The organism is Hymenobacter sp. 5516J-16 (genome assembly GCF_022919335.1).
In the GTDB taxonomy this organism is placed as follows: domain Bacteria; phylum Bacteroidota; class Bacteroidia; order Cytophagales; family Hymenobacteraceae; genus Hymenobacter; species Hymenobacter sublimis.
The window spans coordinates 3,888,442-3,999,957 of record NZ_CP095058.1 but is presented as its reverse complement, the minus strand read 5'-3'; the positions used below and the strand labels follow the sequence as shown (position 1 = coordinate 3,999,957).

The window sequence follows — 111,516 nt, the reverse complement described above, 5'->3', positions numbered from 1 at the left end:
GAGGCAATAAAAAGGCCGTTCCCGATTGGGAACGGCCTTTTTGTTGTGCTACTATTGCCAAGGCAGCATTACTTAGCCAGGTAATTTCTAACGCGCTACGCCTGTACCATTTTCGTTTCCAGCACTTTGTCTGGCGTGATGGGGAGGCTGCGGATGCGCTTGCCGGTGGCGTGAAAGACGGCGTTAGCCACGGCAGCGGCCACGCCTACCATCGAAATTTCGCCTATACCTTTCACGCCCATGGCGTTGATGTAGGGGTCGTGCTCTTCTACGAACTCTACGGTCATATCCGGAATATCTGCATTAACGGGAATGTGATAATCGGCCAGGTTGGAGTTGGTATAGCGCGAGAAATTTTGGTCGCGCTTAGTAGCTTCCATCAGGGCCGAGCCGATGCCGAAAATGCTCCCCCAATTATCTGGCTGCGGGCCGTTTTGGCGTTGAGGATACGGCCGGCGCCGTGCACACTCACCCAGCGTGTAACGCGCACGGTACCTAGTTCGGGGTCTACTTTCACCTCGCAAAAGTGCGCCCCAAATGAATGCATGGAGTGGCCCGCCATGTCGTCTTGGTGGCCGGAGTCAGCAGGCCCCGCGGCTAGGCCCGACTCATAGCCGGCTCCGTACTTGCCATTGCCCGTGCCTTCAATGTCGGTGGTTTCGTTGCGCTTCATGAGGGTAGCAAAATCCTCACCCTTCTTCTTGTCGTTTTTAAGGACTAGGCGGCCATTTTCTACCATCACATCAGCGGACTTGGCCCGGAACAGCGGCGACTTTTTATCGGCTACTGCCAGCTTGATAAGCTTCTGCCACACGTCCTGGGCCGCCATGTAAATAGACGAAGACACCGTGCCCGCCGCCACCGAACCGCCCGAGTTCGGGGCCGTGGGCAGCTTGGTGTCACCTAGTTCGAAGCGCACTTTATCGGGGGTAAGCCACAGTGCATCAGCCGCTACCTGGGTCATGACGGTGTACGTGCCCGTGCCGAGGTCGGTAGCGCCAGTCTGCACCAGCGCGTGCCCATCGGCATATAGGCGGACCCGGGCGGTACCCTGGTTGTTGTGTACGGGGTAGGAAGCCGTGGCCATGCCCCAGCCTACTAGCAGGCGGCCGTCGCGGGTAGCTCCAGCCTGAGGGTTGCGCTTGCTCCAGCCAAATAGTTCGGCCCCACGAGCATAGCACTGCTTCAGGCTTTTACTCGACCAGGGCTTGCCCGTGCTGTGGTCTTTATCAGCGTAGTTGCGCAACCGGATTTCCAGCGGATCAATGCCTAACTGGTAGGCCAAATCATCCAGGGAGCACTCAATGGCAAAGGAGCCGGGAGCTTCACCGGGGGCCCGCGTGAACGTAGATGTCATCACGTCAGCCCGCGCCAGCTGGTACGTTGCCTCAAAGTTGGGGCAGGCGTAGAGCAGGTTGATGATGCGGCTGTTGGGCTCGGCGTAGTTGTCCCAGGGCGAAGTGGTAGAGGTTTTTTCGTGGATGAGGGCCAAGAGCTTGCCTTCCTTGGTGGCACCCACTTTCAGGGTTTGGGTCTGGTCTTCGCGGTGGCCCATGCTAGTGAACATCTGCGGACGGGTGAGGGCCAACTTCACCGGCCGGCCCACAGCCTTGGCCGTCTGCACCGTTAGTACCGTGTGAGGCCAGGAGGAACCCTTGCACCCAAAGCCACCACCAAGGTACTTCGTCACAACCCGCACCTGTTCGGCGGCCAGCCCCAGCATGGTACTCAGGGCCTTCTGGGTTCGGGTTACGCCCTGCGTCGATTCATACACCGTGAGGCGGTCGGGGGCTTCCCAATGGGCGGTGGTAGCACCCGGCTCCATAGGATTGTGGTGGTTGATGGCGTGCACATAGGTGTGCGTGAGCTGCACCGGGGCCGCTGCGAAGGCCGCCTTTGGGTTGCCGCGCACTGTGTGGCCCGGCGTTTTGCCGTCCTGCACCTTCAGCGGATCAAACAACTCCGCCCGGGGGTCGGCGTAGGATGCTAAGGGCTTCTCAGCAGCAATATTTACCCGCACCAGGGTTGCCGCGTGCTGGGCACGCTCCAAGGTATCGGCCACAACAATGGCCACCGGCTGGCCCGCGTAATGCACCTGATCTGAGGTTAGCGGTAGAAAGCCCATGGGCGCGCCAATGGCCTTTTTACCGTCGGCATCGTTGGGGGTTTTGGCCAGTTTGGGCAGGTTCTGATGGGTCAGAACTGCTAGCACGCCCGGCTCCTTTAGGGCCGCACTGGCATCAATGCTCTGAATGCGCCCCTTGGCCACGTCGCTGGTTTTGAGCACGGCGTGCACTAGTCCAGGCAAGCTATTGAACTCAGCCGAGTAGCGCGCCTGACCCGTCACTTTGGCCCGACCATCTACCCTATCCAACGGCTGACCTACCGAGCCAGCCTTGGGGTTCGTTTCAAAAAATGCGGGTTCGGTATCCATGAGAAAGTGGAGCGTAATGCAGATAAAACAACGACGCTGAGGGCCGGAAGCTGGCCTCTTGTTCTCGCCGCCGTTGTTGAGAATAAAGGAGTTTTGCGGCAAGCGCCCCATGTGCCGGCTAAGCAGAAAGGGTAGTGCCTAGCTCGCCACTTTCATCAAGGCCTGTACTAGGGTGTTTTGGGCCAGCTCCACTTTGTAGCGGTTGTGCTCCCGGGGCTGGGCCCCCTGCAGCGCCGCCGCCGCCGCGGCTCGGAAGGTAGCCTCGGTGGCCGGCGCCCCGGTCAACACCTGCTCCGCCGCGCGGCTGCGCCAGGGCTGGGCCCCGACCCCGCCCAGCGCCACGCGGGCCGCGCGGATGCTACCCCCTTGCACCTCCAGGCCCACCGCGGCCGAGGCCAGGGCGTAGGCGTAGCTGCTACGCTCGCGCACCTTCAGGTAGGTGGAGCGCTGCGCGGGCGGGGCTGCGGGGATGGTCACGGCCACAATCAGCTCGCCGGGCTCGAGTATCGTCTCCAGGTGCGGCGTGTTGCCGGGCAGCCGGTAGAAGTCCGTGAGCGACACCTGCCGCTGCTTGCCCTTCTGGTTTTGCAGCGTCAGCACCGCGTCGAAAGCGACCAGGGCCACGGATAGGTCGCCCGGGTAGGAGGTGGCAATGCAGCTCTCGCTTACCCCCAGAATGGCCAGGTTGTGGTGGTCCCCCGTGAGGGCCGGGCAGCCCGAGCCGGGCACGCGCTTGTTGCAGGGAAAGGCCGCATCGCGGAAGTAGCCGCAGCGCGTGCGCTGCAGCAGGTTGCCCCCGATGCTGGCCATGTGGCGCAGCTGCGGGGAGGCCGCCAGCAGCAGCGACTGCGACACGGCCGGGTAGTGTTGCACTACCAGCGGGTGCTCGCCCACGTCGCTCATGCGTTCCAGCGCCCCGATGCGCAGCCCGTCCTTGGTCTGCTCAATGCCGCGGAAGGGTAGCCGATTGAGGTCGATGAGTTGCGGGGGCTGCTGCAGGTTGGCCTTCATCAGGTCCAGCAGCGTGGTGCCGCCGGCAATGTAGGCGGCCTGGGGCGTGTCCTTGCGCAGGGCCGTGGCCTCTTTGGCCGAAGCGGCTGACGTGTAGCTGAAGTTGTTCATGGGGCTTAGCCGTTAGCTGATTGACCGGCCACTTCGCGCACGGCGGCCACAATGTTGGGGTAGGCGCCGCAGCGGCAGAGGTTGCCGCTCATGTACTCGCGCACTTGCGCATCGGAGCCGGCTTTGCCCTCTCGGATGCAGGCCACGCCCGACATGATCTGGCCCGGGGTGCAGTAGCCGCACTGAAAGCCGTCGTGCTTAATGAAAGCCTGCTGCATAGGGTGCAACTGCTCGCCCTGGGCCAGGCCCTCGATGGTGGTAATTTCCTTGCCCTGGGTCATGATGGCCAGCGTCAGGCACGAGAGGGTACGGCGCCCCTCCACGTGCACAGTGCAGGCCCCACACTGGCCGTGGTCACAGCCTTTCTTGGTGCCCGTCAAATCCAGCCGCTCGCGCAGGGCATCGAGCAGGGTCACGCGCGGCTCGGCGTGGATCGTGCGCACAGTGCCGTTGACGTTCAACTTGATGGCCGATACCCCCTCCACGGTTTTGGAGAAGGCCGTCAGGCGCTCGGCCTGGCTGACCAAGGGCGGGGCCAGGGCCAGGCCTAAGATGCCGCCGGCCTGTTTCATAAAGGAGCGGCGTGTGCCGTCCTCCGGCTGGGGCTCGGGCTGAATCTCGTCCGGGCTGTCGGGAGAGGGAAATGTCGACATAGAAGTAGATAGATTAAAAGCGTACACTACACACCAACCGGAAAAGACACCCACCGTTTGCTACGCTGTTGGCCCGTACCACCCGAACAAAACACAGAGTAGCTGGGGCAGCCCAGGGCCTGTTGTGCCTATACGTACTGCGTGGCGTATTGTTCAGGTACCTACATGAGTTATCATGCTGACAGGTAGCGCTCTGACCACTAATCTGATACCTATTCATGTGGTGGCGCCAAAAGCCTGGAGTCTACCTCTAGGGTAGGCCACAACGACAGGAAGGTTTCAGAAGGCTGCCGAAGCGTACTCAATGGTCTTCTGCTTCACGCAACAGGCCGAAACTCGCGCAATGCGAATTTCGGCCTGTGTACATTGTTGTCTGTAGGAAACGCTACTAGCGGGTTGTAGTACCCGAAGTAGTGGAGCCCGAAGTAGTACCGGTGGTAGTACCCGATGTGGTGCCCGTGGTGTTGCCAGCAGTAGTACCTGTGCTCGTGCCCGAGGTAGTGCTGCCGCTAGTTGTTCCCATGGTCGTGGAGCCGCTGGTGCTGCCAGACGTAGTACCGGTAGTAGTAGAGCCCGAAGTAGAGCCGCTAGTAGTTGCATCAGTGCCCGTACCTGAGGGCGAATCGGTGCTGGTGCTGGAGCAGGACGACAGCGCGGCTCCGGCGCAGAACAGTACTGTGAATAACCGCACGGACCAGGTGGAAATCTGCGTCTGTTTCATAGGAAGGAAGTTTGGTGATGGATGAAATTCAGGCAGAGAGTCAGCCTAGTACGATGCGTATACGCAGTATATTTCAAAACCGATAATAAATAGCAATAAAATACTTTACAAAAAGAGCTTGGCGATGTAGCAGTGTAGCCTGAAAGTCTTGCTGTAACCCGGAGCAGGTAACTCTGTTAAGTACACGCTTCTTGCTATCAGAAAAGCTACTGCCGGCCGTGCGCCGTATCTTCGGGGCATGAAACCGCCACTATTTCACCCTGGGCAGGAAGTTATCTGTACTAACGATGATTTTACCGTGCTATTGGTGCAGAACCCCAATATTCAGACGCCCAAACGTGGGCCTATCTACACCGTGCGCGGCGTTTATGATACGCACCGCGGTTACGGCATTACCCTAGCGGAAATCAATAATGCTGGGGTAGCGCCGGGCTTTCCAGAAGCCAACTTCCACGAATCGCGCTTTGCCCCGTCCCTCCCCTGGAAGAAATTGACATAGCCGAAGCCATTGAGGAAACCGTGACGGCGTAACCTAACTACGGGTAAGCCTATCTGGTAGAGGCTAAAAGCGACTTCCTGAGCAGAACTCGCCCGTAGTTAGCATGATACACCAAGCTTATGAAGAAGCTCGTTTGGGTCAGCACCTCTGCTCCCGAAACGTGATTTTATTGCCTCTAAGCTGCTTGAAAGCTATATCTTAGCCATACCACATCGTTGTCGAGCTGCTGCACTTCGGTTAAGTGCAGGCGCGTGGCTGGACCTTTGCGTAGGTAGTCGCTTACTTCAAACGTAGTTGGCGATTTGGGCGTGCCATCGGCAATAGGCAGCAGTAACAAACTCAGCTCGTCGATAAGACCCGCGTTCAGTAGGGAACCGTTTAGGTGGCCGCCGCCCTCCAGCATCAGCGTTTCAATGGGAAACAGCGCCGCTAGCTGCTCCAGGGCCAAAGCAAAATCAACTTCCGTGCGGCCGGCAAACAGGTAGGAAATACCCTGGCGTTGCAGATAGTACAAGTAGTCATCGGTTACTTGTTCGGTGAGGACTTCCACAATATGGTCGCCGCCGGTGGTATTAGCGTCCCAGCCGAGGCGGCCGTGCGCATCCACCGCCACGGCAAAGGAAGTAGCTTGGGCATCTCCAACAAAGGGCTCTCGCGCAATTGGATGCGGGGCAGGTAGCAAGTTGGGCTGCACGCCGCCGGAGAAATCTCGCTCCATGGTCACGCGCCCGCACATCCAAGCTTGGCTAGTAAAGGTTTCGTGGTACTTCTCGAAGTACTCGGAGAAAGTGTCGGTTAGCTTTTCGTCCTGCCAATTAGCAGACAGAATCTTTCCGTCCACGGAGGACATCATGTGGCAGATTACGTGGGGTCGTTTCATAGTATGCCTTAAAAGGAGTGCGTGCCGCCGTGGCCCAGCAACTTCCCAATAAGTACCTAACCCACCGGACGAGTTCCGCCCACAACAGCCCACCACTGCGGCCCGGCTCCACCCGTAGAAAAAACAAAAACCGCATTTCTACAACGAAATGCGGTTTTCAGCAGAGAGGATGGGATTCGAACCCACGATGAGCTTTAGACCCATACACACTTTCCAGGCGTGCTCCTTCAACCACTCGGACACCTCTCTAGGATGCGGGGAAGTGGCGCAAAATAACACCCGATTTTCCGGATACGCAAGCCCCGTAGCGCTAAAGCTCAGATTATGGTGATTTCGCCGCGCAGGTCCTGGGTGAGCAGGTGGCGGGTAGCGGCGGGTTTCTGCTTGAGGCCCAGCACAAACATGAGCTTGGTAATGGCCGCTTCCACCGTCATATCGTCGCCACCGATAACGCCCAGCTCGGTGAGGTAGGCGCTGGTTTCGTAGCGGCCTTGCATTACCCGGCCCTCCTCGCACTGGCTCACGTTCAGCAGAAACACGCCTTGCTCGGTGGCGTCGCGCAGGGCCCTGAGAAACCAAGGGCCGTGGGCGCATTGCCGGAGCCGTAGGTTTCGAGTACGCAGCCGCGCAGCCCATCGGCTTCCAGTTGGGCGCGCAGCATGCGCTCGGTTAGCCCGGAAACAGGCGCAGAATGGTTACTTGCTCGTCGAGGTACTGGTGGGCACGCAGGTGGGCGGCGGGCAGCATCCGAATCTGCTTGTCGTTGAAATCCAGCTCAATGCCGGCCCGAGCCAGGGGTGGGTAGTTCTCGGAGCGGAAAGCATTGTACTGCTGGCTTTCGACTTTTTTGGCCCGGTTTCCTCTGATCAGCAAGTCGTTAAAAAAGACACACACCTCAGGCACGCGCACTGTGCCCACCACGGGGTGGCGGGCGGCGGCCATTTCCAGGGCCGTAACTAGGTTGCGGCGGGCGTCGGTTCGGATGCGGCCTACCGGCACTTGGGCGCCGGTAAACACTACCGCCTTGCCTAAATTCTCAAGCAGGAAGCTCAGCGCCGCCGCCGAGTAGGCCATGGTATCCGTGCCGTGTAGCACCACGAAACCATCATACTGCGCATACTTTTCCTCGATCAGAGCCGCCAGCCGTAGCCAGTCGGCCACGGTTACGTTGCTGGAGTCGATGGGCTCGCCGAGGTTGGTAACCTCCACCCGCATGTTAAGCTGGCGCAGCTCGGGCATCTTCTTCCGAATCTGCTCGAAATTCATGGGTACCAATTCCCCGCGCCGGTTATACGTCATCCCGACGGTACCACCGGTGTAAATGACGAGAATGGCCGTTTCGGGTTTATCGGGTTGGAGGGGCAGCGCAGGGGTAGACAAGGGGTGGGTGGCTTGGGTGGTGGAGGGCATCAAACGAACAATCTGAACTGGCCGTCAAGTTAGGCAACCTCGTTCAGGCTTTGTCTGGTGAGGTACAGCTGAAAGGGACACGACTGGCGTCAGCATGGAGCGTGCTGGCCCAGCAAATGAGCCCCTTCCGCCACTGCCTACGCCTACGAGGCCTTCCCTACCCCTGCGCTGCTTCCCCAAACAGGGTTAAGGTGTTGCGGGTAGTGGCCTCGGCTACTTCTTCAGCGTCCTTGCCCAGGATTTCGGCTACTCGGCGGGCCACCAGGGGCAGATAGGCGGGCTCGTTCCGCTTGCCCCGGTGAGGAATGGGCGCCAGGTAGGGGCAGTCGGTTTCTAGCAGCAGGTGCTCCAAACTGATACCGGGCAGCACTTTGTCGAGGCCGCCGTTCTTGAAGGTGGCGACCCCACCAATGCCAAGTTTGAAGCCCAGCCGAATCACTTCTTCCGCTTCCTGCTTTGTGCCGGAAAAGCAGTGAAACACCCCGCGCAGGGAGCCATCCTGAGCCGCCGTGATGATGTCGGCGGCTTCACGGAAGGCCTCCCGAGTGTGGAGTACCAGGGGCAGGTTGTGCTTTTTGGCTAAGGCTACCTGAATGCGCAGGGCTTCCTGCTGCTCCTGGAGGTGGGTTTTATCCCAGTATAAATCGATGCCGCACTCCCCTACTGCGGCAAAGGGCCGGCGACTAAGCCACGTTTCCACTTCGTACAGCTCTTTTTCAAACTGGCGGGTGACGTGGCAGGGGTGCAGGCCCATTTGGGCAAAGCACTGGGTAGGGTATTTGGCTTCCACTTCCAGCATGGGGTCAATGCTGGTGTGGTCGATGTTGGGCATGAAGATGGTCCGGACTCCGGCCTCAAAGGCGCGCAGCAGCATCTCATCTTGGTCGGGCTTAAACTGCTCGGAGTAAACGTGGGCGTGCGAATCGGAAAGTTGCATGCCGCAAAGGTGGTGAAACGGTGAGATAGTGAGGGGGTGAAAAGGTGAAGGATGCCTCCTGGCCAGGACACAGGACGAGGCCATCCTGCCCTCCATCTGACCAGCCTTCTAACGAGACAAGCCCTTGACGTCCGTGCTGGAGTCAAGGGCTTGTCTCGTTTCAGAGGGGTAGCACGTTGGTCAGGACGGATGGCGTCGTGCCTCCTGACCAGGACAACTCACCAATCTACAGCTTTACCTCTCCCGTCTGGCGGATGTCGCGGGAGGAGCTGCCGACTAGTAGCTTGAAGGTACCGGGCTCCAGTACCCACTGCTTCTTGGCCTCGTCGTAGTAGCGGAAGGCGTTGGGACCCAAGCTTAGAGTTAGGGTTTTCGATTCGCCGGGCTTTAGGAAGACCTTCTGGAAGGCTTTCAGCTCCTTTTCGGGCCGCTTTACGCTGGCCTGGTCGTCGTGCACGTAGAGCTGCACCACTTCGGCGCCGGCTACCTTGCCCGAGTTGCGCACCGTGACCTTGACCGTGGCAGACTGCTTGCCGGGTTGCACGGTTAGCTTGCCGTAATCGAAGGAAGTGTAGCTCAGGCCGTGACCAAAAGCGAATTGGGGGGCAACTTTATAGGTATCGAAGTAGCGGTAGCCCACAAAGATATCCTCTTTGTAATTCTGTTTCAGCGGGTTACCAGGGGTGCTGGGGTATTCGCCTAGTTTATGAGCCGGCGAGTCTTCCAGCTTCACGGGGAAGGTAAAGGGTAGCTTGCCCGAGGGGTTTACCTCACCGAACAGAATGCTGGCCAGGGCGTTGCCGCCTTCCATGCCGGGGTACCAGGCCTCCACAATGCCCTTGGCCTGCCCGGCCCAGGCAGACACGTCAATGGGGCCGCCGCCCAGCAGCACCACTACGGTGTTGGGGTTGGCTTTGAGAACGGCCTGAATAAGCTCGTCCTGACCGAAGGGCATCTTCATGTCGGGCTTGTCGTAGCCTTCCGCGTCGTAGGCGTTATCAGCCCACACTTTGTAGTCGTAGCCGTGGGTAGCGCCCCCACAATGATGGCCACGTCAGCGGCTTTGGCGGCGGCCACGGCCTGTTCGATTAGCTGCGGATCAGCTTTTTGGTTACGGGCAATTTTGTAGCCGGGGGCGTAGGTAATGGTGGCCTGGGAACCTAGGGCTTTTTGCAGGCCCTGAAGCGGCGTAATTTCATACTTGGCCTTTACCTGAGAACTGCCGCCACCCAGGGCATTTTCGCGGGTAGCGTTGGCCCCAATGATGGCGAACGTCTTAGTTGTTTTCTTCAGGGGGAGAATGTTGCCGTCGTTTTTGAGCAGCACGATGCCTTCTTCCGCTACTTTACGGGCCGTAGCTTGGTGCTCGGGAGTATTGTAGGCGCCCGGCTTGCGCTTGGCCCCATCCAGCATGTTGGTGGCGTACATCACGCGCAGAATGCGGCGCACCTTGTCATCGAGCAGGGGCTCCAACGACTTATCTTTTTTCACCGCGTCCAGGGCGGCCGTACCAAAGAAAAACCGGTCGTAGAGGCTGGGCATCTGCTCCGGCTTCACCTGGCTGGCCGTCTGATCGACGCTGTTGTACATCAGGGAAAGGTCGGTGCCCATTTCCAGATCGGTGCCGTTGCGCAGGCCTTCCTGGGTGTCGTGCACCGAACCCCAGTCGCTGATTACCAACCCCTTGAATCCCCATTCGCCCTTCAGAATATCGTTCATCAGGTAGGCGTTATGGGTGGCGTACTGGCCCCGAAACTTGTTGTAGGAGCCCATTAGGGTATGAGCCCCGCCCTCCTGAATAGCGGCCTGGAAGCCCGGCAAGTAAATCTCGCGCAGGGCCCGCTCGCTCATGTACACGTCGATGTCATTGCGGTGTTCCTCCTGGTTGTTGGCGGCGTAGTGCTTCACGCTGGCCGACACGCCCTGGTCCTGCACCCCGCGGATGTAGCCCACCACCATCTTTGACACGAGGTAGGGGTCTTCGCTGAGGTACTCGAAGTTGCGGCCATTCAGGGGCGTGCGCACAATGTTGATGCCGGGCCCCAGAATGATGTCTTTGCCCCGGAAGGCCGCCTCGCTACCCAGCACCGAGCCAAAGGCATAGCCCAGTTCGGGGTTCCAGGTAGAGGCCAGGGTGTTGCCGGTGGGCAGGTAGGTACCCGAGTCGTTTACGCCTTCGTCGGGTTTCCAGTCGCGGCCGTGCTCCAGGCGCACACCGTGGGGGCCGTCGGAGGTTGCCATTTCCGGAATGCCAAGCCGCTTCACGCCTCCTGAGTTGAAGGAGGAGGTGGCGTGTATCATGGCAATCTTTTCTTCCAGGGTTAGCTTTTTGAGCAGCTGGTCAATTTTAGCCTCATTGCCCATCAGGGCCTGCTGGCGGTTAGAGCCCATTGCGGCAGTACTTTTCGCCGCCGCTGCCGTGGCCGGGCGAGCAGTAGTGGCTTTCGTTTGGGCCGTGGCTATGTGGGTAGTGGCGCAGAACAAGGCCGCCATCAGCACGGCCCGGGAAGTGGGTGAAAATGGGAGGAACATACAGCTGAGAAACGCGCGGTAGAAAGTAAAGGTGGGAAGGTGGGCCAGCCGGTAAAAGCGTCCAGATTGGCTTGGCCTGGAGCTGGGCTTACCGGCTTGTGCTGCCACCGAATGTAGCCAAAGGTATTGGCAGCGAGCAGGAAAATCCACCTCCGAAAGGCGACGCTTAGGCCCGTCAGGCAACTTTCCGGGCACCTTTACACACTTACCGCACACGTAGCGCGGGTAGGTAGCCACCCTGTTTGCAGCTGAGCCGCGAAAGCCGAGCGGTTAAAAAACAATCAACTTTTAGTGGTATTGCCGGCCCTTCCAGCTGAAGGATATTGGCAGTAGCCGGAACACCACCAGACTCCCGGTCAGGAAAATCGTGTAGAGCTCAAACGCGGGCAGCAGCACCAGCGGGGCGCGGCGGCCTACCCGCCGGAAACAGAGCACCGCCAGCGCGCCCTGCACCAACACCTTGCCTAGCCACACACTCAGGGCCGCTGCTGGCCCCGCTACAGCAGCCAACGCGGCCAGCAGCACGTAAAAGGAGCCGTACAGGCCCAGGCAAGTTTTCAGCCAAGTGGGCAAGGCTTCCACCCCGCGCAGCCACCGCCGCCGCTGGTGCAGCAGCCCCCGCCATGAATACATGGGCAGCGACTCGGCCAGGATTTCGGGTCGGTACAGGTTGCGGGAAGTGTATCCTGCCCGGAGCACGGCTTTAAACAGCTCAAAATCTTCGGTGACGGAAAAGGGTAGCCGCTCGTAGCCGCCGGTGGCCTCGTAGGCGGCGCGGGTTACGAGCATGTTGTTGCCCATGGCCGTTACGGGCCGGCCCAGGTCCGTGACAACCTGGACCAGACCCAGGGCCATCAGCCAGTCGAGGCCCTGGAGGCGGTGGAACAGCCGCGGCCCGGTCACCAGCGTTAGGCCCGTTACAATACCCACGCTGGGTTGGGCGTGGGCCAGCAGACCCGTCAGCCAGGTAGGCGGCACGGCAATGTCGGCATCAGTGATGAAGAAGTAGGTAGTGGTAGCGGCGCGGCTGAGGTGAGCCAGCACGTTGGCCTTGCCGCGGGCCGTGCCCAGGGTATCGGTAATAGGTACCACGCGAAATGAACCGGCGTAGCCTTGCATGGCCGCCGCCGCCACAGCCGCCGTTTGGTCCGTGGACCCGTCATCCCCGAGGAGCACTTCGAGTAGCTCGGGGGGTAATGCAGAGCCCGGATGGCGTGCAGGCAGCGAGCAATGGCCGCTGCCTCGTTGCGGGCCGCCAGCAGGATGCTCACCCGGGGCAGGGGCTGGGGCACTGCACCCGGTTGCGCGCCCCGCGCGCGGGCAAACAGCACCACGGCGGTTGTCAGCAAAGCAAACCAGGCGGTAAAATACAGCGTCAGAAAAAGCATAAGGCGCACAAATCGGCCAGGAAAACAGGCGGGCGGGCTCCCCTACCCTTTTGTTACAAAGCAGCAAAGCGGTAGCCCCGCTCGGCAAAGTAAGCCAGGTAGCGCGGCAACACGTAGCGCAAGTTTCTGCTAGCCTTCACACTGTCGTGAAATACCACGATGGAGCCGGGCCGGGAGTGCCGGATGGCCGCTTGCAGGCAGGCCTCGGGGCGAAGTCGGGGTCGTAGTCACAGGTCAGCACGTCCCACATAACTACTTGATGGGTAGGCCGGAGCAAGCGCGCCAGCGGAAGGGTAATGCGGCCATATGGTGGGCGCAACAGGGGTCTGCCTTCGGGCTGAAACTCCTGCAGCAAGGCCTGGCACCGAGCTACATCCTGCAGGTAATGGGCGCGGGAGTGGCTCCAGCCGCTGATGTGGTGGTAGGTATGGTTGGCTAGCCGGTGGCCGCCGGCTAGCACCGCGCGGGCTACCTCAGGGTAGCGGCGCAGGTTGTCGCCGACGCAGAAAAACGTACCGTGCGCCTGGTAGCGGGCCAGTTGCTCCAGCACAAAGGGCGTTTCTTCCGGAATCGGGCCGTCGTCGAAGGTGAGGTAGAGCGTAGGCGGGCCAGTAGCGGGCATCTGCCAGAGGCAGTCGGGCAGCAGGCGCCGCACCAAAGCCGGCATTCGGAACAGATGCATAAGAGAAAAGCAGTTGGGTTTTAACTCCTGATTATCAGTTATTAGTGGAAAGTCTCGATGCGTGTGCAAAGTGGGAAAGTTGTTTTCAGAACTGCTCTAACAACTCACTGACAGCTACAAACTAACAGCTAGCCACGCGCGGCCAGAATTTCCTGCCAGAGTAGGTGGGCACTTTCAGCCCACGAAAACCGCTGAGTGTTTTGTAATCCTTTCTGTATCAGCTCCGCGCGGTAGCTTTCGGAGGCGTGCACCTCCCCAGCCCGGCGGCAATGGAGTCAACGGAAAGCGGATCAACCAGGCGGGCACCGCCGCCAGCTACCTCAGGCATAGAGCTGCAATTAGACGTAATGACGGGGGAAGCGCAAGCCTGAGCCTCGATGATGGGAATGCCAAACCCTTCGCAATAAGGCACATAGCAAGTAGCTAGAGCCGCCGCGTATAGCGCCACGAGCTCCGCATCGGTTACCCGCCCGGTCAGGTGCACATCGTGGCGGTAGTGCATGCGCTGGTACACCTCGAAAATAGGGCCCGCTTTCCAGGCCGTGCGGCCTACCACCAGCAGCTTGGCGGAGGAACCGGTGGCGGCCTTGAACTGGTCGAAGGCTTGCAGCAGGTTTACCAGATTTTTGCGGGGCTGCAGGGCACCTACGAACAGGAAATACGGCTTGCCGGCGCTAAACCGCTCCCGGGTAGCCTGCTGCACAGCCACGGGCTGGGGCCGAAAATGAGCGTCAGCGGCATTATAAACCACGCTGATTTTCTCCGGCCCTACTCCGTAGGTTTGCACTAGGTCCTGGCGGGTAGCCTCCGACACGGCCACTACCCGCCGGGAGGCCTTGGCAAAACGGGGCGTAAAATACCGGTAGTACCGCAGCACCAGCGGGCTCACATCCTGGGGAAATGCTCGAAAGCCAGGTCATGGATGACGGTGACGCGGGGCACGCGGGTGCGCAGGGTAGTGTAGCCATCCGGACTCAGGAACACGGCCGGACGATGGCGGCGCAGCCAGCGGGCTACGGCCCCTCAAACCAGGCTAGCCACAGCAGCGGATGGCGGGCCGGCGGGCCCAGCACGTGCGGCGCTACATTCGGCCCAAACCGGTACCGCTCATCAAAGGCCCGGTCGAAGAGAAAGTGAAAGGTATGCTCGGGGTGCTGCTGCACGAGGTGGCGCAACGTCTCGTAGGTGAAGCGGCCGATGCCCTCCAACTTGTCGCCGGGTAGTAAAAAACGGACGTTGACGGCTATTTCCAAGAGCTTACGGAGGGGAAGGAGGCAAAGTAATTACGTGCTGGTTTTCGGTACGAAGGTAGTGGGCTAAACCGCTGGCGGCCGGCGCCGAAGCTGCCGTAACTCATTGACTTTTACTACCCCAAACCCCAGCACCAGCACCAGCAGCCACAGCCCGGCTAGGCCAGCCTCCAGCCACCAGGGCAGCGCGGCGTAGCGGCGCAGCGCGTACCAGCCCGCGCATAAGCCACTGAACGTCAGCACCAAGCGCAACAGCATCGCCCACGGTAGTTGCACCCCGGTGCGGCGCGGCACCAGCCACAGGTACCCTGCTGACACCACGACGGCGCACAGCAGGGTGTTGATGGCCCCGGCTAGGGCCCCGTAGCGGGGCATGAACACGAAATTCAGCCCCACGTTGACCACAATACTACCCGTCACGAGCCAGGAAACGGGTTTTTCGTGGTCGGTGCTAGTAAGCAGGGTGCTGTAGATGGCGAAGAAGGCGTGCACCAGCACGTTCAGAAACAGCAGCTGCAGACACTGGGTCATGCGGGCTACCTCCTGGGCGGAACTGTGAGTAAACTGAAAAAACAGCAGTTCCCCCGAAACAGGCCGAAGCCCACCACAAACAGCAAGGGCACCGTGACGACGCGCTGGCCGAACCAGAGAAGCTCCTGCTGCTCCTGAGTCCGGCCGGTGGCGTGGGCAAAGCGGGCAAAAAACAGCGGCAGCACCGTCCAGAGGTACATCATCACGGCATCAACCCAGCGGTAGGCGGCGGCGTAGTAGCTGGCTTCCTTGCTCGACACCAGCCGCTCCAGCATCAGCATATCTACCCGCTCATTCAAGCCGTACACCAGCGTAATGAAGGCCAGCGGCAGGCTCTCTAGCAGTACCTGCCGGGCCTGCTGCCAGCGCGGGCGCAGGGCCACCTTGCCGTAAAAACGCCGAATCAGTACCACTAGCAGCAGAAACGTGAACCCCACGGCCACCGTGCGCACGGCCACGTACCGATCCAGGCTCAGGCCTATGGGGAGCAGCGCCAGTACCAGCCCCAGCAGCAGCAGCCGCTCCAGCACCGACAGCACGGCATCGAGGTTGAATCGCTGGTGGGCCTGCAGCACCCCGCGCAAGAACAGAATGTATTGGGTTAGCAGCAGTCCGGCGGCCGTAATGGCCAGCAGCAGTAGCCAGTGGCCCCGGTAGCCCAGCACCCAGCCGATGCCCACGGTAGCCAGCAGAAAGCCCACACCCAGCCCGGCCCGCAGGGGTAGCAGAGTAGGAAAGAACTCGGTGAAAAAGCCAGGAGAAGCTGCCAGCCGCTTGGTTGTCAACTGGGTAGTACCCACGTCGGACACCGCCGCCACAATGGTAGCCAGGGTCAGCAGGGCCGTGAACGTTCCGAACACTTCGTGGCCCAGCCGGTCCTGCACCACGTTTTCCAGCACTACCCAGCCCGGTTTCACGAGCAGGTTGAGCAGCACCACAAAGCTGATATTTCCTAAAAATCGTTTGATGCTGCTTGCGTTAAGCTGAAAAGATGCCCGGACCGAGGCGCGTCGCCGGCTAGTAGTCCGCGGGCTGGCCCGGCGCAAAACTAGGAAAATTGAGCCGCCCGGCTTCGGGCGCTACGCGCATCCTGCGGCCATTTTTCCTCTATATTTGCTCGCCGCCGCCGTTAGGCCTTTCCCCTTCCCGGGCGGGCGGGTTGGTTTGTATTATGTCTGAATCGTATTCGCTGCTGGGCTTGTGGCCCATTATTAATCGGTGGAAAAAGCTGGTGGGCACGGCCCTAGTGCTGGCCCTCCTGACAAGTATCCTGGTTGCCTTAACCCTACCTAACATTTACAAATCGACGGCCGTATTCTTCCCCACCAACCCGCAAACCACTGACCCCGACCGAATTGCCACGGAAGGTAGCAAGCTGGAGTTGGGCGGCCGCACCGAAGATCTGGACCGCATTATCACCATTGGTCAGTCGCAGCCGGTGGGCGAGCTGCTCATCAAGCGCTACCAGCTGCATGAGCACTACCAGGTGGGCCCGCCGGTACCGATGCCGCCGACGATGCCGCCCTGCGGGAGTTCAGCGCCAACCTCGATATTGTGCACAACGAGCGGGACGCCATTGAGCTAACGTTTCAGGACAAGGACAAGCAACTGGCCGCACGCATTGCCAATACGTTGGTACAAGTCATCGACTCCGTGAACCAGCAGCTGACGCTGGAAAACCGCCGCAACGTGCTCGGCCTCTACCAGCAGCGCTACCTGTTTCTGAACGCCGAGTTTGAACGTTCCCGCCAGCAACTGCTGCGAGCCCGCCGCCGCTACGGCATCTACGGGCTCGAGCAACAGTCGCGCTACCTGGCCCGGGAGATCATTAAAGTGGAAACCGACCTCCGCATCGCCGAGGGTAGCGGGGCCAGTGCCAGCAAAGTGGCGGGCCTGCGCCGAGCTCTGCGTGGCCTCACGGAAGCTGACCAGGGCAACGTCATCAACCTAGAAAACTACACCCAGGGGGTTGACTCGCTGAACCTGTTCACTTCCCGCATGACGGATTTGCAGGACCGCCTGGTGAAGGCGCGCGGCGAGTACGAAACCGCCGACGTGGCCCTGAAAGGCAAGCTCTCCTCGCTATACCTGGTGCAAAAGGCCTACCCCGCCACTAAGAAAAGTAAGCCCGTGCGTTGGCTGATTGTGGTAGGCTCCGTGTTCCTGACGCTGGCCTTGTCCGTAATGGTGATTACGCTGCTGGAACTGTGGCGGCGCTCTAACCGCCGCCCCGCGGCACCGCTGGGCGCATGAAGCCGCGGTTAGCCCAGTGGCTTCCTCATACCCCGGAGCAGCGCGTGTTTGCGGGCTTCATCGGGTTGCTGCTGGGAGGCGGCGCGGCAACGGTGCTGCTGCATTCTCCCCTGGGGCTGCTCCCACTGGCAGCCGGACTGGGCGTGCTCCTGCTCCTGACGGAGTGGCGGCTGCTCTACTACCTGCTGTTCCTGACGCTGGCTTTTTCCCGGGAAATGCCGTTGCCCGGCGGCCTGAGCCTGGATGTTCCCTCGGAACCCCTGCTGCTAGTTCTCACAGGCTGCGTGCTGGCCACGTTTCTGATGCATCCCCAGGCCGTTTCGGGCCGGGAGCTACGGCATCCGCTGGTGATTATCCTGCTGCTGATGCTACTCTGGTCGGCGGTGTCCACGGCTTTTTCCGTCGATACTACCAAGTCCGTCAAATACTTGCTGGCCAAAACCTGGTACCTAGTTCCTTTTGGGCTGGGTACACTGCTGCTGCTGCCGCGGCCGGCAGCCTTATGGCGCGTAGCGGGCATTTACACGGCCGGGGCCTGCCTGACAGTAGTTATTGTAGGAGTTCGACACGCGGCGCACGGCTTCAGCTTTGAGTCTATTAACGAGGCAGTGCAGCTACTGTACCGTAACCATGTTATCTATGCCGCGGTGCTGGCCTTGCTCCTACCGTTCACGCTTTACGGGGCCCGCAGCACCCAGGGCGCAGCCCGCGTGGGCTGGCGCGTGGCCATGGGCATCCTACTTTTTGGGCTGATTACGTCCTACACCCGGGCCTCGGTACTTTCCCTGCCGGTAGCGGGCGTATTCTACGGGGTAGCGCGGCTGCGCCAGACGCGGCTACTGCTGGTCGGGGCCGTGCTGACCCTGGTGGCGGGTGCTGGTTACTTCCTGGACCAGAACAACTACATGCTGTACGCCCCGGAGTTTGAAAAAACGGTGTTCAACGGCGAGAACTTTGGCAAGCACCTGGAGGCCACCTACAAGCTCCAGGACGTGTCGGGGATGGAGCGGGTGTACCGCTGGGTGGCGGCCGGCCGCATGACGGCAGCCAAGCCTCTGGTGGGCAGTGGCCCCAGTACCTTTTACCCTGAGTATAAACGCTATACCGTACGCAGCTTCCGCACCTACGTGAGCGAGAACCCCGAGAAGTCAACCACCCACAATTACTTCCTGCTGGTGCTAGCCGAGCAGGGCTTCCCGGGCCTCATTCTGCTGCTGATTCTGCTGGGCACAGCCCTGCTCACTTTCGAGCACCTCTACCACCAGACGCGCCCCGGCACCCAACCTCGCTTCGTGCTGCTGGCCTGCGGCATGAGCTTGGTCATTATCATCTTCCATCTGTTACTCAACGAGTTAGTGGAAGTTGATAAAATCGGTTCCTTCTTCTTTCTCAACATTGCCATGCTGATTCGGGTAGGCATGTGGGCGAGAGGTGAGGCGGTGAATGAGTGACGTGTTGTTATGGCGAGGGCACCAACGCCATCCGTCCTGACCAGCGTGCTACCCTTCTAGATGTAACAAGCCCTTACCTCCAGTGCGGAAGTAAGGGCTTGTCTGGTTATCAGGCTGGTCACAAAGAGAGCAAGGATGGCCGCGCTTCGCTCGCCATGACAACTCACTCATTCACTCATTCACTACCTCACCATTTCACTTAAACCGGCAGCTTAGGATGGTGACGTCGTCGGCGAAGCGGGTGCCGTGGAGGTTGTAGGCCTCTATTTCGCGTAATAACTCCTGGTGCACCGTGGCCAGGGGGGCGTAGCGGTTGTGGCGCAGCACGCGCAGCACGCCTTCTTCCCCAAACTCATTTTGCTCAGCGTCAAATACTTCCGTCAGGCCATCGGTATAGGAGAACAGCATGGTGCGCGGGGGCACCTGCACGCGGCCGACTTTCAGCATGGGCAGCTCATCCATCACGCCTAGCATAATGGTGCCTTCCTTGAGCAGCTGAATTGGTCCGCCGTCGGAAATCAGGAGCGGGTCGTTGTGGCCGGCATTTACGTACTGCAGCTCGCGGGTGCTCCGGTCGTAGAGGCCGAAGAAGACGGTAATGAACTTGTCGCCGCCGGCGTTGCGGAAAATCAGGTTATTCAGTTCCTGGGCCACGGTGCCGATATCGGCCTGCTGGCGCAGCAGGGTGCGCAAACCGGCTTGGAAATTAGACATCAGCAACGAGGCCGCCACGCCCTTACCCGACACGTCGGCGACGCAGAACAGGAAGCGGTTGGCATCCAGCTCCACCACATCGTAGTAGTCACCGCCCACGGCGGTGTGGGGCACGTAGGAGGCGTGCACGGCCACGTGGGCATCGTTGGGTAGCTTGCGGGGGAAGAGCATGGTTTGCACCTCCTGGGCAATTTCGATTTCCTTGCGCATGGCCGCGTTGGCAACCCGCTGCCGGGCTAGCCGCCGATTTTCAATGGCCCCGATGAGAATGTTGCTCAGGGTTTGCAGAAACTTGGTGGCTTCCTCGCTGGCGTAGTCCTCGTGCACGTTGCCAATCAGGACGTAGGATAGCACTTCGCCATTTTGCACCACCGGAATGACGGTTTCCAGGTGCTGCCAATCGGGTCCTAAGTCGCCGAAGCTGCGTAGGGGGCAGGGCGTGGAGGTGCAGTTTTCCAGAATAATGGCCGGGAGAGCCAGCTTGCGAAAGTCGGAAAGCCCAGCTCCAAAGGAGACCATGCACTGCCACTGCCCTTCCTCTTTCACGTAGAGCACGAGCCGGCGAATGTTGAGCTGGCCGAGCAGGGTAAACTGGAAAATTTTATACAGAGCCGCTTCCGTGGGGTCTAAATTGATGGCCTGGGTGATTTCCAGCAGGGCCCCCAACTCACGCTCCTTCAGGAACAGACGCTTTTCGGGAGTAATAGTTGGCATATGGTAAACGTGTGAAGTTGTAGAGTAGCGAGACGAGAAGGTGAGAACGGAAACTGATGAACTAGTACGTTTTACGTTCGGCGGGTAGGTGGTTACGCGGTGGGCGCTACTACCCCAAGGTGAGTTGAACAGTAAACTTTCTACTTCACTAGTTGCCTCGCTCACCCTTATCCCAGCGGAGTTTTTGGGTCGTAGGCGTCGCGCAGGCCGTTGCCTAGCAGGTTAAAGCTCAGCACCAGCAGGCTAATTACCAAGCCGGGCAGCAGCGTAAGCCAGAAACCAGCACTAGTACCTAGCAGCTGAAACCCTTCATTAACCATCAGGCCCCAGGAGGGCGCCGGCGGCTGTACGCCCAGCCCGAGAAAGCTCAGACCGGCTTCCAGCAGAATGGCCGCCGCAAAGTTACTGGTTGCCAGCACAATCAGCGGGCCGGTCATGTTCGGGAGCAGGTGGCGCCAAATCAGGCGGCTTTGGGGCAGGCCCAGCACCCGGCCGGCTTCCACAAAGGTTTTTTCGCGCAGGCTCAGCATCTGGCCCCGCACCACGCGGGCTACATCTACCCACATGGTCAGGCCTACAGCCACGAAGGAAGTCCAGACGCCTTTGCTATCTAGGGCCAGGGAAATGGCAATAACCAGCATAATGCCCGGAATGCTCCACACCACCGTCATCAGGCCCAGCAGCAGACTATCTACCCAGCCGCCCACGTAGCCCGCCACGGCCCCAATGAGCATGCCCAGGGCCATGGAAATCAGCACGGCCACCAGCCCAATGCCTAAGCTTACGCGCGTGCCCAGCAGCAGCCGGCTCAGCTCATCGCGCCCTGATTTATCGGTTCCCAGCCAGTACGTGCGCCGCACAATACGCTCCTGCTCTACCTCCTGGCGCAGGGTAGCAACCGGACCCGCGTGGCCCGCCACGGCGGCCAGGGAGTAGCGCTGGGCTTGGTCGGCCAGGGCCGAATGGTTCTGGTAGGGCATCGTCAGCAAGGAGTCACCCTCGATGCGGTAGCCGGCAATGGGCACCTCCCGAAAGCGCGGCTCCTGGCCCTGCCACCAGGTGCGCAGAGGGTTGCTACTGGCGCGGTTAGAATCAGGCAGGGGCAGTTGCAGGATGGTGGCCTGGAAGCCCGGCGGCTCCTTTTGCAGCTGCACGAGGCCGTTGTTGGCGTTGGGCGAGTTGTCGGGTAGCACCCAGTAGCCGAGCAGGGCCACCAGCGTGCACAGCACAATAAAGCCCAGGCCCAGCATGGCCGGAGTGTTGCGCAGTAGGCGGCGGCGCACGTAGTAGCTCGGCGGCCGGGCAATCAACTCAGACGACAAAGAAGCAGTTACGGCCACTGCTAGCGGGTATTATGTTGCAGCAGCCCTTCCTTAGAGGCCAGGAAAAAAGAGTCGCGCACGATGGCCCCGAAGGAGCTTTCCTCGAAAGCCAGCTCCGTATCGGGGTCGGGCCAAAAGCTACGGACGAGGTCCTGCTCCAGCAAACTGCGCAAGTGGCGCTCCAGTTCAGTGGGGGCCAGACCGGTTTTGCGGCTTAGCTCGGCGAAGGGCGTGACGAAGTACAGTTCGTCCAGGATATCAAATTCAGCGTCGGTCACGGAGAAGGGCAGGTGGTTGTGCTCAGCAAAGGTAGCTTCCGGAAGGCTTAGGTAGGTAGCGGGAAGGAATGTCCCCGTCTAAAGTGCTACAGAGTACTTTTTACTTGACTGTCATTCCGACCGCAGGGAGGAATCTGAGTTACTCACAAGAAGCTAACCCAGATTCCTCCTTGTGGTCGGAATGATAGCTTTAAAGAGTTTGCTGTCTGGGTCACTACCCTTTTGGAGCAGTAAAGTACTTTACTAAGTAGCTAGTCCTGTGGCCCGGTCACTGCTTGTTACTCTTGGTACTCGACATAGGCCACAATGGCTTTGATTTCCTGGTCGGAGAGCTGAAAGCTAGGCATCTGCTGCTTCTGGTATTGGTTGAAGATTTTCACGGCGTACTCGTCCTCGTTGGCTACCATTTTGCTGGAGTTCTTTACCCAGGCAGTAATCCAGGACAGGGGCCGGCGCCTGTTGAGGCCCGCCAGAGCCGGGCCTACTACTACCTCGTTGATGGCGTGGCACTGGGCGCAGTTGCTTTCGAAGAGGGCAGTGCCGGCCAAAAGTGTTGCTTCTTGTTCAGGTAGCAAGCCTGCGCTTACTATGGTGGCAGAGTCAACCGTTCCCATTGGAGAATCCATAACACCACAGCCGCCGCCGACCTGCGTAGTTGCGGATTCACTCGCATTAGTGCCTGGGCTATCTAGCAGTCCGCTCACGGAAAGCCCAAAGACCATAATCGTACAGAAAATCAGCACTAGACTCGCCGGCATCACAATTTCTAACCACGTCTTATTCATACGAAATGGGAATAGATGATGAAACAAAAAGTATAGAATAAGTACGCCCCGAAATGCCGTAAATGCAAGCGAAAATGCAGTTTTTACGTACTTAAAAGCACGCGCAAACTGCTCTAAGGAGAGGTAGCTTTCCGCCCTTCCACTCGTAGCTGCCGCGCAGGCCCAGCAGACCCGTGGCCAGCGCGTACGGCCCATACGCCAGCTGCAGCACGGGCACCCACCACAGCCACTGCGGCCGCCCCAGAAATTGCAGCACCGGCCGCAAAAACACCACATCGGCCAGGAGCTTGAGGGCCCAGGCAGCCACCACGGTAGCTCCAGACGCCACGCCTAGCAGCCACAGCCCCGCCCCTACCGGAAACGTAAGGTTGCTCAGCAGCACCAGCACCGCCAGGCGCCGGGGGGCCGCAGCTTGGTAGTGGCGCCACTTGCTGGCCCAGCGCACCCGCTGCCGCAGCAGCAGGCGCACGGTGGGCTGGGCGGCGGTTTGTACCATGGCGCCTTCCTGGCGCAGAAACCGGATGCTACCTGGAAAAGCCGCGTGCAGCTTATGAAGCAGAAATTCGTCGTCGCCGCTGGGCACGGCCTCGTTGCCCCGAAATCCGTCCACGGCGAAAAAGTCGGCGCGACGGTAAGCCAGGTTAGCCCCGTTGCACATGGTGGGCTGCCCCAACCGATGGACGCGGCCCCTACTCCTACCAGTCCCGCCAGTTCCAGCCCCTGCAAGGTAGCCAGCCAGCCCCGGCCCGTGAGCAGCACCGGCCCACTGATAAAGCGCGCGTCGGCATCCTGGGCCACTAGCTCGGCGTAAGTCCGGACCCACCCGGCGGGCACGCGGCAGTCGGCATCGGTGAAGAGCAGCCACGGGCCCGGGCCGCTTGAATACCGGCCTGTACCGCGGCCTTTTTGCCGGTAGGGGCACCGGGCTGACTGGCTAACTGTAGCACTCGCACCGGAAACGGCAAGTTGGCGGCCGCTTCAGCAACCACCTGGGCGGTAGCATCGGTAGAATGATCATCAATGATGAGCACCTCAAAGCCGCCTGCTACAAGCAGTTGCTGGCTTAAGTCGTGCAGCAACCAGGGCAGATTCGCGGCTTCGTTTCGAGCCGCTACCAGCACGGAAAAGGCAGGCGTGGCCGCAGCTTCCCCGTCTACTGCACCCGTGGGCGCGGCTTGCTTGCGGACCTCTGAGGGTTTTTCAGCTACCTTTTCGGTACCTGAGGAGAGGCGGTGCCGCCAGGCTTGCCGGTACTGCAGCATCTGCCGGAGGTAGACGCCATTGACGCCGAGCAGGGCCAGCGCGGTAGCCCAGGCAACCCCAGGCATCAGGAAGCTACCGGCGCGGGCCGGCTTTTCTGGCGCTTCCGCAGCACCTTCATCCGCAACACAAAAAACAGCCCGATGGCGCTGGGCACGGCAATATTGAGCACCCACAAGCTCAGGCTGGCACTGAGCACTGGCAGTACCGGCTCGCCCAGCAACCCAAACAAATGGGTGGCCGACAGTTCCCGCACGCCCACATCGGCCAGAGCATTCAGGGAGGGCACCAATGACTTCAGCAGAAAGGTGCCGGCCACGGCCGCCGCCGAAGGCCCCAGCGGTGCCCGTACCCCGTACGCCAGCAGCAGCAGCCCAAACTGCGCGCAGAATACGGCGTAGCGCAGGCTGGAAATCAGCAGCACGGCCGTAAGGGCGCGGGCCGGGTAGGTAGGCATAACGGCCAGAAACCTACTGAAGCGCCGCAACGGCCCCACGGCCTGCACGGCCGCCACCAGGAGCTGCGAGTAGTACAGAGGTAGCAACACGGCCGCATTCAATGCAATAGTAGCCGCCACTACCCCAGTTGCGCCGCCGGGTAGCCCACCAGGTAAAACCGCAGCAGAAAGTACAAAAGCCCCACCGAGCCCGCCACCACGGTAGCCACTAGCTGGCAGTAGCGCCCTAGAAACACAGCGCCCAGCGCATCCAGCCGCCGACTTTTCAGCTCCATGATGCGGCCGGCGTAGTCGCCTACCCGGTTGGGCGTCACGAACCCCAGGGTGAGGCCTACCAGCACGGCCCGGAAGCTGCGCCGGAAGGAAACGGGCTCCAAGTGCCGGGCCAGTCGCCACCACTTCCAGGCTTCCAGGCCCCAGTTGAGAGGCATCAGCAGCAAGGCTAGCAGCACTGGGCCACGGCCTTCGCCGCTGAGGGTGCGCGTGAGCAGCCCGCGCCAGGCCGCCGCCGTGGCTTCATCGGCCACTACGGAGTGCCAGAGCAGCCCTAGCGTGAGCAGGGTAATACCTAGTTTGCCCGCCACTACCAAGCCACGCCGCCGGGGCGCGGGTTCTTCCGGCTTTTGGACGTAGTTTTGTAGGTGGGGCGCAGACAAGTGGGCAGCAGGTTGGTTTACCTTGGCAAGTTACCGACGAAAATCTACGCTACTCTGCCTATCTTCTCACCTCCCTGTAACGCGCTATGATTCTACCCCTTGCCTCTGCTGATCTGCTGCCCAAAGTCATTATGGGCGTCGACCCCGGCACCCAAATTATGGGCTACGCCGTGATTGAGGTACAGGGCCAGCGCGTCACGGTGCTGCGCTACGATGTCATCGACATGAAGAAGCTGGGTACCAACCACGCCCTTAAGCTCAAGAAGATTTTTGAGCGGATGACGGAGCTAATCGAGGAGTTTCTGCCCGACGAGCTAGCCATTGAAGCGCCCTTTTTCGGGGTGAACGTGCAAAGCATGCTGAAGCTAGGTCGGGCCCAGGGTGTGGCCATTGCCGCCTGCCTTTCCCGCCAGATTCCCTACGTGGAGTACGCCCCACCAAAGTAAAGCAGTCGGTGACGGGTTCTGGTAACGCCACCAAAGAGCAGGTAGCCCATATGCTCCGCCAAACCCTGCAGCTGCCCCCCATCGAGGAAGCCCCTAAGTTCCTGGACGCCACCGATGCCCTGGCCGTGGCCCTGTGCCACCACTACCAAAAGGGCAACAACGTGAAAGCTGGCGGCAAAAGCTGGGGCAAGTTCCTGGCCGACAACCCCAGCAAGCTAGCCGCCCCCGTAGCCGGCAAAAAGGTAGCGGTGGCTAAGAAGAAGCCAGCAGCGTAGGTATGTTTTGTTAACTGCTAAATTGTTGCGGGGGAAAGCTGATTTCTAATATAGAACGACTTATAAGACGCTATTGGCAAATACTGGTCACTTAAAGTAAGGACTCTATGGCACCATGTTATAATTGGGAGTAGCTATCATTCCCCAATGAATCTGTCCCTTAAGGAGATATGGAGTGTGCTGCTCCTGGTCATATGCAGCTGTGCTCAGGAACAGCGCGGTTTAAAAAAAGAAGAACAAACCTTTTACCCTTATACGCTCGACCTTATCACCATCCTGATTCCAGCCTCCTGGAAGCAAATAGACCTTGACCCTGGTTCAGGGGATACAGAGGAGCCGTATGTATTTATGAATCCGGCACAACAATCGGATAGCTTACTCGGTGACGCCTTTATGGTCGTCATTAAGAAACAGAAGGACAAGCCGAACTTGAAGCGCCTTCAACAGCAATTTGCCGAAAGCATGGAAGTAGCGGGAGAGAGCCAGATTAGGGTTATTTCCTCTCAGGATTCCGTTTTCGCGGGCCGAAAGTTCGTGTTAATCGACTATAATATGAGGTACCTATCCTACAATCTTAATCAGGTAGGCACCTTTGCTTGCTATTATAAAGATGGGGCACTGATTACCATAACCGGAGTGGCACGAAGCAAGTCGAGTGAGGAGGACTCGAAGAAGCGTGCGCTGTTCCGAGAAGTAATCTATTCGGTTAAATGGATTAAAGATTACCCTCTTAACAGTAAACGATAGGCATTAACTCGGCTTTTATTAGCAGCAAGCCCCTAGCGAGGCAGAAATTCACAAAATTTGTCTATGAATCATCGTTTAAGGAATAGCTGGCAGGAATGAGTTTTATGGACGCGGAACCAAACGCTTACACTGGGCTGAACAAACAGGATTTTAGAAGTATATTACCCATAAACAACCAATCACCTACCCCTCTATGCAACGCCGTCCTATACGCTCTACCTCGCTGAAAGCCGTGGGCTACGATGCTGCTACCCTTACGCTGGAAATAGAGTATCGCCACGGCGGGCTGGTGCGCTACACGGGGGTGCCGGCTGCTATTTACGAGGCGCTGCTGCACATTCCGGGCAAGGCCATGTTCGTGGAGCAGGTAGTAGAGCGCGGCGGCTATACCCGTGAGCAGGTACGCGGATAGCCGCTGCCGTTGAAGCCCTTACCCTAGCCTAGGTTTCTCTTCCGTATTTTGTGATGCGGCGTGAATGGGGCAACTCTGCTTACGCCGCGGGCGGTTGGGGTGGCTCGCGCAGTTCCAAGAGTCGGTCGGTGACTACAGCCAGAAGCATGCCCGCTACCGGCGCCACCAGGTACACCCAGAGCGCCTCCAGATGCCCGCTGACGAGGGCCGGGGCCAAGGAGCGGGCTGGGTTCATGGAGGCCCCACTTAGCGGGCCGCCCACCAAGGCTTCTAGCGCCACGGTGGCACTAATGGTCAGGCCCACCAGCAGCCCTTGCTCGTAGAAGCTGGACGTCACGCGCAGAATCACTAGCATCAGCCAGAAGCTCAGGAACAGCTCTACCCCGAATGCCTGAGCCGCGCCGTGGGCCGGCAGGGTGGCCCCCAGCGTGGAGCCCGGCGTGGCTAACAGCCGGACCAGCCCGCTACCCACCACGGCCCCACCACCTGCGCTGCTACGTAAGGCAGCACCCGCCCACCCGGAAAGCGCCCCGCTGCCCAGAAGCCCACCGTTACGGCCGGGTTGACGTGGGCCCCGCTCACGTGGCCCAGCCCCTGAATCAGGACCAGCACGACCAGCCCGAAAGCAACGGCCACACCACCGTGACCCAGGGCCTGCGTTTGCTCATTTATCACTGCCGCCCCGGTGCCGAACACCAGCAGCACGGCCGTGCCTAAGGCCTCAGCCAGCAGGCAATGACGAAGCATGGTTCTCATACAGAAACGCCAAAAAAAGCACAGGTCGCCCACCGGTGGGCACGGAACGGAACGGGTTGGGGCATGGATAGTCGTTTGTTATGAGGATACCGCCTGGGGGCACCCCAGCCGTTACGAGTAGGCCGGAAGATAGACACCGGCGGAATAGCAACGGCAGAAATAGACGCCATTGAGCTGAACAGACAGCTAGTATAGCAGTTGCTAGCTGTAGGTGTACGCCACCCGCCGAGCCTTATGTAGGTAGCCACAGCCGAAGTTTGCCCGAGTTGCATCTTCGGCGCCCTAATTTGCCGTATGTCTGCTCCAATGAAGAACCCAACTAAGTCCCTGTTGCTGCTGCTGGCGGTGCCGCTACTGGCCGCCGGCTCGCTCCCCCACCGAGCCTTTCCAGGGCCCGCGGCCCACCCCCGCACCTTCCGGAACTCTCTCGCCGCCAGCGCCCCCGTGGACCACAGCCCTTATGAGCGGCTGCTGAAAAAACACGTCAATGGGCAAGGCCTGGTCAGCTACGTGGGCTTTAAGGCCGACGAAAAGGAATTTAACCAGTACCTGGCCCTACTCAGCAAGAACCCGCCGGCCGCCGGCTGGAGCAAGCCCGAGCAGATGGCCTACTGGATTAACGCCTACAATGCCTATACTATCCGCCTTATTCTGGACCACTACCCCCTGCAGAGCATCAAGGATATTGGCTCGAAAATCCAGATTCCGCTCGTGAATACGCCCTGGGCAGCTAAGTTCTTCAGCATTGGGGGCGAGAAGATGAGCCTCGACCACATTGAGCACAACATCCTGCGCAAGCAGTACGATGACCCGCGTATTCACTTCGCTTTGGTGTGCGCCTCTATTTCCTGCCCCCGTCTGCGCCCGGAGGCCTATACGGCCGCCCGGCTCGATAAGCAGCTCGACGACCAAGGCCGGGACTTTCTAAATAATAAGGCCAAAAACAAAGTCGGCAAAACCCAGTCCCAGCTTTCCAAATACTTCGATTGGTACAAGGGCGACTGGGAAAAGAACGGGCAGTCGGTGGCGAAATGGGTGAACCGGTACTCCGCCATCAAAATGAACGACAACGCGCAGATTTCTTACCTAGACTATAACTGGAACCTGAACAAGCAGTAATCAACTCTGCCCAGACCTCTTTCAAAGCCTTTCCTTCTACCTCTTTCGTCATATGAGCTACTTAGAAACCACCGCCGATGTGTACCGCCAGGCGGCCCAGGAGCCCCAGGTGGGGCTGTGCTGCACCACCAACCCCGTGTGGCAGCTACCTGGCCTGCGCATTCCGCAGCGCATGCTGTCCATGAACTACGGCTGCGGCAGCACCGTGAACCCGCGCGACCTGACGGGTAGCCCCACGGTGCTGTACGTGGGCGTGGGCGGCGGCATGGAGTTGCTGCAGTTTGCCTACTTCAGTCGGCGCCCGGGCGCGGTGATTGGCGTGGACGTGGTGCCGGAAATGCTGGAGGCTTCCCGCGCCAACATGCTGGAAGCGGAGGCCCAGAACGAGTGGTTTCGCCGCGAGTTTGTGGAGTTGCGGGCCGGCGACGCCCTGCACCTGCCCGTGCCTGACGAGAGCGTGGACGTAGCGGCCCAAAACTGCCTGTTCAACATCTTCAAGCTCGATGATTTGCGCCGCGCCCTGCAGGAAACCTACCGGGTGCTCAAGCCCCACGGCCGCCTCGTCATGTCGGACCCTACCTGCGAGCAGCCCATGAGCGAGGACCTGCGCGCCGACGAGCGGCTGCGGGCCCTCTGCCTCACCGGCTCCCTACCCCTGCAGCAATACCTAGACCTGATTACCTCCGTGGGCTTTGGAACGGTGGAAGTACGGGCCAAGCGCGCCTACCGAGTGCTCTCGCCCCAGCATTACGCTACCGAGGAGCTGATTTACATTGAAAGCGTGGAGGTATGCGCCATTAAGGACCCCATGCCCGCTGATGGTCCCTGCATTTTTACCGGCCGCACCGCCATTTACTACGGCCCCGATGAGCTATTCGACGACCAAAAAGGCCACACGCTACTGCAAAACCAACCCCTAGCCGTGTGCGACAAAACCGCCGGCGCCCTCCTGGCTCTGGGCCGCACCGATATTTTCGTGTCGCCCTCCACCTACTTCTACGACGGCGGCGGGTGCTGCTAGGCCGAAGCCGCCCAAAGCCCGGCACGACAAGCGGTAGAACTAGCGGCGCAATTGACTGCTTGAGTGGCAACAGGATGCCCTTTCTGCAAGTAGCAACCGCCTAGTATAGGCCATAAAGTATAACCTAAAGGTTTCAATTACAACAAGACCGTCATGCATTGGCTCCACCTTTGCATGGCGGCATTATTTGGCTCATTACCAAAACTTTAACTTGTTTTCGGTAGCTTTTTCAAACCGAAAAGCCCGGAGTTGTAGCTGCGTGAATTAGCTGCAACTCCGGGCTTTTGTGGTAGGTAGCAAATTGATGTGCGACTGGCTTACGCGGCGCCTATTTCAATTTCGCCTTTCAGGTAGGTCACGGCGTAGCCGCTCATCAGCACCCGGTTGCCACGCAGCTCACACCACAGGTCGCCGCCGCGGGCTGATACCTGGCGGGCGTGGAAAGTAGTTTTGTTTAGGCGCTCAGCCCAGTAGGGCACCAGGGTAGTGTGGGCCGAGCCGGTTACCGGGTCTTCGGGCACGCCCACGCGGGGTCCAAAAAAGCGCGACACAAAGTCAATACCGTTGGTGCCGGGGGCGGTGGCAATAACGGCGCGGTACTCCACTTTGGCTAGGTGGCCCATATCAGGGTGCAAGGCCCGCACTTCGGCTTCCGAGTTGAACACGCACACCAAATCGGGGCCGGCGTGCATGCTGAGCGGAGTAGCCCGCAATCCATCTAGCAGGCCATCGGGGTGGGTGCTGAGGGGCTGGGGCGGGCGAGCCGGAAAATCAAGAGTCAGCCGGCCTTCTGTGCCCTGACTTACGCGCAACGGACCGCTTTTCGAGTGAAACACAATTTCCGGGCCCTGAAAATTGAGGTGACGGTACAATACGTGGGCCGAGGCCAGGGTAGCGTGCCCGCACAGCTCTACCTCCACGGCGGGCGTAAACCAGCGGATCTCGTACTCATTGCCTGCTTTGGGCACGAAGAAGGCCGTTTCGGCCAGGTTGTTTTCGGCGGCAATGGCCTGCATGGTTTCAGCGGGCAGCCAGGCCGTGAGCGGGCATACGGCGGCCGGATTGCCGGCAAAGGGCCGGTCGGTAAAGGCATCGACTTGGTAGAGGGGCTGGAGCATGATGACGGCGAAGGGTAAAGGATGGTTCAGCAAAACAGATCAGACGCCGAAGCTACAGGTTCCGGCCTTAACATGCATGCCGGGGCCGTGCTAGGTAGGAGCTGCAGCCAGCCCAGAATATAGGATTCAGAAAATAATTAAACCACCACGCAACCCCGGTGCGGTGGGGCCGGTCATGGCTGCAGAACGCTAGCGTACGACATCCTACCCCTTTTATCCGCGGCTGCCTATGCCTGATCCTATTGACATATTATTGGAGGGATGCCGACGAGGAAACCCCGCGGCGCAACGGGCCTTGTACGAGCGGCTGAGCTACCAGTTGATGGGCGTATGCCTGCGCTATTGCCCTTCCCGGGCCGAAGCCGAGGATGCCCTCCAGCTCACGTTCGTCAAGGTTTTCACCCGCCTCGACCAGTTTCGGGGCAGGGGCCTTTTGAAGCCTGGGCCCGGCGCATTGCCGTTACTACCTCCCTCAACCTCTGGCACCAGCACCAGCAGCGCGGCCCGCACACGGAGTATGAGGAAGCCGCCGACCTGCACCACCCGGATGGCACGCCCTTCGATCAACTCTCGGCAGAGGATGTGGTGCGGCTGATGAGTCAGCTGCCCCCGGGCTACCGCACTGTGCTGAACCTGTACGCCATTGAGGGCTACTCGCACGCCGAGATTGGGGAACTACTAGGCATTTCGGAAAACACCAGCAAATCCCAGCTTTCCCGGGCCCGCCGTCTGCTGGAAGAACGCCTGCTCCTGCAGGCTCATACGCCTCACTACAATGACTGAACACGAATCGGAAGACCTTTACCACGACTTACGCCGCAAACTGGAAGGCTACGGCAGCGCCCCCCCGGAAGGCCTCTGGGCCAGCATCCAGGAGCAGCTACCCGCCCAGCCCCGGCGCCGACGCCGGCCCCTGGTAGCCCTACTACTCTTGGCTACCGCCCTCATCTGCCTGACCCTGGGCACGCGTACCGGGCAACAATCCGCCCCGACGACAGTCCCTAGCGACAACTGGTTTACGCTCTTTCGAGGGAAAAAACAGCCTGCTGGCCGGGCTCAACCGGCAGCCCCTACTGCTTCTGGCGCTAAGGAAGCGTTCTTGAAATCGGGGCCCGTAGCGGCAGATGTGGCGCTGGCCGCTCCGGCAGCTATAAGCGCGGCCAAGACCGAGGTCGGGCAGTTGGCGGAGGAGGAGGCTTTTGCTAGTCTTACTGCTCCCCTCCGTCCGCTTCGCCGCCGCAACGGTCTGGTTCTGTGGCCTTCCCCCGACCAGTGCCTGAGCCCATTCCCTACCCTGAAGGCAAGAAACTCGCTACACCACCAGCCACCACACCTGAGCAGGCTTCTGCTTCCCAGCGTAAAGCAGGGGTAGCTACCCTGTTCGGGAGCCGCATTGCTTCGGCGGCCCGCCCGCGCCGGGCTCCGTTTGCCCGCTATCGGGAGACGGCCGCGGTTAACCGGGAAACCTCCGCCCGCACAGTTGCTTCGAGCTTAACTGGCCGCTCTTCTGCTCCGGCTCGCCGAGGAGTAGCGGGTCAGCGCGCAGAAAACCGCCCCGCTTCTAAGCTCGGCTCGGGGCAGGATTTTGCGAAGCGGACGGCGCCAACCACCGCTGCCCGGATCAGCAACGAGCCGTTGGCTTTACTAGCGGTTCGCCTCCCAGCCTTCCCTCAAGATGAACCGGAGGTGCGAGCCAAGCGCCGCCCCCGCGCCCGACCTTCGCGGCGGGAACTGCTGCTGCGCGGTTGGAGCGCCCAACTGCTAGCCGGCACCGGGCTCACTTACCGGGCGGTGGGCAGCGGAGCCACGCAGCTAGAGCAGCTAGAGCGCCCAAGCATGGGCTTCTCGGCACAGGCCAGTGGTGCCTACGCCCTTACCCGCCAGCTTACCGTTTCGGCAGGGTTAGGCTACGCGGAGTATGCTACCGCCCTGCGCTACCAGCTCAGCAAGTCCGGCCAAGACAGCGCAGTGAGCCGGGCCATCAAGTTCCGCGACGTGTACCGGTTCATAACCGTGCCCCTGCAGGTTCAATACACCCTACAGGGCAACCACCGCTGGCGAGTGGGCGTGCTGGGTGGCGGCACAATGGCCCTGCTTACCGGCGCGCGCACCACGGAGGGCACCGCCTGTAACTGCTCGCAACGGCAGTGGCAACCTGGTGTGGGTATTACTAACCCTTTTGCGCGGACGAGCCTGCTGCTGAACGCCGGAGTTTTTGCCAACTACCAATTTGCTCCGGGTCAGTGGCTTACAATTCGACCGCAGGGCCAGCTGTTTTTGAACTCCCTCACTGAACAAGCCTCGGGGCGCGCCGCCCGCCGCCCCTGGAGCCTAGGCATCCAGGCGGGCTACTCCTGGGACCTGGACCCGCGCAAACGCTAATTCTTATATCCAATAACCCTTCGTATTATGACTCAGCGTAAGAATTTCCTTTACTCGGCCCTGCTACTGGTGCTGCCGTTGCTCTCTGGCTGCAACTCCGGCTCCGACCTGATTATTTGTGAGGATGGCAGCACTCCCGCTCCCGGCCCGGGCACTCCGGCTAGCATTACGGAGGTGCTGACCCAGCTTGGCGCTCCTACCCAGCAGCTTACCTACGACCCCACCCGCCAAAATCAGTTTACCGGAGCCTTGGGCACTAGGGTAACCATTCCCGCCCGGGCCTTCGTGCGGGCCAATGGGCAGCCGGTTACCACGCCGGTGGCCCTGGAGCTGCGGGAAATATTCGGTAAGGCCGGCATGATTCTTAGCAACCGGCCTACGGTGGCCTACGGGCAACTGCTGGAATCGGCGGGCGAAGTGTACCTGCGGCCAGCCCAGGACTCTAGCCTGCGCCTTAGCCCCGGTACTACCATCCAGATTCAGACCCAGAACCCGCCCAACCTGGCCAGTCGGGATTCCATGCGCCTGTTTGTGGCTCCCGTACCTGGCGCCGCGGCCACCAACTGTTTTACCTGGTTCCTTAATTCGGATTCGCAATCTAGTCTGAGCCCCACGCCTACCGGCTACCAGCTTGAAATTGGGAAGGTGTTGTTTGATGCCGGCATTGGCTGGTTTAACTGCGACCGGTTCTACGGTACGCCCAGCCCCCAGCCCATTATAGTCGACGTGGCCGGCCCGGGCATCGATCCGCAGCAAAATACCATGGTGTTTGCTGCCTTCCGCTCCTTTAATGGCAGCGTGCGCGTCTGCGACTTTATGGCCCCCGGCACCTTCCGGACCAACGGGGCGCCGGCCGGCGCAGCCGTGAGCATAGTTGTTATTCAAACTGTTGGGGCAAGCTCTACTATGGTCGTCAGGATGGCCTAATAGCGGCGGGCACCCGATTCAGCCCAGTGCTCAAGGAAACTACCACGGCTGCCTTGGTAGCTGATTTAGCTACTCTATAATTCGTGTTAATTAAATTGTTGAATGCATTATTATGCCCGGCTGCTTCGGTAGCCGGGCTTTTTAGTGCGCCGCCAACGCAAATGCCGATTACTTATTCACGCTGCTGCCGCACGCCACCAATGATGACCTCACGCACGGGGTTTTCGCCTAGCCAGTAAGGTATTTCCTCGGCCGTGGGTACGTTCAGCACCAGCATGTCGGCGCGCTTGCCGGGCTCCAAGCTACCGCACTCTTCTTGCTGCCCGATGGCCCAGGCGGCATTGAGCGTAACCGCGGCCAGGGCCTCCCGAGGCGTCAGGCCCATTTTTAGGCAGGCTACCGACAAGGCCAGCCACAGGTTTTTGCTGGGACAGGAGCCGGGGTTGAAATCGGTGCTGATGGCAACTGGCAACCCGGCCTCAATAAACTGCCGGCCCGGCGCGTACTGCTCTTGGCGCAGAAACAGCGGCACCAGCGGCAGTAGCACGCCCACCGTGCGCCCCCCGATAGGGCCGCTATGCGGGCGGCGCCGGCCGGTGTTAGGTAGTCGCAATGGTCTACGCTCACGGCGCCCAGGGCCGCGGCCATTTCGCAGCCACCCAGGTCATGCAGTTGCTCGGCGTGAATTTTCAGCCCAAAGCCTAACTCCCGGGCTCGCCGCAGGTAGCGGCGCGACTCATCCACGGAAAAAGCGCCCTGCTCGCAGAAAATGTCCACGAAGGGAATTTGGCGGGGGTCTAGCTGGGGTAGCACATCCGCCGCTAGCATGTTCAGGTATTCGGCGGGGCGCCCGTGGAACTCGGGGCCGGGCACGTGGGCCCCCAGAAAGGTAGCCACCACCCGGGCGGGTTGCAACGTGGCGGCTTGCTGGGTTACCCGGAGCAGGCGCAGTTCGGTAGCCACATCCAACCCGTAGCCGCTTTTGGCCTCTATGGTCGTGACGCCGTAGCGGCGGAAGCCGGCCAGGTGGTGGAGGGCATGGGCCAGCAGCTCGGCCTCAGAGGAGGCGCGAGTGGCGCGCACCGTGCTTAGAATGCCGCCCCCGCCAGCCAGAATATCCAGGTACGACTCGCCCTGGAGCTTGCGCTGAAACTCCGCGGCCCGATTTCCGCCGAACACCAGGTGAGTGTGGCACTCCACTAGCCCGGGCATCACAACCCGGCCCCGGGCCTCCAACACTTCCGTTTCTGGCGTTACCTGCGTTTCATCTAATTCTGCCATCGGCCCCAGGGCTACAATCCGGTTGTGGCGGCAGGCCACGTAGCCATCCGAAATGCTGCGCCACTCGCGCAGGTTTGCACCCGCCAGGGGGCGGCTGGAGTCGGGTCCGGCCATGGTCAGCAGGTGGTGGCAATGGCGAATAAGCAAGGTGTAGGACATAGCCAGCCCGGAGTGTAGCGTGTGGTTAGCGAGCTAAATATGCACAGTTCCTGACTGCCCCTGCCGGTTCAGCTTGCTCGCCGCTTCGGCGGGAGCCAGTTTGCTGAGTGTATGACTTTTACTAGCCAGATGGAATATTTCCCTTGTGAATTGTAAAAAATAACGTGGGAAATACGCATCCATTCCTGGGAAACTACAGTTTATAGTCCGTCTGTGCTTATCTTACTTACAGAGTAATGCGTAAGCATTCAGCTACTTACTACTTTTCATACACCCTTGGTCCTTTCCCAAATGAAGAAAACCCTACTCTCCTTGTTCGTACTGCTGGGTGGCCATGCGGGCTGGGCGCAGCTACCCACCAATAGCTACGCAGTTACGGCTCCCTGCCCAGCCAGCGCGGGTAACCCCTCGGTGTTGCAGCAGGTAAATACCGATGGCTCCCTGACTCCCATCGGAACCGTAGTAGACGGTACTACTCCCCTGATTCTGAACGCCCTGGGTTTCGATGATGCCAACCCAACGAGCCTCTACGCCATGAGCGTGCAGCAGCCCGTTACAATGGCCAATTTCGACACACCCCCTACCCTGTACCAGGTGGCCCTTGGTACGGCGCAAGCCACCAGCCTGGGCACCGTGACCCCGCCGCCAACTCCTACCACGGGCCTATCGGCGGTGAGCTTCCCGGAATTTGAGGCGCGCACCATCCGTCAGACGTTCAACTTTATCGGCGACGGCGGGGCCAGCTCCGAATACTACGTGGGCGGGGCCACGGCCCGGGTAATTGCCAACCTGTTCACGGGTGCCCTCCGAATTGCCGACCTGCGCCTGTACGTCGGGACGGTGCAGCTGGCGCCCTTCAGCACGGCCACGCCGGTCTGGCACACCCTAGACACCTCCGACCCCGCTACGGCCGCCGTGGTAGCCACGTACCAGGCCCAGGTGCAGGCCTACCTGACCAGCGGGGGCAGCGGCCCGGTACCGGAGGGCGGTATTCAGGATTGGGTATATGACGTGCGCACCGGTAACCTGGTTAGCTACCTGGGGTTGGAAGACAAGTTCCTGACCATTCGCAACCCCGCTACAGCTCCGGCTGGCACTACTACCATTCCCACTGCCCCCATTCCAACCCAGCAAAACATCGGCTCCATGTTCACGGACCGCGACGGCAACGTGTACGCCGTGGATGCTGACGGGGCACTATTTATAAGATTGACCGCCTCACTGGCAACTATTCGGGCAGCTCCTACGGCTCCGCTTTCGGCTGCTCCCGCGGCGACGCCGTGAGCTTGCCCGGCGCCCTACCCTTGCCCGTTACCCTCGTTAGCTTCTCGGCGGCGCGCACGGGAAGCGGGGTGCAGTTGCGCTGGCAGACCTCCAGCGAGCATTTGGCCGCTTACTTTGCCGTGGAACGCAGCGCCACGGCCACCGACTGGCAGCCCGTAGCGCGGGTGAAGGCCAGCAACCGGCCCAGCGGCCAGCGCTACACCGCCACCGACCCTCACCCCCTAGCCGGACGGGCCTACTACCGCCTGGCCATGCACGATGTAGATGGCAGCGTGGCCTACTCTTCGGTGCAGGTGGTAAGCACCGAAGCGCTGGCCGTAACCGCTTACCCCAACCCCGCCCGGGAAGAACTGCGGGTACAACTCCCAGCCCCGGAACTGCCCGGCACCCTGGACTTGCTCAACGCCCGCGGCCAAGTGGTGCGCCACGTACAATCTGGCGCGAGCAGCAACCCGGTGCAATTACTCACCCAAGGGCTGGCGCCCGGGCTGTACCTGCTGCGGGTGCAGCAGGCCGGCGTTACCAGCACCACCCGAGTAGTGTTGGCCGGCGCCGGTAACTAGCCCTTTCACCCTTTACTACCCCAAGCACTACGCCCGCGGCACTGCCGTGGGCGTAGTGCTTGAGTATGCTGTGGTAGGCAGTTACGCGGGCCGATGCATAACGAGGGAGTAAATAAGCGGTAGCTTGCCGGGCAGGGCCGCAAGTTGGAAGCGGCCGGGTGTGGTTTCCTGCATGCCGGCAAAGCAGTTATAAGGCGAAAAGTCGTACTCCTGAAAGTCGGCCAGCTCCAGGCCCTGTCGGCGCAGGCTGCCCAGCACTTCGCCCAGGTCGTGGTTCCAGGATACGGATGGATTGGCGAGCGGTGCCCCAGGCTCGGCGTAGGTGCCAACGGTCGTTTCTTCGATGGTTTCCCGATTGAAGTAGCTGTACTCGACTCGCGTAAACTGGCTGTCGAACATCCAGACCACTGGGTGCATTTCCACTAGCAGCAACCGGCCCCCGGGCCGGAGGTAGCGGCTTACTACCGCCGCCCAGCGGTCCAGATCGGGGAGCCAGCCTAGTACGCCGTAGGTAGTATACACCAGGTCGAAGCCGGGCTCGGAAGGCAAATGCGCCGGCAGGCTGTACACGTCGCAGCACACGAACTCGGCGGGCAGCTGCAAGTCGGCGGCCAGGTGGCGGGCGGCCTTTATTCCCTCGTCCGAAAGGTCAACGCCCGTTACGTGGGCCCCCAGCCGGGCCAGGGAAAGAGTATCTTGGCCGAAATGACATTGCAGGTGCAGCACGCGCTGCCCGCGTACGTCGCCTAGTAGGGCCAGCTCAATTTCCTTGAGCGAGGATTGGCCCTGCCGAAAGCCGGCTACATCGTAGAACTCGGAGCGCAGGTGGTACTCCGTTTTAGCGTTCCAGAGCCTGCGGTTAAGCTCCAGATAGGTAGGGTGGTCAGGCATGGGGGCAAGATACAGGCTTTACCTTGCCTCAGAACTACCGCAGCCCTCCCACAGGGTAGCCGGTTGGTGCGCTGATACTACGGTTTTTCGGCGTCCGTCTTGTCCTGGTTAAGGCAGTAGTCCGTACTGCTGATTCAACCCCTCCTGTTCCATGCTTGCTCCTACCCCCGCGCCCCTCATCCTGACGCTCACGCTTGATGCTGCTGCGCAAGCCCACTTCAATGAGTTGCGCCAGCTGCACTTCCCGCCCGAGCGCAACTACCTGCACGCCCACGTCACCCTGTTTCACCACCTGCCGGGCCCTGAGGCCCCCGCCATTGCTGCTTACTTGGCGCAGGTAGCGGCCCGCTCTCCCGTGCTGCCCCTGCAGGTTACGGGCCTGCGGTTTCTGGGGCGCGGGGTAGCGTATGAGTTGCAGAACCCCGACTTGCAGCACCTGCACAAGCAGCTGCAAACTACCTGGGCCGCCTGGCTGACACCCCAGGACCAGCAACGCCTCAAGCCCCACGTAACGGTACAAAACAAGGTAGACCCCGCCGTAGCCCGCGCCCTGCACCAAGAACTAGCGGCGCAGTTCGTCCCGTTCGAAGCCACGGGCATCGGCCTCACGCTGTGGGCCTACCAGAACGGCCCCTGGCAACAGTTGGCGCAGTTTGCTTTTACAGAGTAAGCACTGCCCGGCGCGCAAGCTTTGCTAGAGATTGGCCGACAAAAGGCTCAGATTGCCAGGGCCACACGCAACGAGGCCCAAGTGGATGTAGCGGCAAAGTCAGAACTTTTTCCTTGCAGCGGCACCTGCTTATTTCTTGCGGGCCGTGATGGTGTGGGTCAGGGCTTTGAACTGAGCCAGGGCAGTTTCGAAGTCCTGCCGGGCCACGCCCTGCATGGCCACCGCCGTGCTGCCAATAATGCTGACCTGTTGGTACACCAGCACCCGCTGGCCCTGCAACTGGGCAAAACCCTCGGTTTCGTAGGTAACTAGCTCGTTTACTTTAGTGGAGGACATTTTGCGCGCCGAGTAGCCCGTGAGGCCAGCCCGACGGGCCAGGGCCTGCTGGCTGATATCGGCGGCGGTGAGCGACGGGTTGTAGGGCAGGGTAGTAATCGTTACCACGGGCTCGGTGCCGTAGTCGGCGCGGCGCTGCCCACCCAGCGCGTAGATGTACTGCCCATTTTGGGCTTCCGCTAGGGCAAACGGCGACTTTTTCTCTTCCAGGGCAAATACCGCGTTGGCAAGGGAAGTAGCGCCAGCCGAACCGTCCTTTTGGTAGGTGGCCGTGAGTAGGCTGCGGCGCAGGGCCGTAGCCGTAGCCGTATCGGCGGCGGGGTAGCGCGCATCCAGCAGCACCGCGAAGGTGGAGTCGCCGAAGAGGAGCTGGGCTGATTCCTGGGCTGCCCCGAGCTGCACCCGCACCAGTCGGGCCGGGTAGGTGCCCGCTACTTCCCGAAAGTCGAGCACCTTGCCGCCCCGGGCTTCAAACCGCGCCGGGTTGAAGCCAGCAGCTTGGCGGTAATAGTTACTGCCCTTCAAATCATACACCTGCAACACGGCCCCGCCCCGCCGGAAGCCCGACAAGCCCGCCGCGGGCGTGAAGCCGGGCGGGGAGTCAGCCATACTTGGGTACCTGCTACCGCCCGGGCCGGGCCAGAACCTTGAGCCGGGCTGACGAGTGGCACAGTCAGCGAACTAAGCAGCCAGAGAATACGCGGGGTAGCAAACAGAGTCATACGCACGAGGAGGCCCGCAACCCAGCCACCAGCGGCGCGGCCTGGGCCCACAGCCCGCAAGGTAGGCAGGAAACCGGGGCCATGCGCGCCGCGCCAACGCGGCGTCCCTCAGCTAGGCAGTAAAAGAAGCGGACGCCCTGCCCCCACCTGAAACTCCCGCAGCAGCAGCCACAAGGCCGCATCGGTGACGGTGTGCATGCACGGAATGGCCTCGTCGCCTACCCCGCCGCCGGGCTGGCTTACGTCGTCCACTAGGCCCATGGTCCAGCAGGCAAACTGCCGGTGCGAGATGGGGCCATCGGCCAGCACCTGCACGCCGGTGTGGCGGCAATCCGCCTCAATGCGGTTGAAGACGGCTGCTATGGCCGCCGGCGTCCCTTCCAGTACCCCCAAAAACCGGTTGCCATCGTGCAACAACACGCCCGTAATATCGGCCTGCTGGTTATGAGAGCGGCATTGTTCCAGTAATCTGCCTAACTCCGACGCCGAAAGTCGGGCCACAACGTTACTTTGATAAATAAGATGATGAAGCAAACTCATGGGAGAGAATAGGAATGTTCTTTAACTGAGCAACATTGTCCTAAAAAATACGCACTGAGTGCTACTGCAGTCGACTTGTTTTCATCCCTATTTGATTTCCCAGCTTCCTAATTTGGGCCGGCAAAATCCAACCATCCTGTTTTTCTCCTGACACCCATGCAAGCCCTGCTGCTAATTGATATCCAAAACGATTTTCTGCCCGGTGGCTCCCTGGCCGTGGCAGGTGGCCACGAAATTCTGCCAGTAGTAAATCAGCTGCAGAACCAGTACGAGCTGGTGGTAGCCACCCAGGATTGGCACCCCGCTGACCATCAAAGCTTTGCCAGCCAGCATCCCGGCCGCCACCCCTTCGAGCACATCGACCTGCATGGGCTACCCCAAACCCTCTGGCCCGACCATTGCGTGCAGGGCACGGCTGGTGCTGAGTTCAGCCCCGGTCTGAACCAGCACCGCATTGAGGCCATCTTCCGCAAAGGCACGAACCCGGAAATTGACTCCTACAGCGGCTTTTTCGACAACGGCCACCGCAAGAGCACCGGCCTGGCCGACTACCTGCGCGGCCGCGGCGTACGGGAAGTGCACGTGTGCGGACTCGCCGCTGATTACTGCGTTAACTTTTCGGCCCTCGACGCCTTGCAGGAGGGTTTTGCCGTGACGTTTCTGGAAGCAGCTACCCGCGCTATTTCCTCCGAAGGATACGCCCAGGCCCGGCAGGAGCTGGTGCGGCGCGGGGCCCGCATGAGCTAGGCGCGCGGACCGGTCGGGTTCCTGCCAGGCTAACCTTTCCGAGAAGTTCAGGGTAGAAAAAGGCCCCACCGGGCCGTTAGTGCCCGGCGGGGGCCCTGCTATGGCTGATTTCTTTCCTGATTTGGAGCGGCTACGGCTGCTGGTGTACACGGTGGGCGTGGTGCTAGGCAGCTTGCTGCTGGGGTGGCTACTGAAACGACTGGCTTTCTGGCTGTTGGGAGCCTATCACCGCCGCGAGCCGTCCCTCCTAGCCCAATCGGTGCTGCTGCACCTGAGCCAGCCCAGCGCCTGGTTTATCCCTATTCTGGCACTTTCTTTCCTGCTTCCGCTAACCTACCTCGATGGCCGGGCCCTGGAAGTAGCCCGCCGACTGGTGGAAACGGCTTTGCTCGCTACCTTCGCCTGGGGCCTGGTCAAAACCGTGGATGTGGTGGAGGACCTGGTGCAGCACCACTACCGCCTCACCGACGATGATAATTTGCGGGTGCGCAAGCTGTTCACCCAGCTGCAGTTCGTCAAGAAACTGGCCATTACGCTCATCATTTTTGTAGCTACTGCCCTGATTCTGATGAACTTTGCGACGGTGCGCAAGATTGGCACCGGGCTGCTGACTTCGGCTGGTATTGCCAGCGTTATCATCGGTTTTGCGGCTCAGCGCTCGATCAGCAACCTGCTGGCCGGTTTTCAGATTGCCTTCACCCAGCCCATCCGGCTCGATGACGTGCTGGTGGTGGAGGGCGAATGGGGCCGGGTAGAGGAAATTACGTTTACCTACGTGGTACTGCGCATCTGGGACGAGCGGCGGCTGGTGCTGCCGCTTAACTATTTCATTGAGAAGCCCTTCCAGAACTGGACGCGCACCACGGCTCAGCTGCTGGGCACCGTGTTTCTCTACACCGACTATACTATTCCCGTGGAGGCTGTGCGGGCGGAACTGCAGCGCGTGGTGCAAAGCAACCCGCTCTGGGACCAGCGCGTGTGCGTGCTGCAAGTCACGGACTCGAAGGAACGCACCCTGGAGCTGCGGTGCCTGGTAAGCGCCTCCAACTCCAGCCGGGCCTTTGATTTGCGCTGCGCCGTACGCGAACAGCTTGTAGGGTTTATTCAGCAGCACTACCCCGAAAGTCTGCCCAAAACCCGGACACTAGTAGAGGCCCAGGACCAACCGTTTATGCCCGCTCCAAGCGAAGATTAACTTCGTAAAATTGGCTAATAATAGGCATTACTGGCGTATATTTGTAGATTATGCGGCTACCTCTGGTACTATTTCCAGAAGCAGTAAGCTGCTTCTTACTACATGATCCGCCTGGAATATTTCACCCCTTCTGATTTCGACCAACTTATTGCCTGGATTGACTCGCCCCACCTCCTCATGAACTGGTCGGGTCCCATGTTTAACTTCCCCCTCAACCCTGAAAAGCTGGAGTGGTACGTGCAAGATGCCAATGACCTGAGCTTCCCGGACGTATTCATTTTCAAGGCCATTGACACCACTACCGAAACCGTAGTTGGTCATATTTCCCTGGGCGGCATCAGCCAAAAAAACAGCTCGGCTCGCATCAGCCGGGTGTTTATTGATCCGCAGGCCCGGGGCCGGGGCTTTGCGCGCCACATGCTCACGGAGGTGCTTCGCTTTGGCTTTGAACAGCTGCATCTGCACCGCATCGACCTGGGCGTGTACGACTTTAACGAGGCGGCCATCCGGGCTTACACCCGGGCCGGCATGCAGCGCGAGGGCTGCTCCCGCGACATCCTCAAGTACGACGGCGAATATTGGAGCTTGGTGGAAATGAGCATGCTCGACCACGAATGGGCCGCTTTACACCCGACCCTTCCCACTACCACGGCCGCTGATGCCCTAGCGTAATTGGCAAACGTAGTAGCCGGTACCGCGGGCGTTAGAAAACCAACTGGTTTTCTAACGCCCGCGGTGCGTACAGGCCCCGCCCAGCAGATGCTACCGGTTATTTAGTAGTTGAAACCGTGCGTCTATCTGCTCGCGGGAAGCGCGCCGGATTTCCTCAGAAGTGCCGTAGCCTACCTCTTGCTCGCCGGCCGCGAGACGCTGCATCACGGAGTCGGCAAAGTCGTTGACGGGAACACCCCACGTGTGCAGGCCGGCTCCGCCCAGGTCAGTATTTACGGCGGGCGGCACAATTTCTAACACCTGAATGGGGGTAGCCGCCAACTGGTGCCGCAACGAAAGGGTAAAGGAGTGCAAAGCCGCCTTGGTGGCGCTATAAATGGGAGCTTGGGCCATGGGGGCAAAAGCCAGCCCTGAGGTAACGTTGATAATAGCCGGGCGGGGCTGCTGGCGCAGGTGCGGAAGCAGCAGGGTGGTAAGGTGAATGGGGGCTTCTACGTTAATCACCAACTCCTGCCGCCGGGTTTCCCAGTCCTCGTCCTCTGTCAGCTGGAAGCGGTGCTGAATACCGGCATTATTTACTAGCACGTTCAGCTGCGGCAGTTCGCGGCTAATCCACTCCACCAGTGCTACCCGCTCCCCGGCCTCGGCCACGTCGCAGACCCGGGTGAGCAGCCCGGGCAGCTGCTGCCGGGCCTCCTGCAGCTTGTCTTCGCGGCGCCCCACAGCCAGCACCGTGCTGCCAGCCCGCTGAAACCGCTCGGCCAGCGCCAGCCCAATGCCAGACGCGCCGCCCGTAATTAATACCGTGTTTCCTTCCAGGTTCATGCCAGTAGGGTCATGCGTACGTGCCCGCCTATTGGGGCCCCTGACTTCCTACGACAGCACCAAGCCGGAAGATGTGCTAGCCCCAACCGGCTGCCAGCATAGCCAGCCACTAACCACGTTTGCTTTGCCGGGGTAGGCTGCAGGTGCGGTGCAGGGCCCAACCGGCAGGGCACTGGGCGAAATGTAAAAAGTAAATTTTCTGCGGGTTTGCCCCACACTTTTATGTACCTTCCGCCCTTCGATATCCAGCCTACCAAGCTGCCCTGTCCTGGGTGCCCGCTCATGAAGCACTGCCTCCTTTTCCTGCTGCCCCTGCTGAGTGCTGCTCCCGTTGGTGTGCAGGCGGGCACGGGCGCTCCGGTCCGGACGACGGCCCCCATCATCCGCGACAAAGAAGTAGCGGCGGATTTGCGGGCCGCGTGGCTGGGGGCTCCCCTGAAGCGGTTTCGGCACTTGGTACCGGAGCGGCGTTCCGTGCCCTCGCAAATCACCTACTACACCCGCCCCGACGAGGCCCTAACCATTGGCGGCTACGCCGTTACCGGCATCAGTTACGGCTTTTATAAAGGCCTGCTGTGCTGCGTAGAGGTGCGCGTGCTGGGCTCCAGCAACTGCCAGGGCATCTATAGCTTGCTTACCCGCACCTACGGCCCCAGCCAGATGGCCGCCACCTCGGCCCAGCAATGGACGAACCCGCAAGTGCGCCTTCTCTACACCGAGATGCCCAAGGGCTACGCTACCGTGGTAGTAGCCAGCACGCCCCTGGTGGCCCAGTATCAGGCTGCACGCCAGGCCGTCGGCAACGAAGCTGCCTAGCGCACGGCCAAAACCCGAAGACGCGCCTACACCCGGCCCTTACTGCCCGCCGGGCAGGCGCCGCAGCCGGAAGACCAGCAAACGATACACTACCCCTTTTCAGCTGCTCTCCGCTGCCCAGCTGCCAGGCTTTGGGCAGCGTCCACACGCTCCATTCTTAAGCGCCTGGCAAACTCTGCTTTAGCTAGCGTGTGCAAGCTTCTTTACCGCGTTACGTATCGTTAGGAGGCATTTTTATCTTGAATCGATGCTAATAGAACGCCGGTGATGCGCTACCTTGCTCGTCGAATTCACTCAGCGCATCACGATGCCAGATACCTTACTCGATGTTAATCTGCAGCAAGTGGCAGACCAGGAGCTGGCTGGCACGTGGCGGGTTGCCAGCCGGGTACTAAGCCAAGCTGACCCTACTACGGCCCTGGCCTGCGCCACTCAGTTGCAGCTGCAGCCCCAGCAGCTGGTGCTGGTCCTGGACGATAGTTCGGTTGTGGGGCACTGGTCGGTGGAGCGCGACGCCCTGCTGAGCCGGCCCTACCTGCAGCTCAGCCTGCCTGAGCAAACTACCATGGCTCTGGTTACCCGCCTCCGCCGCTCGGCTATGAGCGGCCAGCGGGCCCTTACCCTTTACTTTCATTCAGGCATGGAGCTGCAGCTAGTGCAGCCTTAAGCTTACTGTTTCCGTCTTTCCGCCCGCATGAGTACACCTACTGCCTTTTCGCCCGATTACGAACGCCTGCAAACTGCCGTGGATGCCGCTGGGGTAGGCACTTGGGACTTGAATCCAATCAGTGGCGAGCTTATTTGGTCGACGCGCTGCAAGGAGTTGTTTGGCCTACCGGCTACCGCCACCATCACCTACGACGATTTTCTGCGCGGCCTGCACCCCGACGACCGGGACGCTACCGAAGCGGCAGTGGCCGAGGCCCTGAACCCGGCTGGTAGTGGCACCTGCGACATTGAGTACCGCACCATTGGCCTGCATGATGGCGGGCAGGTACGCTGGGTACGAGCCACGGGGCGGGCTTTCTTTGATGCGGCCCACACCCAAGCAACGCGCTTTATTGGTACTATCACCGACATCACCCGCACCAAACAGGTGCAGGAAACCCTGAGCCAGAGTGAGGAGCGCTACGCCCTGGCGGCGTTGGCTACCAACGACGCCATCTGGGAGTGGAACCTAGTTACCAACGAGGTGAAGTGGAACCCCGCCATAGAACGGGTGCTTGGCTACGGCCCCGAAGCTCGGTTTACTACCGCCGAGTGGTGGTACAACCACATTCATCCCGCTGATGCGGAGCGCGTGGTGCATGGCATCCACGAAGCCATTGACGGGGGCCGCACCGACTGGCACGACGAATACCGCTTCCAACGGGCCGATGGCAGCTACGCCAGCATGATGGACCGGGGCCACGTAGCCCGTAACGCCGAGGGCCAACCCCTGCGCATGATTGGGGCCATGCAGGACGTAACCCGTCAGCGCGAAGCTGAAAAAGCCCTGCGCCAGCGCGAGGCCGACTTCACCACCATGGCCGATACCATTGCCCAGCTGGCCTGGATGGCCGCCCCCGACGGCAATATCACCTGGTATAACCAGCGCTGGTATGAGTACACCGGCAGCAACCTGGAGGAAATGCGCGGCTGGGGCTGGGAAAAGGTGCATCATCCCGACCACATAGGCCGGGTAATGGAATTTGTGCGCACCGCTTGGTCGGCTGGGCAGCCCTGGGAGCTGACCTTCCCTTTGCGCAGCCACCAGGGCGAGTACCGGTGGTTTCTGACCCGGGCCGTCCCCATTCGCAATAAGCAAGGTCAGGTGCTGCGCTGGTTTGGCACCAACACCGATATTACGGAGCTAAAACAGCTTCAGGAACAGCTGGAACGCTCCTACCAGGACCTGGAGCTGAAGGTGACGTTCCGCACGTTGGCGCTGGAGCGTGAGGTGCAGCAGCTCCGAACCCAGATTCAGCCCCCTACCTCGGAAGCCAGGTAGCAGTTTGGTGCAGCCTTAGCCGGGGCTTACTGGCAAGGCGGAGGAATGATTTTACGTGCCGTTGGCTATGCGGCCCAACAACGTCGAGTAGAAAAGCGGGAGTGCCTGTGCCGAGCGGTGGCGCAGGCACTCCCGTTTCTCTTAACACCTTGTTTGTATCTATTTACTGGCCTTGCACCGCGGAACGAGCCGCCCCTACCTCGTGTTTAGCTCACCTGCCGCGGGCTCGCCTGAGCCCCGCGGGAAGCGGGAAAAGCAGTTTCTTGGCAAACAAAAGCCACCTTTTCTGACTTTCCCCGTACTTCGTAAGTCCTATTCCGAAATACGCATGAGCACTACCGAATCCGCTGCTTCCCTGTCTGCCGATGTGGTCCTGATTGGGGCTGGCATCATGAGCGCCACCTTGGGCATGATGCTGAAGGAGTTGCAGCCTGATCTTACCATCGCCATTATAGAGCGGCTCGACGTGGCCGCCGCCGAAAGCTCCGACGCCTGGAACAACGCCGGCACGGGTCACTCGGCCTTTTGCGAGTTGAACTATACCCCGAGAAGCCCGACGGCTCCGTGGACATCAGCAAGGCCATCAAAATTGCCGAGCAGTTCGAGGAGTCCAAGCAGTTCTGGGCCTTTCTGGCCGAAACCTACGCCGTAAAGGAGCTGACGCGCTTTGTTAACCACATTCCGCACCTAAGCTTTGTGTGGGGCGCCAAAAACGTAGAATTCCTGCGCAAACGTCACGCGGCCCTCACGCAGTCGCCCCTGTTTCAGGGCATGGAGTTCACGGAGAGCCGGGAAGAAATGGAGCAGTGGATGCCCCTGGTGATGCACGGCCGCGACCCGCAGCAGCCCGTAGCCGCCACCCGCATGGACCTGGGCACCGACGTAAATTTCGGCTCCCTCACCCGGGGCATGTTTACCCTACTCCAGCAGAAGCCGGGCGTAACGTTCTACTTCCACCACAACGTAGAAAAGCTGCGGCAGAAAGAGGACGGCATCTGGCGCGTGAAAGCCAAGGATTTGTCTACTGATGCTACCATCAAAATCCGGGCGCCGTTCGTGTTTATTGGTGCCGGCGGCGGTTCCCTACCCTTGCTTATCAAGTCGGGCATTCCGGAAGGCGCGGGCTTTGGCGGCTTTCCCGTGAGTGGGCAGTGGTTGAAGTGCGTAAACCCCGCCGTTATTGCCCAGCACCACGCCAAAGTGTACGGCAAGGCGGCCGTGGGCTCCCCGCCCATGTCGGTGCCCCACCTGGATACCCGCGTGATTAACGGTAAGCAGGAATTGCTATTCGGCCCGTACGCCGGCTTCAGCACCAAGTTCCTCAAGCAGGGCTCCTACCTCGATTTACCCCTGTCTGTGAAGCTGAGCAACATGCGCCCCATGATACTTGCGGGCCTGAAGAATATGCCGCTGACCAAGTACCTCATCAACCAAGTGCGCCAGTCGCCGGAAGACCGGCTGGCAGCCTTGCGCGAGTACCTGCCCGAAGCTCGGGCCGAGGACTGGCAACTGGAAATTGCCGGCCAGCGCGTGCAGGTTATCAAAAAGCACGAAACGGAGGGCGGCGTCCTGGAGTTTGGAACCGAGGTAGTGGCCGCTTCCGACGGCTCTATTGCCGCTTTGCTGGGAGCTTCACCCGGTGCTTCTACCGCCGTCAGCATCATGCTGGGTTTGGTGCAGCGCTGTTTCCCGGCCAAAGCCCAAACACCGGAGTGGCAGGCCAAGCTGCGTCAGATGATTCCCTCCTTCGGCCAGTCCCTGAATGATAATCCAGCCTTAGTGCAAGAGATTCGCGCCCACACCAGCGCCGTACTGGGCCTGAAAGCTGACGTCGAAACTGCTCGCTAACCTTCGGATGCAGCCCAAGTAAAAAAGGCCACCCCAACGTTGGGGCGGCCTTTTGTAATTATCATCGGTCGATAACTTAATTCGCTTTGAAAAAGGTTGTCATTCCAAACGGAGTGAAAAATCTGGGTCGAACTTAAGAAGCTAGCCTCTATCCCTCGCTCCGTCTGGAATGACAACTTCTCGTTTCTGGTGACTACAAGCTAGTGTGGGTGACAGCTAGAAGCCAACTACCTAGGTCCAGTAGAGCAATGGGGAGTTGGGGAAGCGCAGCTGCCATTCCTGGTGGAAGAACTCCTTGAGCGTGCGCATGTCGGCGGGCTGGTACACGAACTTGGTACCACCAAACTTGTTGCGCTTCACGGCCCGAGTAGCCTCCTCCAAATCCAAGGAAGTATTGGGGTACCATTGTAGCAGCACATCCTTGGAGCCCGGCGTGAAGCGGTGCGTGATGCATTCGGCCGTCAGGTCGCAGGGGAAATCGAGGGTAGCGGCTAGCCGGTCGAGCAAGTGGCGGTACTCATCCTGCCAGCCCGGCAGGGCATAATGGGTGCCAGCACCACACCTACCGGGTAGCCGCCCCCGCCCTGCTCCGAGGGCAGCGCTAGCTGGCGCAGGGCCCGGAGCCGGGCTTCCACGGAAGCAGTACCGCCTTCTAATTTGCGCACGGCGGCTTCAGCATTTAAACTAAAGCGGGCCCGCGTGCGGCCGTGGTGGGGCAGCCCCAGCAGGGAATCCACGTGGTCGTACTTGCTCACGAAGCGCAGGTGAGTGCCTTCGCGCTGCCCAAAATACCGAATGCACTCGGCCAAGGAGCCGGTCAGGTGCTCAATGCCCAGCACATCCGTATAGCAACTCACCTCGAAGCTAGTAACGCGGCCGGGCTGCTCGTAGGCCTGGGTATTTTCCAGTAGTTGAGGCAGGTTAGCAAACACCTTCACCACGGGCGGGCCGGCCAAGCTACCAGCCAGGTAGCAGTACTGGCAGTGGGCGGGCAGCCCTCGGCTAGGTTCATCTGCCAGTCGGCGGAGGGCGGCGTGGGCTGCAAGCGCAGAGAGCTAGGCGGGGCGCATACCACGGCCAGGGTGCTTTTGGCGCGGCGGTACGTGTCGCGGGCGTCTTCGCCGCGCACCCCCGTGAGGCGGTTGCTTTTCAGCAGCTCTACTTCCAGGCCGTGCGCGGTAACGCGCTCCAGCATCTGCTGGCCGAAAGGCTGGTCCAGGGCATCCGGGGTAAACACTACCCGTTTGGGCAGCCAGAGCTTGGCCGCGTGCGTACGCGCTTCAGCAACGGGGGGCGTCAGGAGGTCGAGCGAAGGAAACAGCTGGGGTTCTGTCATAGCTAGTTATAACACCAGGCGCCCCCAGATAGCTCCCGCAGAACTAGTATTTTACTACCCTTAGGCCGGTTTTTTACTGCTGCTGGTGGGGCCCTGCTACCGGTTCAGCAACGGGCAGAAATACCTCGGCCAGCATGCAGCGGGCACTGCCGCCACCAATGGTTTCAATGGTAGGGATGGCAAGCGGCAACAGCTCGGCGTACTGCTCCAGCCGCCGGCGCTCCTCGGGCCGCAGAGCATCGTAGGCACTCTGGGAGAGGGCCAGCAGCTCGGGGCCGTGGCTGGGCTGCAGCGTGAGCATGTTGCCGGCAAAACAGGCCACTTGGGCTAGCGTGATGGGCAGTATCTCGTGGCCGGTGCGGGTAAGCGACTCTACCACGGCGGCGCGCTCGGCGGGGTTGGTGATGCTTTCCAGGCACACCACGGCAAAGCGGGCCCCCACGCACATCATTACGTTGGTGTGGTAGATGTCGTGGCCATCAGCATCATGGGCCCGGAAAGCAACGGGCTCGTAGCCTAGCTTCGCGGCCACCTCCCGAAACAAGCCTTCATCGGTGCGGGCCGACAGCGCAGCGTAGGCAATGCGGTGCACATGGTCGAAAATAATGCTACCAGTGCCTTCCAGAAACCGGCCCGCCTGTTCGTGCTCCGACAGGTCCACTACTTCCCGAATACCAAAACGCTGGCCCAGAGTTTCCAGAATGTCGGGGCGCCGCTCCGGCCGGCGGTTGGGGGCACACATGGGGTAGAGCAGCACCCGACCATCGGGGTGAAATGTGCCCCAGTTGTTAGGAAACACCGCATCAGGGGTGTGCGGCTCGGCTGGGGCCTCGAACACGAGTACCTGCATGTGGTGGGCGCGCAACGTAGCCACTACGGCATCAAACTCGGCAAAAGCTCGCGCTTGAATAGCCTCCGCATCCAGGCCCGCCATATACCGCTGGAAGTGGTTGGACTGGGCCGTTTCGACGTTAAAGGTGAAGCGCGTGGGCCGGACAAGGAAGACGGTGCGGGCAGATTGCATGCGGCGGGAGGCTAGGTGGGAAGCACAAAGAAACAGGCTTCCCGCAGAATCTCACTGAGCGGGCGCCGTATGCTCCGCGGGCAGTGGCCCGGCTGCCTTAGCCCGGGCCACCACGGCAAACAGCGGATCCGTACGGCGCGGATTGGGGCTGCGGTCCAGCAGTTCACTGGGTTCCCAGCCGCCCGCGGCCCGTAGCAGCTGATCTACCAGCACCAGATGGCCCTGGTCGTCGAGGGCGCGCCAGGCGGCTATGGCTTTGCTGGGAAAGCAGCGGTTGGAAAACGTAATGACCAGCGGGGCGCCGGGCCGTAGCACCCGCGCCAGTTCGCGCAGCACCACCACGGGCTGGGTCAGGTAGTCGATGGAGACGCAAATGGCCGCTCCATCAAATTCAGCGGCCGCAAAAGGCAACTCGGGGTGTGGTTTAGATCCTGCACCACGTAGGCTTGCAGGCGCGGATTGGCGCGCAGCTCCTGCTCATTCATGCCCAGGCCCACTACCCGGGCGTAGGCTACCTCGGCGGGCAGGTGGCTTACCCAGCTACTCATTAAGTCCAGCAGAACGCTGCCCGGCTTGAAATATTCCCGGTAGAGTTGGGTTACGGCAGCCAGCGCGGGCTCGTCGAGGTGGGTAACGAAGCGGGGTTGCCGGTAGAATTCGGCATCCGGGTTCTCATCGAGGCGGCGGAAGGCGCTGGCGGGAAACGGCGAGGCAGGATCGAGGTGCATACGGTACGGAGGTTGGATACGGGCAGCGCGTTTCGAGGGAATCACCGGAGCAGTTAAAATCAGCCGACGTAGTGCACCCCGCTGCCTGCGCATCAATACGAGTTCTGCCGGCAGAAATACGCAAAAAATAGAGCCGCCAAGTATTTATTTATAGGTAGGAAAGCCACCAATGCCCATGCTGAGCCTTATAATTGCGGTACCAGCGGCACGGCCAATACAAGGCGCACACTACCAGCAGCCATACCACGTAGGCGCGCAGCAAGCTAGGCTGATACGTGGCGGGCCACTCCTTGGCAGTTATAAACCCAAAGTTAACGGGCGCGCCAAAGCGTAGCTGCGTCCAGACCCAGGCGCTAAGGCTAATCAGGGCCAGATGCAGCAGGTAGTAAAAAAATGGTACCTGCCCGAAGATGCGTAGAACCTGGCTGAGCCGACCAGTGAAACGCTCCGCAGTGCTGAGCAGCAGCAAGGCTACCCCCAGCGTCAGGCACAAAAAAAGCAGGGACGGTGGGTACTTCGTCACGTTCAGAAACGAAAGCACGCTGTAGCTCAGCCCGCGGGCCTGCGTACTCCAGGGAGCGGGGTCACCGTACCAGTTGGTTGCACGCAGGGCCCCAAATAGCACCAGCAGGGTAGCTCCCGCCAGTCGGAGCCGTTGTTGCCGCTCCATCACTGGCTAAGAACCAGGGTCCGAGCCAGTAGCCCGCCGCCAGCACGGCTACCCAGGGTACCAGCGTGTAAGCGGCCAGCAAGGGCGGCAGTCCCGGCAGCGGAATAACTGTGGGGCTGTTGTGCAGCAGCGCCAACAGCGCATCAGAAACGGTAGCGAGCTGCACAGGTGGTAGGGCGTTGTGCCCCACCATTAGGATGAGGGCCAACAGGCCCAGCAGCCACCGGGGCAACCACAACAGGCCCGCCAGCAACACCATACCCCAGCCGATTACCCATATGACTTGCAGTAGCAGCAACTGATAGCTCCACTGTAACAGCAGGTTAACGACCACCAGCTCCAGCCCGATCAGCCACAGGCCCCGCGTAAGGAGAAACTTGCTTACGTGGCGGCGGTCGGTGTGCTTTTGTTGGTATAAAAAAATGCTAACGCCCGCCAGCAACACGAAGGTTGGAGCACAGAAATGCGTGATCCAGCGCGTGAAGAACAGCACAACCGAGGCCTGGCTGACGTCTTCGGGCCGCACGGGGGTAGGACTCCAGAATTCGCGCACGTGGTCTAGGGCCATTACCACCATCACCAGCCCCCGTACCGCGTCAATGGCCTGTATGCGCGGACTAGTAACACGGCGAAAGGTAGGCAGGGAAGCAGAGTGAGTAGCATGCTGCATATACTAGCACAGGTTGAATAACGAAAAGCCGCACCCAAGCACCAGAAGCAAGCTGGAGATGACAGCTACGCTAACTTGGCTTGAGAACACAGAAAAACCAACAGTTTCCGGCGCCACTGAACTTAGTGCCTATTCATCCGGCTACGCTGAATCCCCTGCTAGTGCGGCAATAAGCACGAAAACAGCCTTTCGATTTATGGCTTCCTGTTACCACAAATGCTGCTTGTGTCTATTTACACCTAAGTACATAAGTTGACACAAGGCTGTGTCAACTTATAACAGCATATAATGACATGACACACAATCGACTCTTCCAATAATGCTGCGCTTAATTCGGCTCTTGTGTAGTGCCCAGCAAGCGGAGCAGAAAGGTGCGTTGTTTTATTTTCAAGCATCCGCTGTTGAAGTGCTGTAATATTAGCAGCTGAGCGTTGACGGCAAGATATAGGTTGGAAGGGAGCAAAAACAAACTGCGTAGGTGCTTACCTGACTTTTATTATTTGTGCTTTTGTACCTCGCTATCCAAAGCACTATATGCCCACACAAGGTGAATTGCATAGCGGCTGTCATGCAGGTCGCGGGGCCGCAATGCTCTGCCGTTGGAGTAGGTACCAAACAAAAGAAGCATGCCCAAGGGCATGCTTCTTAGCTTCTGAAAGAAGAGAGGAGATTAAGCGCGACGCACCTTAACGGCGTTCAGCCCTTTGCGGCCCTGCTCTACTTCGAACTCTACCTTATCATTGTCGCGGATTTCGTCAATGAGGCCGGTTACGTGTACAAAAATGTCTTCGCCGGTTTCAGCGTTGTTGATGAAACCAAAGCCTTTGGTTTCATTAAAGAATTTTACGGTTCCTGTCTGCATGATGCTAGGAGGTGAATGATGATGAAGCAACCAGCAGCGAAACCCTATATATTAATTCAGCACGCGAATTAACGATAGTGACACGAGGCGATTTGCCTTTAACGATGTAAACATACGCATTATTTTTAGATTCTGCCTGCACCAGCGCGGAAGAGCTTCGCCCAGCGGCCTGCCGGAGCACGATGGACGACTACGCCGAACCCGAAGCCCTAGGTGGCTACGTTCCGGTTGGTTTGCCTAACCACCAGTCAGACTTACAGTTGGTAGCCTTCGTTTACCACGAACGTTTTAAGCAAAATGAGCATGCCTTCGTCAATATCGGGCAGATGGGCATCCAGGAAGGTAGACCGGAACGGATTGATGTAGCCAGTGAGGCGGAGGTAATCTTCACTGGACAAGGTTTGAAACCCCATTGACCAATCGGCAAACACCCGGGCTGTAATGGGCCCATCGGCCAGCGTGTGCACGCGCGTATGCCAGTAGTCGGCCTGAATAGTGGCGTAGATTTGCCGCACGGCGGGCGCCTCCCCTTCCAGCACTTGCAGAAAGCTGCCATTGTTGTAAAGCAGTAGCCCGGTAATATGGAGCCGCTGATTATTGGCCCGCGACTGTCGCAGCAGAAACTTCAGCTCCGCCGTAGTGGGTAGCCCAACCGCGGAACTCTGATAGACGATGTGATGCATGGCCGGAGAAAGGGGGCGCCGGTGCCGGGCGAGGTGCGTGCTCCACCAAGGAGCAGGAGGAATAACTTACGCAGTTCCCTCTTGATAAACAAGCTAAACAAGGGCTATTCCCAAACGCAGCCGGCCTGCTACCCACGGGCCAGCTGCCCGCTGCTACAGGCTGAACACCTCATACCGCCAGCCGCTACCACGCACCAAGGCCGGCTGCTGAATACACTATCAGCAGCCGGCCTTGGTGCACGCAGATTCCTTAAAGCAGAGTAGTTGCTAGCCTACCTGCACGACAATTTTGCCGAAGTGGGAGCCACTACCCATGTACGCCAACGCTTCTTTAGCTTGTTCAAAACCAAATGTTTGGCTGATGATTGGCTTCAGCTGGTTCCGGTCGAAGGCCTGAAGCAGGTCAGTGAGCATGTGGGTGCTGCCTACGTAAATGCCCTGAATGCGCTGGGTATTGATGGGCACCATGCCCAGGTTAGGCGCCTCGTTGGCAGGGCCTCCCACGGCCCCAATCTGGAAGATGCTACCCCCGGCCTTGAGGGCCTTCACGGAGCGGGCCATTTGACCGGCTACTTCCAGCACATAGTCAGCGCCTTGGCCCTGGGTTAACGCCCGGACTTGCTCGTCCCAGTCAGGGGTTGCTTTGTAATTAATAACGTAGTCGGCTCCCATTTCGCGGGCTTGCGCGAGCTTCTCGTCGGAGCTGGAGGTGATAATAACCTGGGCACCCATTAGCTTGGCTATCTGCAAACCAAAGATGGAAACCCCACCCGTGCCCTGCAGCAGCACCGTATCGGTGGGCTTGAGCTGCGCCTGCATTACCAGGGAATGCCAAGCCGTTACGCCGGCGCAGGGAAAAGCGGCAGCTTCCTCAAAGGAAAATGAGTCGGGTACTTTGGCTACCGAGTTTTCCGGGAAAGTCACGTACTCGGCCAGCACGCCGTCGGTGCTGCCACCCAAGGAGCGAGCAGTTTTGGCAGCCGAAAACGGTCCGTCGTGCCAGTCAGGAAAGAAGTTTACGGCTACTCGGTCGCCCACCTGAATGGTTGTTACGCTTTGGCCAACTTCGGTTACTACCCCCGCCGCGTCGCTGAACGGAATAAAGGGTAGCTTCTCGCCGGGGTAGCCAAACCAGCCGTTGGCCAGGGCCCAGTCGCGGAAATTCAGGGACACAGCTTTTACCTGAATCTTAACTTCGTGGTCGCGGACCGCGGGCTCGTCGTAGTTGTTGAGCGTGAAGTTTTCCAGGCTTTTGGGTTCGTGCAGCTTGTATGCTTTCATAAGGTAGAGGCGCAGTTGAGTAAGGCCCGAACAACCCGCTCAACCTGCCAATTGTTCGGCCTCCGCCTACCCGCCACGTGGCCTGCTAACGGTAACGCAGGGCATCTTTGCGCATCCAGCCGGTGGTCGTTACCTTTTCCCAGTTGGTGAAACGCACGTACACGGCCTCCCCCGCTCCTCGCCGAGGCGTACTTTGTCGCCCTGCACGCAGTGGGCTTTGCGGGGCTGCGTCAGATCGGGGGAGTTATAAAAATACGAGCGGGCTACCTGCACCACGGCCGTCTGAGCTCCTACGGCGCGGTCTGGTGCGGGGGAAGCTGCAGGTTCCGGGTCTATTTCGTAGCTGTAAGTACCCTCCGGATTTGCGTTTTCAGGTGGCGGAGTTGAACGAACGGGCTGCGTTATCCGTGCTGGGGCAGCGGCCGGGCGGCTGCTCAGGCGGCTTAGTTCGGTGGCCTTCAGCCAGCCCGCCACAATAGCGCCGTTCGGGGTTTTAAAACGGGTTTTAACGAAGCCTTCGCTTTCCTCTTCCCCGTGCACTACGTCGCCGCGCAGCAGGTAGCGGCCAGTGGATGTAGTGTGCTCAGGAGAGGTGAAAAAGTAAGCGGTTTCGGCAATTACCAGGTATTGGCCGCTGGCCCGAAAAGCCTGCCCTCCGGCCTCTGGGGCCTCATCCAGACCAGTTTTTTCGGCATGCACGACGGCTGGGCGGCTGGTTTGCAGCTCCGAGTCCGAACGGCGCGCCTTCTCTTCGGAGCAGGAACTTAACCAGGTTGCCGCCCCTACCCCCAGTAGCATAACCAGCCCGCAGGCGGCCCGGCGCATGAGCGGCTGGGCTTGCCGGCGACTCCGGGCCTCGGCCGCCGCGGGCCGGAATGCAGACCTTTCTTCTTGCTGTAGCTGGCTCATAAGCGTAGTGGTCAGGGCGAATTTTCTGCCGGTGCTGACCGATATGCCTACGCAGTTTCAAACCTTCCGGTCGAGGAAGTGGTAGTACTATTTCCCGGTAACTGCCGGGCTTGTGTGTCGCTGCTGGAAGTTGCTCCGGCGCGGCTACGTAGGCAACCCATTCACGCCCGACGGTTTACGACCTCTTACGACTTCTATCGTGCCAGAACACCCCTCCTCTACCCCGCTAACCAGCCAACTACTTCGCTCCCGGCTCCTATTGTGCTAGCCGGCGCCACCGGGGCCCTGGGCTTACTGATTGCCCACCACCTTCGGCAACGCGGCGCTACCGTGCGGGCCCTGGTGCGGCCCGGCGCCGCCAGCAAAGCCGAAGCGGCGTCGTTGCGGCTCCAGGGCGCGGAAATAGTGGCCGTAGACTACGCCGATGCCGCCGCGCTAACGGCCGCTTGCACCGGAGCTTCCTGCGTGGTATCGGCCTTATCAGGCTTGCGCGAAGTGATTGTGGACGCCCAGACCCAGCTGCTGGATGCGGCCGTGGCCGCCGGCGTGCCGCGCTTTATTCCCTCCGACTTTTCCGCCGACTTCAGCCGGCTACCAGAAGGCGCTAACCGCAACTTCGATTTGCGCCGGGAGTTTCAGCGGCGGCTCGATCAGGCTCCCATTCGGGCTACCTCCATCCTGAACGGCATGTTCACGGATTTGCTGACCGGGCAGGCCCCTTGATCCTGTCGGGTCCGCGCCGGGTGGTGTACTGGGGCGACGCCGACCAGCCCCTGGACTTCACAACCATGATGAACACGGCCGAGTTTACGGCCGCCGCCGCGCTTGACGATGCCACGCCCCGCTACCTGCGCGTAGCCGGCGAAGTAGCCACCATCCGCGGCCTGCAAACGGCCGCTGAGCAAGCCTCAGGCCACCGCTTTAAGCTGCTGCGGGTAGGCGGACTGGGCGTGCTTGCCACCATGATTAAGATTACGCAAACGCTGGTACCGGCCCGCAACGAAGTGTTTCCTCCTTGGCAAGGCATGCAGTACCTGCACAACATGCTCAGCGGCCAAGCCAAGCTGGCTGAGCCCCTGGACAACGCCCGCTACCCCGGCATTCGCTGGACGCCGGTGCGGGCAGTGCTGGCGGCCAGCAAATAGCCGGCCACCTAGGCAGGGTAGGCTTTTTAAGCTCCACATACGCTTTGTTTTCCTTCAGCCCGACGCAGCCTCTGCGTCGGGCTGATTTTTTGGGTGGGCAGGCCAGAGCAAGAAGCCGCCGGTGGCGCGGGGTAGGGCTTGATTCAGCTAGCAGCAATTTTATGTGTACTTACGCTACTTTGCCTCCGGAACCAAGCACCTAATTGCTGCACCAGACGGCCCCGGCTGTCCTACCTTGTACTCCTCCTTTCTCTCTGCCGTATGAAGAAATTAGTATTGCTAGGCGCCGTACTCAGCCTGTTTTTTGGCCGGAACGGGCACACTCAACCTTCGGGCTCGGTCGGCAAAACCGCTAAGAACACCTCAAAATTGGTGGGAACCGAACTGCGGGCGGGCAACCCGGTATTTCCGGGCTGGTACGCCGATCCGGAGGCCGTCATTTTTGGCAAGACCTACTGGATTTACCCCACCTACTCCGCCCCTTTGATCAGCAGGTGTACCTAGATGCGTTTTCCTCGCCCGATCTGGTGCGCTGGACCAAGCACCCGCGCATTGTAGATACAACCAGCATCAGGTGGGCCCGCCGGGCCATGTGGGCGCCCGCCGTGGTGCGGAAAGGCGGTAAGTATTTTCTATTTTTCGGGGCCAACGATGTGCACGAGGGCGAGGTAGGCGGCATTGGAGTGGCAGTGGCCGACCGGCCGGAGGGCCCGTTCCAGGACTACCTCGGCAAGCCCTTGGTTGGCAACATTCATAACGGCGCCCAGCCCATTGACCAATTCGTTTTCCAGGATACGGACGGGCAGTACTACCTGCTCTATGGGGGCTGGTCGCACTGCAACATCGCGCGCCTCAAGCCCGATTTCACCGGCTTTCTCCCCTACCCCGATGGTACCACTTTCAAGGAAATCACGCCTCAGAATTATGTAGAAGGCCCAATTATGTTTCGGCGCGGCGGCAAGTACTACTTCATGTGGTCGGAAGGTGGGTGGGCCGGCCCCGATTATTCCGTAGCCTACGCCGTAGCCGATTCGCCGCTGGGCCCTTTCCAGCGGGTAGGCAAAATTCTGCAGCAGGATGCGGCCGTGGCCACCGGCGCCGGCCACCACTCCGTTATTCAGGTGCCGGGTAAGGATGAATGGTACATTGTCTATCACCGCCGCCCTTTGGGTGAAACCGACATGAACCACCGCGTCACTTGCATCGACCGGATGTATTTTGATGCCCAAGGCCGTATTCAGCCAGTAAAAATCACTCAGGAGGGCGTAGCGAAACGCAAGCTGTAGATTGATGGTGCTGTAGTTGGTGCTTACCTGTCCGCCAGGCATTGCCTTCTTCATCCCCAACTCGTAAACCATAGCCCACACTTCAACACAGCCCGTATGCGCCTGCTTGCCCTGGCTTGCTTTTTTGCGGCCCCTACTCTGTGGGCGTGCTCCTCACGGGAGGCTGATAAGCGCCGGCCCAAGCCGGCTACTGCGGTGCTGGTATTTTCCAAAACCAGTGGTTTTTACCATGAGTCCATCCCGGCTGGCATCCGAGCAATTCAGGCCTTGGGACAGGAGCACAACTTTCAAGTGGACACTACCACGAATGCCAACCTGTTTACCGCAGCCAGGTTAAGTTCTTACCGCGCGGTAGTGTTTTTGAGTACTACCCAAGATGTACTGACTGAAGATCAGCAAACGGCGTTTGAGCAGTATATCCGAAGCGGGCGTGGGTTTGTGGGCGTACACGCCGCTACCGATACGGAATACAATTGGCCCTGGTATGGGCAGCTAGTAGGTGCTTACTTCAATGGGCATCCAGCTATTCAGCCGGCCATTATTAACGTGGTAAACAGCGCCCATCCGGCCACTGCAGGCTTGCCGGCCCGCTGGTCACGCACGGACGAGTGGTACAACTTCCGCACTATCAGCCCTGATCTTACCATTCTAGCAACGCTGGATGAAAGCACGTACTCTGGAGGCACCAACGGTGCGAACCACCCCATTGCCTGGTGCCACGAGGTAGATGGCGGCCGGGCATTTTATACGGCTGGCGGGCATACTTCCGAGAGTTTCAGTGAGCCCTTATTCCGCCAACACCTGTTGGGTGGCATTCAATATGCCATTGGCAAGGAATAGAAGCGTGGGCATACCCCTGACTCTGAACGCGGCTAAACAGCAACCCCAGCGCAGCTTTTACCCCGAAGAGAAAGTACAATAATGCCGTCCGTGGGCGTAGCCGGGGCAACAGGCTTTGGCCAAGTTCCACTAGCGCCTACGGCTTTCGGAGCACCCACCGGAAGCTGATGTCCTTGGAATCATCCGTTAGCAAATCCAGCCACAAGTATATAATGCAGCCTGTGGTCCGCCCTGCCTCAGCAACTTAGTCTAGCTTCATCACACGGGGCTAGCCTTCACCAGCGCCACGTACAGCTGCTTGCTGCTACAGTTACAAGAAGTCCGGTAGTGGCTGCACAACTTTGGGCAAGATTGCACGGGTTACGCACCATTCCTGCACCGCAGTAGGAGGCCAACTAGCCACGGCCGCGCACTGCTTTCCTCGGTGGCTTGGTAGCGGATAACACGCTTGTAGCTGAAGTATGTACTCCCTCCTCCCACAAATGAACAACGCCGCCTGAGTTTCCTCGGGCGGCGCAGTATTGTGCTGCTTATGTGGTAATGGAAGGAATACTTCCGCTCAACGCCCAATGTCCTGACCAAAAATTGGGTGGAATCCAGAGCGAAAAGTATGTTCTACTAAGTCTGACGTCTGCGGACTCGAAACCACTCTATTGGTTCGCCCTTTCATTAAGGGGTAGCCAGAGAGAAATTTCGAGTCCGTAGACGCCAGTCTAGGGGTTGATCAGAACCCAATGCCAATGCACTTGTAGCCGGGGCAGCTGGTAGCCGGCTACCCGAAGATTATTTTAGCTTGATACCTTGCGCTTCCATTGCCCGCTCCTGCTGGGCGTGGTTGGCCAGAAACTCGGCGTGTTGGGCCTCCGTGCGCTCGGTGCCGAGGCTAGCCAGGTGCTCACGCAGCTTGTCGGCCGGCATGTCGGCGCCGTAGGACGGAGTACCGGGCTGCTGCCGCCACGACTGGTGTAGGGTCCCGTCGTCCACGGCGTCGAAGCCCAGTTCCTCCACCAGGGCCATTACTTTCTGCTTGGCTGCGGCACCGTCGGAGGCCACGGGCAGGGCAATGCGGCCGGGCGTACCGGCGGGCTGGCCCTTACCTTCAAGGTGGTGGGCGTAGATGTTATTGAACACCTTCACCACGGGACGACCCAGGTGCTGCTGCACCCACTCGCTCTCGGTCAGGCTACCCGTTTCCAGCTCCGGTATTTTACCGTCGCGCAGCAGAGGATAGTAGTTGCTCGTGTCGATAACGGGTACCTCAGCCGGCACGCCCGCGAATAAGTCCTTGGGCAGGTCGGGAATGTTCTTGAGCGGAATGGTCACCACGAGTAAGTCGCTGCCGCGCTGGGCCGCTTCCTGAGCCGTGACGGGCGTAGCGCCGGTTTTTTGGGCCACCTCTTGCAGCGTCTCGGGGCCGCGGGAGTTGGCAATGTAAACCGTATGGCCGAGGCTGGTGAGCCGCACGGCCAGGGCGCTGCCAATGTGGCCGGCCCCAATGATTCCGATTTTCATGGTAGGGTTGTTTGGTTCGTGCGCCGGTGATGTGCCGGCGCAGGAAGGTAAACAACGGAAGCGGGTGGTTTGCTTTTTTGGGCTTACGTCTTTAGAACGAACAACGCCGCCGGAGCGGGGCTCAGGCGGCGTTGTAGCTGGTTGGTGGTAACATGGCAATAAAACTATTGTTTCTGCCTGTCCCTTTAGTTTAATCTTCAGCCACAATTCTTTTCTTTAATCCTTAACTAGAGTAGCACTAGTATTGCCACAGTCCTTTTGAACAGATACGTATTCTGAAACCTTCACATTTTCAGATTTAAATTTTTCAAAATCAGGATGTTCTCTTACCTCCTTTAAAATCGGAAACTCAAACAAATGAAAGACGCTTATCTCATCATTATTAACAGCATGATGAACTAACCTAAAGAATTTATCGGAATCCTCAGTTAATCCATAAAATCCTATCTGAAATATTAATGACTTATCTGAATAATCAGCCTCCTTTACTTCTTTTTCAATGTCTTTCCATCTACCCTGCCTTTTCTTACATAGCCAGTAATTTAGTTGAGCCGACGTTCTACATACAATAGGCGCTTTTTTATCACCTATCAAAAACACATTTGCTATTTCAGCAATTGACCATTTTTCCGCAACTAAATAATCATAACCTAAGGACATTAATATATTTCCGCGTTCTTCATTTTCTGGCTCTAATTTTTTCCATAGTTCACAAGCTATTAAGGTGAAAACTAAATGAAGTTTATCAATTGCAGATTCTAAATATTCTTTCGTAATGTTTAATACATCTCCTATTTCTCTTTTTTCTTGATTATCAATTGAAACTTTCGACAAATATATTGAATTAACTTTACCGCCATTATGAATTATCAAATTCCGCCTTTGATATATTTCAATTAATTCGTTCTCAAAGTCTTTAACGTATCCAACGCCTAAGCTTAATTCACTCTTCAGTGTTCCAATCCAATCTTTGAAACTACTTCTTAATATCTCTTCTATCTTACTATCAATAAGATAATTTTCTGCATCCTCAATACTACCAAAAGATTTGATATCTTCCAGCTTGAGTGTCTTGTTTTTTATACCAGCTGATTCCGGGAACTTGTCATAGTAAAAATGCAATATTTGTGAAAAAAACCACTCAACTGAACTAAGCAAACTAATCAAAGAACTCTTGTAGAGCTGCTCCTTCTGCTTAGTTGTTTTAGCAATATTATCAAGCGCAGATGTAATATTCGAAGAATCACCGCTAATAAATTTGAATGATGTACCTAAAACATCGCCTTTATCACTTCGCTTCTCAACTACTTCTATCTCGCCATCAAATATAGATTTCAGCTCTTCCCCATACTTTATAGCCTCGGCTTCGTTGTTAGCTCTGTTCTTTAGCATAGCCAATACTATTGGCCTCAGCGAGTCAGCATTTTCGTCAAATACTTTCTCTTCGTACTCCGAAAGAAAAGGGTTTATTAATTCAACAAACTCTTTTAAACCTTCTATACTCTCGTGAAATTCTGAAATATACTTGTCAAACATCTTTTTATTTGTAAGTGATTATTTACTCTTAGGAATCTTCACCCCACGCTCCTCGGCTACCTGCTGGGCCAGCCCGTAGCCCGCGTCGGCATGGCGAAAGATACCCATGCCGGGGTCGGTGGTCAAAACCCGTTTTAACCTTTCGGCTTTTTCGGGAGTGCCGGTGGCTACTATCACCATGCCGGCGTGGGTGCTGTTGCCGATGCCCACGCCGCCGCCGTTGTGCAGGCTCACCCAGTCGGCACCGGAGGCAGTGTTGGCCAGAGCATTGAGCAGGGGCCAGTCGGCTACGGCGTCGGAGCCGTCCTGCATGCCTTCGGTTTCGCGGTTGGGCGAGGCCACGGAGCCGCAGTCGAGGTGGTCGCGGCCAATAACGATGGGAGCCGAAACTTCGCCGCGGGCTACCAAGTCGTTGATGACCAGACCGAACTGGGCCCGCTCGCCGTAGCCCAGCCAGCACACGCGGGCGGGCAGGCCGATACACGGGACCTTCGCCTGGGCCTTCTCAATCCAGCGGGCTAGCATTTTATTGTCAGGAAATGTTTCGAGCAGGGCGCGGTCGAGGCGCGCAATATCGGCTGGGTCGCCGGAAAGCGCTACCCAGCGGAACGGCCCTTTCCCTTCGCAGAACAAAGGCCGGATATATGCCGGCACGAAGCCGGGGTAGAGAAATTGGCCGTTCTCGTCGCGCACCTGCAGGCCGCCTTTTTCGGCTTGCCCGCGCAGGTTGTTGCCATAGTCAAGGGCCACCGCTCCGCCGGCCTGCAGGTCAATAATGGCCTGGCAATGCTTCACGATGGACTGTAGGGCTTGGCGCTTGAATTCCTCGGGGTTGCTCTGGCGCAGTTGCAATACGGCCTCAATGTTGCCCTCAGGAATGTAGTCCATTAGGTCGTGGGCTGAGGTCTGGTCCGTGACGATGTCGGCCCGGTAGCCGCGCGCCAGCAGCTCGGGTAGCACCGTGGCGGCATTGCCCGTCAGGCCGATGCTCCAACCTCGGCGCGCCTGCTTATACTGCTGGCACAGCTCCAGGGCGTGGTCCAGGTTGCGGGCTTGCTCGTCGAGGTAGCCCTCTTGTACCTTCTGCTTTACGCGGGCGTCGATGGGCTCGATGACCAGACACACGCCGTCGTTCATGGTCACGGCCAGTGGCTGGGCACCCGACATACCGCCCAAACCAGCCGTGACGGTAACCGTGCCGGCCAGCGTACCACCAAAATGCCTGTCGGCTACGGCGGCGAAGGTTTCGTAGGTGCCCTGCAGGATGCCCTGGGTAGCAATATAAATCCAGGAGCCGGCCGTCATCTGCCCGTACATCATCAACCCCAGCTTGTCTAGCTCGTCGAAGTACTCCTGGGTGCTCCAGGCGGGCACAATGTTGCTATTGGCAATGAGCACCCGTGGGGCGTGGGCCCAGGTGCGAATCACGCCCACGGCCTTGCCCGACTGCACCAGCATGGTTTCGTCGGCCTCCAAGTTCTTGAGCGTGCTGACGATGGTTTGGTACTCCTTCCAGTTACGGGCCGCGCGGCCAGCGCCCCCGTATACAATCAGCTCGTCGTAGACCAAGCTCACGGCTGGGTCGAGGTTGTTTTCGAGCATGCGCAGGGCCGCTTCGGCTTCCCAGGTTTTGCAGCGCAACGTGGAGCCATGCTGGGCGCGCACGGTTTCCGTGGGCTTGTACTCGTAGTGCATTGGCCGGGTAACGGGCGTACCTACCTCGTCCGATTTGCTGGTGGCTTCGAGGTGGAGTTCGGGGTAGGAAGGGCGGAGCGTGACATGGCGGGCGGCGAGTTGGGATGGTAGGGGTTGGGCTGGGAAGATAAAGTTTTCCCAGGTGTTCCGGTTGCCACTCCCGCAACAGCAGCTTCCCTCCTACTGCCAGTCGCTGCCTGAGCCCGCGCCAACAGGCACGGTTGAGCCAGAACGAGCCGCAGTTGGCTTCATCCTACGGCGGCCGTAACTACCTACTGTTTTACAATAAGAGTAGCCGTGCTGCTCCTAACCAGAACTAGCAAAAATTTTTACGGAGCATTGAGTGGCTGCTAGTGTTCAGTATTGCCTTACCCTCATTTTCAGGTTGGGCACTGAACATGAACACCTTAGCTAGAACTATTTTTCAGCACACGGTAGAGCCTGCAAGCTGAACAATATAAAATAAACAAGATTTTTTTAATCAATAAAAGGTTACCTGCATCCTGTTTGGAGTATAAAGCCCTGATTCCTTGCTAAGCACGCGGAATCAGCTCTGACATTCCACACTTTATCTACCAACACCATGAAAAAAGTACTGTTTTTAGCCCTGGCTGCGGCCTCTTTCTCTTTTGCTTCGTGCGGCGGTGGCAGCGGCTCTGAGAGCGGCGCTAGCGGCTCCGAGGGTGGTAGCGGCAGCGGCACTGGTACCGAAGCTACCGGCAGCGGTTCGGGCTCTATGGATGCTTCCGGCGAGGCTGGCATGAGCAGCGACACTAGCTCCATGGGCACGGGCTCCGGCGGCGGCGGCACTACCAGCAACGGTGACCAGAGCGCAGGTGGCACTACCGGTGCTAGCGGCTCCACTACGGGTGGTAGCACGGCCGGCGGCTCTACCGCAGGTGGCAGCACGTCCGGTGGCATGGGCACTACTGCCGGTGGCAGCACCGCAGGTGGCACTACGACGGGCGGTTCAACGGCTGGTGGTAGCACCGCTGGTGGTACTGGCTCCACCACGGGTGGCAGCACGGCTGGTGGCACCACTACGGGTCGCTAAGCTTGCGTAACCCCATTTCAAGAAGGCCCTTCAGCTAGCTGAAGGGCTTTTTTTGTGCCTGCTAACGAGCTTCCTGCGGGGCCGGTTTGGGTTATAGTAGTTTAGGCAAGCTCGACACTACTAAAAAATCAAGATTCTTTATACTTCTGGTGGGTTACCTGGGCTGGCTGTTGGTATCAAGGGCCACCTTCACCTGTAGCGGGCTCGGCGTCATTCCGGCAACCTACCTGCTGCTCAACCTACCAATCTCATGAAAAAAGTATTGTTCCTTGCCTTGGCTGCTGCTTCCTTCACGTTTGCTTCCTGCGGTGGCGATGCCACGACGGCCAACGAAGGCGGCACCGGCGCCGATGACGCTTCGGCCACGGAGTCGCCCGCAACGGAGGCTGCCACTACTGCCCCCGCTGACTCCACCACGGACATGGGCGCTGGCGCCACAACCGAAGGCGGCGCTACCACGGCTGGTAGCACGGGTACCACCACTGGTGCAACCACGGCCCAGTAGTAATTTTCTGCGGTAGCGCAAGAAGAAGCCCCTCACTAGTTGAAGGGCTTTTTCTTGCGCTATTCGCAGAAAATTACCCAGTTGGACGGGCGCAAAGGGAGATTCACCAAATAAATAGTCCGCATTCGTATACCTACCGCAGGATTCTCCGTATGTACCCGCGCTGGCTCACCCAGGCTGGCTTCCACCGCTTACGTTTTTGTATTATGCAGCGTTTTTCTACTCTTTTTCGCTTTTTTGCGCTCTTCTTGCTACTCGTGCTTGGAGCCGCTAACCGCCAGCACCCACTGGTTAATCTTTCCCTTTCGGAGGAAGTTTCGGCTTTCTTCCGCAGCGTAGCCTCTTCCAATAGCTAAGGCCCGCGCGTATCACCTCAAGGTATTGCCAAACGCCCTTCCGGCCGCCTCACGCACGCGGCCGGAAGGGCGTTTGGCTGCGTAAGACGGTCAGCTGACAGGCAAACAGATTCCTCATAATTTAGGCTTACGATGGGTAATTACGCGGTGGCTACCCATCTTGTGTAGTGACTTCTCTACCTTTGCCCGCTACCCTGCCCCCGGCCCTAGGTGGCGGCTGGTACCTTCATCGACACTCCGTGAACCCGAATCGAATGGAAAACCCTACCTCCAACATCCCCGCCATGACCCTGCAGCTGGGTTCTTTCCAGGCGGCCGTCGACGCTAAACTTCAGGATTTTAACGCCCGCAACTTCACGGCTGGCTTCTGGCAGAAACAGGCCGACCTGTGGGTGCAAGATGCCGAGGCCCAGCAGAGCTTGCGCAGCTTTATGGGCTGGCTGCGCGTGGCCGAAACCATGCTGCCCCGCGTAGGCGAAATCGAGGAGTTTGCCCGCGAGATAAAGGACGCTGGCTTCCAGCATGTAGTAGTAATGGGCATGGGCGGTAGCACCATGACGCCCATCGTGTTCAAGCAGGCCTTCCAGCAGGGCCCCGAGGCTTTGCCTCTTTCGGTGCTCGACACCACTAACCCCGCCACCGTGCGCCAGATTGAGGAGTCGGTACCCCTGGCCCAGACGCTGTTCGTGGTAGCCAGCAAGTCGGGCACCACGGCCGAGCCCTGGCTTTCGGCGACTATTTCTATGCCCGTCTGAAGGAGTTGAAGGGCGAGAAGGCCGGCGAAAACTTCGTGGCTATTACTGACCCCGGCTCCAAGTTTGTGACCCAGGCCACCGAGGAAGGCTACCGTCGCATCTTCCTGAATTTTGCCGAGGTGGGCGGCCGCTTTTCGGCCCTCTCCTACTTCGGGCTGGTGCCGGCTGCGCTGTACGGCATCGACATCAAAACCCTGCTAGAGCGCGCCATTGGCATGATGCGAGCTACCGGCGCCGAGGGCGACGTAGCGCAAAACCCTGGCCTGGAACTGGGGGTAGCCCTGGGTGTGCTGGCCCAGCAGGGCCGCGACAAGCTCACGCTGGTAGTGCCCGACAACCTCACCGACCTGGGCCTGTGGCTGGAGCAGCTCATTGCCGAAAGCACGGGCAAGGAAGGCAAAGGCATTCTGCCCCTAGCCGGCGACCCGCTCAATGGCCCTGAAGTGTACGGCCAGGACCGGGTATTCGTGTACGTGGGCTACGAAAACCAGCCCGACGAGGAAAACCGCCGCAAAGTGGCCGCGCTGGCGGCGGCAGGCCACCCGGTTATTACCATCCTCATGCAGGACGCGCTAGATTTGGGCCAAGAGTTCTTCCGCTGGGAAGTTGCCACGGCCGTGGCCAGCGCAGTGCTCGAAATCAACCCCTTCGACCAGCCCAACGTGCAGGCCGCCAAAACCGCTACCGACCAGCTGATGAAGGTGGTAGTGGAGCAGGGCGCCCTACCCCAGGAAACGGCCCCAGTACTCCAAGAAGGCGGCCTCGACTACTACGCCAGCGTGTCGGGGGGTAGTGCCGTAGAGGTACTGCGCAACTTCTTCGGCCAGAGTCAGCCCGGTAACTTCCTCTGCATTCAGGCTTACCTACAGGAGACGCCGGCTCTGAACCAGGAGCTGCAGGAGCTGCGCCGCGTGGTGCAGGAGCGTTTGCACATTGCTACGGCCTCGGGATACGGCCCCCGCTTTCTGCACTCCACGGGCCAGTACCACAAAGGCGGCCCCGATACCGGTCTGTTCCTGCAGCTGACCACCGACCACGCCCAGGACCTACCCCTACCCGGCCGGCCCTATACCTTCGGCACCTTCCAGAATGCCCAGGCCGCCGGCGACCTGCGCGCCCTGCAAGATTACAACCGCCGGACCCTGCGCGTGCACCTGGGTTCCGCCGGGAGGAGCAGGGCGTGGCTAGCTTATTGAAAGCTCTGCGCGAGGCACTGGCGTAAGCCGTGGTGCTTTCTGCTTCTTGAAAAAGCCCCGCCTGGTAAACCAGGCGGGGCTTTCTTATGGGTTTATTCAGAAAAAGCCGGCTGTCATTCCAAGCGGGGCGAGGAATCTGGAGTTACCTTCTACCTGGCTGACTCAGATTCCTCCCGCTCGGAATGACAAGGAAAAACGCTGTGCGTTACTGGCCTGGGCATTAGGCTCCGTGCGCTGCCTCGTCGGGGTGAGGCAGGGCAAATGTTCTGCCTACCATACCTAATTCAGATGAGGTTCGTACTGTATCTATCGTTTCACCTACTATTGAACTCATGGAAAAGGTCGCCGCTGGGGTTCACCAGCTTTCTATTCAGCGCTTTGTTAATGTATACTTTATAGAAACTGGCCACGCGGGTGCCTGGATCCTAGTTGATACCGGCCTACCGGGCTCAGAGAAGGCCATTATTGAGGCCGCCGATAAGATTTTCTACCCCGGTACGCATCCGGAGGCCATTATTCTTACCCACGGCCACATGGACCACTCGGGCTCCGCGCAGGCCCTGGCCGAGCACTGGAAGGTGCCGGTGCTGGCGCACTCCCTGGAAATGCCCTTCCTGACGGCCCGCGCCGTGTACCCACCCGCCGACCCTACCGTGGCCGGCGGGGCTCCCTGGCTTTCGTGGCCCGGTTTTTCCCGCCCCAGTCCTTCCAGCTCAGCGACTACGTGCAGCACCTGCCCGAAAACGACCTCGACCCGCCTTTCCTGCCCGACTGGCAAATTCTGCACGTACCGGGCCACGCCCCGGGCCAGATTGCCCTGTTCCGCGAAAAGGACCGGACCTTGCTGGGGGCCGATGCCTTTGCCACGGCCAACCACGAGTCGGTGCCGGAGCTATTGCTACAGTTGCCTAAAATCAGCGTGGCGGGGGCTCCGTTCAACTATAACTGGCAGCAGGTAGGAGAATCCATCCGCACGCTGGCGGCCTTGCGCCCCGAAGCCATCGGCTGCGGGCACGGCCCCGTGGTGAAAGGCCCGCGGCCGCGGCCGGCCTGCAAAAACTAGCTGATGAGTTCAAGGTACCGGCTAAGGGCCGCTACGTGCAGGACCCCGCCCGCCTCGACGAAAACGGGGTGGCCTACCTGCCCCCGGCTCCCCACGACCCCATTCGCACGAAGTTTGCCATTGCCGCCGCGGGCCTGGGTGCTCTGGCCGGCGCGGCCCTCCTAATTAAGCGCTACCAGAAGCACAAGCAAAACGACTACCCCCAGAAGGAGTCGCCGCTGCCCAAGCGCCCCGCACCGATGAAGTGGTGCGGTACCCGGAGCGCTACTAATTCATAAGTTCAAGCACTGCAAATCGGCCTCTCACAGTAGCATGTGAGAGGCCGATTTGCTGTAGGGGTGTGCACTTTTAGACTTTTGAATAGTAGAGGTTCTTGAGCAATATAAGAACGTTATGCAGGGCCGAAGGCGAAGCATCTCGCGTGCTGACGTTGTATGTTACTACCCAATAATTCGAGCGAGATGCTTCGCCTTAGGCTCTGCATGACGTTCTTTCTAACTAGGCAGTGTTAACAATCAGGGTCTACAGACATCTTGCAGAACGTTAAGCTTCGCACGGCATTCTTCGGATGCTTATTACGCCGCCTACTACTTGTAGGCCGCTCTGCTACATTACTTACCGGGCTCAGTTGCGGGTAGGGTTTCCGTGGTGCCAGGAGCCTGTCTGACGGTTACGTTGCCCGTAACGGTAGCGGCCCGCAATTGGGCCCCGCCCTTGCCCAGCGTCGCTACCAGGTTGTGGGGAAGCACACTTTTGCGCTTGGTGTTGAGTTCGGCCTGCACCCGCCCCTGTACCGTGCGGGCCATGATGGTAGCCGCGTACACGGCGGGCAGCTGCCAGGAAATACTGCCGTTTGCTGTGCTTACATCAAGACCCGGACCCTCCCAGGCCGCTCCGGTTAGGGTTAGGCTCAGGCTGCCTGCCGTGGTTTTGCCGCGTACGTCGCCCCCTACCCCGCTGAAGCTGAGGTTGCCAGCGGTACTTTCGCAGCGCAGGGTACCGCGCACGTTCTCCACCGCAAGGTGGCCGTTTATGGAGCGCAGGGTAAGATCAGTCTGGTTGGGTACCAACACCTCGTAGCTTACCTCCCAGCCATCTAGGGCCTCGTGGGGCGGGCCGCACGCAGCGTATTGTTCTGGGTGCTGATGCGGACACTGGCAGCCAGAGCCTTGGCCGTGGCCTCGCTGGCGGCGCGTCCTTCCACCCGGGCCCGCACCCGCACCGTGGGCCCGGCCCAGCTGCGCACCGTAACAGTCCCATTCAGGCGGGCATCTACCACCAGCGGAGTGCCGGTCGGAGGAGCAGGCAGCGTTAAGTCCCGGGTTTCACAGTACAGCTTTTGCAGGGCACTACCCGACGTGCGGCCGGTGCACGTTAGGGTAAAAGCCGGACCCGGCTCCGTTTTCGCTCGGGGTTTTGCGGGAGCTTTCTGGGCGGCCGCGGGCAGGGCAACCGCACTGGCTAATATGCAGGCAAACAAGTAGTTCATGACAGAATTAAAGCAGGCAGCTACCCGCCATCAGACAGGTAAGCATGCCAGAAAAACGACTGCGGGCTAGGCGCCCAAACTGGCGGCTACCCCCGTCAGGTAGGCCGTGAGGATGGTGGCGGCTAGGCGGGCCGTTTGGTTGTCCCGGTCGAAGATGGGGTTTAGCTCTACCAGTTCGAACAGCAATACTTCAGGCTCCTTGCCGGCCAGAAAAGCAGCTTCCGCGGCCTGGCGGGGCGTGAAGCCATCGGCACTGGGCGCCGAAACGCCGGGCGCGTACGCCTCAGCGCAGCCGTCCATATCAACGCTCACAAAGGCCGGACCCAGCGCTGTAGCGCGGCGGAGCGCCCGCTGCATGTAGGTAGCCATGCCGTCGTGCTGCACGTGGGCCAGGGGCACAATGGTGGCCTGTTGCTGGTGCAGAAAGTCAATGTCTTCCCGGGTGTTTAGGTTGGAGTGCAGCCCGATTTCGGTGAACCGTTCCCCGGCCAGCACTTCCTCGCGCAAGAGCTTGCCGAAGGGCGTGCCGCTGCTCAGCACGCCGGGGCGGTCCTTCACGTCGGCGTGGGCATCTAGGTTGATGCCGCCCACTGAAGCGCCGGCGGTGGCGTCGCGCAGGCCTCGCACCGTGCTGTAGGAGCCGTCGTGGGAGCCGCCCAGCACCACTACCCGCGGGTACTGGTGAAGCAGGCGCGCCAGCTCGGCCCGGATGGTCTGGTGGTTGGCTTCGTGGTCGGGGGTAGCGCGCAAATCTAGGTTGCCGGCATCGGCGATGCGCAGGGCTTCCAGACTCACGTTGTGCTCCAGGTTGTAGGTTTTGTGGTAGCGGCGCAGCTCCCGCCGGATGGCCTCGGGGCCTGAGCTGCCCCGGCCCGGCCCCTTCCAGCACCGTCCCGAAGTCGAGGGGAATTCCAACCAGGCATACGTCGGCCTGAGGCAGGGCGGCAGCAGGCCGAATTAAGTCGCGGAGAAAGGTGGGCATGGGCCAAATGTAGAACCAAACCGGAGCTTCTTGCCCGGGCCGCCCCAGAATTCTTGCGGGCCTGTGGCAGTGCCGCCGGGGCAGGTTCTGGCCGGGACGCGCTACCTTGCGTTATGCTCTATCGTTTGCTTTTGCTAGGGTGCCTGTTGCTGACCGCAGCCACTGGTATGGCCCAGCGCACCGCCTCCTCGGTTCCGCGCCTCGCGCCTTCGTTTTTTACTACCTACTCCTACCTCTCCTACACCATTCTCGACCGGGGAACCAGCCCCGTGCCCATGCCGGCCAAAGGGTAGGCGGCACGCTCACGCTCCGCCCCGATGGGACCTTCCAGAAGCGGCTGACTCTGGCGGCCAACGGCGGCACCATGCGCTTCGACCAGGATGGCCGCTTCACCTTTGCCGCCGACCGCATCAGCTTTTCCTACACCGACAAAAAAGGCCAACCCCGCACCGATCAGGGTCGGTTTCAGCTGCGCAACGGCCTGCTCACGCTCGTTATGGCGGGCTACCCTGAGGGTAACCAGAGCACCTACACACTCCGGCAGCAATAGAGGCCGCACGGCGGGGACATATAAGTTTCGAGCACGGCCAAAGGCTGTCGAGCCACGCTCACGTGCAACGGGGGGGCTTTCACAGATCAACTCGAGGACAGAGTCCTTGCTAGGAAGCTGCGTTGCGCCCCGCCGGGCTTTCTGCTAACTTGCGGCCCCTTCGGCCCCACCCGCGCCGAAACCACCACTCACAAATTCACCATTTCATAAATTCACCATAGATGGGACGCGCGTTTGAATTCCGCAAAGGCCGCAAAATGAAGCGCTGGGACCGGATGTCCAAAGACTTTACCCGCATCGGCCGGGAAATCGTGATGGCCGTGAAAGAATCCGGCCCTAACCCCGATACCAACTCCCGCCTGCGCACGGCCATGCAGAACGCCAAGGGCGTGAACATGCCCAAAGACCGGGTGGAAGCGGCCATCAAACGGGCCTCCAGCAAGGAGGAAAAAGACTACCAGGAAGTGGTATATGAAGGCTACGCGCCCCACGGTGTGGCCGTCGTCATCGAAACCGCCACCGACAACCCGACCCGCACCGTGGCCAACGTGCGCATGTACTTCAACCGCGGCAACGGCGCTCTGGGCACGGCGGGCTCCTCTGACTACACCTTCACCCGCAAGGGCGTGTTCAAGCTGGCCGCCGAAGGCCTCGACCTCGACGAGCTGGAACTAGAGCTGATTGACGCCGGCGCCGAAGACGTGTACGCCGACCAGGAGGAGGACGAGCACGGCAACGTGAAAGACTACATCGTGGTAGAAACTGCCTTTACCGACTTCGGGCAGATGCAGAAGGCCCTGGAAGAAAAGGCCTTGAACGTGGTGTCAGCCCAGCTGCAGCGCGTGCCCAACACCACCGTTCACCTCGAAGGCGAACAGCTCGATGAAGTAATGAACCTCATCGAGAAGTTCGAAGAGGACGACGACGTGCAGGCTGTATACCACACGCTGGGGTAGGCAGTTTTAGGTGCCGCTTACGCCCTAAATAGGGGCCGCTCCGTAGGGGCGGCCCCTGTTTTTTGTAGTTAATTATCGTGCTGCTGTATGCTGTAGCATAGCTTCCGCTAATATTGTTCGACTTACCCTGTTTCTACCTGATGCCTTCCGGCTGCTTATGAAGAATATCCTTACCCTGGCCCTACTACTTTATTCTTTTGTCACAACAGCCCAACAAGCCGAACTCACTGCCTTACTCAAAAAAGAAAACGTAACTGGCATCCAGCTGATTTACTCCAAAAAGGGCGAGACCACGCAGTACAGCTTGGGGCTGCGCCAGGCCGGCACTACGCAGGCCATTGATGCCAACACTATCTTTCAGGCGGCTTCGCTGGGCAAAGTGGTGCTAGCCTACACGGCCCTGCGCCTGCACGACCAGGGCCGCCTCGACCTGGACAAGTCCCTGCTCAGCTACTACCCCTACCCACGCCTGCAAAACGAGCCCCGCGCCCAAAAAATCACGGCGCGGATGGTGCTAGGGCATACCACGGGCTTGCCTAACTGGGCGGGCTACCCACTGGCCGAGAGCTGGAAAACCTCGGCGCTTCACCTGCAGTTTGCGCCCGACAGCTGCTGGAGCTACTCCGGGGAGGGCTACGTATTCTTGCAGAAAACCCTGGAGCACCTGACCGGAAAATCGCTGGAGCAGTTGGCTCAACAAGAAGTTTTTGGTCTGTTGAAGATGCAGAACAGCAGCTTTATCTGGCAATCACGCTTTGACCAAAACGCCGCCTTCGGGCACGACAAGGCCGGGCAGCCTACTGACGTCAAGCGGTTTGCGGAGCCCAACGGTGGTTTTAGTCTGCTTACCACGGCCCCCGACTACCACCGGTTTCTGCAGGCTGTTGCGCGGGGAAAGGGCTTGCGGCCAGCCACGGCCAAGCTGCTTACCACCCCGGCCAACGACGCTAACCGCTGCACTACCCCCCTTACCCCCACCGACGCCCACATTGCCTGGGCCTGCGGCGTGGGCTTAGCCGCTACCAGCCACGGCCCCGCCCAGTGGCACTGGGGCGACAATGGCGATTTTCGCGGCTTCTTCATGACCTTTCCCGACACCAAGGAAACCCTGCTTTTCCTGACCAACAGCGCCAACGGTCTGCGCCTCACCGACGATGTGCTGCGCTTGTTCGTAGGCCCCGGCCAGTACCAGGCCATGCAGTGGCTGAGTGAGGAAAAATAGCCGCTGACGGGGCCTGCGCATTCGGCCACTTCAGGACATTCCCACCCTTGCCACACTAGTGCCGTAAGTGGTCGAAGTAACCTTATCCGATCAGTTTCTGTCTACAGATTCTGGCCACTCCACTTCTCATCCTACCTCCCCATGCCCATTGCCTACAACACCCTGTTCCTGCTCGAAGCGGAGGACTTTTCTCTGGTAGAAATTAAAGCCCTGGACGTGCAGAGCGACGACCCGGCCCAGCTGTATTTCTGGTTTCGATTTGACAAAGCCAGCCACCACCTCGACAAACTGGAGTTTGTTTCCATGATTGAGAACGGGGCGGAGCAGCAGCGGGAGTTCCGGCAGGGGCGGCTGGCTTTCAACCGCAGCAGCGGTACTTACACCGCTGCCGATGCTACCGCCCCCGTGGAGCTGCAAGTGCAACCCACCGACTCTACGTCCGTGGAGCTAGACGAGGCCATTCAGCGCTACTTCGTGGCCGGATGATGGCCGGAGCAGTTACCGGCGGTTCTTTGGGGTAGGAAGCCGGGGTTCACTTACTTCCGCCGTATCTTTGTGGTCCGCCTGGCAGCTTTGCCGGGGCGGGCCATTTCTATTTTTGCCTTCAACACCCGTTGCCCATGCCTACTCGTCTCAACAAATACATCAGCGAAAGCGGCGTCTGCTCCCGCCGGGAGGCCGACCGCTTTATCGAGCAGGGCAACGTGTTGATCAACGGCAAGCGGGCCAACATCGGCGACCAGGTAACCAGCAAAGACCGGGTGTCGGTGAATGGAAACATCATTGAGCCGCGGGCCGAGGAAGATGCTGTGTACATTGCCTACAATAAGCCGCCGGGCATTATTTCGACTACTGACACCGGCATCAAGGACAACATCATCCGGGCCATTAAGCACTCGGTTCGCATCTTCCCCATCGGCCGCCTCGACCGGGATTCCCAGGGCCTGATTCTGCTGACCAGCAACGGCGACATTGTCAATAAGATTCTGCGGGCCGGCAACAAGCACGAGAAAGAATACATCGTGATGGTCGACAAGCCCATCAACGACCTGTTCATCGAGGGCATGGCCAACGGCGTCCCCATCGGGGCACCATGACCCAGCCCTGCAAAGTAACCAAGGAAACGCCTTACATCTTCCGCATTGTGCTGGTGCAGGGCCTCAACCGCCAGATCCGGCGCATGTGCGAATACTTTGGCTACGAGGTAGTACAGCTGGAGCGCATTCGCGTGATGAACATTAACGTGAAAGGCTTGGGGGTAGGCGAATGGCGCGAGCTAAAGGAAAAAGAGCTGAAAGTGCTGATGGAGATGATTAAGGACTCCGACGGCACCGATGACGGCTCCACGCCCCGGCGGCGCAAGCGCCCCTCCTCCGCCGAGTTCTGGGCCGACCGCCCGGCGCGCAAAGGCACGGCTCCCAAGAGTTCCACGGATGCCCCGGGCCGCGCCAAAGCCGCCGGTGCTTGGGTTGAGAAACCCACCGGCAAACGCGCGGCCGGTCGGCCGGCGCCGGCTCCCGCAGCTCCGGCCGAATGGCCCACTGGCCCGGGTCGCCCGGCGGGACCAGCCACCGGCGTACGACCTGATGGCCCCGGTTTTGGCAAAGCCAGCCGCCCAGCCGGCGCCCGCACCGGTGCGGGAGCTCGCCCGCGCGGTCTGGCCGCTGGCAAAGGGCCGAAAGGAACGGATGGCCCTCCGAAAGGCAAAACCAGCAGCCGCGGCACTCGGGGCGCCAGCCGGCCCGGTAAACGTTCTTAATTGAAAGCGCAACCTTACCAGAAAGGCGAAGCCGTTTCCTTGCAGGAAACGGCTTCGCCTTTGTAAGCAAAACTGCTGCGCCCAAGCGGCCTAGCGAGTCTCTGTAAAAGTCTGATTTTTGAGTTTTCACCACGTAAGCGCTACTACTTGCTAATGGCAAAACTGCTATAGATTACACGGGCTACACTTGCACATTAGGTTGTTTTAGGGTCAGATTTCGCGCTTTTCATGAAAAATATAGTTGGCTGGTATCAAGCGAGCAACACGGGTAGGCGGCTCAGGAGTAGGACCAGGCGAAAAGTCTGATGGGCGTGATAATTCGGCTGGCCAGCTGGCAGGCACCCGCTACGTTTGGGCAGTCGGGTTCACCAAACCAACCTTATCCACCCGGCGCCTTCCTGAGATGAACACGAAACCTTCCAATGCCTTTATTGCCGCTTCCTGGGTAGCCCTGCTAACGGGATTATCGGCTTTCATGGTGGGACTTTGGAACGCGCAAATGCCGCTGAACGAGAAAGGCTACTACTTCACTGTGCTTATGTACGGGCTGTTTGCGGCCATTTCCCTGCAGAAATCAGTACGCGACCAGCTGGAAGGCATTCCCGTAACGGGCATCTACTACGGGCTGAGCTGGTTTTCCGTCCTGCTGACGCTGGTGCTGCTCACCGTAGGGCTGTGGAATGCAACCCTAGCCCTGAGCGAGAAAGGGTTCTACGCCATGTCGTTCGGGCTGAGCATGTTCGCGGCCATTGCCGTGCAGAAAAACACCCGCGACGCCCGGGCCGGAGGGCCGACTCCGGAACCTGCTCCCAACCTCAGCTAGCGGCCGGGTGGTTGCGGGGCGAGGAAGTGCCAGTATCTTGGTGGGGCGGGCGCCCTTGCAAACCCGCTCTCACCCCATGGCTCCAACCAAAAAACAACAGATGCTGGCCGGCGAGCTGTACCAGGCCAACGACCCCGAGTTAACGGCTGAACGCGTGCGCGCCAAGCAGCTCTGCCACCGCTACAACCAGGAGCCAGTGCAGCTCAACAAGCAGGTGCTAGCCGAGCTGTTGGGCTACGAAACCGACGCGCACGTAGAGGCCCCTTTCCGCTGCGACTACGGCTACAACATTCGCCTGGGTCGGAATTTCTACGCCAACTACAACCTCACCATCCTCGACTGTGCCCCGTCACCATCGGCGACAACGTGTTTATTGCGCCCAACGTCGTCCTGACGACGGCTGGGCACCCCGTGGAGCCGGGGCCGCGGGTAGTCGGCTGGGAATTTGCTCGGCCCATTACCCTGGGCGACAATGTGTGGCTGGGGGCTGGCGTGCTCGTTATGCCCGGCGTAACCATTGGTGCGGGCACTACTATTGGGGCCGGCAGCGTCGTTACGCGAGACATTCCGGCCGGGGTAGTAGCCGTGGGCAACCCCTGCCGGGTGCTGCGGAGCATTTAAAGGTTACGGTGCACCGCTGTTAGGTATACGAAAGCAGTTGCTGAGGATTGGGTGCCTTTCTTTTACTACCTACCCTGGAGAAAGCCTGACTACATCACTGGAATAGTTAGCCGAGTAACATTTTATCCGATGCCGGCACTGCTCCTGCATCAACCGCGCCACATTATGCAGTAAGTAGCTGATTTACTGGACACATATACGGTTCAGCTAACTTACTCTGGAAGTTTTTCGCGGCGTTTCGCTCGGTATCAACTCCGCGTAGCAGAACAGTCGAGCTTACTTGGTATCACCTATCCTGTCGCAATAAGTGCAGAGGCTTCGGCAGAATGACAGCCGACTTCACCTTCCAGAATCGGCTTCTCATGTATCTTGCAGCCCGCGAGCTGGCTTTGGCTACTTCGCGGGCTACAGTAGTTCAGCCCCACCCCTACCTCAACTCACAAACGACTTCTTCCCGCCCCATGCTGATTCGTACCGACTGGACCCTTGACGAAGTAAAGGCCATTTATAACCAGCCCGTACTGGAGCTGGTAACCCAGGCCGCGGCCATCCACGCCGAAACCCAGGCTACTGGCGAGGTGCAGGTCTGCACCCTGCTGAGTGTGAAAACCGGCGGCTGCCCCGAAGACTGCGCCTACTGCCCCCAGGCCGCCCGCTACCATACCGGCGTGCAGGCCCACAAGCTCCTACCTGATGCCGAGGTACTAGCCGCGGCCCAGCGCGCCAAAGACGGCGGGAGCACCCGCTTCTGCATGGGCGCCGCCTGGCGCGAGGTGCGCGACAACCGCGACTTCGACCGGGTACTGAACATGGTGACGGAGGTTAATAACATTGGGCTGGAAGTGTGCTGCACCCTGGGCATGCTGAACGAGTACCAAGCCGAGCGCCTCAAGGAAGCTGGCCTCTACGCCTACAACCACAACCTGGATACCAGCGCCGAGCACTACTCGGAAATCATTACTACCCGCACCTACGACGACCGGCTGAACACGCTGGAGCACGTGCGCAAGGCTGGTATTTCGGTGTGCTCGGGCGGCATCATTGGCCTGGGTGAAACCGACGAGGACCGGATTGCCATGCTGCACACCCTGGCTACCCTGCCGGCCCACCCCGAGTCGGTGCCGGTGAATGCGCTGGTGCCCGTGGAAGGCACTCCCTTGGCTGCCCAGCCCCGCGTGAGCGTGTGGGAAATGCTGCGCATGATTGGCACGGCCCGCATTCTGATGCCGCGCACCATGGTCCGCCTCTCGGCCGGCCGCCAGGAAATGCCCGTCACGGAGCAGGCACTCTGCTTCTTGGCCGGCGCTAACTCCATCTTCTCGGGCGAGAAGCTGCTGACTACCCCCAACCCCGATTTCGACGCCGACAAGCAGATGTTTGCCCTGCTCGGCCTCAAGCCCCGCAAGTCATTCAAAGACGTACCGGAAGGCGCCGTAGTGCTGGGCAAAGAAGTACCAGTAGGCGCGTAAACACGTTGTTTCTTTCCTCAGCCAGCAGTGGTTCTTCATAGGGGGAGCTGCTGCTGGCTGATTTCATTCAGATTTTGTTCAGTACCCGCATGGACCTCACCTTCGACCTTAACCTAGACGCTTCCTTCGCCGACAGCATCCGCCAGCAGCACACCGGGGTAGATGCCCAACGCGCTATAACCGACCTGGAGGATCAGGTGGGGGCACTTTACACCAGCTGTACCAGCGCCACAAGCTGCTACCTGGGGTTGGCGACCAAGTGCAGATAGATGATGCCCTGACCGTTGTGGTTACCGCTCGTCGTTTCGAGAGCGACGGTAGCCTGTGGTTTTCGGTGCAGCGCCACTCAGCTTAACTTCAGCTACACCGTATGCCGCCCGCTTCCTCTCCTTTGCACCAGCGGCTGACTGAGCACCTGGCCAAGCGGGAGGCCGACGGTACCCGCCGCCGCCTAACCCTACCTCCCGCGGGGCTGGTTGACTTCAGCTCCAACGACTACTTGGGCCTGAGCCGTCACCCGGCCGTGCAGCAGGCGCTGCTGGCTGCCGTAGATGCGGCGGGCAGCACCGGCTCGCGGCTGCTTACCGGTAACTCCGCCGCGGCGGAAGCCCTGGAAACCCAGCTGGCGCAGTTTCACGGGGCCGAAGCGGCCCTGCTTTTCAACTCTGGCTACGCGGCCAACCTGGGCTTCTTTGCCGCCGTGCCCCGCCGCGGCGACACAATTCTCTACGACGAAGCCTCGCACGCCTCCGTGAAGGATGGCATTCGGGGTTCCTTTGCTACTGCCTGGAGCTTCCGCCACAACGACGTAGCTGATGTGGAGCGCAAGCTGGCCCGCGCCACCGGCGCCGTATTCGTGGCCGTAGAGTCCCTGTATTCCATGGATGGCGACATGGCCCCGCTACCAGAGCTGGCGGCGCTTTGCCGGGAACGGGAGCTGTACTTGGTGGTAGATGAAGCCCACACCAACGGCCTCTACGGGCCGCGGGGCGAAGGATTGGTCGTTGAATTGGGACTGGAAAACGACGTATTCGCCCGCGTGCTCACGTTTGGCAAGGCCCTGGGCAGCCAGGGCGCGGCCGTGGTAGGCGCTACCCTGCTCCGCGACTACCTCCTGAACTTCAGCCGACCTTTTATTTACACCACGGCCCTAGCCCCGCACTCCGTCGTTGCGCTGGCGGCGGCGTACGAGGTGTTGCCCGATTTATTAGCCGAGCGTCGGCAGCTTTTCGCGCTTTCCGACTACCTAAGAACTCGTTTAAACGCCGTGCCGGGGCTGCGGGTGCCACCGGAAAGCCACGTTATTCACCCGGTTTTCTTTACCGGTGCGCCGGGTCCGGCCCATGTACGGCAGGTAGCGGCAACGGCTCAAGCCGCGGGCTTCGATGTGCGGGCCATTGTGGCGCCCACAGTACCGACTGGCACGGAACGGCTGCGGCTTATTCTGCATTCGTACAACACGGAGGCGGAAATCAACGAGCTGGCCACCTTATTGACTCGCATCTCAGGATAAGAGAACTGCACTGGTCAACAGCATACTTTTGCTTCTCACGCTATTCACTACTGTCCGCGCTGTATGAAACTGTTCGTCGGTTTTCTATTCTCTGCTCTAGTCGTTACTTCCTACGGACAGGAGTTTTCCTATCCCGTAATGAGAACGAAAGGACAAGAAATAACTGACTTTGTTCCGCAGGGCTGGCTTATTCACGACAGTGCCGTGGGAGATTTAAATAAAGACGGCCTGCCAGATGCTGCGCTTATACTACAGCACAAAACCCTGGTTACGCAGATACATGAAGGATCGGAAATTAAAAGTCAACCCCGTATACTGGCTATCTTAGTTAAATCAGGCGCGACGGGTGGTTTTGAGTTGAAAGAGCAAAGCAACACGTTCATACCGGAAGATCAGGACCTTGAAAACGACGATGAGGAACTCAATGACCCTTTCCTGCGAATAGAGATTACAAGAGGGCTACTAGAACTAGTCTTTCAGGAATCTTATAAAACCTCGACTAACTACTCAGCGGGCACCGAATACAAATTCCGGTATAACGGCCAAGATTTTCAATTGATTGGAGCTGATTTTACCCGCATTCACAGAATGGATTTTGAGCGGGAACAATACAGTTACAACTTCCTGATGAAGAAGCGGATTTACTCCAAAGGCAAGATTGGCGGGAAGACGACCAGCTCCCCCGCAAAGTCGTTTGCGCTGCCGGCACTCAAGACCCTGAAAACATTGAAAGCCCCCAACGAGTGGGAAATCGAGCCCGACGTTACGCTGTAACGCGGCGGCTACCCAGAAATCCTCTGCTGAAACTCCTGCATCTTTGCCGCCCTTTGCCTGGAACGCCCGCAAGGGCGCTTTAGAAGTTTAAACGCGCTTTTCCTTTGGAACGACTTTTCATTACCGGCATCGGCACCGATGTGGGCAAAACTGTGGTTTCGGCCATCCTAACCGAAGCCTTACGAGCTGATTATTGGAAGCCCGTACAGGCAGGCCTGGAACCGAGTACCGATGCGGGCACGGTCCGCGGCTTGGTTGGTAATCCGGTGAGCCACTTCTGGCCTGAGCGCCACCGATTGCAGCTGCCGGCTTCGCCCCACGCCGCGGCCGCGGCCGAGGGCTTGGCGCTGCACCCCACTGACTTTCAGCTTCCGCAAACCAGCAACCACCTCATTGTGGAAGGAGCGGGCGGCCTACTGGTACCCCTAGCCCCAGGTTTTCTGATTGCCGACCTTGCTCAGCGCCTCGAGCTGGAAGTGGTAGTGGTGTCGCGCAATTACCTGGGCAGCATCAACCACACGTTGCTCACTCTGGAAGCCTTGCAGGCCCGCGGGCTGCGAGTGCGGGGCCTGGTGTTCAATGGCGAGCCTACTCCAGCCACCGAAGACTTCATTGCCCACCATACGGGTGTGCCTCTGCTGCCCCGGGTGCGGCCAGAAGCGGAACTGTCGCGGGCGGTAGTAAGCAGCTACGCCGCCGAGTTTCGAGCGTGGTTTGCCGCTAATCCTTCGCAGTAGTTTAGCAGGGCGTGACAGGCGGTAAGGCTTTTTCCGGGCCGCGCCTTCCCTACCGGTAGCAGCATTGCGGCCTTGCCATTTAACGGTTCCCGTTACTTTTGCCGCCCTAGTCTGTTTCCTACCCATGCCTACCCTTTCCGAGCGGGACCATGCCGTTGTGTGGCACCCGTATACTCAAATGCAGACTGCTCCCCTGGCCGTGCCCATTGTGCGCGGCGAAGGCAGCTGGCTGATTGCCGAAGACGGCATCCGTTACCTAGATGGCATTTCCTCCTGGTGGGTGAACTTGCACGGGCACGCGCACCCGCACATTGCGGAGCGCGTGAGTGAGCAGCTCCGGACCCTGGAGCACGTGCTGTTTGCCGGCTTCACCCACCCCGCCGCCGTAGAGCTGGCCGAACAGCTGCTTGCCCTGCTGCCTACTCATCAGGCTCGCGTATTCTACTCCGATAACGGCTCGACGGCCGTGGAGGTGGCCCTGAAAATGGTGTTGCAGTACTTCCATAACCTGGGCCAGCCGGAGCGCCGCACCTTCCTCTGCTTCCGCGACTCCTACCACGGCGACACCTTCGGAGCTATGGCCGTGAGTAGCCGTGGGGCCTTCACCCAGCCCTTCTGGCCTCTGCTTTTTGAAGTGGAGTTTATTGATGTGCCGGTGCCGGGGAGGGAAGCCGAGGTGCTGGCCCAGCTTGATGTTCTGCTGGCCCGCCCCGAGGTAGCCGGCTTTATTTTCGAGCCCTTGGTGCTAGGCACGGCGGGCATGGTGATGTACGCGCCGGAGGTGTTGAGCGAAATGCTGCGCCGCTGCCACCAGCGCGGCGTGCTCTGCATTGCCGATGAGGTGATGACCGGCTTCGGCCGCACCGGACCGCTCTTTGCCAGCAGCCTGCTCCAAGAGCAACCCGACATCATGTGCTTTTCCAAGGGGCTCACCGGAGGCACCCTAGCCATGGGCCTGACTACCTGCGCCGCGCCCATTTACGAAGCTTTTCTGAGCGACGATAAGATGCGGGCCCTGTTCCACGGCCATTCCTACACAGCTAACCCCGTAGCCTGCGCCGCTGCCCTGGCTAGTCTGGAGCTAACGCGGGCCGACGAATGCAGCCGGCAGCGGCAGCGCATAGAAGCCGCTCACGACGCTTTTCGCCAGGAAATCGAAACCCAACCTGGCATCCGGCAGGTGCGCCACCGCGGCACCATTCTAGCCGTAGAGTACGACGCCGGTGAGGGCACCAGCTACTTCAGCCGCCTGCGCGACGCCTTCTATCAGCTGGCCCTGGATAACCACGTGGTGCTGCGGCCGCTGGGCAATGTGGTGTACTTGCTGCCACCCTACTGCACCACGGACGCGGAGCTAGAGTTGCTCTACAGCGTGCTGCGCCAGATGCGCGAACTGGTCCTCAACTTTCAGCCCGCCCCTACCCTGCCCGAATACCTGCATGACTGAGTTCGTTGCGGAAGACCTGATTCTGATTCGGGGCCGGGGCCGGGTGTCGGCGCTGGGCTTGGTGCCCGCTCCCGCTGCGGCTCCTACTTCTCCCTTCAGCGCCCACGCCGCCGGCTTACCCGTGGCGGCCCTGCCTACCGCGGCTGAAGCTGCCGTAACTCAGCTGCGTCGCCAGGTTCCGGCCTACCGCCAGCTCGACCGCACCGTGCTGCTGGGGTTGCTGGCGGCCCGCCAAGCCACCGCGGCCGCCGGCTGGCATTCGGGTTCAGTAGCTGTGCTACACCACCCCCTAGCCGTCAGCATGGGAAGCAGCCGGGGAGCCACGCAACGGCTCGAAGAATTTCACGCCGAGTTTCTGGCTGAGGGAAGCGTTTCGGCCGCGGCTTCCCCGCTTACCACCCTGGGCAACGTGGCCAGTTGGGTAGCCTTTGATGCCGGTAGCACCGATGGCGCCGCTCTTAGCCATTCCAGCACCTGCAGCAGCGCTTTTCAGGCCCTGGGCAATGCCATGGCCTGGCTGCGCGCGGGCATGGCTACGCGCTTTCTGGCGGGCGGCACGGAGGCCCCGCTCACCGATTTTACGTTGGCGCAGATGCGGGCCATTGGTATTTATTCCCCTTACGCGGCCGCCCAGTGGCCCTGCCGCCCCGGGGCCGGCCGGCCCTCCACGTTTGTCCTCGGGAAGGCGCGGCCGTATTTGCCCTGGAAAAACTAAGCCGGGCGCGCGCGGCAGCAGAACCAACTACCGAACCTTTGTTTGTTCTGGAAAGCGTAGGATTTGGCTTTGAAGCCATTGGTAGTAAAACCGGCCTCTCAGCTGATGGTCAGCACTTTCAGCAGGCCATCCGCCAGGCTTTGACTCAGGCCCGGGTATCTCCTGCGGACATAGACGCAGTGGTGCTGCACAGCCCCGGCACCCCGCCGGGGACGCCGCCGAGCGGGCCGCCTTGCGGGCCGTTTTCGGGGAACTGCTCCCCCCGCTCTTATCTAACAAATGGCTGATTGGTCACACCCTGGGCGCGTCGGCGGCCCTGAGCCTGGACTTTGCCCTGCACGTGCTGGCTACGCAGCAGTGGCCCGCCCCACCTTTCGCTACGGATTTGGCTGCGGCCGTTGCGCATCCCATTCGGCGCATTCTGGTGAATGCGGCCGGTTTTGGGGGCAATGCGGCCAGCGCGTTAGTATCCAGGCTGGAGGTGCCAGCCTGAGAGCAGACAGCGCGTTTTGCTTTTGTCATCCTGGGTAAAAGCTTCGGGCTCGGCTGGAACCTGCTGTATTCCGCGTATCGGCCCATAACTTATACCCGGCCAACCCGCTACGGTCCTTACCTTGCGCCGCAACGCCCGAGGGCTGTTGCGCGTCTCTTGCCCATTCCAATCCTGATCCTGATTCCAACCATGCGCCGTTCTACGCTGCTTTTGCTTTCCCTGGGCCTTAGCGCCACCGCCTTCGCCCAAACCAAACCCACTGCTACCCCCGACCCGCTCATTACGAAAATGGTGCAGGATATTTCGGAGAAAAACCTGCGCGAGGACATTGACAAACTCGTGAGCTTCGGTACGCGTCACACGCTGTCGGACACCAAAAGCAAAAAGCGCGGTATCGGGGCGTCGCGCAACTGGGTAGAAAATGAGTTCAAGAAATACAGCAAAGCCAGCGGGGGCCGGCTGAAAGTAGAGCAGGACACCTTCACCGTGAAGCCCGACGGCCGCCGCATCGACCGGCCCGTGGTCATGGCCAACGTCATGGCTACCCTACCCGGCACCGACCCCACGGACAAGCGCATTTTCATCGTGAGCGGCCACATCGACTCGCGGGTGACGGATGTGATGAACGCCACCGCCGACGCGCCCGGCGCCAACGACGACGGCTCGGGTACGGTAGCCGTGATGGAGTTGGCCCGCGTGATGTCACAGCAGCAGTTTCCGGCTACTATCATTTTCGTGGCGGTGCAGGGCGAAGAGCAGGGTCTTTATGGCTCCACCCACCTAGCCAAGCGCGCTAAAAAGGAAGGCTGGAACTTGGTGGCCATGCTCAACAATGACATCATGGGCAACTCCTCGGGCCACGACCCGGAAATCAAGGACGACAAGCGCCTGCGCGTGTTCAGCGAGGGGGTGCCCGCCACCGAAACCGCCGACGAAGCCCGCGTCCGCCGCACGCTGTCCTCGGAAAATGACTCGCCCAGCCGCAACCTGGCCCGCTACACCCGCTTGGCCTGCCAGCAGTACGTGCCCGGCCACGAGGTAGTGCTGGAGTATCGCCCCGACCGATTCCTGCGCGGCGGCGACCATACGCCCTTCAATCAGCAAGGCTTCACGGCGGTGCGCTTCTCGGAAATGAACGAGGATTTCCGCCACCAACACCAGGATCTGCGCACGGAAAGCGGCACCGAGTACGGCGACTACGCCAAGTTCATGGACTTTCCCTACCTGCGCCGCAACACGGGCGTGAACTTGGCTACCCTGGCCAGCCTGGCCCTGGCCCCCGCCGCCCCTGAAAACGTGGGCGTGCTCACGGCCAACCTCACCAACCGCACGGAGCTGAAGTGGGAAGCCCCAAAATGGGCGAGAAGCCCGCCGGCTACTACGTGCTCATGCGCGAAACCAGCGCCCCGGAGTGGCAGCAGAAGTTCTTCGTAACGGATACCAAAGCCGACCTACCCCACAGCAAAGACAACTACATTTTCGGGGTAGTATCGGTAGATGCGGAAGGCCACGAGAGCCTGCCGATTATCCCGAAGCCGGTGCGGTAAGCGGCTTCGCGCTGTCTGAAACTAAACCCATCCCCTTGAGTTAGCACACCGGCTCAAGGGGATGGGTTTATACCTATTTGACGTTACTACTCAATGGAAAACCATTATATTTTTTCCCTAAAATATGTTTCGACTATCCTTATTGACTCTACTTTTTACGTTGCTATCTGGAATTGTTCCGGCCTGGCCCAGTGTGACGTTTCTCCGTGGATTACGGTATGGCCAAGCGAAAAGGTAAAGGTGATTCAACCCCGTCAGATTATCCTATTGTCAACAGATTTCTCTGTCTATCTTTCCAAGGAGATGCAACAAATAGGGTATGCTACCCAAGTATACCTGTGGTCAGCGCATGACTCGGTGCCCCTGATTGTGAAGGACCGCCCAGTGACGAATGGTGGTAACTTATCGGTAGTGCTCCAACCAAGCCAACCATTGCTGGCCGGTAACACTTACGAATTGAGAGCCAGCCGCAACAATGAAAATATCTCCTGGCTTTTCAGAAACCACGTGCGTATCTCGGGACAGCCAGTAAAAACCATTTACCAATGGCGAGTAACGGCCACACCCGATACCCAGGCGCCGGCTTGGGTAAGTACGCCAACTGTTGTAAAAAAGGTCTTTTCAGACAACAGCGAAGGCACAGAGAACTACGTTCACTTTACTTACCCTTTGCGCGACTCTTCCGACTGCCTCATTAAAACCACTGTGCGGCATACACGTAACGGGCAGCAAACGACGGCCTACTTAACTGCCTGGAGCGACCAACTAGACGTAGGGTGGTTTACCTGCGGCGGACATTTTCGATTCAGTTCCCAAGAGGAGTGCACAGTCCTTTTTGAGGCCATTGATTCGGCGGGGAACCGAGCTACGGCCAGCAGGCAGCCAATACCTTTTACAACTCCAGTTATAGGGCCTGTTACGTGGCACTAAGCCTACTTCTCTCCCGGCCGAAGTTTCCATAGTAAACAGACGCCCGCCCGTGCGCTAACCCGATAAGTGCTGTAGGATCGATTTATTGGCATTATTAGCGAGGGTACGTGGATCGTATGGAATTTTTAAGTCAAAAAAGCCCGTCCTGCTGTTGAGCCACCGGATTTCGCCGGCCTGTCAAATAGAAAAATTCGCATACAGCCCGCTGGAATCTTTCGTAGAAACTCCGTACTTGCGGCCGCAAAAGCGCGGCGGCTCCTGATCCGCGGCGGTTTCTTTTCCCATGACAAACGCTACCTGTTTCTTCTGTACCACTACGCTGCTGGCTTCGGCGGAAGTAGCGGGCATGCGGACGAAGGTAGCGCCGGGCAAACGGGTAGCCCTGCCGGTATCGGCGGGCCTACTGATGGTCAAGAAATCGAAGAAACGCAACCCGACCTGACCGTCGCACCTGTTCGCCGTAGCCCTACTACTGAACCTTCAAGCGCCGGTCCTGCCCAGGATCGGCGCTTTTTTTCTTTTCTGCCCGCAACCTTACGGGCTTTTCTGCGCCACTTATCTCCCGTTTTTCACCGTTTATGAAAATTCTAAAGTTTGGCGGCACGTCCGTTGGGTCGCCGCAGCGGATGCGCGAAGTAGCTGAGTTGGTTCATGCCCCCACTTGCAGCGCCGCATCGTGGTGCTCTCGGCCATGAGTGGCACCACCAATGCGCTGGTGGAAATTGCTACCCTGCTTTACGCCGGCGACACGGCCGCCGCTACCGCCCGGGTGGAGGTCCTGCGCCAGCGCTACCACGAGGTAGCCCGCGAACTGCTCCCAGAAGCTACTACCGCTGAGGCTGCCATTGAGGCGCTTAATCAGCATTTCGACACAATACTCCGCCTGACTTCGGCCCCGCTTTCCGCCGATGGGGAACGGGTGATACTGGCCCAAGGTGAGCTGCTGAGCACGTTGCTGGTGCACCGCTACGTAACCCAGGTGCTGCACCGCCCGGCCGTGCTACTGCCCGCCCTGGACTTCATGCGCCTCGACGTGGATGAGGAGCCCGATGCGGCGTACATTCGGGAGCACCTGGCCACTACCTTGGCGCCCTACGCCGCTGAGCAGCTGTTCATTACCCAGGGCTACATCTGCCGCAGCGCCCAGGGTCACATCGACAACCTCAAGCGTGGGGGCTCCGACTACTCTGCTTCCCTGATTGGGGCGGCCGTGGAAGCCGAGGAAATCCAAATCTGGACCGACATTGACGGGCTGCACAACAACGACCCGCGCATCGTGCAGGGTACCTACCCCATTCGGGAGCTGTCGTTTGATGAGGCCGCGGAGCTGGCGTATTTCGGAGCCAAGATCCTGCACCCCAGCTCGGTGCTACCGGCCCGCCAGCACGGCATTCCGGTGCGCCTGCTCAACACCATGCAGCCCGAAGCGCCCGGCACCCTGATTTCGGCCAAAACCGGGGCCGAGGCCATCAAGGCCGTAGCGGCCAAGGACGGCATCACGGCCATCAACGTGAAGTCGAGCCGGATGCTGCTGGCCCACGGTTTCCTGCGCAGCCTGTTCGAGATTTTCGAGCGTTACCGCACCTCCATCGACATGATTACTACCTCCGAGGTGGCCGTCTCCTTAACCATCGACGACGCCACCCGCCTACCCCAGATTCTCGGGGAGCTGCAGCGCTTCGGCACTGTGGAAGTAGATGAAAATCAGTCCATCATCTGCCTGGTAGGCAGCTTGGGGCAGGACGCGCACGGCGCGGCCAACCAAGCCTTTGCCGCCCTGAAAGACATTCCAGTGCGCATGATCAGTTACGGCGGCTCACCCAACAACATCAGCATTCTGGTGCATACCAACGACAAAGTACGCGCCTTGCAAGCCCTGAACGCCGGCGTGTTTTTGAAGTAGGCTGTTAGCTGATGGCTAATAGCTGCTAGCTGTTAGTTATTGGCTACTAGCTTTTTACCGATAGTCAGGAGCTAACAGCCAACAGAGCTATTAGCTAACAGCTTAAAAACCTTTGATAATGCCTTTTCAACTTCCGGCGGAGCTTGCCCAGCAGCCCACGCCTTTCTATTACTACGACCTGCAGCTGCTGGATCAGACCCTGGCGGCGCTTACGGCAGCGGCCCGGCCCGGCAACTTTCAAGTGCACTACGCCCTGAAGGCCAATTCCAACCTACCTATTCTGCAGCGCATTCAGCAGGCCGGGCTGGGGGCCGACTGCGTGAGCGGCGGCGAAGTGCAGCGTGCCCTGGCGGCTGGCTTCGCGCCGGACCACGTAGTATTTGCGGGCGTGGGCAAGTCTGATGCGGAAATTAGCCGCGCCCTGGCCGCCGACATCTTCTGCTTTAATGCCGAGTCGGTGCCGGAGCTGCAGGTGCTCAACGAGTTGGCCGGGGCCCAGGGCCGCACCGCGCGGGTAGCCCTGCGCATCAACCCCAACGTGGACGCCCACACCCACGCCTACATCACTACCGGCCTCGATGCCAACAAGTTCGGCATCAGTCTGCCCGATTTGGCCGGTGTCATTGATGGGCTGGATAGCTTACCTAATGTGGAGCTGGTGGGTCTGCACGCCCACATTGGCTCCCAGATTACGGAGCTGTCGGCGTTTGCCAACCTGAGCCGCAAGCTTAACGAGCTGCAAACCTGGCTGGAAAGCCGCGGCCACCAGCTGCCCCACCTCAACGTGGGCGGGGGCCTAGGCATCGATTATCAACACCCCGACCAGCACTCCATTCCGGACTTTGCTGCCTATTTCGGTATGTTTGAGCAGCACCTGGAGCGGCGGCCGGGCCAGCAGGTGCACGTGGAGCTGGGCCGGGCGGTAGTGGCCCAGTGCGGCACGCTCATGAGCCGGGTGCTCTACGTAAAGGAAAGCCAGCAAACCCGCTTTGCCATCCTCGATGCCGGCATGACAGAGCTGATCCGGCCGGCGCTGTACGGCAGCTTCCACCTTATTCAGAACCTAAGCAGCCAGGGCCCAGAACTGGCCTACGACATCGTGGGGCCCATTTGCGAGTCGTCGGATACGTTCGGGAAGGCCGTGCTCCTACCCGAAACCCGGCGCGGCGACCTGGTGGCAATTCGCTCGGCGGGGGCTTACGGCGAGGTGATGTCCTCGGCCTACAACCTGCGCGAAAAGGCCGAAGCCGTGTACCGCTAACTGGCGCGGCAGCCTACCAAGTGGCCCCTGCTGCCCGCCGGATTTCCGTCCGTCGGGTCACAGACGACGCTGGCCGTGTAGAAGTTGCCGTTAGCCAAAAGTTGCCGCCAACTGGATGTTGCCTTTTCTACCTTTGACTCAATAACAAACGGCGCACAAAGGGTTTATTGGAAAGGAAGGCTCTTTGCGTGGTGTGTTGCAGTTGGTGAATGGAGTAGGGTGGATATAGAATAGCTGACTGCAACCCCGTAGAAAAAGCCGCTACCTCTGGTAGCGGCTTTTCTGTTTTTAGCCGGATTAGAAAGCAACGTTTTTACTTGAATTTCAAGGCGTTGGCGTCTACCACCAGATAGTCCATTTGCCGAGCTTTTGCTGCTGCTGAAAGTAGCGTAGCATCCACCGGCGCTCGGGCTTCAGCTCGCCTTTCACCAGCAATACCGGGTGCTGGAGGAGCAAGGCACCGAGGGCTGGTTCCTGCTGCGGGTCTTGGAGGTAGAGCAGATAGCGGTGCCAGCTGGTGCCGGGCTCAAACTGGGTTTCGCGGTTGAGGCTGCTGTTGCCATCGTTCAGGAATACGGGCAGCTGCCCCAGCTCAAAAGCCAGGGAGGGCAGCAGTTGGTCGTACACAAGTACCTGGCGGCTCGTGAGCTGCTTGCTGCGCAGGAACTCCGCCAGCGGGCGGCTGCCGTTGAAGGCCAGCTCGTTCTGCTGCATAATGGGCTTGGCCGACAGCAGCAGGAATACCGTGAACAGGACCGTGGCCGCCAACAGGCGCGGGGCAATGCGCACCTGGTTCCAGAGCGTGAGCGTGAGCACCAAGGCCACCACGCCGGCCGCGGGCCAGATGGCCGTCAGGGGCTTTACCTCAAACCCCAGGTTGATAACCGTCGTGAAGATGGGCAGTAGACACAGGGCCCCGAGCAAAAACCCGTAAAACGCCACGATGCCCACGTACCAGCGGTGCAAGGCGGCCTCGGTGCAGCGGCCCAGGTAGTACACCGTCAGGAGCACTACCCCGGGGAAGATGGGCAGCACGTAGAGCAGCAGCTTGGACTTGGACAGGGAGAAGAACACCAGCGGCACCAGCACCCAAAAAATGAGCACGTTGCGCCACTGCTGCGGCACCGAGCTCCAGGGCGTGCGCACTGCCCGCACCATCAGGGCCACGGCCCAGGGCAGGCTGGTAGCTGGGGCCAGCACGAGGTAAAACCACCAGGGTTTGGCCCGGTTGAATGTGGCCGCGTTGGCAAAGCGCTCCACCGTATGCTCAAACAGGAAATAGCGCACAAAGGCCGGATTCTCGCCCATCAGGTACAGGTACCAGCTCAGCCCCACCAGCGCAAATGCCAAAAAACCCAGGGCGTGGTGGATGGTGAACGGCCGCCGCGGTTGGCCCTGCTTAAAGTAAAATCCAATAACTGCCATCAGGGGTAGCACAAACCCCACGGGGCCCTTAGTAAGAAAAGCCAGCCCAGCCCCACCCAAAACAGGTAGAGCCAGCGCGCCCCGCCACCGTGGTAGTAGCGCAAAATACCGTAGGCGGCGGCCAGTTCCAGGGTGGCCAGGTAGGCGTCGGTGGTAACGTTGAGGGCCGAAATCAGCACGACGGGCAGGCTGCCGTAAATGACGGCGGCGGCCAGGGCCCGGGCCCGGTCTTGCGGGAACAGCAGCAGGGCCAGCCCGTACATGAGCCCCACTTGCAGCAGCACAGCCAGCACCGGCAGCAGGCGCACGCCCAGCGTGTTTTCGCCCAGCAGACCCAGGCCGGCGGCCGTGAGCCAGTACGTAAGCGGAGGCTTATGAAAGTGCTGAATCCCGAGCAGGCGCGGGTGGAGCCAGTCCTGGCCCGCCAGCATTTCCCGCCCGATTTCCGCGTAGCGCGCCTCACTGCTTTCCAGCGGCCCCCAACTGCCCAGCTGCCAGAAAAAGGCCGCACCGAGCACTAAAAGCAAGAGCCAGAGCCAGCGGCGGGAGGTCATCGGGAAGGGCATAGGGGTCGGCGGTAAAGGACACCCCAAAGGTAGCGACAAAGCGTACCTGCTGCTTTCCTTTACTGGTCGGCGGGGCTCTCGGGCTGCGGAGGCTCCTGCGGGGGCTGCTCTACTCGCTTCAGCCCCATGGCCATAAACAGTAAGCCCAGAATAAGAAAGGCGGTGTGGTGCTTCCCAAACAAGCCAATGAGCACCCACACCAGGCCCGCGTAGAAAATAGGAGCCACCTGATAACGACCGAATAGCGTGTTCATTCCTCAAGGTAAAGAACCCGTAGCGTTGTTGGTCTATTCCGCCGAACTTTGCGGGCCCTTCGGCGGCTACTTGCTTCTGACATGAACGATCCGGAAATCCGTACTCTGCTCTACCCCTTGCTGCAAGGCGGCGTGTACGTGGATGAACTGCCCACCGGCACTACCCGCGCCGATGTGGTCCACATCACGGAGCAGTTTATGCACGGCTACGAGCTGAAAGGCGACGCCGACACCTTGCAGCGCGTGGCCAAACAGCTACCCTGCTACGGCCGGGCTTATGATTTCGTCACGTTTGTAGTTACGGCCAAGCACCTGCCCAAGCTACTGCCCCAGCTGCCGGAGTGGGTAGGTGTGCTCGTGGCGTCCAGTGAGGGGCTGCTCGCCCACCGCCCAGCTTTGTACAATGCCACCGTGGAGCGCCCTGCCGTGGCCGCGCTGCTGCGCCTGGAGGAAATCAAGCAGTTTCTGCTGGCCCAGGGGCTACCGGGTGTGAGCACCTACCGCCGCCGCGACGTGCTGAATTTTCTGCGCACCACCCAACTCGTGTCTCTTTCGGCCCTGGCCCACCACGTGCGCCGCCAGCTGATGGGCCGCATGGAGGAGCGTCTGGCTTTTCGGGCCGAGCGTAAGGCGGAGCGGCAGCGGGTGGCCGCCCGGCGCCGCAAGCGCCCCAAGCGGAAGTAAACATGTCCTTCCAACGGCGCAGGAGCCGGGAAGTAGCCAGGAAAGATAACTTCCTGTTACAGAAAGCAGTTAGACAACTGAACCGTTTGCTGCTGCCATGAACATTCTGCTTACTGGGGCCACTGGCTACATCGGCCAGCGGCTGCTGCCGCTGCTGGTGGAGGCCGGCCACCACGTCACCTGTCTGGTGCGCGACGCCCGCCGCTTTGAGTTGCCCGAACGGTTGCGCAGCCAGGTCACGGTAGCGCAGGGCGACCTGCTGAAGCCCGATTCGCTGGCGGAGCTTCCCCTCGACATCGACGCGGCGTACTACCTGGTGCACTCCATGAGCGGGCACAACAAGGACTTTTTCCGGCTGGAACAGGAGTCGGCCCGGCACTTTACCCACTACCTCAACCGCACCAGTTGCCGGCAGGTCATCTACCTTTCCGGTATTGCCAACGACCGGGCCCTGAGCGTGCATCTTCGCTCCCGCAAGGCCGTGGAAAAGGAATTGCGCCGGGCCGGGCAAGCTGCCCTCACGGTGCTGCGGGCCAGCATTATCATTGGCTCCGGCTCAGCCTCGTTCGAGATTATTCGGGATTTGGTGGATAAATTGCCGGTAATGGTGACGCCGCGCTGGCTGAACTCACGCTGCCAGCCCATCGGCATCCGCGACGTGATGCACTACCTGCTGGCCGTTCTCGCTAACCCCGCTTGCCTCAGCCAGTCGTTTGATATTGGCGGGCCCGACGTGCTGACCTACCGCCAGATGCTGCTGGACTTGGCTCAGGTGCGCGGGCTCCGGCGTTACATTATTACGGTGCCGGTGCTCACGCCGCGGCTCTCGTCGTGGTGGCTGTATCTGGTTACCAGCACTACCTTCTCCCTGGCCCAGAGCCTGGTAGAAAGTCTGCGCAACGATACCATTGTGGACAAGCGCCGTAGCATTCAGGCGGTAGTGCCCCACCCCTGCATGCCGTACCGGGCGGCCGTGGAGCTGGCCTTCCAGCGCATCGAGCAGAACGAAGTAGTCAGCAGCTGGAGCGACGCGCTGAGCAGCGGCGTGATGCCTCGTAACTACATGGACCACATTCAGATACCCCAGCACGGCCTGCTCCAAGATCGTCAGCTGCTGCGCTTTACGCGGCCACCCCAGGAGGTACTGCGCAACGTGTGGGCCATCGGTGGGGAGCGGGGCTGGTATAAAGTTGACTGGCTCTGGCGCATTCGGGGCCTTCTGGACAAGCTGGTGGGCGGCGTGGGGTTGCGCCGGGGCCGCCGCTCCGCCACCAAGCTGCGCGCCGGCGACCCGCTCGATTTCTGGCGCGTGCTGGTGGCCGACAAAGCTAGTCGCCGCCTACTACTCTACGCCGAAATGAAGCTCCCCGGCGAGGCCTGGCTGCAGTTTCGGATTCTAGATAATGAGGATGGTTCGCACACTTTAGAGCAGCTAGCCGCGTTTCGGCCCCACGGCCTGGCCGGACGCCTGTACTGGTACTCGCTGGTGCCCTTTCACTTCATCATTTTCAAGGGCATGATTGAAAATATTGTGCAGTACGGGGAAGCCACGCCCTACCCGGCTGCCGTTGCTCCAGCCGCTGCCCCGCTAACGGCTGAGCCCTGGCCGGATACTTGCCACCCGGAAACCCGTATTCTCTGCTGCACTTATTTTGTATGGGCCATGTGCTACCCAAACCCGCAGACATGAAAGCACTGCTTACGGCGGGCCTAACGCTTTGTGCTACGCCCTTGCTAGCCCAGGAAGCAGATTTGCCGCTTCCAACCGCTACACACAGCGCCGAGAATGTAATGCGGGTAGCTGCGTACGGCACCGCCGGCCGCGTACCGGGCTACTACCGCTACGCCGCCGCGGGCCTGGGCCTGGCCCGTCGTAACCGCTGGCGCTACCCCGACGCCGAGTACGATTCTGATTTCACTTTGGGGCTGCGGGTGGGAGCCGGCCAGCAGCAGGCGCTTACTGGTTCGGCTGCCGCGAGCCATCCTCTATGGGGCGTAAACCCCTACGTAGCGGTAGATGGCCGCTTTTTTGGAGCTGGGCTGGGCGTTTGGATAGGGCGGTTAGGCGACTACCGGGCCGAGGGCCAGAAGCCGGGCCGGGTGGTGCCCCAGCTCCGGGCTCGGGCCGGACAAGTAACCGGCTGGCACGGGGTGCTCACGTATGCCAACGAGTTTGGCGGCCTGGGCAATCCGTTTTTGCAATTGGGTGGTGCGTACGGCGGCTTGCTGCCTAGTGGTCGTTTGCGCCTAGAAGTTGGGGCGGCCATTACAACTCTGGCGCTGCCCGAGCAGGAAGTTGGGGCATATGCAGAAGCCGGCTTGCGCGGCGCCGTTGGTGAGGGCGGCCTGTACTTGCAGCTACCCATAGCGCCCGACGGAGCAGGCCAGGTAGGAGTTTATATGGTGTTTGGGGGTAGCAACTAGAAGCTATTACTAGGTAGCGTAAAGGCCACCCCTGGCTGAGCCGAGCTTTGTGCCAAGCACAAGCCCTGACCGTTTACCCGCCCCCGCTACATCAGCGCGTTTATTTGCTACAGAGCTGGGTATTCTAAAAGCCTGGTATAGTACCCATATCTAATTTGTAATCATTCATTTACACCCCATTCTAGCCGGCCATAAAGTCTGGTTGCGTGGTATTTTCGTTGGCATTGCCTGCGCCCGCCGTTCTACCTTCAACTCGTTATCCACCGCACTATTCCTTTGTGACGGGCCCCAAGCCCCTCCTTACCTACCGGTTTTTATCGTTGCATCCCGGCCGCCGCCTCTTGCCTTACTTCCTGGGCGGGGCGGCGGTTTTAGCTTCCCCTAGCTGCTTTTGCCTGAATACCCCAGATCAGTTTCTACTTCTTAGGATTTGCTGTATGCCGCTACCTACCCCTACTCCGTGGACTTTGGCCATCCCGCACGGCCCTGATTACTACTCAATTTTTTACGTGGCCGGGTTTGGAGTCAATCTGATTTTACTGCTGTGGGAAGGTCGAAGCCGTGGCTACCCGTGGCGGAGTTGGCTGGTGCTGCTGGCTTGTGTTGCTCTGCCCTTTATTGTGGGCACCAAGCTGCTGGCCCTCTCGGCTCAGGAATGGCAGGCCCTGGTTGCTACGGGGCAGCTACCGGCCTCCGAAGCTCGTTCTGTTTTGGGTGGGGCTCTGGCCTCGGGAATATGCCTGCCCCTGCTACGGCGGGCGCTTGGGTATAGCCGGCACGTATACGATGCTTTTGCCCTACCCCTGTGCGTGGCCCTAGTGGTGCAGTGCGTGGGCTGCCTCCTGACGGGATGCTGCTTCGGGGTGCCGACTGCGGGCAACTGGGGCCTAACCTACGCTCCCGACACGCTGCCCTACCTGGTGCAGGTGTATCAGGGGGTGCTGCCGGCCGGGGCCGCTCACTCCTTGCCGGTGCATCCTACCCAGGGGTACGCACTGCTCTTGTGCGCGGCGGTAGCTATGGTGCTGCTGCTCACGCGCCACCGGCAGTGGCCAGGGGGCAGTTGGCGCTGGCTGCAGCTGGGCCTTTTGCTGGCGGGGCGGTTTGTGCTGGAGTTTTGGCGCGACCCAGCCGGCGAACCTGTGGGGGCCGAGCTGCATACTCACGCGGGCCTAGCGCTGCTGCAGCTGCAATGGGCGCTGCTGCTCACGGCTCCACTTGCACTGGGTTGGTGGTGGCGGCTGGTACGGCAGGTCCGCCACCGGGCACCCGCCGCCGCCGAGGTAGCTCCTCCCAATTTCCCCAGCCGCAACCTGCTGGCCGTAGCGGGCATGCTAGCACTCACGGCGTGGCTGGGTCCCTGGGCCCTGAGCGCCCCAGAAATTGTCGTGATAAAGGCGCTACTGCTGGCCGTGCTGGGGCTGGAAGGCGGGGCGTTGCTATTCCGGGCCGGCGGCGCTGGGTGGCAGCCCGGCCGGGTGGCTCTGCCCTTTGGTTTAGCCAGCTTGGTAGTTGTGCTTACCAGTCAAACGCCCCTGGACTCGGCCCGTACCCCGCCGCAGAAGTACTACACGCTCAGTGGCGGCTTCAGCGCGGGCCGCTTCCTGCGCGAGCAAAATAGCACGGGCTGCGGCGGAGCTACGCCCCTGGAGCAGTACCGGCACCGCTACGCCACGGGCACCATTGACTTTTCCCGGACTAGAATGGCCGGCGTATATCCTTATGGGGAAGTGCACAAAGCCGACAGAACCATTGGCATTCGCCTGCATGCCGGCCTCGACCATGAAACCCCGCTTTCCCCGGATAACTACAGTCGGCGTACCCTGCTGGCGGCCTTCAACCCTTACGTGCAAATCGACCGTCCTCGGCTGGGGATTGGGGGTGGTATTCTGTTTGGCGCCCTGGGCTACCACAAATACCGATTTGGCAACCAAATCAGTATTCTGGACCTGCAGGCCTCGGTACGAGTAGGTGAGCGAGAGAAGGTGTACGGGCTAGTTGAGTACAATTACCTTGGCTATGGTACCGCAAATCCGCAGCAGCGAGTGGGGGTAGGCACCGGACTGGGGGGCACCCGCTGGCAACTCCTGGCCGGCGTGGCCAGCGCCAAGCTCTACGATATGCCAATAGGTGCTAGTCGGTGGTCGGGTTTTGTGGAGGCGGGCGTGCGCCCCACGCCTGCCTGGCAGCTCAGCTCCTTCGCCATCTTCGGCAACCCCAATCAGCAGCAAGCCGGACTGCGGATTAGCCGCCGCATCATGGCCCGCTAATGCTCAGCTACCCATACGTTTCAGCCACACTGCTACTGCCCTACCAGCCGAGTGCCCAGGGCCTGCCGTAGCTGGGGCAAATCGTAGTGGCGCAGCACGCCGGGCAGGGCCCAGGAGTACGTGTCGTGGCGGGTGGGCTCGGCGAGGATTTCCTGAAAAGACGCTGGCGTCTGCCGCAGCTCTACCCTACCGACTTGCGCCGTGAGTACGGCGGCGTGCAGGGCGGCTACCCCCGTCAGGCCCGTAGCCTGCACTTCTACGGGGGCTGCTCGCAACGAGCCAGTGCCGCTTACCCACGCCAGCACCGTCAGGATGTCCGTGACCCGCTGCCCAAGTAGGGGCTGACCCGCATGCAGGCTCAGCAGGGCAGCACGGTACTCGCGGTTGTAGTACTTGGGGTCGTTGAAGGCAGCGGGGTCAGTGGTTTCGCCGAGGCCGCGCAGGTCGGGTAGCACCACCGCCGTTTGCTGCTGCAGATAACTCTGAATGAAGGCCGTGCTGTCAGCCAAACGGGCCTTGCCACCGTCACTGAGCAGCAAGGTCACTTTCTGCGGGGTGCCGCTGGTAGGCAGCGCCACTAGTAGCGGCAACGGGGGCTCACCTGGCCGGCGGAGCAGCACCTTCTGCCAGGTAATGCCACGGGCTACGGCTGTTCCTTTGGCTTCTGCGGTAACGGGTTGCGGGTCAGGTAGCTGCAACTGCCGCTGCACGGCGGTACGCAACTGCTCCGGCGTAAGCACCGACCGGGCCCGTTCTAGGTGCTGGGCTTCGGCAACGTATTCTGTAGTTAGGGTTTGCTCTTGCTGAAAAGCCGTGTTTACCTGCCCGGTAGTTGTGCACCACAGCTCCTTTTCGGGTAGCACGGCAAGGCTTCCTTCCCGGACGGGGGTAGCATCCTGCAGCAAAAACCGCCGAAACCACGTCACGGCCGCCTCGCGTTTGGGCTGGGAAATGCCGTGGCCGTCGTCATAGGTAAACAAGCCTACCTGCTCCGGCTGGCCCAGCAGCCGATACGCTTGCTGCAGCTCTTGGTGGGTAGCCTCCAGGCTGGGGTAGTCCACGAAATCGTAGCGACCCGCCAGCAGTAGCAGGGGCTTGGGGCGAAGATGAGCGGATACTCCGTCAGGTCGAGGCCGGCCTGGCCGGCGCCAGGCAGCATCACGCAGCCATCGGCGGGGCCGGTTAGCTCCAGGTTTCGCTCGCCGGCGGCCACGTAGCTGCACAGGGCCGCCACCTTTACCCGGTCGTCGAAGCTCAGGAAATAAGCGGTTTGGGTGGCCCCGCCCGAGTTGCCCAGGCAGCCTACCCGCTCGGCATCCACTTCGCGGCGCGTGAGCAGGTAGTCGAGGCCGCGCACGTTGTCCCAGAGCTGGGCAGCTGGCACCGAGCGGCCCAGCAGCGCCGCTTGGGCGTTGAGCAGGGTATGCTCCGTGGTGCCGCCCCGGGTCAGTGACTTGCCTGTGGCATCGGTCAGCTGCATCCGTTCGCCCTGGGAAATGGGGTCAATTACCAGCACGACAAAGCCATTCTGCGCGAATAGGATGGCCGTCTTCTGGTACGACTCCGTGGCCTTGGACTCCTGCTCGTGCCCACAGAACAGCAGCACGGCCGGCCGCTGGCCCTTGCCATTGGGCACGTACAGGTTAGCCGTGACGTGGTGGTTGGGCGTACTTTCGTAGATAACCTTTTCAATCCGGAACCCTACCCGCGCTAGTGTGCCCGTCACCCGCGCCTTTAACGGCGTACGCGCTGGCAGCGGCCCCAGCACCCGCCGAAACCGCGCCCGCGCGCTGTCCTGGTACGCCCGCATGTTCGCCGCTGACTGCGTAGCCTGGCCCAGGCCGCGCGGCGCTGGTCGGACTGCCCGTGCAACTCTTGCAGCAGGTAGGTACTGAGTGTGGCCGGGGCTTTCCAGTCGATGACGTTGTAGGCCTTTTGCGCGGCGGCGGGGGTAGCGAGCAGCAGGCTTAGGGCTGCTAGAAAAACAAGTGCAGGTTTCATCCAGAAAGTAAAAAGCACAAGCCCTTTCTACCTAGCAGAAAGGGCTTGTTTTTATGGAAGGTCAGCCAAGCTGATAAGCCGATTTAGATTTTCTCCGGCAGCAGAGTAGCATCCTCGAAGTTGCCCAGAATGGCTTTGTCGCCCTGGGTTACGGCTTCTACCAGCAGGGCCCCGCCCACGAAGGCACCTTTCCATGATTCGCCCAGGCCGCCGAATACCTCTTCCCGGTCGCCGCGGGAGCGGAGCTTGTTCAGGCCCACTTTGAAGGCGCGTACTTCTTTGGCGGTGCGGGCGGCCCACTTCTGGTCGTCGGAGGCCACGGCGGCTACCAGGGCCCCGTTCGAGATGTTCATCTCGCCTACCAGCTCCTCTACCCTATCTACCAGCACGATGCTGTCGATGGGGCCGAAGGGCTCCTTGAAGTACAGCTCGCTCTGGCGGGGCAGGTTCACCAGGGCCCGCGGGGCGCGGTAGGCCGACATATCCTGGCCGGGTAGGAACAGGCTTTCGTCGAGCTTGCCCTCGTAGATGGGGGTAGCGCCGGTTTTTAGCGCGTCGGCGTAGAGGCGGTCCAGGTCTTCAGCCTGATTTTTATTGATAACTGGGCCGAAGGCCAGATCGGGCAGCTTGTCGTCGGGCGAGTCCACGAGGGTGGGGTTGCCTACTTTCAGGCTGCGGATGGCTTCCCAGTAGGTTTCCAGGAACTGCGGGAACAGGCGGCGCTCCACCACGAAGCGCACGTAGGCCGTGCAGCGCTGCTTGCCGTAGTCGTAGCCCTTTTTAAGCTGATCGGCCAGGCTGGTCCAGTCACTGTAGTTCCAGATGCCGTAGGTGTTCACGCCTTCCATTTCCAGCATGTAGCGCTTGTGCTCTTGGCTGAGGGCGTCGGCAATGTTGCGGCCGTTGTAGCGTCCGCCCACAAAGCTCAGGCAATCCACGGCCTCGTGCTTGACCAGCACGTCGCTCAACTCCCCGCCCGAGCCGCTCACCAGCGTGACGGGCAGGCCGCAGCGGCGGGCAATGGCGAAGGCCAGGCTCAGGGAAATGAAGCCCCCATCGGTAGGCGTTTTGGCAATAACCGAGTTGCCGCAGAGCGCTTGCACCAGCACCGCGTGCAGCAGCACCGACATGGGGTAGTTCCAGGAGGCAATGTTGCTGACCAGGCCCAGGGGCTTGCGCTGGCCCAGCATGCCCTCAATGTTGTCCACGTACCACTGCACGCCGTCAATGGCGCGGTCGATGTCGGTGAAGCCCAGCTTAAAGGTTTTGCCGATTTCCCAGATCAGCAGCTTGCCAATCAGGTCAACTTGCGGGCGGAGCTGGTCGAGGCAGTCCTGTACGCGCCGCTTGCGCTCATCCAGGTCAGTGGCGGCCCAGGCGGTGGCTTCTTGCTTGGCGGCTACCACGGCGCGCAGGGCGGTAGCGTGGTCGAGCATAGGCAGGGAGCCAATTTCGGAGCCATCGACGGGCGAAGTGAACGGACGGGGCTTGCCTGGCTCCTGCCAGCGGCCTTCCAGCAGATTCAGGAAGCCGGCGCCATCCTGCGCGAAGATTTCGGGAGTTACGGTGTTGGTTTGTTGCAGCAGAAAGCTGAACTCCACCTGAGGGGAAACGATTTTAGGCATGGTTGGGAAAGAGTAGGATGGCAACTACCCGTGAGGAAGGCGTTGCACACAGACAAAGTACCGGCTCGCGACCAGCAGGCACACGGTTACGGCCATACGGAGCCGGCCGGGCTAAGTAAGCAGATTAGGCGTGATTTTGTTCTACGCTTTCTTCCTTTGGTACTACCTCCGTCTCGCCCAACAACCTTTCTACCAAAGCCGGCGAGCCCACAAACAAGGGCGTACGCTGGTGAAACTCCGTAGCTACAATATCCAGGATGGACCCCGTACCCGACTCGGCGCGGCCGCCGGCTTGCTCAATCAGGAAGGCCAGCGGGAAAGCCTCGTACAGCACCCGCAGCTTCCCATTGGGGTTCTTGCCGGTGGGCGGGTACAGATAAATGCCCCCGGTGAGCAAGTTGCGGTGGTAGTCAGCCACCAACGAGCCCACGTAGCGGCCGCTCTGGCCCTCGCGCTTGCACTGGGTCAGGTAGTCGCGCACGTACTGGGGTAGTCGAACCAGTACCCTTCGTTGCAGCTGAACACCGTGCCAGAGGTCGGGATGGTAATATTGGGATGGGAAAGAAAGAATTCGCCCAGGGAGTTTTCGTAGGTAAAGCCGGCTACTCCGTGGCCGGTGGTGTACACCAGCATAGTGCTGGAGCCGTACAAAATGTAGCCGGCCGCCACCTGCCGCCGACCGCCCTGCAAAAAGTCCTCCCGGGTGGCCGCCTCCCCTACCTTCGACACGCGCCGGTAGATGCTGAAAATGGTGCCAATGCTGATGTTCACGTCGATGTTGGAGGAGCCATCTAGGGGGTCAATGGCCACTACGTACTTGCCCTGGGCGTTGCCGGTATGGATGATGTCGTCCTCTTCCTCGCTGAGCACGGCGCAGGCCTCGCCCCCGTTGGTCAGGGCCCGGATAAAGCGGATGTTGGCTTCCACATCGAGCTTCTGCTGGGCCTCGCCCTGCACGTTCTGCTGACCCATGCTGCCAATGATGGTGGTCAGGCCCGCCCGGTTTACTTCCCGGTTCACAATTTTGCCGGCCAAGGCAATGTCGCGCAGCAGCTGACTCAGCTCGCCGGTGGCAAACCGAAACTCGGCCTGCTTGCGCATGATGTAGCGCTCCAGGGTAGTGCCAACTGGCTGAGCAATCGTGTTTTCAGTAGAAATATTCATGGGCGATAGGGGTGCAGAAGGCCCCGCAGCCTACGCCGTTTCTATGCAAAAGCAGGAAGGATGGAAAGCCCTTGTGCCTTGGAAAAGCCGCCGCGAAGTCTGGTGGGGTAAGCTGAATGATGAAGGAATAAAAGCCTGACTGCGTACCGTTAAGCCGCTATAGAGACGCGGCTTCGTGCCTCGCTCGTCAGCTGATGTTGCGTGGTTTGTCATTCCGAGCGGAGCGAGGAATCTGGGTGTACTACTAGAGGCTAACCCAGATTCCTCGCTCCGCTCGGAATGACAGCCGGAGTTGTCCAAGGATTGGGACGCAAAGATGGGCCTCTACACCTCCCTACCCTAGCTTTTGGCTTCGGGCTGTTTCTGGCTTTGCCAGAGCACTACCTGCCAGCCTTTTTTCGGGTTCTTGACTTGCACCACCACGTATTTGAGGTAGGCCAGATTGGGGGATCCGTCGGGCTTGTTGGGGAGGGTGATGGTGATAGTGCCGTTGACTACGGCGGCTTTACCGTCGTTGTAGGCGCGCACGTTCAAGGCTTCCACGTCAATCTTGTCGTACTGGCTTTTGCCGTCCCGAATGCTCTGGATGTACTCCTGCTTGTTGTTCTGCTTGCCGTTGGAGTGGGTGTACACCAGGTCATCCGCGAAGACTTTTTCCAGCACGGCGTAGTCCTTTTTCACCTGAGCCTCGAAGCGCTGGCGCTCCAGGGCCTCTACCTCCTTGGCCGCCGCCAGGTCCTTTTTCGACTGGGCAAAGGTGAGAACAGGCAGGGCCAGCCACAGCAGCACGAGCAGCACATGCATTTTTTTCATAGCGCAGAAAGTCAAGAGGTTAGTGGGATGCCGCGGCAGGTTCATCCAGGTTGATTTGCTTCATGGTGGGGGCCAGGAAGTGCATGAGCACCCAGGCCAGCAGGTAGGCTCCACCGCAGATCAGGAACATGATGAAGTAGGCCTTATCCAGCTGCCCGATGCTTTCGTAGTACACGAACATGCGCTTCTGCACCAGGGCCGAGAGCAGAATGCCGCCCAAGCCGCCGGCCATGCCGCCAATGCCGGTTACGGAAGCCACCGCCCGCTTCGGGAACATGTCTGATACGGTGGTGAAGATGTTGGCGCTCCAGGCCTGGTGGGCCGCGGCGGCAATGCCGATGACCAGCACCGCCAGCCACATATTAATCTGCCCGAGCTGCTGGGCAAATACAATCGGGAACACGCACAGGGCAATCAGTAGCATGCTGGTTTTGCGGGCCCGGAACGGCGCCCAGCCCTTGCGGATAAAGTTCAAGGGAATCCAGCCGCCCCCTACGCTCCCCACGCTTGAGAGCATGTACACCATGGCGACGGGCAGGGCCACGTCGGTACCCTTCAGGCCGTACTGCTTGTTGAGGAAGTCGGGCAGCCAGAACAGGTAGAACCACCATACTGGGTCGGTCAGGAACTTGCCCAGCACGAAGCCCCAGGTCTGGCGAAACGTGAGGAGCTTAAACCAGGAAACTTTGGGCTGGGTCTCTATAGAAGCGGCGGCCAAATCGTCCACGTCGCTGTGAATGTAGTCGAACTCGGCTTGGGTAAGCTTGGCGTGGCGAGCGGGCACTTCGTACAGCCAGAACCACAGGGCCAGCCAGACGAAGCCCATGGCCCCGGTGATGATAAAGGCCCATTTCCAGCCGATGGTTTCGGCAATCAAAGGCACCGTTAGCGGGGCAATGATGGCGCCCACGTTGGAGCCCGAGTTAAAAATGCCCGTAGCCAGGGCCCGCTCTTTCTGCGGAAACCACTCGGCGGTAGTTTTGATGGCGGCGGGGAAGTTACCGGCTTCGGTTACACCCAGAAACGCCCGCGCCACGCTAAAGCCAAAGGTGCTGCTCACGAAGGCGTGCCCAATGGCGGCAATGCTCCACAGGAATGTGGAAAGCGCGTAGCCGATTTTCGTACCCAGCTTATCGATGATGCGCCCTACCCCCAGCATCCCGAAGGAATACGCCAGCTTGAAGGCAATTTCGATGTTGGCGTAGTCGCCGGCGTTCCAGTGAAACTCGGTTTCGAGGTAGGGCTTGAGCAGGGAAATAACCGCGCGGTCGAGGTAGTTGACCGTAGTAGCAAAAAACACCAGGGCGCAGATGGTCCAGCGGTACTTGCCCATGCCGGTGGCCCCAGGCGTAGCCGTGGAAGCGGCCGGGGTGGCGGGTGAGGTTTGTATCATCGAGTTCGAGGGAATTCGGTGGGAGATACTCTAGGGAAGGCAACGGGCGCCCGAAGGCAAAAGCAAGGCGGGAAATCTTACTTTTTCAGTGTATCGACGAAGGTGAGCAGACTGGCAATCTGCCGGCTCAGGGCCTCGGTGTCATCGGCGTTTTTGAAGAGTTGGGAGCCCATGCCTACCACGTTCACGCCGGCCGTAAACCATTCGCGCAGACTGTCTTCGGTGGGCTCTACCCCGCCCGTCACCATCAGCGGCACCGTGGGCATGGGCCCGCGCAGGCTCTTGATGAAACCGGGGCCCAGCACGTTGCCAGGAAAAATCTTGACGATGGCCGCCCCGAGCTGGGTAGCCTGGTAGACTTCTGATATGGTCATGGTGCCGGGCAGCCAGGGCGTGTTGTGCTGACGGCACACTTCGGCTACTTCCGCCGTCAGGCAGGGCTGCACCACGAAATCGACCCCGGCCTGGATGAACCGCTCGGCATCCGCCGCCGTGTAAATCGTGCCGATACCCAGCAGCATATCGGGGCAGCTTTCCTGCACGAACGGAACCAGCTCCTGAAACACCTCAAAGGCGTTGGCGCCGCGGTTGGTAAACTCAAACACGCGTAGCCCACCCGCGTAGCAGGCTTGCAGGATGCGCTTGGTATAGGCCGCATCGGCGTGGTAAAACACCGGCACCACGGGGTAGCGCAGCACGGTTTCCAAAGCAGCGGCGGAAGAGAATCGGGACATGGTTTTACGTTAATCGTTGTTTGTTGTCATGCTGAGCTTGTCGAAGCATCTCTACCGCTGGCTAATCATATATCATTGCAATGAAGCAGTAGAGATGCTTCGACTGCGCTCAGCATGACGTTCTTTCCCTCCTACCGGAGCAAGCGACCCGACGTATTGCCGGCGACGATGTGCTCCACTTCGGCGGCTGTCACCAGGTTGATGTCGCCGTGAATAGTGTGCTTGAGGGCGGAAGCGGCCGTGGCAAACGTCAGGGCCTCTTGCAGAGTAGGGTAATTCAGTTGCCCGTAGATAAAGCCCGAAATGAAGGAGTCGCCCCCGCCAATGCGGTCTACTACCGGGTTGATGTCGAAGAACTCGGTTTCGTGGTACTGGCCGCCGCTGAAGGCAATGCCCTTAATTCGCTCGTGGGAGGCGCTTTGCGTTTCGCGGCGGGTAGCAATAACCTGCTGAATCTGGGGGAAGCGCCGGATCAGCTGTTGGCTCATCGACACGAAGCTGTTCTCGGCTCCGGCTTCGGCCTTGATACCAAACAGGTCTTCGGCGTCGCCTTCGGTGCACACCACCAGGTCGCAGCCAGCTACTAGGTCAGGCATCACATCCTGAGCGCGCTGCCCGTACTGCCACAGGTTGCGGCGGTAATTCACGTCGGCCGACACAGTGAGGCCCAGCCGCCGGGCGGCCGCAATGGCTTCCTTCGTAGCCTGCGCCGCCGTGGCGGATATGGCGGGCGTGATACCAGTCCAGTGGAAAAGCTGGGCGTTGCTGAAAATCTCGTCCCAGTTAAACCACTCCGGTTGCAGGTTGGCAAACGCCGAATCGTACCGGTCGTAGACAATGCGGCTGGCCCGCAGAGAGGCGCCCACTTCCAGGAAGTACAGGCCCAGGCGCTGGCCCTGAAACACGCAGTGGCGCATGTCTACGCCGTGGTGTTGAAACTGCTGGGCCGCGGCCCGCCCCACGGCATTATCCGGAAAGCAGCCCGCGTGCGCCGCCGGCACACCCAAGTAAGCCAGGGCCGCCGCCACGTTAGCATCCCCGCCGCCGTAGGTAATTTCCAGGGAGCTGGCCTGCGACAACCGGTAGTTCAACGGCGGCGACAACCGCATCATGATTTCACCAAAGGTGACAACTTGCTTCATGGAAAGGAACGAGGGGGTTGAGTCGTTGCAGGATGTAGAGACGCAACACTTTGCGTCTTCCCGTTGCTGATGTTGTTATGACCGTACGTTACAGGTCGTTCTGAATTCGAGACGCGAAGTGTCGCGTCTCTATATCGTTCTAGCCTCAACAAGCGAGATGCTTCCTGCGCCAGCAGGACGCGCGCTAATGACTTTCAGAACTAGACTACTGCCGTTTCAATCGGCTGGGCTACCGTGGCGAAGCCGAAGTACTCCTTGGCGTTACCGTAGCAGATGTTCTGGATGATGCCGCCCAGCAGCTCCATATCTGCGGGCAGTTCGCCATTTTCCACGTCGGTGCCGAAGAGGTTGCAGAGCACGCGGCGGAAATACTCGTGGCGGGGGTAAGACAGGAAGGAGCGGGAATCGGTGAGCATGCCCACGAAACGGCTCAGCAGGCCCATGTTGCTTAAGGCGTTGATCTGCTTTTCCATGCCGTCCTTCTGATCCAGGAACCACCAGCCCGAGCCGAACTGCACCTTGCCGGCCACGGAGCCATCGTTGAAGTTACCAATCATGGTAGCAATCAGCTCGTTGTCGGCGGGGTTCAAGTTGTAGATGATGGTTTTGGCCAGCTTGTCCTGCCCGTCGAGGCGGTTGAGGAAGCTGGACAGGGCGCGGCCCTGGGCAAAGTCGCCGATGGAGTCCCAGCCGGTGTCGGGGCCCAGTTCGCGCAGCATGCGGGAGTTGTTGTTGCGCAGGGCGCCGAGGTGGAACTGCTGGGTCCAGCCTTTCTCCCAGTCCATTTCGGCCAGCAGCACCAGCATGGCCGATTTAAATTTCAGCACTTCCTGCTCACCTAGCGTCTCTCCTCCCCGCACCTTGGCGAAGATGGCGCTGATTTCGGCGTCGGTGTAGTCAGCGGCGTAAATCTGCTCCAAGCCGTGGTCCGATAAGCGGCAACCTAAGGCCGCGAAGTAGTCGTGGCGCAGGCGCAGGGCCGTTTCCAGGTCCTGGAAGGTCTGAATGTCCACGGCCGCCGATTGGCCCAGCTTGTCGAGGTAGGCGTTGTAGGCAGCCGCGTCTTCCGGGGTCATGGCCTTGTCGGGGCGGAAGGTGGGTAGCACCTGCACCTCAAAGCCGCTTTCCCGGATGGCGCGGTGGTGCTCCAGGGAGTCGGCCGGGTCGTCGGTGGTGCAGAGGGTTTCCACGTTCATGCGGCGCAGAAGGTTGCGCACTGAGTACTCAGGCGTCTGCAGCTTCTCATTGCACTGGTCGAAGATGCGGCGGGCGCTTTCTTTATTCAGCAGCTCCGTGATGCCGAAGTAGCGCTGTAGCTCCAGGTGGGTCCAGTGGTAGAGCGGGTTGCGCACGGTTTGGGGCACGGTTTCGGCCCATTTCTCAAACTTCTCCCAGTCGGAAGCGTCGCCAGTGATGTAGCGTTCCGGAATGCCGTTGGCCCGCATGGCGCGCCACTTATAATGGTCGCCGTAAAGCCAGATCTGGGTGATATTCTCGAACTGCTTGTCCTCCGAAATCTGGTCGGGCAGCAAGTGGTTGTGGTAGTCGATGATGGGCATCTGCTTGGCATACTCGTGGTAGAGCGTGCTGGCCGTGGCCGTTTGCAGCAGAAAATCGTCGTTGAGAAAGGGCTTCATAGTCAACTCGAATGAAGTGGGCGGTACCCGCAGAATAGTGGGTGGCGGGATAGGTAAAGGTATTCGGACTGGAACCAGAACAGACCGTTTTTGGCGGCAGCAGACAAGTTTTTCTACGCAAACGATGCCGGTCGGCAAGGAGTAGGTTGGGGTAATTGCCTGGCTGTATAGACGCGAAACTTCGCGTCTCGTCGTTGCTGAGGTTGTTTAAGGAGCGCGGTCCTAGTTGTTCTGACGCCGAGACGCGAAGTGTCGCGTCTCTACAGTCGTTCTGGTATCAGCACGCAAGATGCTTCGCTGCGCTCTGCATGACGTTCTGGGTTATGGGGTTCCGTCCTACGGTCTGGTTTACAGCGAAACGCCGCGTTTCCAGGGGATGAAATCGGTTTGGCCGTGGCGCACGGCGGCTACCTCTTCCCCGCTGGCCACGCGGATGACGTAGTCGAGAATACGCTCACCAGCTTGCTCAATGGTTTCTTCGCCGTCGATGACGGTGCCGGTGTTCAGGTCGATGATGTCGGGCATGCGCCGGGCCAGGGCCGTGTTGCTGGAAATCTTCACCACCGGGGCAATGGGGTTGCCGGTGGGCGTGCCCAGGCCCGTGGTAAACAGCACCACGGTAGCGCCCGAGCCTACTTCCGCCGTCGTCGATTCCACATCGTTGCCGGGGGTGCAGAGTAAGTTCAGGCCGGGTTTGGTGACCAGCTCGGGGTAGTCGAGCACGGCTACTACCGGCGAGGAACCGCCCTTGCGGGCCGCCCCGGCCGATTTCATGGCGTCAGTAATCAGCCCGTCGCGGATGTTGCCGGGCGAGGGGTTCATGTCGAAGCCGGAACCCACGGCCACGGCGGAGTCGCCGTAGGCTTTCATCAGGGAGCTGAAGCGTTCAGCCGTGGCGGTGTCCACGGAGCGGTCTACCAACTCCTGCTCTACCCCGCACAGCTCCGGGAACTCCGCTAGGATAACCGAGCCGCCCAGAGCCACCAGCAAATCCGAGACGTGGCCCACGGCCGGATTGGCCGAAATACCCGAGAAGCCATCGGAGCCGCCGCACTCCAGCCCAATGCACAGCTTGCTGAGCGGGGCCGGCTGGCGGGTTACCTGATTGGCCATCATCAGGCCGGCAAACGTCTGGCGCAGGGCGGTACTCACCAGGGCTTCCTCGGTGCCAATTTTCTGCTGCTCCAGGATGTAAAGCGGCTTCTGGAAGTTGGGGCTGCGCTTATTGATTTCGTCCTGCAGCATGCTCACCTGCGCATTCTGGCAGCCCAGGCTCAAGACCGTAGCACCGGCTACGTTGGGATGGGTGATGTAGCCGGCCAGCAGCCCGCACAGGGTTTGGGCATCCTGACGGATACCGCCGCAGCCGCCCTCATGGCTCAGGAACCGGATGCCATCCACGTTGGGGAACAGCCGGGGCTTCTGGTGGCCATTTTCCGCCGAATGCAGGTCCGTGGCCAGAATTTCCTCTACCGACTTACCGGCCTGCAGCAGCGAAATCAGCTCCTGGGTTTGGGGCTGGTAGCTTTTGCGGCGGGCGTAGCCCAGGTCATTCACCAGGGCTTCTTCCAGCACCTGAATGTTGCGATTTTCGCAGAACACCAGCGGAATTACCAGCCAGTAGTTGGCCGTGCCCACCTGGCCATCGGGGCGGTGGAAACCCATAAAGGTGCGCTCCTGCCACTTGGTTACGTCGGGGGCCTGCCAGTCCTGGCGGCGCTGGTGGTGCTCGTCGTAGCTGTCGGTGGCGTGCTTGATGTTGCTGGTGGTCAGCAGGCCGCCTACCCCAATGGCCTCGCGGGCCGTGCCCACCAGCACCCCGTACATGTGCACCGGGTCGCCGGGAGCCAGGAACTGCAGGGCCAGCTTGTGCTTGGCCGGAATCTTATCGGTAGTCGTGACGGTGGTGCCGTCCCAGGTGACGGGCGTGCCGATGGGCAGGTCCGTGAGGGCCACGAGCACGTTATCGTCGGGGTGAATTTTGGCTACCAGGTGTTTCATGGTTCAGAGTATTTAGAACAGGTAGAGACGCGACACTTCGCGTCTCATCGGCTGCGCTATTCAACGGTGTCATCCAAGCTTACCGTTCAACGACGAGACGCGAAGTGTCGCGTCTCTACCTTAGCTAACCGCTAATTCCCGGTTCAGGGCGTGGGCTACGGTAGCGCGGGCACCGTGTTCGAGCAGGGTTGAGAGGTAGCGCGTGACGCACTCCGCGAAGCCGGGCAGGGCCGAGAGGTCGTGGCCCCAAAGCGCCTGGTTGTGCAACACGGTGCGGACAAGGTCGGCGGGCCCCAGCCGGGCCCAGAGGTCGGCGAAATAGCCGGCTTTTTCGTCCTGAATTTCATAGGCTTGGCCGTTCAGCTCGCCGTAGCACTTGCCTCCCTCCTGCCGGGTTGCCCGCATGAAGAGCAGG

114 protein-coding genes, 1 tRNA gene and 11 pseudogenes (1 of these 126 only partly in view) are annotated in these 111,516 nt (G+C 60.0%); 61 read left to right on the top strand and 65 right to left on the bottom strand.

Features of this window, described 5'->3' with window-relative positions; genetic code table 11:
* Positions 1-95: 95 nt before the first annotated feature.
* The 5 genes from MUN84_RS19840 to MUN84_RS19820 all read right to left on the bottom strand — a co-directional run bounded on the left by MUN84_RS19840 (position 96) and on the right by MUN84_RS19820 (position 4,930).
* Complete coding sequence (locus tag MUN84_RS19840; RefSeq protein ID WP_244695676.1) at positions 96-380, bottom strand: hypothetical protein; 285 nt, start codon at positions 378-380, stop codon at positions 96-98.
* Complete coding sequence (locus tag MUN84_RS19835; protein ID WP_244695675.1) at positions 380-2,434, bottom strand: xanthine dehydrogenase family protein molybdopterin-binding subunit; 2,055 nt, start codon at positions 2,432-2,434, stop codon at positions 380-382. The genes MUN84_RS19840 and MUN84_RS19835 overlap by 1 nt, the downstream gene beginning before the upstream one ends.
* 138 nt (positions 2,435-2,572) lie before the next feature.
* Positions 2,573-3,556, bottom strand: a complete 984-nt coding sequence (locus MUN84_RS19830) for an FAD binding domain-containing protein (protein ID WP_244695674.1) — start codon at positions 3,554-3,556, stop codon at positions 2,573-2,575.
* 5 nt (positions 3,557-3,561) lie between these two features.
* Positions 3,562-4,209: a (2Fe-2S)-binding protein gene (locus MUN84_RS19825; protein ID WP_244695673.1), complete on the bottom strand. Its 648-nt coding sequence runs from the start codon at positions 4,207-4,209 to the stop codon at positions 3,562-3,564.
* A gap of 388 nt (positions 4,210-4,597) precedes the next feature.
* Positions 4,598-4,930, bottom strand: a complete 333-nt coding sequence (locus tag MUN84_RS19820) for a hypothetical protein (RefSeq protein WP_244695672.1) — start codon at positions 4,928-4,930, stop codon at positions 4,598-4,600.
* A gap of 238 nt (positions 4,931-5,168) precedes the next feature.
* On the opposite strand from MUN84_RS19820, the gene MUN84_RS19815 reads away from it, so the two are divergent.
* Entirely contained in the window at positions 5,169-5,429 is a 261-nt protein-coding gene (locus MUN84_RS19815) for a hypothetical protein (RefSeq protein WP_244695671.1), read from the top strand.
* Between the two features lie 175 nt (positions 5,430-5,604).
* On the opposite strand, the gene MUN84_RS19810 is transcribed toward MUN84_RS19815, so the two are convergent.
* The 14 genes from MUN84_RS19810 to MUN84_RS19755 form a co-directional block, all read right to left on the bottom strand.
* On the bottom strand, positions 5,605-6,309 hold the full coding sequence (locus MUN84_RS19810; protein WP_244695670.1) for a dihydrofolate reductase family protein: 705 nt from the start codon (positions 6,307-6,309) through the stop codon (positions 5,605-5,607).
* 161 nt (positions 6,310-6,470) lie between these two features.
* A tRNA-Ser gene (locus MUN84_RS19805) sits at positions 6,471-6,558 on the bottom strand.
* Positions 6,559-6,626: 68 nt separating this feature from the next.
* Positions 6,627-6,848, bottom strand: a complete 222-nt coding sequence (locus tag MUN84_RS24200) for a hypothetical protein (protein ID WP_317239019.1) — start codon at positions 6,846-6,848, stop codon at positions 6,627-6,629.
* On the bottom strand, positions 6,836-6,970 hold the full coding sequence (locus tag MUN84_RS24195) for a hypothetical protein (protein ID WP_317239018.1): 135 nt from the start codon (positions 6,968-6,970) through the stop codon (positions 6,836-6,838). Before MUN84_RS24195 ends, MUN84_RS24200 begins: the two co-directional genes overlap by 13 nt.
* Positions 6,971-6,978: 8 nt before the next feature.
* Complete coding sequence (locus tag MUN84_RS19800; RefSeq protein ID WP_317239017.1) at positions 6,979-7,719, bottom strand: asparaginase; 741 nt, start codon at positions 7,717-7,719, stop codon at positions 6,979-6,981.
* Positions 7,720-7,876: 157 nt separating this feature from the next.
* Entirely contained in the window at positions 7,877-8,656 is a 780-nt protein-coding gene (locus tag MUN84_RS19795) for a TatD family hydrolase (RefSeq protein WP_244695669.1), read from the bottom strand.
* Positions 8,657-8,882: 226 nt separating this feature from the next.
* The gene (locus tag MUN84_RS23245) at positions 8,883-9,665 is read right to left on the bottom strand and encodes a glycoside hydrolase family 3 C-terminal domain-containing protein (RefSeq protein ID WP_262920582.1); all 783 of its coding nucleotides are present in this window, start codon (positions 9,663-9,665) and stop codon (positions 8,883-8,885) included.
* A complete protein-coding gene (locus MUN84_RS19785; RefSeq protein ID WP_262920581.1) occupies positions 9,614-11,188 on the bottom strand; it encodes a glycoside hydrolase family 3 protein in 1,575 nt (524 codons plus the stop codon). The genes MUN84_RS23245 and MUN84_RS19785 overlap by 52 nt, the downstream gene beginning before the upstream one ends.
* Positions 11,189-11,476: 288 nt before the next feature.
* Positions 11,477-12,643 (bottom strand): glycosyltransferase, encoded by a 1,167-nt coding sequence (locus MUN84_RS19780; RefSeq protein ID WP_262920580.1) that lies wholly within the window; start codon positions 12,641-12,643, stop codon positions 11,477-11,479.
* A gap of 69 nt (positions 12,644-12,712) precedes the next feature.
* Positions 12,713-13,258 carry a polysaccharide deacetylase family protein gene (locus tag MUN84_RS19775; protein WP_317239016.1) on the bottom strand — a complete coding sequence of 182 codons (546 nt, stop codon included), beginning with the start codon at positions 13,256-13,258 and terminating at the stop codon, positions 12,713-12,715.
* Positions 13,259-13,475: 217 nt separating this feature from the next.
* The gene (locus MUN84_RS19770; RefSeq protein WP_244695667.1) at positions 13,476-14,147 is read right to left on the bottom strand and encodes a glycosyltransferase family 4 protein; all 672 of its coding nucleotides are present in this window, start codon (positions 14,145-14,147) and stop codon (positions 13,476-13,478) included.
* Positions 14,148-14,271: 124 nt separating this feature from the next.
* A complete protein-coding gene (locus MUN84_RS19765; protein WP_244695666.1) occupies positions 14,272-14,511 on the bottom strand; it encodes a hypothetical protein in 240 nt (79 codons plus the stop codon).
* 63 nt (positions 14,512-14,574) lie between these two features.
* Positions 14,575-15,039, bottom strand: coding sequence for a polysaccharide biosynthesis C-terminal domain-containing protein (locus MUN84_RS19760; protein ID WP_244695665.1), 465 nt, complete (start codon positions 15,037-15,039; stop codon positions 14,575-14,577).
* A 5-nt stretch (positions 15,040-15,044) separates the two neighbouring features.
* A complete protein-coding gene (locus tag MUN84_RS19755; RefSeq protein WP_244695664.1) occupies positions 15,045-16,085 on the bottom strand; it encodes an oligosaccharide flippase family protein in 1,041 nt (346 codons plus the stop codon).
* 125 nt (positions 16,086-16,210) lie between these two features.
* Here MUN84_RS19755 and MUN84_RS19750 point away from each other — a divergent pair, with 125 nt between their 5' ends.
* The 3 genes from MUN84_RS19750 to MUN84_RS19740 are packed head-to-tail and all read left to right on the top strand — an operon-like array spanning position 16,211 to position 18,743.
* Positions 16,211-16,624 (top strand): hypothetical protein, encoded by a 414-nt coding sequence (locus MUN84_RS19750; RefSeq protein ID WP_244695663.1) that lies wholly within the window; start codon positions 16,211-16,213, stop codon positions 16,622-16,624.
* On the top strand, positions 16,594-17,292 hold the full coding sequence (locus tag MUN84_RS19745) for a hypothetical protein (RefSeq protein WP_244695662.1): 699 nt from the start codon (positions 16,594-16,596) through the stop codon (positions 17,290-17,292). Before MUN84_RS19750 ends, MUN84_RS19745 begins: the two co-directional genes overlap by 31 nt.
* A complete protein-coding gene (locus tag MUN84_RS19740) occupies positions 17,289-18,743 on the top strand; it encodes an O-antigen ligase family protein (RefSeq protein WP_244695661.1) in 1,455 nt (484 codons plus the stop codon). Before MUN84_RS19745 ends, MUN84_RS19740 begins: the two co-directional genes overlap by 4 nt.
* A 195-nt stretch (positions 18,744-18,938) precedes the next feature.
* Here MUN84_RS19740 and MUN84_RS19735 read toward each other — a convergent pair whose 3' ends face one another.
* From MUN84_RS19735 to MUN84_RS19700, 8 genes are all read right to left on the bottom strand, one after another.
* Complete coding sequence (locus MUN84_RS19735) at positions 18,939-20,171, bottom strand: PP2C family protein-serine/threonine phosphatase (RefSeq protein WP_244695660.1); 1,233 nt, start codon at positions 20,169-20,171, stop codon at positions 18,939-18,941.
* Between the two features lie 167 nt (positions 20,172-20,338).
* A complete protein-coding gene (locus MUN84_RS19730) occupies positions 20,339-21,511 on the bottom strand; it encodes an ABC transporter permease (RefSeq protein WP_244695659.1) in 1,173 nt (390 codons plus the stop codon).
* A gap of 2 nt (positions 21,512-21,513) precedes the next feature.
* Positions 21,514-21,771, bottom strand: coding sequence for a hypothetical protein (locus tag MUN84_RS19725; protein ID WP_244695658.1), 258 nt, complete (start codon positions 21,769-21,771; stop codon positions 21,514-21,516).
* A gap of 278 nt (positions 21,772-22,049) precedes the next feature.
* Positions 22,050-22,319: a c-type cytochrome gene (locus MUN84_RS19720; RefSeq protein ID WP_244695657.1), complete on the bottom strand. Its 270-nt coding sequence runs from the start codon at positions 22,317-22,319 to the stop codon at positions 22,050-22,052.
* Between the two features lie 328 nt (positions 22,320-22,647).
* Complete coding sequence (locus MUN84_RS19715; RefSeq protein WP_244695656.1) at positions 22,648-23,214, bottom strand: glycosyltransferase family 2 protein; 567 nt, start codon at positions 23,212-23,214, stop codon at positions 22,648-22,650.
* 139 nt (positions 23,215-23,353) lie between these two features.
* On the bottom strand, positions 23,354-23,884 hold the full coding sequence (locus MUN84_RS19710) for a glycosyltransferase (protein ID WP_244695655.1): 531 nt from the start codon (positions 23,882-23,884) through the stop codon (positions 23,354-23,356).
* Positions 23,884-24,393 (bottom strand): hypothetical protein, encoded by a 510-nt coding sequence (locus MUN84_RS19705; RefSeq protein ID WP_244695654.1) that lies wholly within the window; start codon positions 24,391-24,393, stop codon positions 23,884-23,886. Before MUN84_RS19705 ends, MUN84_RS19710 begins: the two co-directional genes overlap by 1 nt.
* The gene (locus MUN84_RS19700) at positions 24,393-24,929 is read right to left on the bottom strand and encodes a lysylphosphatidylglycerol synthase domain-containing protein (RefSeq protein ID WP_244695653.1); all 537 of its coding nucleotides are present in this window, start codon (positions 24,927-24,929) and stop codon (positions 24,393-24,395) included. The genes MUN84_RS19705 and MUN84_RS19700 overlap by 1 nt, the downstream gene beginning before the upstream one ends.
* An 86-nt stretch (positions 24,930-25,015) precedes the next feature.
* On the opposite strand from MUN84_RS19700, the pseudogene ruvC reads away from it, so the two are divergent.
* From ruvC to MUN84_RS19685, 3 genes and pseudogenes are all read left to right on the top strand, one after another.
* A pseudogene (gene ruvC, locus MUN84_RS19695) lies at positions 25,016-25,650 on the top strand (crossover junction endodeoxyribonuclease RuvC).
* A 147-nt stretch (positions 25,651-25,797) separates the two neighbouring features.
* Positions 25,798-26,397 (top strand): hypothetical protein, encoded by a 600-nt coding sequence (locus MUN84_RS19690; RefSeq protein WP_244695652.1) that lies wholly within the window; start codon positions 25,798-25,800, stop codon positions 26,395-26,397.
* 193 nt (positions 26,398-26,590) lie between these two features.
* Positions 26,591-26,809 (top strand): KTSC domain-containing protein, encoded by a 219-nt coding sequence (locus tag MUN84_RS19685; RefSeq protein ID WP_244695651.1) that lies wholly within the window; start codon positions 26,591-26,593, stop codon positions 26,807-26,809.
* A gap of 79 nt (positions 26,810-26,888) precedes the next feature.
* Here MUN84_RS19685 and MUN84_RS19680 read toward each other — a convergent pair.
* Positions 26,889-27,556 (bottom strand): annotated as a pseudogene (locus tag MUN84_RS19680) (MIP/aquaporin family protein).
* A 303-nt stretch (positions 27,557-27,859) separates the two neighbouring features.
* On the opposite strand from MUN84_RS19680, the gene MUN84_RS19675 reads away from it, so the two are divergent.
* Together MUN84_RS19675 and arsM are read left to right on the top strand one after the other, a co-directional pair.
* Positions 27,860-28,684 (top strand): DUF547 domain-containing protein, encoded by an 825-nt coding sequence (locus tag MUN84_RS19675; RefSeq protein WP_244695650.1) that lies wholly within the window; start codon positions 27,860-27,862, stop codon positions 28,682-28,684.
* A gap of 52 nt (positions 28,685-28,736) precedes the next feature.
* Positions 28,737-29,705, top strand: a complete 969-nt coding sequence (gene arsM / locus MUN84_RS19670; protein WP_244695649.1) for an arsenosugar biosynthesis arsenite methyltransferase ArsM — start codon at positions 28,737-28,739, stop codon at positions 29,703-29,705.
* A 317-nt stretch (positions 29,706-30,022) separates the two neighbouring features.
* Here the strand turns inward: arsM and MUN84_RS19665 are convergent, their stop codons facing one another.
* Positions 30,023-30,823: a PhzF family phenazine biosynthesis protein gene (locus MUN84_RS19665; protein ID WP_244695648.1), complete on the bottom strand. Its 801-nt coding sequence runs from the start codon at positions 30,821-30,823 to the stop codon at positions 30,023-30,025.
* Between the two features lie 229 nt (positions 30,824-31,052).
* Here MUN84_RS19665 and MUN84_RS24190 point away from each other — a divergent pair.
* From MUN84_RS24190 to MUN84_RS19640, 5 genes and pseudogenes are all read left to right on the top strand, one after another.
* A pseudogene (locus tag MUN84_RS24190) lies at positions 31,053-31,193 on the top strand (RNA polymerase sigma factor); the annotation flags it as partial.
* Positions 31,154-31,606: a sigma-70 family RNA polymerase sigma factor gene (locus MUN84_RS19655; RefSeq protein WP_317239015.1), complete on the top strand. Its 453-nt coding sequence runs from the start codon at positions 31,154-31,156 to the stop codon at positions 31,604-31,606. The pseudogene MUN84_RS24190 and the gene MUN84_RS19655, both read left to right, overlap by 40 nt.
* Positions 31,599-32,195 (top strand): hypothetical protein, encoded by a 597-nt coding sequence (locus MUN84_RS19650; protein WP_244695647.1) that lies wholly within the window; start codon positions 31,599-31,601, stop codon positions 32,193-32,195. Before MUN84_RS19655 ends, MUN84_RS19650 begins: the two co-directional genes overlap by 8 nt.
* Positions 32,096-33,205, top strand: a complete 1,110-nt coding sequence (locus MUN84_RS19645; RefSeq protein ID WP_244695646.1) for a PorT family protein — start codon at positions 32,096-32,098, stop codon at positions 33,203-33,205. The genes MUN84_RS19650 and MUN84_RS19645 overlap by 100 nt, the downstream gene beginning before the upstream one ends.
* Positions 33,206-33,232: 27 nt before the next feature.
* Entirely contained in the window at positions 33,233-34,132 is a 900-nt protein-coding gene (locus MUN84_RS19640) for a hypothetical protein (RefSeq protein WP_244695645.1), read from the top strand.
* 172 nt (positions 34,133-34,304) lie between these two features.
* Here MUN84_RS19640 and MUN84_RS19635 read toward each other — a convergent pair whose 3' ends face one another.
* Both MUN84_RS19635 and MUN84_RS19630 read right to left on the bottom strand, forming a co-directional pair.
* The gene (locus MUN84_RS19635) at positions 34,305-34,604 is read right to left on the bottom strand and encodes an amidohydrolase family protein (protein ID WP_244695644.1); all 300 of its coding nucleotides are present in this window, start codon (positions 34,602-34,604) and stop codon (positions 34,305-34,307) included.
* The gene (locus MUN84_RS19630) at positions 34,529-35,572 is read right to left on the bottom strand and encodes a hypothetical protein (protein WP_244695643.1); all 1,044 of its coding nucleotides are present in this window, start codon (positions 35,570-35,572) and stop codon (positions 34,529-34,531) included. Before MUN84_RS19630 ends, MUN84_RS19635 begins: the two co-directional genes overlap by 76 nt.
* A 291-nt stretch (positions 35,573-35,863) precedes the next feature.
* Here MUN84_RS19630 and MUN84_RS19625 point away from each other — a divergent pair, with 291 nt between their 5' ends.
* Both MUN84_RS19625 and MUN84_RS19620 read left to right on the top strand, forming a co-directional pair.
* On the top strand, positions 35,864-36,856 hold the full coding sequence (locus tag MUN84_RS19625; RefSeq protein ID WP_244695642.1) for a hypothetical protein: 993 nt from the start codon (positions 35,864-35,866) through the stop codon (positions 36,854-36,856).
* Entirely contained in the window at positions 36,853-37,419 is a 567-nt protein-coding gene (locus MUN84_RS19620) for a T9SS type A sorting domain-containing protein (protein WP_244695641.1), read from the top strand. Before MUN84_RS19625 ends, MUN84_RS19620 begins: the two co-directional genes overlap by 4 nt.
* Positions 37,420-37,500: 81 nt before the next feature.
* Here the strand turns inward: MUN84_RS19620 and MUN84_RS19615 are convergent, their stop codons facing one another.
* Positions 37,501-38,310, bottom strand: coding sequence for a class I SAM-dependent methyltransferase (locus MUN84_RS19615; RefSeq protein WP_244695640.1), 810 nt, complete (start codon positions 38,308-38,310; stop codon positions 37,501-37,503).
* Positions 38,311-38,461: 151 nt separating this feature from the next.
* On the opposite strand from MUN84_RS19615, the gene MUN84_RS19610 reads away from it, so the two are divergent.
* Entirely contained in the window at positions 38,462-38,980 is a 519-nt protein-coding gene (locus MUN84_RS19610) for a 2'-5' RNA ligase family protein (RefSeq protein WP_244695639.1), read from the top strand.
* 129 nt (positions 38,981-39,109) lie between these two features.
* Here the strand turns inward: MUN84_RS19610 and MUN84_RS19605 are convergent, their stop codons facing one another.
* On the bottom strand, positions 39,110-39,925 hold the full coding sequence (locus MUN84_RS19605) for a hypothetical protein (RefSeq protein WP_244695638.1): 816 nt from the start codon (positions 39,923-39,925) through the stop codon (positions 39,110-39,112).
* A gap of 221 nt (positions 39,926-40,146) precedes the next feature.
* Positions 40,147-40,578: a BLUF domain-containing protein gene (locus MUN84_RS19600; protein WP_262920579.1), complete on the bottom strand. Its 432-nt coding sequence runs from the start codon at positions 40,576-40,578 to the stop codon at positions 40,147-40,149.
* A gap of 156 nt (positions 40,579-40,734) precedes the next feature.
* On the opposite strand from MUN84_RS19600, the gene pncA reads away from it, so the two are divergent.
* The 3 genes from pncA (at position 40,735) to MUN84_RS19585 (ending at position 43,192) form a co-directional block, all read left to right on the top strand.
* On the top strand, positions 40,735-41,325 hold the full coding sequence (gene pncA, locus MUN84_RS19595) for a bifunctional nicotinamidase/pyrazinamidase (protein ID WP_244695636.1): 591 nt from the start codon (positions 40,735-40,737) through the stop codon (positions 41,323-41,325).
* A 100-nt stretch (positions 41,326-41,425) separates the two neighbouring features.
* A complete protein-coding gene (locus MUN84_RS19590) occupies positions 41,426-42,520 on the top strand; it encodes a mechanosensitive ion channel family protein (RefSeq protein WP_244695635.1) in 1,095 nt (364 codons plus the stop codon).
* A gap of 102 nt (positions 42,521-42,622) precedes the next feature.
* The gene (locus MUN84_RS19585) at positions 42,623-43,192 is read left to right on the top strand and encodes a GNAT family N-acetyltransferase (protein WP_244695634.1); all 570 of its coding nucleotides are present in this window, start codon (positions 42,623-42,625) and stop codon (positions 43,190-43,192) included.
* Positions 43,193-43,282: 90 nt separating this feature from the next.
* Here MUN84_RS19585 and MUN84_RS19580 read toward each other — a convergent pair whose 3' ends face one another.
* Complete coding sequence (locus MUN84_RS19580; protein ID WP_244695633.1) at positions 43,283-44,017, bottom strand: SDR family oxidoreductase; 735 nt, start codon at positions 44,015-44,017, stop codon at positions 43,283-43,285.
* 222 nt (positions 44,018-44,239) lie between these two features.
* Between MUN84_RS19580 and MUN84_RS19575 the strand changes: the two genes are divergently transcribed.
* From MUN84_RS19575 to MUN84_RS19560, 4 genes and pseudogenes are all read left to right on the top strand, one after another.
* Positions 44,240-44,833 carry a hypothetical protein gene (locus tag MUN84_RS19575; protein WP_244695632.1) on the top strand — a complete coding sequence of 198 codons (594 nt, stop codon included), beginning with the start codon at positions 44,240-44,242 and terminating at the stop codon, positions 44,831-44,833.
* Between the two features lie 307 nt (positions 44,834-45,140).
* A complete protein-coding gene (locus MUN84_RS19570) occupies positions 45,141-45,500 on the top strand; it encodes a hypothetical protein (RefSeq protein WP_244695631.1) in 360 nt (119 codons plus the stop codon).
* 27 nt (positions 45,501-45,527) lie between these two features.
* Positions 45,528-46,823, top strand: coding sequence for a PAS domain-containing protein (locus MUN84_RS19565; protein ID WP_244695630.1), 1,296 nt, complete (start codon positions 45,528-45,530; stop codon positions 46,821-46,823).
* A gap of 328 nt (positions 46,824-47,151) precedes the next feature.
* Positions 47,152-48,671: pseudogene (locus MUN84_RS19560) on the top strand (malate:quinone oxidoreductase).
* A gap of 231 nt (positions 48,672-48,902) precedes the next feature.
* Here the strand turns inward: MUN84_RS19560 and MUN84_RS24750 are convergent.
* From MUN84_RS24750 to MUN84_RS19500, 10 genes and pseudogenes are all read right to left on the bottom strand, one after another.
* Positions 48,903-49,866 (bottom strand): annotated as a pseudogene (locus MUN84_RS24750) (SPL family radical SAM protein).
* A gap of 214 nt (positions 49,867-50,080) precedes the next feature.
* Positions 50,081-51,031, bottom strand: a complete 951-nt coding sequence (gene ctlX, locus MUN84_RS19540; protein WP_244695626.1) for a citrulline utilization hydrolase CtlX — start codon at positions 51,029-51,031, stop codon at positions 50,081-50,083.
* A gap of 51 nt (positions 51,032-51,082) precedes the next feature.
* On the bottom strand, positions 51,083-51,442 hold the full coding sequence (locus tag MUN84_RS19535; protein ID WP_244695625.1) for a class I SAM-dependent methyltransferase: 360 nt from the start codon (positions 51,440-51,442) through the stop codon (positions 51,083-51,085).
* On the bottom strand, positions 51,382-51,759 hold the full coding sequence (locus MUN84_RS19530; RefSeq protein WP_244695624.1) for a hypothetical protein: 378 nt from the start codon (positions 51,757-51,759) through the stop codon (positions 51,382-51,384). The genes MUN84_RS19535 and MUN84_RS19530 overlap by 61 nt, the downstream gene beginning before the upstream one ends.
* Positions 51,760-51,907: 148 nt before the next feature.
* On the bottom strand, positions 51,908-52,384 hold the full coding sequence (locus MUN84_RS19525) for a hypothetical protein (protein ID WP_244695623.1): 477 nt from the start codon (positions 52,382-52,384) through the stop codon (positions 51,908-51,910).
* Entirely contained in the window at positions 52,344-53,099 is a 756-nt protein-coding gene (locus tag MUN84_RS19520) for a DUF1624 domain-containing protein (protein ID WP_244695622.1), read from the bottom strand. The genes MUN84_RS19525 and MUN84_RS19520 overlap by 41 nt, the downstream gene beginning before the upstream one ends.
* Before the next feature lie 670 nt (positions 53,100-53,769).
* Positions 53,770-53,961 (bottom strand): cold-shock protein, encoded by a 192-nt coding sequence (locus MUN84_RS19515; protein WP_019949498.1) that lies wholly within the window; start codon positions 53,959-53,961, stop codon positions 53,770-53,772.
* A gap of 254 nt (positions 53,962-54,215) precedes the next feature.
* The gene (locus MUN84_RS19510; RefSeq protein ID WP_244695621.1) at positions 54,216-54,644 is read right to left on the bottom strand and encodes a BLUF domain-containing protein; all 429 of its coding nucleotides are present in this window, start codon (positions 54,642-54,644) and stop codon (positions 54,216-54,218) included.
* Positions 54,645-54,911: 267 nt separating this feature from the next.
* Positions 54,912-55,925, bottom strand: coding sequence for a zinc-dependent alcohol dehydrogenase family protein (locus tag MUN84_RS19505; RefSeq protein ID WP_244695620.1), 1,014 nt, complete (start codon positions 55,923-55,925; stop codon positions 54,912-54,914).
* 129 nt (positions 55,926-56,054) lie between these two features.
* Entirely contained in the window at positions 56,055-56,834 is a 780-nt protein-coding gene (locus tag MUN84_RS19500) for a hypothetical protein (RefSeq protein WP_244695619.1), read from the bottom strand.
* A gap of 114 nt (positions 56,835-56,948) precedes the next feature.
* Between MUN84_RS19500 and MUN84_RS24185 the strand changes: the two genes are divergently transcribed.
* From MUN84_RS24185 to MUN84_RS19485, 4 genes and pseudogenes are all read left to right on the top strand, one after another.
* The gene (locus MUN84_RS24185; protein WP_317239014.1) at positions 56,949-57,557 is read left to right on the top strand and encodes an NmrA family NAD(P)-binding protein; all 609 of its coding nucleotides are present in this window, start codon (positions 56,949-56,951) and stop codon (positions 57,555-57,557) included.
* Positions 57,554-57,979 carry a hypothetical protein gene (locus MUN84_RS24180; RefSeq protein WP_317239013.1) on the top strand — a complete coding sequence of 142 codons (426 nt, stop codon included), beginning with the start codon at positions 57,554-57,556 and terminating at the stop codon, positions 57,977-57,979. The genes MUN84_RS24185 and MUN84_RS24180 overlap by 4 nt, the downstream gene beginning before the upstream one ends.
* 369 nt (positions 57,980-58,348) lie before the next feature.
* A pseudogene (locus tag MUN84_RS19490) lies at positions 58,349-59,265 on the top strand (glycoside hydrolase family 43 protein).
* Positions 59,266-59,361: 96 nt separating this feature from the next.
* Positions 59,362-60,105: a ThuA domain-containing protein gene (locus tag MUN84_RS19485; protein WP_244695618.1), complete on the top strand. Its 744-nt coding sequence runs from the start codon at positions 59,362-59,364 to the stop codon at positions 60,103-60,105.
* 783 nt (positions 60,106-60,888) lie between these two features.
* Here MUN84_RS19485 and MUN84_RS19480 read toward each other — a convergent pair.
* The 3 genes from MUN84_RS19480 to hutU form a co-directional block, all read right to left on the bottom strand.
* Positions 60,889-61,617 (bottom strand): NADPH-dependent F420 reductase, encoded by a 729-nt coding sequence (locus tag MUN84_RS19480; RefSeq protein WP_244695617.1) that lies wholly within the window; start codon positions 61,615-61,617, stop codon positions 60,889-60,891.
* Between the two features lie 216 nt (positions 61,618-61,833).
* Positions 61,834-63,153, bottom strand: coding sequence for a hypothetical protein (locus MUN84_RS19475; RefSeq protein ID WP_244695616.1), 1,320 nt, complete (start codon positions 63,151-63,153; stop codon positions 61,834-61,836).
* Positions 63,154-63,171: 18 nt separating this feature from the next.
* On the bottom strand, positions 63,172-64,848 hold the full coding sequence (gene hutU, locus MUN84_RS19470) for a urocanate hydratase (protein ID WP_244695615.1): 1,677 nt from the start codon (positions 64,846-64,848) through the stop codon (positions 63,172-63,174).
* Positions 64,849-65,431: 583 nt separating this feature from the next.
* On the opposite strand from hutU, the gene MUN84_RS19465 reads away from it, so the two are divergent.
* From MUN84_RS19465 to MUN84_RS19440, 7 genes and pseudogenes are all read left to right on the top strand, one after another.
* A complete protein-coding gene (locus MUN84_RS19465) occupies positions 65,432-65,902 on the top strand; it encodes a hypothetical protein (RefSeq protein ID WP_244695614.1) in 471 nt (156 codons plus the stop codon).
* Between the two features lie 250 nt (positions 65,903-66,152).
* A complete protein-coding gene (locus MUN84_RS19460) occupies positions 66,153-66,407 on the top strand; it encodes a hypothetical protein (RefSeq protein WP_244695613.1) in 255 nt (84 codons plus the stop codon).
* A gap of 523 nt (positions 66,408-66,930) precedes the next feature.
* Positions 66,931-67,518, top strand: a complete 588-nt coding sequence (locus MUN84_RS19455; RefSeq protein WP_244695612.1) for a hypothetical protein — start codon at positions 66,931-66,933, stop codon at positions 67,516-67,518.
* A gap of 5 nt (positions 67,519-67,523) precedes the next feature.
* A complete protein-coding gene (locus MUN84_RS19450; protein ID WP_244695611.1) occupies positions 67,524-68,714 on the top strand; it encodes a hypothetical protein in 1,191 nt (396 codons plus the stop codon).
* 332 nt (positions 68,715-69,046) lie between these two features.
* Positions 69,047-69,364, top strand: a pseudogene (locus MUN84_RS24745) (MBL fold metallo-hydrolase); the annotation flags it as partial.
* Between the two features lie 29 nt (positions 69,365-69,393).
* Positions 69,394-69,777 (top strand): MBL fold metallo-hydrolase, encoded by a 384-nt coding sequence (locus MUN84_RS23240; protein ID WP_262920578.1) that lies wholly within the window; start codon positions 69,394-69,396, stop codon positions 69,775-69,777.
* Between the two features lie 35 nt (positions 69,778-69,812).
* Positions 69,813-70,055: a hypothetical protein gene (locus MUN84_RS19440; RefSeq protein ID WP_244695610.1), complete on the top strand. Its 243-nt coding sequence runs from the start codon at positions 69,813-69,815 to the stop codon at positions 70,053-70,055.
* Positions 70,056-70,388: 333 nt separating this feature from the next.
* On the opposite strand, the gene MUN84_RS19435 is transcribed toward MUN84_RS19440, so the two are convergent.
* The 3 genes from MUN84_RS19435 to MUN84_RS19425 form a co-directional block, all read right to left on the bottom strand.
* Complete coding sequence (locus MUN84_RS19435; protein WP_244695609.1) at positions 70,389-70,850, bottom strand: DUF4097 family beta strand repeat-containing protein; 462 nt, start codon at positions 70,848-70,850, stop codon at positions 70,389-70,391.
* Between the two features lie 23 nt (positions 70,851-70,873).
* On the bottom strand, positions 70,874-71,266 hold the full coding sequence (locus tag MUN84_RS19430; protein ID WP_244695608.1) for a hypothetical protein: 393 nt from the start codon (positions 71,264-71,266) through the stop codon (positions 70,874-70,876).
* A 66-nt stretch (positions 71,267-71,332) separates the two neighbouring features.
* Entirely contained in the window at positions 71,333-72,181 is an 849-nt protein-coding gene (locus tag MUN84_RS19425; RefSeq protein ID WP_244695607.1) for an arginase family protein, read from the bottom strand.
* A gap of 180 nt (positions 72,182-72,361) precedes the next feature.
* Between MUN84_RS19425 and MUN84_RS19420 the strand changes: the two genes are divergently transcribed.
* The 22 genes and pseudogenes from MUN84_RS19420 to lysA all read left to right on the top strand — a co-directional run bounded on the left by MUN84_RS19420 (position 72,362) and on the right by lysA (position 90,968).
* Entirely contained in the window at positions 72,362-72,541 is a 180-nt protein-coding gene (locus MUN84_RS19420) for a hypothetical protein (protein ID WP_244695606.1), read from the top strand.
* A gap of 71 nt (positions 72,542-72,612) precedes the next feature.
* Positions 72,613-72,798: a hypothetical protein gene (locus MUN84_RS19415; RefSeq protein ID WP_244695605.1), complete on the top strand. Its 186-nt coding sequence runs from the start codon at positions 72,613-72,615 to the stop codon at positions 72,796-72,798.
* Positions 72,799-73,019: 221 nt separating this feature from the next.
* Entirely contained in the window at positions 73,020-73,754 is a 735-nt protein-coding gene (locus tag MUN84_RS19410; RefSeq protein ID WP_244695604.1) for a YebC/PmpR family DNA-binding transcriptional regulator, read from the top strand.
* Between the two features lie 157 nt (positions 73,755-73,911).
* On the top strand, positions 73,912-74,976 hold the full coding sequence (locus MUN84_RS19405; RefSeq protein WP_244695603.1) for a serine hydrolase domain-containing protein: 1,065 nt from the start codon (positions 73,912-73,914) through the stop codon (positions 74,974-74,976).
* 141 nt (positions 74,977-75,117) lie between these two features.
* On the top strand, positions 75,118-75,462 hold the full coding sequence (locus MUN84_RS19400) for a hypothetical protein (protein ID WP_244695602.1): 345 nt from the start codon (positions 75,118-75,120) through the stop codon (positions 75,460-75,462).
* Between the two features lie 134 nt (positions 75,463-75,596).
* Positions 75,597-76,073, top strand: coding sequence for a pseudouridine synthase (locus MUN84_RS19395; RefSeq protein ID WP_244695601.1), 477 nt, complete (start codon positions 75,597-75,599; stop codon positions 76,071-76,073).
* Positions 76,070-76,735, top strand: coding sequence for a hypothetical protein (locus tag MUN84_RS19390; protein WP_244695600.1), 666 nt, complete (start codon positions 76,070-76,072; stop codon positions 76,733-76,735). Before MUN84_RS19395 ends, MUN84_RS19390 begins: the two co-directional genes overlap by 4 nt.
* Positions 76,736-77,138: 403 nt before the next feature.
* Positions 77,139-77,558, top strand: coding sequence for an inner membrane protein YiaA (yiaA, locus tag MUN84_RS19385; protein ID WP_244695599.1), 420 nt, complete (start codon positions 77,139-77,141; stop codon positions 77,556-77,558).
* A gap of 76 nt (positions 77,559-77,634) precedes the next feature.
* Positions 77,635-77,952 carry a maltose acetyltransferase domain-containing protein gene (locus MUN84_RS19380; RefSeq protein WP_244695598.1) on the top strand — a complete coding sequence of 106 codons (318 nt, stop codon included), beginning with the start codon at positions 77,635-77,637 and terminating at the stop codon, positions 77,950-77,952.
* The gene (locus MUN84_RS24175) at positions 77,925-78,179 is read left to right on the top strand and encodes a DapH/DapD/GlmU-related protein (protein WP_317239012.1); all 255 of its coding nucleotides are present in this window, start codon (positions 77,925-77,927) and stop codon (positions 78,177-78,179) included. The genes MUN84_RS19380 and MUN84_RS24175 overlap by 28 nt, the downstream gene beginning before the upstream one ends.
* Before the next feature lie 461 nt (positions 78,180-78,640).
* The gene (bioB, locus tag MUN84_RS19370; RefSeq protein ID WP_244699057.1) at positions 78,641-79,648 is read left to right on the top strand and encodes a biotin synthase BioB; all 1,008 of its coding nucleotides are present in this window, start codon (positions 78,641-78,643) and stop codon (positions 79,646-79,648) included.
* A gap of 74 nt (positions 79,649-79,722) precedes the next feature.
* The gene (locus MUN84_RS19365) at positions 79,723-79,917 is read left to right on the top strand and encodes a hypothetical protein (protein ID WP_244695597.1); all 195 of its coding nucleotides are present in this window, start codon (positions 79,723-79,725) and stop codon (positions 79,915-79,917) included.
* Between the two features lie 101 nt (positions 79,918-80,018).
* On the top strand, positions 80,019-81,161 hold the full coding sequence (locus tag MUN84_RS19360; protein WP_244695596.1) for an aminotransferase class I/II-fold pyridoxal phosphate-dependent enzyme: 1,143 nt from the start codon (positions 80,019-80,021) through the stop codon (positions 81,159-81,161).
* A 63-nt stretch (positions 81,162-81,224) separates the two neighbouring features.
* The gene (locus tag MUN84_RS19355; protein ID WP_244695595.1) at positions 81,225-81,935 is read left to right on the top strand and encodes a hypothetical protein; all 711 of its coding nucleotides are present in this window, start codon (positions 81,225-81,227) and stop codon (positions 81,933-81,935) included.
* A gap of 104 nt (positions 81,936-82,039) precedes the next feature.
* Positions 82,040-82,672 carry a dethiobiotin synthase gene (gene bioD / locus MUN84_RS19350; protein ID WP_244695594.1) on the top strand — a complete coding sequence of 211 codons (633 nt, stop codon included), beginning with the start codon at positions 82,040-82,042 and terminating at the stop codon, positions 82,670-82,672.
* Positions 82,673-82,796: 124 nt separating this feature from the next.
* Positions 82,797-84,119, top strand: coding sequence for an adenosylmethionine--8-amino-7-oxononanoate transaminase (gene bioA, locus MUN84_RS19345; RefSeq protein ID WP_244695593.1), 1,323 nt, complete (start codon positions 82,797-82,799; stop codon positions 84,117-84,119).
* Positions 84,112-84,834 carry a beta-ketoacyl synthase N-terminal-like domain-containing protein gene (locus MUN84_RS19340; RefSeq protein ID WP_244695592.1) on the top strand — a complete coding sequence of 241 codons (723 nt, stop codon included), beginning with the start codon at positions 84,112-84,114 and terminating at the stop codon, positions 84,832-84,834. Before bioA ends, MUN84_RS19340 begins: the two co-directional genes overlap by 8 nt.
* Positions 84,753-85,327 (top strand): annotated as a pseudogene (locus MUN84_RS24740) (hypothetical protein). The gene MUN84_RS19340 and the pseudogene MUN84_RS24740 overlap by 82 nt, the downstream one beginning before the upstream one ends.
* 189 nt (positions 85,328-85,516) lie before the next feature.
* A pseudogene (locus MUN84_RS19330) lies at positions 85,517-86,874 on the top strand (M20/M25/M40 family metallo-hydrolase).
* A gap of 1,213 nt (positions 86,875-88,087) precedes the next feature.
* The gene (locus MUN84_RS19325) at positions 88,088-88,246 is read left to right on the top strand and encodes a hypothetical protein (RefSeq protein ID WP_244695590.1); all 159 of its coding nucleotides are present in this window, start codon (positions 88,088-88,090) and stop codon (positions 88,244-88,246) included.
* A 136-nt stretch (positions 88,247-88,382) separates the two neighbouring features.
* A pseudogene (locus tag MUN84_RS19320) lies at positions 88,383-89,707 on the top strand (aspartate kinase).
* A gap of 118 nt (positions 89,708-89,825) precedes the next feature.
* A complete protein-coding gene (lysA, locus tag MUN84_RS19315) occupies positions 89,826-90,968 on the top strand; it encodes a diaminopimelate decarboxylase (RefSeq protein ID WP_244695589.1) in 1,143 nt (380 codons plus the stop codon).
* Positions 90,969-91,307: 339 nt separating this feature from the next.
* On the opposite strand, the gene MUN84_RS19310 is transcribed toward lysA, so the two are convergent.
* From MUN84_RS19310 to MUN84_RS19300, 3 genes are read right to left on the bottom strand one after another with little or no spacing between them, the layout of a single operon-like run.
* Complete coding sequence (locus MUN84_RS19310) at positions 91,308-92,414, bottom strand: hypothetical protein (RefSeq protein ID WP_244695588.1); 1,107 nt, start codon at positions 92,412-92,414, stop codon at positions 91,308-91,310.
* A complete protein-coding gene (locus tag MUN84_RS19305) occupies positions 92,393-92,959 on the bottom strand; it encodes an ArnT family glycosyltransferase (protein ID WP_244695587.1) in 567 nt (188 codons plus the stop codon). The genes MUN84_RS19310 and MUN84_RS19305 overlap by 22 nt, the downstream gene beginning before the upstream one ends.
* A 59-nt stretch (positions 92,960-93,018) precedes the next feature.
* On the bottom strand, positions 93,019-93,213 hold the full coding sequence (locus MUN84_RS19300; RefSeq protein ID WP_244695586.1) for a hypothetical protein: 195 nt from the start codon (positions 93,211-93,213) through the stop codon (positions 93,019-93,021).
* 81 nt (positions 93,214-93,294) lie between these two features.
* Between MUN84_RS19300 and MUN84_RS19295 the strand changes: the two genes are divergently transcribed.
* The 4 genes from MUN84_RS19295 to MUN84_RS19280 all read left to right on the top strand — a co-directional run bounded on the left by MUN84_RS19295 (position 93,295) and on the right by MUN84_RS19280 (position 98,591).
* Positions 93,295-93,897 (top strand): sce7726 family protein, encoded by a 603-nt coding sequence (locus MUN84_RS19295; RefSeq protein ID WP_244695585.1) that lies wholly within the window; start codon positions 93,295-93,297, stop codon positions 93,895-93,897.
* A gap of 97 nt (positions 93,898-93,994) precedes the next feature.
* Positions 93,995-95,587, top strand: coding sequence for an SDR family oxidoreductase (locus MUN84_RS19290; protein ID WP_244695584.1), 1,593 nt, complete (start codon positions 93,995-93,997; stop codon positions 95,585-95,587).
* Positions 95,584-96,321, top strand: a complete 738-nt coding sequence (locus MUN84_RS19285; RefSeq protein WP_244695583.1) for a hypothetical protein — start codon at positions 95,584-95,586, stop codon at positions 96,319-96,321. Before MUN84_RS19290 ends, MUN84_RS19285 begins: the two co-directional genes overlap by 4 nt.
* Before the next feature lie 437 nt (positions 96,322-96,758).
* Positions 96,759-98,591: a prolipoprotein diacylglyceryl transferase family protein gene (locus MUN84_RS19280; RefSeq protein ID WP_244695582.1), complete on the top strand. Its 1,833-nt coding sequence runs from the start codon at positions 96,759-96,761 to the stop codon at positions 98,589-98,591.
* Positions 98,592-98,623: 32 nt separating this feature from the next.
* On the opposite strand, the gene MUN84_RS19275 is transcribed toward MUN84_RS19280, so the two are convergent.
* The 11 genes and pseudogenes from MUN84_RS19275 to MUN84_RS19225 all read right to left on the bottom strand — a co-directional run.
* The gene (locus MUN84_RS19275) at positions 98,624-99,652 is read right to left on the bottom strand and encodes a hypothetical protein (RefSeq protein ID WP_244695581.1); all 1,029 of its coding nucleotides are present in this window, start codon (positions 99,650-99,652) and stop codon (positions 98,624-98,626) included.
* Entirely contained in the window at positions 99,574-100,401 is an 828-nt protein-coding gene (locus MUN84_RS19270) for an alpha/beta hydrolase family protein (RefSeq protein WP_244695580.1), read from the bottom strand. The genes MUN84_RS19275 and MUN84_RS19270 overlap by 79 nt, the downstream gene beginning before the upstream one ends.
* 274 nt (positions 100,402-100,675) lie before the next feature.
* Positions 100,676-102,217: an aldehyde dehydrogenase family protein gene (locus MUN84_RS19265; RefSeq protein ID WP_244695579.1), complete on the bottom strand. Its 1,542-nt coding sequence runs from the start codon at positions 102,215-102,217 to the stop codon at positions 100,676-100,678.
* 124 nt (positions 102,218-102,341) lie between these two features.
* Positions 102,342-103,381: pseudogene (gene fbp / locus MUN84_RS19260) on the bottom strand (class 1 fructose-bisphosphatase).
* Positions 103,382-103,720: 339 nt separating this feature from the next.
* Positions 103,721-104,194 carry a nuclear transport factor 2 family protein gene (locus MUN84_RS19255; RefSeq protein WP_244695578.1) on the bottom strand — a complete coding sequence of 158 codons (474 nt, stop codon included), beginning with the start codon at positions 104,192-104,194 and terminating at the stop codon, positions 103,721-103,723.
* Positions 104,195-104,213: 19 nt separating this feature from the next.
* The gene (locus tag MUN84_RS19250) at positions 104,214-105,587 is read right to left on the bottom strand and encodes an MFS transporter (protein WP_244695577.1); all 1,374 of its coding nucleotides are present in this window, start codon (positions 105,585-105,587) and stop codon (positions 104,214-104,216) included.
* A gap of 77 nt (positions 105,588-105,664) precedes the next feature.
* Positions 105,665-106,321, bottom strand: coding sequence for a bifunctional 4-hydroxy-2-oxoglutarate aldolase/2-dehydro-3-deoxy-phosphogluconate aldolase (locus MUN84_RS19245; protein ID WP_244695576.1), 657 nt, complete (start codon positions 106,319-106,321; stop codon positions 105,665-105,667).
* Between the two features lie 131 nt (positions 106,322-106,452).
* Complete coding sequence (locus MUN84_RS19240; RefSeq protein ID WP_244695575.1) at positions 106,453-107,463, bottom strand: sugar kinase; 1,011 nt, start codon at positions 107,461-107,463, stop codon at positions 106,453-106,455.
* A 200-nt stretch (positions 107,464-107,663) separates the two neighbouring features.
* Positions 107,664-109,100 carry a glucuronate isomerase gene (gene uxaC, locus MUN84_RS19235; RefSeq protein ID WP_244695574.1) on the bottom strand — a complete coding sequence of 479 codons (1,437 nt, stop codon included), beginning with the start codon at positions 109,098-109,100 and terminating at the stop codon, positions 107,664-107,666.
* 348 nt (positions 109,101-109,448) lie between these two features.
* On the bottom strand, positions 109,449-111,101 hold the full coding sequence (locus tag MUN84_RS19230) for a UxaA family hydrolase (protein WP_244695573.1): 1,653 nt from the start codon (positions 111,099-111,101) through the stop codon (positions 109,449-109,451).
* A 120-nt stretch (positions 111,102-111,221) separates the two neighbouring features.
* Positions 111,222-111,516: the end of a tagaturonate reductase gene (locus MUN84_RS19225; RefSeq protein WP_244695572.1), read on the bottom strand. 1,229 nt of this gene lie beyond the right edge of the window; 295 of the gene's 1,524 nt are visible here — the last part of the coding sequence; its start codon lies off the right edge, out of view; the stop codon is at positions 111,222-111,224.

What these genes read in the sequence shown, in the direction of transcription:
- MUN84_RS19785 (WP_262920581.1), bottom strand. Translation starts at nt 11,188, where the DNA reads ATGTTCCTCCCATTTTCACCCACTTCCCGGGCCGTGCTGATGGCGGCC.
- MUN84_RS19285 (WP_244695583.1), top strand. Translation starts at nt 95,584, where the DNA reads ATGAAAGCACTGCTTACGGCGGGCCTAACGCTTTGTGCTACGCCCTTG.
- MUN84_RS19675 (WP_244695650.1), top strand. Translation starts at nt 27,860, where the DNA reads ATGTCTGCTCCAATGAAGAACCCAACTAAGTCCCTGTTGCTGCTGCTG.
- MUN84_RS19685 (WP_244695651.1), top strand. Translation starts at nt 26,591, where the DNA reads ATGCAACGCCGTCCTATACGCTCTACCTCGCTGAAAGCCGTGGGCTAC.
- MUN84_RS19430 (WP_244695608.1), bottom strand. Translation starts at nt 71,266, where the DNA reads ATGAACTACTTGTTTGCCTGCATATTAGCCAGTGCGGTTGCCCTGCCC.
- MUN84_RS19795 (WP_244695669.1), bottom strand. Translation starts at nt 8,656, where the DNA reads ATGCAACTTTCCGATTCGCACGCCCACGTTTACTCCGAGCAGTTTAAG.
- MUN84_RS19580 (WP_244695633.1), bottom strand. Translation starts at nt 44,017, where the DNA reads ATGAACCTGGAAGGAAACACGGTATTAATTACGGGCGGCGCGTCTGGC.
- MUN84_RS19810 (WP_244695670.1), bottom strand. Translation starts at nt 6,309, where the DNA reads ATGAAACGACCCCACGTAATCTGCCACATGATGTCCTCCGTGGACGGA.
- MUN84_RS19355 (WP_244695595.1), top strand. Translation starts at nt 81,225, where the DNA reads ATGAAACTGTTCGTCGGTTTTCTATTCTCTGCTCTAGTCGTTACTTCC.
- MUN84_RS19800 (WP_317239017.1), bottom strand. Translation starts at nt 7,719, where the DNA reads ATGCCCTCCACCACCCAAGCCACCCACCCCTTGTCTACCCCTGCGCTG.
- MUN84_RS19400 (WP_244695602.1), top strand. Translation starts at nt 75,118, where the DNA reads ATGCCCATTGCCTACAACACCCTGTTCCTGCTCGAAGCGGAGGACTTT.
- MUN84_RS19640 (WP_244695645.1), top strand. Translation starts at nt 33,233, where the DNA reads ATGACTCAGCGTAAGAATTTCCTTTACTCGGCCCTGCTACTGGTGCTG.
- pncA (WP_244695636.1), top strand. Translation starts at nt 40,735, where the DNA reads ATGCAAGCCCTGCTGCTAATTGATATCCAAAACGATTTTCTGCCCGGT.
- MUN84_RS19715 (WP_244695656.1), bottom strand. Translation starts at nt 23,214, where the DNA reads ATGTGCAACGGGGCTAACCTGGCTTACCGTCGCGCCGACTTTTTCGCC.
- MUN84_RS19820 (WP_244695672.1), bottom strand. Translation starts at nt 4,930, where the DNA reads ATGAAACAGACGCAGATTTCCACCTGGTCCGTGCGGTTATTCACAGTA.
- MUN84_RS19575 (WP_244695632.1), top strand. Translation starts at nt 44,240, where the DNA reads ATGTACCTTCCGCCCTTCGATATCCAGCCTACCAAGCTGCCCTGTCCT.
- MUN84_RS19250 (WP_244695577.1), bottom strand. Translation starts at nt 105,587, where the DNA reads ATGATACAAACCTCACCCGCCACCCCGGCCGCTTCCACGGCTACGCCT.
- MUN84_RS19570 (WP_244695631.1), top strand. Translation starts at nt 45,141, where the DNA reads ATGCCAGATACCTTACTCGATGTTAATCTGCAGCAAGTGGCAGACCAG.
- MUN84_RS19390 (WP_244695600.1), top strand. Translation starts at nt 76,070, where the DNA reads ATGACCCAGCCCTGCAAAGTAACCAAGGAAACGCCTTACATCTTCCGC.
- MUN84_RS19565 (WP_244695630.1), top strand. Translation starts at nt 45,528, where the DNA reads ATGAGTACACCTACTGCCTTTTCGCCCGATTACGAACGCCTGCAAACT.
- MUN84_RS19655 (WP_317239015.1), top strand. Translation starts at nt 31,154, where the DNA reads ATGCCTGCGCTATTGCCCTTCCCGGGCCGAAGCCGAGGATGCCCTCCA.
- MUN84_RS19500 (WP_244695619.1), bottom strand. Translation starts at nt 56,834, where the DNA reads ATGAGCCAGCTACAGCAAGAAGAAAGGTCTGCATTCCGGCCCGCGGCG.
- MUN84_RS19510 (WP_244695621.1), bottom strand. Translation starts at nt 54,644, where the DNA reads ATGCATCACATCGTCTATCAGAGTTCCGCGGTTGGGCTACCCACTACG.
- MUN84_RS19410 (WP_244695604.1), top strand. Translation starts at nt 73,020, where the DNA reads ATGGGACGCGCGTTTGAATTCCGCAAAGGCCGCAAAATGAAGCGCTGG.
- MUN84_RS19735 (WP_244695660.1), bottom strand. Translation starts at nt 20,171, where the DNA reads ATGCCAACTATTACTCCCGAAAAGCGTCTGTTCCTGAAGGAGCGTGAG.
- MUN84_RS19710 (WP_244695655.1), bottom strand. Translation starts at nt 23,884, where the DNA reads ATGCCTGGGGTTGCCTGGGCTACCGCGCTGGCCCTGCTCGGCGTCAAT.
- MUN84_RS19230 (WP_244695573.1), bottom strand. Translation starts at nt 111,101, where the DNA reads ATGAAACACCTGGTAGCCAAAATTCACCCCGACGATAACGTGCTCGTG.
- MUN84_RS19325 (WP_244695590.1), top strand. Translation starts at nt 88,088, where the DNA reads ATGACAAACGCTACCTGTTTCTTCTGTACCACTACGCTGCTGGCTTCG.
- lysA (WP_244695589.1), top strand. Translation starts at nt 89,826, where the DNA reads ATGCCTTTTCAACTTCCGGCGGAGCTTGCCCAGCAGCCCACGCCTTTC.
- MUN84_RS19585 (WP_244695634.1), top strand. Translation starts at nt 42,623, where the DNA reads ATGATCCGCCTGGAATATTTCACCCCTTCTGATTTCGACCAACTTATT.
- MUN84_RS19265 (WP_244695579.1), bottom strand. Translation starts at nt 102,217, where the DNA reads ATGCCTAAAATCGTTTCCCCTCAGGTGGAGTTCAGCTTTCTGCTGCAA.
- MUN84_RS19605 (WP_244695638.1), bottom strand. Translation starts at nt 39,925, where the DNA reads ATGGCTGACTCCCCGCCCGGCTTCACGCCCGCGGCGGGCTTGTCGGGC.
- MUN84_RS19300 (WP_244695586.1), bottom strand. Translation starts at nt 93,213, where the DNA reads ATGAACACGCTATTCGGTCGTTATCAGGTGGCTCCTATTTTCTACGCG.
- MUN84_RS19465 (WP_244695614.1), top strand. Translation starts at nt 65,432, where the DNA reads ATGAAAAAAGTACTGTTTTTAGCCCTGGCTGCGGCCTCTTTCTCTTTT.
- MUN84_RS19840 (WP_244695676.1), bottom strand. Translation starts at nt 380, where the DNA reads ATGGAAGCTACTAAGCGCGACCAAAATTTCTCGCGCTATACCAACTCC.
- MUN84_RS19615 (WP_244695640.1), bottom strand. Translation starts at nt 38,310, where the DNA reads ATGCCTGACCACCCTACCTATCTGGAGCTTAACCGCAGGCTCTGGAAC.
- hutU (WP_244695615.1), bottom strand. Translation starts at nt 64,848, where the DNA reads ATGCACTACGAGTACAAGCCCACGGAAACCGTGCGCGCCCAGCATGGC.
- MUN84_RS19815 (WP_244695671.1), top strand. Translation starts at nt 5,169, where the DNA reads ATGAAACCGCCACTATTTCACCCTGGGCAGGAAGTTATCTGTACTAAC.
- MUN84_RS19505 (WP_244695620.1), bottom strand. Translation starts at nt 55,925, where the DNA reads ATGAAAGCATACAAGCTGCACGAACCCAAAAGCCTGGAAAACTTCACG.
- arsM (WP_244695649.1), top strand. Translation starts at nt 28,737, where the DNA reads ATGAGCTACTTAGAAACCACCGCCGATGTGTACCGCCAGGCGGCCCAG.
- MUN84_RS19420 (WP_244695606.1), top strand. Translation starts at nt 72,362, where the DNA reads ATGCTCTATCGTTTGCTTTTGCTAGGGTGCCTGTTGCTGACCGCAGCC.
- MUN84_RS19290 (WP_244695584.1), top strand. Translation starts at nt 93,995, where the DNA reads ATGAACATTCTGCTTACTGGGGCCACTGGCTACATCGGCCAGCGGCTG.
- MUN84_RS19530 (WP_244695624.1), bottom strand. Translation starts at nt 51,759, where the DNA reads ATGCACCTCGATCCTGCCTCGCCGTTTCCCGCCAGCGCCTTCCGCCGC.
- MUN84_RS24195 (WP_317239018.1), bottom strand. Translation starts at nt 6,970, where the DNA reads ATGCTGCGCGCCCAACTGGAAGCCGATGGGCTGCGCGGCTGCGTACTC.
- MUN84_RS19270 (WP_244695580.1), bottom strand. Translation starts at nt 100,401, where the DNA reads ATGCGGGCGTACCAGGACAGCGCGCGGGCGCGGTTTCGGCGGGTGCTG.
- MUN84_RS19610 (WP_244695639.1), top strand. Translation starts at nt 38,462, where the DNA reads ATGCTTGCTCCTACCCCCGCGCCCCTCATCCTGACGCTCACGCTTGAT.
- MUN84_RS19690 (WP_244695652.1), top strand. Translation starts at nt 25,798, where the DNA reads ATGAATCTGTCCCTTAAGGAGATATGGAGTGTGCTGCTCCTGGTCATA.
- MUN84_RS19590 (WP_244695635.1), top strand. Translation starts at nt 41,426, where the DNA reads ATGGCTGATTTCTTTCCTGATTTGGAGCGGCTACGGCTGCTGGTGTAC.
- MUN84_RS19380 (WP_244695598.1), top strand. Translation starts at nt 77,635, where the DNA reads ATGGCTCCAACCAAAAAACAACAGATGCTGGCCGGCGAGCTGTACCAG.
- MUN84_RS19245 (WP_244695576.1), bottom strand. Translation starts at nt 106,321, where the DNA reads ATGTCCCGATTCTCTTCCGCCGCTGCTTTGGAAACCGTGCTGCGCTAC.
- MUN84_RS19665 (WP_244695648.1), bottom strand. Translation starts at nt 30,823, where the DNA reads ATGCTCCAGCCCCTCTACCAAGTCGATGCCTTTACCGACCGGCCCTTT.
- MUN84_RS19480 (WP_244695617.1), bottom strand. Translation starts at nt 61,617, where the DNA reads ATGAAAATCGGAATCATTGGGGCCGGCCACATTGGCAGCGCCCTGGCC.
- MUN84_RS19520 (WP_244695622.1), bottom strand. Translation starts at nt 53,099, where the DNA reads ATGCAGCATGCTACTCACTCTGCTTCCCTGCCTACCTTTCGCCGTGTT.
- ctlX (WP_244695626.1), bottom strand. Translation starts at nt 51,031, where the DNA reads ATGCAATCTGCCCGCACCGTCTTCCTTGTCCGGCCCACGCGCTTCACC.
- MUN84_RS19485 (WP_244695618.1), top strand. Translation starts at nt 59,362, where the DNA reads ATGCGCCTGCTTGCCCTGGCTTGCTTTTTTGCGGCCCCTACTCTGTGG.
- yiaA (WP_244695599.1), top strand. Translation starts at nt 77,139, where the DNA reads ATGAACACGAAACCTTCCAATGCCTTTATTGCCGCTTCCTGGGTAGCC.
- uxaC (WP_244695574.1), bottom strand. Translation starts at nt 109,100, where the DNA reads ATGAAGCCCTTTCTCAACGACGATTTTCTGCTGCAAACGGCCACGGCC.
- MUN84_RS19830 (WP_244695674.1), bottom strand. Translation starts at nt 3,556, where the DNA reads ATGAACAACTTCAGCTACACGTCAGCCGCTTCGGCCAAAGAGGCCACG.
- MUN84_RS19240 (WP_244695575.1), bottom strand. Translation starts at nt 107,463, where the DNA reads ATGAAGCAAGTTGTCACCTTTGGTGAAATCATGATGCGGTTGTCGCCG.
- bioA (WP_244695593.1), top strand. Translation starts at nt 82,797, where the DNA reads ATGCCTACCCTTTCCGAGCGGGACCATGCCGTTGTGTGGCACCCGTAT.
- MUN84_RS19835 (WP_244695675.1), bottom strand. Translation starts at nt 2,434, where the DNA reads ATGGATACCGAACCCGCATTTTTTGAAACGAACCCCAAGGCTGGCTCG.
- MUN84_RS19515 (WP_019949498.1), bottom strand. Translation starts at nt 53,961, where the DNA reads ATGCAGACAGGAACCGTAAAATTCTTTAATGAAACCAAAGGCTTTGGT.
- MUN84_RS19340 (WP_244695592.1), top strand. Translation starts at nt 84,112, where the DNA reads ATGACTGAGTTCGTTGCGGAAGACCTGATTCTGATTCGGGGCCGGGGC.
- MUN84_RS19775 (WP_317239016.1), bottom strand. Translation starts at nt 13,258, where the DNA reads ATGCATCTGTTCCGAATGCCGGCTTTGGTGCGGCGCCTGCTGCCCGAC.
- MUN84_RS19460 (WP_244695613.1), top strand. Translation starts at nt 66,153, where the DNA reads ATGAAAAAAGTATTGTTCCTTGCCTTGGCTGCTGCTTCCTTCACGTTT.
- MUN84_RS19475 (WP_244695616.1), bottom strand. Translation starts at nt 63,153, where the DNA reads ATGTTTGACAAGTATATTTCAGAATTTCACGAGAGTATAGAAGGTTTA.
- MUN84_RS19760 (WP_244695665.1), bottom strand. Translation starts at nt 15,039, where the DNA reads ATGACCCAGTGTCTGCAGCTGCTGTTTCTGAACGTGCTGGTGCACGCC.
- MUN84_RS19305 (WP_244695587.1), bottom strand. Translation starts at nt 92,959, where the DNA reads ATGCCCTTCCCGATGACCTCCCGCCGCTGGCTCTGGCTCTTGCTTTTA.
- MUN84_RS19405 (WP_244695603.1), top strand. Translation starts at nt 73,912, where the DNA reads ATGAAGAATATCCTTACCCTGGCCCTACTACTTTATTCTTTTGTCACA.
- MUN84_RS19255 (WP_244695578.1), bottom strand. Translation starts at nt 104,194, where the DNA reads ATGAAAAAAATGCATGTGCTGCTCGTGCTGCTGTGGCTGGCCCTGCCT.
- MUN84_RS19415 (WP_244695605.1), top strand. Translation starts at nt 72,613, where the DNA reads ATGCGCTTCGACCAGGATGGCCGCTTCACCTTTGCCGCCGACCGCATC.
- MUN84_RS19825 (WP_244695673.1), bottom strand. Translation starts at nt 4,209, where the DNA reads ATGTCGACATTTCCCTCTCCCGACAGCCCGGACGAGATTCAGCCCGAG.
- MUN84_RS19650 (WP_244695647.1), top strand. Translation starts at nt 31,599, where the DNA reads ATGACTGAACACGAATCGGAAGACCTTTACCACGACTTACGCCGCAAA.
- MUN84_RS19630 (WP_244695643.1), bottom strand. Translation starts at nt 35,572, where the DNA reads ATGTCCTACACCTTGCTTATTCGCCATTGCCACCACCTGCTGACCATG.
- MUN84_RS19295 (WP_244695585.1), top strand. Translation starts at nt 93,295, where the DNA reads ATGAACGATCCGGAAATCCGTACTCTGCTCTACCCCTTGCTGCAAGGC.
- MUN84_RS19360 (WP_244695596.1), top strand. Translation starts at nt 80,019, where the DNA reads ATGCCGCCCGCTTCCTCTCCTTTGCACCAGCGGCTGACTGAGCACCTG.
- MUN84_RS19750 (WP_244695663.1), top strand. Translation starts at nt 16,211, where the DNA reads ATGTCTGAATCGTATTCGCTGCTGGGCTTGTGGCCCATTATTAATCGG.
- MUN84_RS19395 (WP_244695601.1), top strand. Translation starts at nt 75,597, where the DNA reads ATGCCTACTCGTCTCAACAAATACATCAGCGAAAGCGGCGTCTGCTCC.
- MUN84_RS19280 (WP_244695582.1), top strand. Translation starts at nt 96,759, where the DNA reads ATGCCGCTACCTACCCCTACTCCGTGGACTTTGGCCATCCCGCACGGC.
- MUN84_RS19740 (WP_244695661.1), top strand. Translation starts at nt 17,289, where the DNA reads ATGAAGCCGCGGTTAGCCCAGTGGCTTCCTCATACCCCGGAGCAGCGC.
- MUN84_RS19625 (WP_244695642.1), top strand. Translation starts at nt 35,864, where the DNA reads ATGAAGAAAACCCTACTCTCCTTGTTCGTACTGCTGGGTGGCCATGCG.
- MUN84_RS19600 (WP_262920579.1), bottom strand. Translation starts at nt 40,578, where the DNA reads ATGAGTTTGCTTCATCATCTTATTTATCAAAGTAACGTTGTGGCCCGA.
- bioB (WP_244699057.1), top strand. Translation starts at nt 78,641, where the DNA reads ATGCTGATTCGTACCGACTGGACCCTTGACGAAGTAAAGGCCATTTAT.